The sequence below is a fragment of the Hamadaea sp. NPDC050747 genome (assembly GCF_040654195.1).
In the GTDB taxonomy this organism is placed as follows: Bacteria; Actinomycetota; Actinomycetes; order Mycobacteriales; family Micromonosporaceae; genus Hamadaea.
In genome coordinates this window covers 173014-288356 of the sequence record NZ_JBFAHM010000012.1, presented here as the reverse complement: position 1 = coordinate 288356, position 115343 = coordinate 173014, and the positions used below count along the sequence as shown (strand labels likewise).

The 115343-nt window shown below is 70.5% G+C and carries 99 protein-coding genes (2 of these 99 only partly in view); 59 read left to right on the top strand and 40 right to left on the bottom strand.

Annotated features, from left to right (window positions below; translation table 11 throughout):
- Window positions 1-1825, top strand: the 3' portion of a protein-coding gene (locus AB0H43_RS28545) for a S8 family serine peptidase (protein WP_360004263.1). The gene continues 644 nt to the left of window position 1, outside the view; 1825 of the gene's 2469 nt are visible here — the last part of the coding sequence; the start codon falls outside the window, past its left edge; it ends in the stop codon at window positions 1823-1825.
- Here the strand turns inward: AB0H43_RS28545 and AB0H43_RS28540 are convergent.
- Entirely contained in the window at window positions 1803-4502 is a 2700-nt protein-coding gene (locus AB0H43_RS28540) for a BTAD domain-containing putative transcriptional regulator (protein WP_360004261.1), read from the bottom strand. The genes AB0H43_RS28545 and AB0H43_RS28540 overlap by 23 nt on opposite strands.
- Before the next feature lie 114 nt (window positions 4503-4616).
- Between AB0H43_RS28540 and AB0H43_RS28535 the strand changes: the two genes are divergently transcribed.
- Window positions 4617-5111, top strand: a complete 495-nt coding sequence (locus AB0H43_RS28535) for a hypothetical protein (protein WP_360004259.1) — start codon at window positions 4617-4619, stop codon at window positions 5109-5111.
- Between the two features lie 7 nt (window positions 5112-5118).
- On the opposite strand, the gene AB0H43_RS28530 is transcribed toward AB0H43_RS28535, so the two are convergent.
- Window positions 5119-6150, bottom strand: a complete 1032-nt coding sequence (locus AB0H43_RS28530; protein WP_360004257.1) for a LacI family DNA-binding transcriptional regulator — start codon at window positions 6148-6150, stop codon at window positions 5119-5121.
- Between the two features lie 88 nt (window positions 6151-6238).
- On the opposite strand from AB0H43_RS28530, the gene AB0H43_RS28525 reads away from it, so the two are divergent.
- Both AB0H43_RS28525 and AB0H43_RS28520 read left to right on the top strand, forming a co-directional pair.
- Window positions 6239-7624, top strand: a complete 1386-nt coding sequence (locus AB0H43_RS28525) for a cellulase family glycosylhydrolase (protein ID WP_360004255.1) — start codon at window positions 6239-6241, stop codon at window positions 7622-7624.
- 103 nt (window positions 7625-7727) lie between these two features.
- Window positions 7728-9155, top strand: coding sequence for an MFS transporter (locus AB0H43_RS28520; RefSeq protein ID WP_360004253.1), 1428 nt, complete (start codon window positions 7728-7730; stop codon window positions 9153-9155).
- A gap of 21 nt (window positions 9156-9176) precedes the next feature.
- Here AB0H43_RS28520 and AB0H43_RS28515 read toward each other — a convergent pair whose 3' ends face one another.
- The 4 genes from AB0H43_RS28515 to AB0H43_RS28500 all read right to left on the bottom strand — a co-directional run bounded on the left by AB0H43_RS28515 (window position 9177) and on the right by AB0H43_RS28500 (window position 12034).
- The gene (locus AB0H43_RS28515; RefSeq protein ID WP_360004252.1) at window positions 9177-9770 is read right to left on the bottom strand and encodes a TetR/AcrR family transcriptional regulator; all 594 of its coding nucleotides are present in this window, start codon (window positions 9768-9770) and stop codon (window positions 9177-9179) included.
- A 76-nt stretch (window positions 9771-9846) separates the two neighbouring features.
- Window positions 9847-10707 (bottom strand): M23 family metallopeptidase, encoded by an 861-nt coding sequence (locus AB0H43_RS28510; protein ID WP_360004250.1) that lies wholly within the window; start codon window positions 10705-10707, stop codon window positions 9847-9849.
- A gap of 221 nt (window positions 10708-10928) precedes the next feature.
- Window positions 10929-11573: an alpha/beta hydrolase gene (locus AB0H43_RS28505; protein WP_360004248.1), complete on the bottom strand. Its 645-nt coding sequence runs from the start codon at window positions 11571-11573 to the stop codon at window positions 10929-10931.
- On the bottom strand, window positions 11570-12034 hold the full coding sequence (locus tag AB0H43_RS28500; RefSeq protein WP_360004246.1) for a pyridoxamine 5'-phosphate oxidase family protein: 465 nt from the start codon (window positions 12032-12034) through the stop codon (window positions 11570-11572). Before AB0H43_RS28500 ends, AB0H43_RS28505 begins: the two co-directional genes overlap by 4 nt.
- A gap of 58 nt (window positions 12035-12092) precedes the next feature.
- Between AB0H43_RS28500 and AB0H43_RS28495 the strand changes: the two genes are divergently transcribed.
- The gene (locus tag AB0H43_RS28495; RefSeq protein ID WP_360004244.1) at window positions 12093-12758 is read left to right on the top strand and encodes a helix-turn-helix domain-containing protein; all 666 of its coding nucleotides are present in this window, start codon (window positions 12093-12095) and stop codon (window positions 12756-12758) included.
- A gap of 97 nt (window positions 12759-12855) precedes the next feature.
- Window positions 12856-13428, top strand: a complete 573-nt coding sequence (locus tag AB0H43_RS28490; RefSeq protein ID WP_360004242.1) for a hypothetical protein — start codon at window positions 12856-12858, stop codon at window positions 13426-13428.
- Here AB0H43_RS28490 and AB0H43_RS28485 read toward each other — a convergent pair.
- Window positions 13420-14388, bottom strand: a complete 969-nt coding sequence (locus tag AB0H43_RS28485) for an acetylxylan esterase (protein ID WP_360004240.1) — start codon at window positions 14386-14388, stop codon at window positions 13420-13422. The two genes, AB0H43_RS28490 and AB0H43_RS28485, sit on opposite strands and share 9 nt — an antisense overlap.
- Window positions 14389-14561: 173 nt before the next feature.
- Between AB0H43_RS28485 and AB0H43_RS28480 the strand changes: the two genes are divergently transcribed.
- The 7 genes from AB0H43_RS28480 to AB0H43_RS28450 all read left to right on the top strand — a co-directional run bounded on the left by AB0H43_RS28480 (window position 14562) and on the right by AB0H43_RS28450 (window position 23271).
- A complete protein-coding gene (locus AB0H43_RS28480; RefSeq protein ID WP_360004239.1) occupies window positions 14562-15470 on the top strand; it encodes an ABC transporter permease subunit in 909 nt (302 codons plus the stop codon).
- Window positions 15467-16393: a carbohydrate ABC transporter permease gene (locus AB0H43_RS28475; RefSeq protein WP_360004238.1), complete on the top strand. Its 927-nt coding sequence runs from the start codon at window positions 15467-15469 to the stop codon at window positions 16391-16393. The genes AB0H43_RS28480 and AB0H43_RS28475 overlap by 4 nt, the downstream gene beginning before the upstream one ends.
- A gap of 52 nt (window positions 16394-16445) precedes the next feature.
- Entirely contained in the window at window positions 16446-18089 is a 1644-nt protein-coding gene (locus AB0H43_RS28470; RefSeq protein WP_360004236.1) for an extracellular solute-binding protein, read from the top strand.
- A gap of 2 nt (window positions 18090-18091) precedes the next feature.
- Window positions 18092-19627, top strand: coding sequence for a xylan 1,4-beta-xylosidase (locus AB0H43_RS28465; protein ID WP_360004234.1), 1536 nt, complete (start codon window positions 18092-18094; stop codon window positions 19625-19627).
- Entirely contained in the window at window positions 19624-20307 is a 684-nt protein-coding gene (locus AB0H43_RS28460; protein WP_360004232.1) for a hypothetical protein, read from the top strand. The genes AB0H43_RS28465 and AB0H43_RS28460 overlap by 4 nt, the downstream gene beginning before the upstream one ends.
- Window positions 20304-22334: a beta-galactosidase gene (locus AB0H43_RS28455; RefSeq protein ID WP_360004230.1), complete on the top strand. Its 2031-nt coding sequence runs from the start codon at window positions 20304-20306 to the stop codon at window positions 22332-22334. The genes AB0H43_RS28460 and AB0H43_RS28455 overlap by 4 nt, the downstream gene beginning before the upstream one ends.
- Before the next feature lie 73 nt (window positions 22335-22407).
- A complete protein-coding gene (locus AB0H43_RS28450) occupies window positions 22408-23271 on the top strand; it encodes an RNA methyltransferase (protein WP_360004228.1) in 864 nt (287 codons plus the stop codon).
- Between the two features lie 10 nt (window positions 23272-23281).
- Here AB0H43_RS28450 and AB0H43_RS28445 read toward each other — a convergent pair whose 3' ends face one another.
- Window positions 23282-25222: an alpha-glucuronidase gene (locus AB0H43_RS28445; protein ID WP_360004227.1), complete on the bottom strand. Its 1941-nt coding sequence runs from the start codon at window positions 25220-25222 to the stop codon at window positions 23282-23284.
- A 168-nt stretch (window positions 25223-25390) separates the two neighbouring features.
- Entirely contained in the window at window positions 25391-26635 is a 1245-nt protein-coding gene (locus tag AB0H43_RS28440) for a benzoate/H(+) symporter BenE family transporter (protein WP_360004226.1), read from the bottom strand.
- 62 nt (window positions 26636-26697) lie between these two features.
- On the opposite strand from AB0H43_RS28440, the gene AB0H43_RS28435 reads away from it, so the two are divergent.
- Entirely contained in the window at window positions 26698-27264 is a 567-nt protein-coding gene (locus tag AB0H43_RS28435; RefSeq protein WP_360004224.1) for an XRE family transcriptional regulator, read from the top strand.
- A gap of 10 nt (window positions 27265-27274) precedes the next feature.
- Entirely contained in the window at window positions 27275-28333 is a 1059-nt protein-coding gene (locus AB0H43_RS28430) for a hypothetical protein (protein WP_360004222.1), read from the top strand.
- A 9-nt stretch (window positions 28334-28342) separates the two neighbouring features.
- On the opposite strand, the gene AB0H43_RS28425 is transcribed toward AB0H43_RS28430, so the two are convergent.
- From AB0H43_RS28425 to AB0H43_RS28395, 7 genes are all read right to left on the bottom strand, one after another.
- The gene (locus AB0H43_RS28425) at window positions 28343-28705 is read right to left on the bottom strand and encodes a hypothetical protein (RefSeq protein ID WP_360004220.1); all 363 of its coding nucleotides are present in this window, start codon (window positions 28703-28705) and stop codon (window positions 28343-28345) included.
- 8 nt (window positions 28706-28713) lie between these two features.
- Entirely contained in the window at window positions 28714-29247 is a 534-nt protein-coding gene (locus tag AB0H43_RS28420; protein WP_360004218.1) for a TetR/AcrR family transcriptional regulator, read from the bottom strand.
- Between the two features lie 48 nt (window positions 29248-29295).
- Window positions 29296-30939 carry a sodium:solute symporter gene (locus AB0H43_RS28415; protein WP_360004216.1) on the bottom strand — a complete coding sequence of 548 codons (1644 nt, stop codon included), beginning with the start codon at window positions 30937-30939 and terminating at the stop codon, window positions 29296-29298.
- Window position 30940: 1 nt separating this feature from the next.
- Entirely contained in the window at window positions 30941-31147 is a 207-nt protein-coding gene (locus AB0H43_RS28410; RefSeq protein WP_360004215.1) for a DUF3311 domain-containing protein, read from the bottom strand.
- Window positions 31148-31331: 184 nt separating this feature from the next.
- On the bottom strand, window positions 31332-34064 hold the full coding sequence (locus AB0H43_RS28405) for a beta-L-arabinofuranosidase domain-containing protein (protein ID WP_360004214.1): 2733 nt from the start codon (window positions 34062-34064) through the stop codon (window positions 31332-31334).
- Window positions 34065-34223: 159 nt separating this feature from the next.
- Window positions 34224-35216, bottom strand: a complete 993-nt coding sequence (locus AB0H43_RS28400; protein ID WP_360004212.1) for a transmembrane transport protein — start codon at window positions 35214-35216, stop codon at window positions 34224-34226.
- Window positions 35213-36088, bottom strand: coding sequence for an ABC transporter ATP-binding protein (locus tag AB0H43_RS28395; protein ID WP_360004210.1), 876 nt, complete (start codon window positions 36086-36088; stop codon window positions 35213-35215). The genes AB0H43_RS28400 and AB0H43_RS28395 overlap by 4 nt, the downstream gene beginning before the upstream one ends.
- An 87-nt stretch (window positions 36089-36175) precedes the next feature.
- On the opposite strand from AB0H43_RS28395, the gene AB0H43_RS28390 reads away from it, so the two are divergent.
- Together AB0H43_RS28390 and AB0H43_RS28385 are read left to right on the top strand one after the other, a co-directional pair.
- The gene (locus tag AB0H43_RS28390; protein ID WP_360004208.1) at window positions 36176-36829 is read left to right on the top strand and encodes a response regulator transcription factor; all 654 of its coding nucleotides are present in this window, start codon (window positions 36176-36178) and stop codon (window positions 36827-36829) included.
- A gap of 2 nt (window positions 36830-36831) precedes the next feature.
- Window positions 36832-37962, top strand: coding sequence for a HAMP domain-containing sensor histidine kinase (locus tag AB0H43_RS28385; RefSeq protein WP_360004206.1), 1131 nt, complete (start codon window positions 36832-36834; stop codon window positions 37960-37962).
- On the opposite strand, the gene AB0H43_RS28380 is transcribed toward AB0H43_RS28385, so the two are convergent.
- The 6 genes from AB0H43_RS28380 to AB0H43_RS28355 all read right to left on the bottom strand — a co-directional run bounded on the left by AB0H43_RS28380 (window position 37959) and on the right by AB0H43_RS28355 (window position 46811).
- The gene (locus AB0H43_RS28380) at window positions 37959-40163 is read right to left on the bottom strand and encodes an FAD-dependent oxidoreductase (protein ID WP_360004205.1); all 2205 of its coding nucleotides are present in this window, start codon (window positions 40161-40163) and stop codon (window positions 37959-37961) included. The genes AB0H43_RS28385 and AB0H43_RS28380 overlap by 4 nt on opposite strands.
- Before the next feature lie 2 nt (window positions 40164-40165).
- Complete coding sequence (locus AB0H43_RS28375) at window positions 40166-42466, bottom strand: hypothetical protein (RefSeq protein WP_360004203.1); 2301 nt, start codon at window positions 42464-42466, stop codon at window positions 40166-40168.
- A 72-nt stretch (window positions 42467-42538) separates the two neighbouring features.
- Window positions 42539-43414, bottom strand: a complete 876-nt coding sequence (locus AB0H43_RS28370) for a carbohydrate ABC transporter permease (protein WP_360004201.1) — start codon at window positions 43412-43414, stop codon at window positions 42539-42541.
- Entirely contained in the window at window positions 43411-44367 is a 957-nt protein-coding gene (locus AB0H43_RS28365) for a sugar ABC transporter permease (protein WP_360004200.1), read from the bottom strand. The genes AB0H43_RS28370 and AB0H43_RS28365 overlap by 4 nt, the downstream gene beginning before the upstream one ends.
- On the bottom strand, window positions 44364-45743 hold the full coding sequence (locus AB0H43_RS28360) for an extracellular solute-binding protein (protein WP_360004198.1): 1380 nt from the start codon (window positions 45741-45743) through the stop codon (window positions 44364-44366). The genes AB0H43_RS28365 and AB0H43_RS28360 overlap by 4 nt, the downstream gene beginning before the upstream one ends.
- Before the next feature lie 93 nt (window positions 45744-45836).
- A complete protein-coding gene (locus tag AB0H43_RS28355; protein ID WP_360004196.1) occupies window positions 45837-46811 on the bottom strand; it encodes a LacI family DNA-binding transcriptional regulator in 975 nt (324 codons plus the stop codon).
- A 211-nt stretch (window positions 46812-47022) separates the two neighbouring features.
- On the opposite strand from AB0H43_RS28355, the gene AB0H43_RS28350 reads away from it, so the two are divergent.
- Together AB0H43_RS28350 and AB0H43_RS28345 are read left to right on the top strand one after the other, a co-directional pair.
- Window positions 47023-48153, top strand: coding sequence for a mandelate racemase/muconate lactonizing enzyme family protein (locus AB0H43_RS28350; protein ID WP_360004194.1), 1131 nt, complete (start codon window positions 47023-47025; stop codon window positions 48151-48153).
- A 13-nt stretch (window positions 48154-48166) separates the two neighbouring features.
- The gene (locus tag AB0H43_RS28345; protein WP_360004192.1) at window positions 48167-49021 is read left to right on the top strand and encodes an NAD(P)-dependent oxidoreductase; all 855 of its coding nucleotides are present in this window, start codon (window positions 48167-48169) and stop codon (window positions 49019-49021) included.
- 48 nt (window positions 49022-49069) lie between these two features.
- On the opposite strand, the gene AB0H43_RS28340 is transcribed toward AB0H43_RS28345, so the two are convergent.
- Window positions 49070-49624, bottom strand: coding sequence for a TetR/AcrR family transcriptional regulator (locus AB0H43_RS28340; protein WP_360004190.1), 555 nt, complete (start codon window positions 49622-49624; stop codon window positions 49070-49072).
- 102 nt (window positions 49625-49726) lie between these two features.
- Between AB0H43_RS28340 and AB0H43_RS28335 the strand changes: the two genes are divergently transcribed.
- On the top strand, window positions 49727-50233 hold the full coding sequence (locus tag AB0H43_RS28335; protein ID WP_360004188.1) for a hypothetical protein: 507 nt from the start codon (window positions 49727-49729) through the stop codon (window positions 50231-50233).
- A 63-nt stretch (window positions 50234-50296) separates the two neighbouring features.
- Here the strand turns inward: AB0H43_RS28335 and AB0H43_RS28330 are convergent, their stop codons facing one another.
- A complete protein-coding gene (locus tag AB0H43_RS28330; protein ID WP_360004186.1) occupies window positions 50297-50566 on the bottom strand; it encodes a metal-sensitive transcriptional regulator in 270 nt (89 codons plus the stop codon).
- A 145-nt stretch (window positions 50567-50711) separates the two neighbouring features.
- Here AB0H43_RS28330 and AB0H43_RS28325 point away from each other — a divergent pair, with 145 nt between their 5' ends.
- From AB0H43_RS28325 to AB0H43_RS28310, 4 genes are all read left to right on the top strand, one after another.
- A complete protein-coding gene (locus AB0H43_RS28325) occupies window positions 50712-51035 on the top strand; it encodes a rhodanese-like domain-containing protein (RefSeq protein WP_360004184.1) in 324 nt (107 codons plus the stop codon).
- 36 nt (window positions 51036-51071) lie between these two features.
- Window positions 51072-52421 carry an MBL fold metallo-hydrolase gene (locus AB0H43_RS28320; RefSeq protein WP_360004182.1) on the top strand — a complete coding sequence of 450 codons (1350 nt, stop codon included), beginning with the start codon at window positions 51072-51074 and terminating at the stop codon, window positions 52419-52421.
- The gene (locus tag AB0H43_RS28315; RefSeq protein WP_360004180.1) at window positions 52418-52762 is read left to right on the top strand and encodes a rhodanese-like domain-containing protein; all 345 of its coding nucleotides are present in this window, start codon (window positions 52418-52420) and stop codon (window positions 52760-52762) included. The genes AB0H43_RS28320 and AB0H43_RS28315 overlap by 4 nt, the downstream gene beginning before the upstream one ends.
- Before the next feature lie 128 nt (window positions 52763-52890).
- Window positions 52891-54495, top strand: coding sequence for a hypothetical protein (locus AB0H43_RS28310; RefSeq protein WP_360004178.1), 1605 nt, complete (start codon window positions 52891-52893; stop codon window positions 54493-54495).
- A gap of 35 nt (window positions 54496-54530) precedes the next feature.
- On the opposite strand, the gene AB0H43_RS28305 is transcribed toward AB0H43_RS28310, so the two are convergent.
- Complete coding sequence (locus AB0H43_RS28305) at window positions 54531-54959, bottom strand: MmcQ/YjbR family DNA-binding protein (protein ID WP_360004176.1); 429 nt, start codon at window positions 54957-54959, stop codon at window positions 54531-54533.
- A 130-nt stretch (window positions 54960-55089) separates the two neighbouring features.
- On the opposite strand from AB0H43_RS28305, the gene AB0H43_RS28300 reads away from it, so the two are divergent.
- The gene (locus AB0H43_RS28300) at window positions 55090-56652 is read left to right on the top strand and encodes a DUF222 domain-containing protein (RefSeq protein ID WP_360004174.1); all 1563 of its coding nucleotides are present in this window, start codon (window positions 55090-55092) and stop codon (window positions 56650-56652) included.
- A 257-nt stretch (window positions 56653-56909) separates the two neighbouring features.
- On the opposite strand, the gene AB0H43_RS28295 is transcribed toward AB0H43_RS28300, so the two are convergent.
- A complete protein-coding gene (locus tag AB0H43_RS28295; RefSeq protein ID WP_360004172.1) occupies window positions 56910-57938 on the bottom strand; it encodes a hypothetical protein in 1029 nt (342 codons plus the stop codon).
- 216 nt (window positions 57939-58154) lie between these two features.
- On the opposite strand from AB0H43_RS28295, the gene AB0H43_RS28290 reads away from it, so the two are divergent.
- Together AB0H43_RS28290 and AB0H43_RS28285 are read left to right on the top strand one after the other, a co-directional pair.
- Window positions 58155-58535 carry a hypothetical protein gene (locus tag AB0H43_RS28290; protein ID WP_360004170.1) on the top strand — a complete coding sequence of 127 codons (381 nt, stop codon included), beginning with the start codon at window positions 58155-58157 and terminating at the stop codon, window positions 58533-58535.
- Window positions 58532-58972, top strand: a complete 441-nt coding sequence (locus AB0H43_RS28285) for a MerR family transcriptional regulator (protein ID WP_360004168.1) — start codon at window positions 58532-58534, stop codon at window positions 58970-58972. The genes AB0H43_RS28290 and AB0H43_RS28285 overlap by 4 nt, the downstream gene beginning before the upstream one ends.
- Window positions 58973-59076: 104 nt before the next feature.
- Here the strand turns inward: AB0H43_RS28285 and AB0H43_RS28280 are convergent, their stop codons facing one another.
- Entirely contained in the window at window positions 59077-60018 is a 942-nt protein-coding gene (locus AB0H43_RS28280) for a GNAT family N-acetyltransferase (protein WP_360004166.1), read from the bottom strand.
- 216 nt (window positions 60019-60234) lie between these two features.
- On the opposite strand from AB0H43_RS28280, the gene AB0H43_RS28275 reads away from it, so the two are divergent.
- The 4 genes from AB0H43_RS28275 (at window position 60235) to AB0H43_RS28260 (ending at window position 66591) form a co-directional block, all read left to right on the top strand.
- Window positions 60235-62070 carry a cellulose binding domain-containing protein gene (locus tag AB0H43_RS28275; RefSeq protein WP_360004164.1) on the top strand — a complete coding sequence of 612 codons (1836 nt, stop codon included), beginning with the start codon at window positions 60235-60237 and terminating at the stop codon, window positions 62068-62070.
- Window positions 62071-62202: 132 nt separating this feature from the next.
- A complete protein-coding gene (locus AB0H43_RS28270) occupies window positions 62203-63885 on the top strand; it encodes a hypothetical protein (RefSeq protein ID WP_360004163.1) in 1683 nt (560 codons plus the stop codon).
- A 14-nt stretch (window positions 63886-63899) separates the two neighbouring features.
- On the top strand, window positions 63900-65465 hold the full coding sequence (locus tag AB0H43_RS28265) for a glycoside hydrolase family 43 protein (protein ID WP_360004161.1): 1566 nt from the start codon (window positions 63900-63902) through the stop codon (window positions 65463-65465).
- Between the two features lie 106 nt (window positions 65466-65571).
- The gene (locus tag AB0H43_RS28260; protein WP_360004160.1) at window positions 65572-66591 is read left to right on the top strand and encodes a LacI family DNA-binding transcriptional regulator; all 1020 of its coding nucleotides are present in this window, start codon (window positions 65572-65574) and stop codon (window positions 66589-66591) included.
- 38 nt (window positions 66592-66629) lie between these two features.
- Here the strand turns inward: AB0H43_RS28260 and AB0H43_RS28255 are convergent, their stop codons facing one another.
- Together AB0H43_RS28255 and AB0H43_RS28250 are read right to left on the bottom strand one after the other, a co-directional pair.
- Window positions 66630-67400, bottom strand: a complete 771-nt coding sequence (locus AB0H43_RS28255) for an MBL fold metallo-hydrolase (RefSeq protein ID WP_360004158.1) — start codon at window positions 67398-67400, stop codon at window positions 66630-66632.
- A complete protein-coding gene (locus AB0H43_RS28250) occupies window positions 67397-69541 on the bottom strand; it encodes a phage holin family protein (RefSeq protein WP_360004156.1) in 2145 nt (714 codons plus the stop codon). The genes AB0H43_RS28255 and AB0H43_RS28250 overlap by 4 nt, the downstream gene beginning before the upstream one ends.
- Window positions 69542-69634: 93 nt before the next feature.
- Here AB0H43_RS28250 and AB0H43_RS28245 point away from each other — a divergent pair, with 93 nt between their 5' ends.
- Window positions 69635-70189, top strand: coding sequence for a hypothetical protein (locus AB0H43_RS28245; protein WP_360004155.1), 555 nt, complete (start codon window positions 69635-69637; stop codon window positions 70187-70189).
- Window positions 70190-70265: 76 nt separating this feature from the next.
- Here the strand turns inward: AB0H43_RS28245 and AB0H43_RS28240 are convergent, their stop codons facing one another.
- Window positions 70266-71195, bottom strand: coding sequence for a MarR family transcriptional regulator (locus AB0H43_RS28240; RefSeq protein ID WP_360004154.1), 930 nt, complete (start codon window positions 71193-71195; stop codon window positions 70266-70268).
- A 192-nt stretch (window positions 71196-71387) separates the two neighbouring features.
- Here AB0H43_RS28240 and AB0H43_RS28235 point away from each other — a divergent pair, with 192 nt between their 5' ends.
- Together AB0H43_RS28235 and AB0H43_RS28230 are read left to right on the top strand one after the other, a co-directional pair.
- On the top strand, window positions 71388-71645 hold the full coding sequence (locus AB0H43_RS28235) for a hypothetical protein (RefSeq protein ID WP_360004152.1): 258 nt from the start codon (window positions 71388-71390) through the stop codon (window positions 71643-71645).
- The gene (locus AB0H43_RS28230) at window positions 71642-73018 is read left to right on the top strand and encodes a serine hydrolase domain-containing protein (protein ID WP_360004151.1); all 1377 of its coding nucleotides are present in this window, start codon (window positions 71642-71644) and stop codon (window positions 73016-73018) included. The genes AB0H43_RS28235 and AB0H43_RS28230 overlap by 4 nt, the downstream gene beginning before the upstream one ends.
- 1 nt (window position 73019) lies before the next feature.
- On the opposite strand, the gene AB0H43_RS28225 is transcribed toward AB0H43_RS28230, so the two are convergent.
- Both AB0H43_RS28225 and AB0H43_RS28220 read right to left on the bottom strand, forming a co-directional pair.
- Window positions 73020-74141, bottom strand: a complete 1122-nt coding sequence (locus tag AB0H43_RS28225) for a HAMP domain-containing sensor histidine kinase (RefSeq protein ID WP_360004149.1) — start codon at window positions 74139-74141, stop codon at window positions 73020-73022.
- Window positions 74131-74787, bottom strand: a complete 657-nt coding sequence (locus tag AB0H43_RS28220) for a response regulator transcription factor (RefSeq protein WP_360004148.1) — start codon at window positions 74785-74787, stop codon at window positions 74131-74133. Before AB0H43_RS28220 ends, AB0H43_RS28225 begins: the two co-directional genes overlap by 11 nt.
- Before the next feature lie 89 nt (window positions 74788-74876).
- On the opposite strand from AB0H43_RS28220, the gene AB0H43_RS28215 reads away from it, so the two are divergent.
- Both AB0H43_RS28215 and AB0H43_RS28210 read left to right on the top strand, forming a co-directional pair.
- Window positions 74877-75602 (top strand): ABC transporter ATP-binding protein, encoded by a 726-nt coding sequence (locus AB0H43_RS28215; protein ID WP_360004146.1) that lies wholly within the window; start codon window positions 74877-74879, stop codon window positions 75600-75602.
- Entirely contained in the window at window positions 75599-76645 is a 1047-nt protein-coding gene (locus AB0H43_RS28210) for a hypothetical protein (RefSeq protein ID WP_360004145.1), read from the top strand. Before AB0H43_RS28215 ends, AB0H43_RS28210 begins: the two co-directional genes overlap by 4 nt.
- Window positions 76646-76708: 63 nt before the next feature.
- Here the strand turns inward: AB0H43_RS28210 and AB0H43_RS28205 are convergent, their stop codons facing one another.
- The gene (locus AB0H43_RS28205; protein ID WP_360004143.1) at window positions 76709-78157 is read right to left on the bottom strand and encodes an RICIN domain-containing protein; all 1449 of its coding nucleotides are present in this window, start codon (window positions 78155-78157) and stop codon (window positions 76709-76711) included.
- 109 nt (window positions 78158-78266) lie between these two features.
- Between AB0H43_RS28205 and AB0H43_RS28200 the strand changes: the two genes are divergently transcribed.
- From AB0H43_RS28200 to AB0H43_RS28170, 7 genes are all read left to right on the top strand, one after another.
- Window positions 78267-79457, top strand: coding sequence for a hypothetical protein (locus tag AB0H43_RS28200; protein ID WP_360004141.1), 1191 nt, complete (start codon window positions 78267-78269; stop codon window positions 79455-79457).
- 97 nt (window positions 79458-79554) lie between these two features.
- Window positions 79555-80070, top strand: a complete 516-nt coding sequence (locus AB0H43_RS28195; RefSeq protein ID WP_360004139.1) for a GNAT family protein — start codon at window positions 79555-79557, stop codon at window positions 80068-80070.
- A gap of 91 nt (window positions 80071-80161) precedes the next feature.
- On the top strand, window positions 80162-82141 hold the full coding sequence (locus AB0H43_RS28190; RefSeq protein ID WP_360004137.1) for an APC family permease: 1980 nt from the start codon (window positions 80162-80164) through the stop codon (window positions 82139-82141).
- Window positions 82142-82151: 10 nt separating this feature from the next.
- Window positions 82152-83579: an ATP-binding protein gene (locus tag AB0H43_RS28185; protein ID WP_360004135.1), complete on the top strand. Its 1428-nt coding sequence runs from the start codon at window positions 82152-82154 to the stop codon at window positions 83577-83579.
- Window positions 83576-84292 (top strand): response regulator, encoded by a 717-nt coding sequence (locus tag AB0H43_RS28180; RefSeq protein ID WP_360004133.1) that lies wholly within the window; start codon window positions 83576-83578, stop codon window positions 84290-84292. The genes AB0H43_RS28185 and AB0H43_RS28180 overlap by 4 nt, the downstream gene beginning before the upstream one ends.
- A 35-nt stretch (window positions 84293-84327) precedes the next feature.
- Window positions 84328-85818 (top strand): hypothetical protein, encoded by a 1491-nt coding sequence (locus AB0H43_RS28175; RefSeq protein WP_360004132.1) that lies wholly within the window; start codon window positions 84328-84330, stop codon window positions 85816-85818.
- Window positions 85819-85932: 114 nt separating this feature from the next.
- Entirely contained in the window at window positions 85933-87021 is a 1089-nt protein-coding gene (locus AB0H43_RS28170) for a DNA topoisomerase IB (protein WP_360004130.1), read from the top strand.
- A gap of 9 nt (window positions 87022-87030) precedes the next feature.
- Here AB0H43_RS28170 and AB0H43_RS28165 read toward each other — a convergent pair whose 3' ends face one another.
- On the bottom strand, window positions 87031-87864 hold the full coding sequence (locus tag AB0H43_RS28165) for an SDR family oxidoreductase (protein ID WP_360004129.1): 834 nt from the start codon (window positions 87862-87864) through the stop codon (window positions 87031-87033).
- A 95-nt stretch (window positions 87865-87959) separates the two neighbouring features.
- Between AB0H43_RS28165 and AB0H43_RS28160 the strand changes: the two genes are divergently transcribed.
- From AB0H43_RS28160 to AB0H43_RS28115, 10 genes are all read left to right on the top strand, one after another.
- Window positions 87960-89213 (top strand): glycosyltransferase, encoded by a 1254-nt coding sequence (locus AB0H43_RS28160; protein ID WP_360004127.1) that lies wholly within the window; start codon window positions 87960-87962, stop codon window positions 89211-89213.
- Between the two features lie 5 nt (window positions 89214-89218).
- On the top strand, window positions 89219-90151 hold the full coding sequence (locus AB0H43_RS28155; RefSeq protein WP_360004125.1) for a glycosyltransferase family 9 protein: 933 nt from the start codon (window positions 89219-89221) through the stop codon (window positions 90149-90151).
- A gap of 11 nt (window positions 90152-90162) precedes the next feature.
- On the top strand, window positions 90163-91797 hold the full coding sequence (locus AB0H43_RS28150) for a carbamoyltransferase C-terminal domain-containing protein (protein WP_360004123.1): 1635 nt from the start codon (window positions 90163-90165) through the stop codon (window positions 91795-91797).
- Window positions 91794-92711: a glycosyltransferase gene (locus AB0H43_RS28145; protein ID WP_360004121.1), complete on the top strand. Its 918-nt coding sequence runs from the start codon at window positions 91794-91796 to the stop codon at window positions 92709-92711. Before AB0H43_RS28150 ends, AB0H43_RS28145 begins: the two co-directional genes overlap by 4 nt.
- A 51-nt stretch (window positions 92712-92762) precedes the next feature.
- Window positions 92763-94322, top strand: coding sequence for an HAD-IIIA family hydrolase (locus tag AB0H43_RS28140; protein ID WP_360004119.1), 1560 nt, complete (start codon window positions 92763-92765; stop codon window positions 94320-94322).
- Window positions 94319-95263, top strand: a complete 945-nt coding sequence (locus tag AB0H43_RS28135; protein WP_360004117.1) for a glycosyltransferase — start codon at window positions 94319-94321, stop codon at window positions 95261-95263. Before AB0H43_RS28140 ends, AB0H43_RS28135 begins: the two co-directional genes overlap by 4 nt.
- Window positions 95264-95289: 26 nt before the next feature.
- Complete coding sequence (locus tag AB0H43_RS28130) at window positions 95290-95889, top strand: SIS domain-containing protein (protein WP_360004365.1); 600 nt, start codon at window positions 95290-95292, stop codon at window positions 95887-95889.
- Entirely contained in the window at window positions 95850-97280 is a 1431-nt protein-coding gene (gene rfaE2 / locus AB0H43_RS28125) for a D-glycero-beta-D-manno-heptose 1-phosphate adenylyltransferase (RefSeq protein WP_360004115.1), read from the top strand. The genes AB0H43_RS28130 and rfaE2 overlap by 40 nt, the downstream gene beginning before the upstream one ends.
- Entirely contained in the window at window positions 97277-97981 is a 705-nt protein-coding gene (locus tag AB0H43_RS28120; RefSeq protein WP_360004113.1) for an SDR family oxidoreductase, read from the top strand. Before rfaE2 ends, AB0H43_RS28120 begins: the two co-directional genes overlap by 4 nt.
- A gap of 134 nt (window positions 97982-98115) precedes the next feature.
- Window positions 98116-98892: an ATP-binding protein gene (locus AB0H43_RS28115; protein WP_360004111.1), complete on the top strand. Its 777-nt coding sequence runs from the start codon at window positions 98116-98118 to the stop codon at window positions 98890-98892.
- Here AB0H43_RS28115 and AB0H43_RS28110 read toward each other — a convergent pair.
- Both AB0H43_RS28110 and AB0H43_RS28105 read right to left on the bottom strand, forming a co-directional pair.
- On the bottom strand, window positions 98889-100742 hold the full coding sequence (locus tag AB0H43_RS28110; RefSeq protein ID WP_360004109.1) for a CheR family methyltransferase: 1854 nt from the start codon (window positions 100740-100742) through the stop codon (window positions 98889-98891). The two genes, AB0H43_RS28115 and AB0H43_RS28110, sit on opposite strands and share 4 nt — an antisense overlap.
- 84 nt (window positions 100743-100826) lie before the next feature.
- Window positions 100827-101840 (bottom strand): chemotaxis protein CheB, encoded by a 1014-nt coding sequence (locus AB0H43_RS28105; RefSeq protein WP_360004107.1) that lies wholly within the window; start codon window positions 101838-101840, stop codon window positions 100827-100829.
- A 193-nt stretch (window positions 101841-102033) separates the two neighbouring features.
- Here AB0H43_RS28105 and AB0H43_RS28100 point away from each other — a divergent pair, with 193 nt between their 5' ends.
- Window positions 102034-102393, top strand: a complete 360-nt coding sequence (locus AB0H43_RS28100; RefSeq protein ID WP_360004106.1) for an STAS domain-containing protein — start codon at window positions 102034-102036, stop codon at window positions 102391-102393.
- 3 nt (window positions 102394-102396) lie between these two features.
- On the opposite strand, the gene AB0H43_RS28095 is transcribed toward AB0H43_RS28100, so the two are convergent.
- The gene (locus tag AB0H43_RS28095) at window positions 102397-102879 is read right to left on the bottom strand and encodes a hypothetical protein (protein WP_360004104.1); all 483 of its coding nucleotides are present in this window, start codon (window positions 102877-102879) and stop codon (window positions 102397-102399) included.
- Window positions 102880-103012: 133 nt separating this feature from the next.
- Here AB0H43_RS28095 and AB0H43_RS28090 point away from each other — a divergent pair, with 133 nt between their 5' ends.
- Window positions 103013-103756, top strand: coding sequence for a hypothetical protein (locus tag AB0H43_RS28090; RefSeq protein WP_360004102.1), 744 nt, complete (start codon window positions 103013-103015; stop codon window positions 103754-103756).
- 65 nt (window positions 103757-103821) lie between these two features.
- Here AB0H43_RS28090 and AB0H43_RS28085 read toward each other — a convergent pair whose 3' ends face one another.
- Window positions 103822-106068, bottom strand: coding sequence for a carbohydrate-binding protein (locus AB0H43_RS28085; RefSeq protein WP_360004101.1), 2247 nt, complete (start codon window positions 106066-106068; stop codon window positions 103822-103824).
- A gap of 405 nt (window positions 106069-106473) precedes the next feature.
- Here AB0H43_RS28085 and AB0H43_RS28080 point away from each other — a divergent pair, with 405 nt between their 5' ends.
- Complete coding sequence (locus AB0H43_RS28080) at window positions 106474-107280, top strand: hypothetical protein (RefSeq protein ID WP_360004100.1); 807 nt, start codon at window positions 106474-106476, stop codon at window positions 107278-107280.
- Here the strand turns inward: AB0H43_RS28080 and AB0H43_RS28075 are convergent.
- Together AB0H43_RS28075 and AB0H43_RS28070 are read right to left on the bottom strand one after the other, a co-directional pair.
- Window positions 107237-109705, bottom strand: coding sequence for a transglycosylase domain-containing protein (locus tag AB0H43_RS28075; protein WP_360004098.1), 2469 nt, complete (start codon window positions 109703-109705; stop codon window positions 107237-107239). The two genes, AB0H43_RS28080 and AB0H43_RS28075, sit on opposite strands and share 44 nt — an antisense overlap.
- 126 nt (window positions 109706-109831) lie before the next feature.
- The gene (locus tag AB0H43_RS28070; RefSeq protein WP_360004096.1) at window positions 109832-110755 is read right to left on the bottom strand and encodes a hypothetical protein; all 924 of its coding nucleotides are present in this window, start codon (window positions 110753-110755) and stop codon (window positions 109832-109834) included.
- Window positions 110756-110861: 106 nt separating this feature from the next.
- Between AB0H43_RS28070 and AB0H43_RS28065 the strand changes: the two genes are divergently transcribed.
- The 3 genes from AB0H43_RS28065 to AB0H43_RS28055 form a co-directional block, all read left to right on the top strand.
- The gene (locus AB0H43_RS28065; RefSeq protein WP_360004094.1) at window positions 110862-113834 is read left to right on the top strand and encodes a hypothetical protein; all 2973 of its coding nucleotides are present in this window, start codon (window positions 110862-110864) and stop codon (window positions 113832-113834) included.
- A 56-nt stretch (window positions 113835-113890) separates the two neighbouring features.
- The gene (locus AB0H43_RS28060) at window positions 113891-114913 is read left to right on the top strand and encodes a putative sulfate exporter family transporter (RefSeq protein WP_360004092.1); all 1023 of its coding nucleotides are present in this window, start codon (window positions 113891-113893) and stop codon (window positions 114911-114913) included.
- A 92-nt stretch (window positions 114914-115005) separates the two neighbouring features.
- On the top strand, window positions 115006-115343 hold the beginning of the coding sequence (locus AB0H43_RS28055) for a LysR family transcriptional regulator (RefSeq protein WP_360004090.1). 577 nt of this gene lie beyond the right edge of the window; only the first 338 of its 915 coding nucleotides appear in the window; the start codon lies at window positions 115006-115008; its stop codon lies beyond the right edge, outside the window.

The window sequence follows — 115343 nt, the reverse complement described above, 5'->3', positions numbered from 1 at the left end:
CGGTGTCGGCCCGACCGGGTTCACCGCGGCCGGCCCCTACGACCGCGACCCGTACCAGTGGAACTTCCTGAACAGCGGCAGCGTGCAGGACATCGGCGTCACCGAGGCGTGGACGCAGATGGACTCGGTCGGCCTGCTCGGGCCGAACAAGGTCGACATCGCCATCCTCGACAAGGGCTTCTCCCCCGTCGTGAACGGCGACATCCCGCCCGGCTACACGATGAAGAGCATGGTGCCGTTCGCCGACCCGGGCGACCCCTCACCCGAGTCGTGGGCGCACTGGCACGGCACCAATGTCGCCAACGCCGCCGCCGGGGTGCCCGGCAACTACTGGGCCGCGGCCGGCCCGGCCGGACCGGTGGGCCGGATGACGCTGACCTTCACCGGCCAGGACCTGTTCACCATCGTGTACGCGCTGATCGGCTCGTGGAACGTCCAGCTGATCAACTTGAGCAGCTACAAGTCGGTGCACTGGGCCTGGTCGTGGACGATGTCGCCGATGGAGAACGTGACCGTGTTCCTCCACGGCGTCGCCAACGTGCTCATCTTCGCCGCGGCGGGCAACGACGGCGATGACGTCGACCGGGAGACCTGCTTCCTCGGGTGCTGGGAGAAGTACCTCTGGGCGCCGTGCGAGCTGGCCGGGGTCACCTGCGTCGGCGGCCTCAAGAAGAACTCGCTCGACCACGATCCGAACTCCAACTACGGCCACGAGGACGTCGACGTCTTCGCTCCGTGGAGCGTGCTGGTGGGGCCGGACCCGGTGCACTCGGCGTCGAACACGGCATACCAGGCCGACGGCACGAGCGTCGCCACGCCGTACGCCCTCGGCGTCGCGGCGCTGATCTGGGCGGCCGATCCCGGCCTGGACAACGACGAGGTGCTCGACATCCTGCTGCGGCATCTGCGTACGAGCCCGGATCCCAAGGTGAAGCAGAAGGTGATCACCGCGCTGACCGCCGTCCGGGACGCGATGCCGGCGACGATCCGGATCACGACGCCGCAGGACGGCTGGATCCTCCCGGCCGGGTCACCGAGCCCGTTCGCGGCGACGGTGTACGCCGACGGCAACGGCACCCCGACGGTGACCTGGCGGGCCAACGGCTCCTACCTCGGCACCGGGCTTTCCCTCTCCGCGACGCCGCCGCTCGGAGCGCAGACGATCACGGCCACGGCGGTGTTCCCGAACGGCGTGCAGGCGACCGACTCGGTGCAGGTGACCGTCTACAACGGAGCGCCGACGATCACGATCACCAACCCGACCACGACGTCGCCCGCGTTCGGGGTGTCCGAGCCGATCCCGTTCCACGCGGTCAGCAACGACGAGGGCGGTCCGCTGGCGGACTCGGCGGTGCAGTGGTTCCTCGACAGCTCGACGACTCCGTTCGCCACCGGGCACAACCCGACCGTGGTGACCGGCGGGGCCGTCGGTGCGCACACCGTCAAAGTCCGCGGCTGCGATCCGTTCAACGTGTGCGTCTTCGCCACCGTGCCGATCACGCTCGTCGCCAATCCGGTGAACCAGCCGCCGATCGTGCACATCACCAGCCCGGCGAACGGCGCGCACCTGTGGGTCACCGGGATGGACGCCGCCGGGTACTACTGGTCGGGAACGCTGAGCGCGACCGCCACCGATCCCGAAGGCTTCCCGCTGACCACCCGGTGGTACGACAACGGCGTCCTGATCGGCACGGGCCCGACCGTGACCGCCCGGTTGACCGGCGGCTGCGGCATCTACAGCCACGTGCTGAGCTTCACCGCCACCGATCCGGCCGGGAACACCCGCCAGGACACCGTCAACATCACGGTGGAGATGGTCTGCTGATCTTCGCCCTGACCTCGTCGGCGCGCGCGTGGCCCAGGCCGTCCAGCCGGTCCACCGCGCGCCGCCAGGAGCGGGCCGCCGCCTCGGGGTCGCCCAGCCGGGCGTACGCGTCGCCGAGATGGTCGGCCGCCTCGGCCTCGTGGAAGGGATCGCCCAGCTCCACCATCATGCCGACGGCGTGTTCGAGACAGCCGACCGCTTCGCGTACCTCGTCGAGGGCCAGGTAGGCGTAGGCGAGGCTGTCCCAGGTCAACGCCTCGGTCCGCCGGTCGCCCAGCCGATGCAGCAGGTCCAGCGCCGCCCGGCAGTGGGTGACCGCGTCCCCTGGCCGTCCCAGCAGGCACTCGTACCAGCCGACGGCGTTGAGCGCCCGCGCCTCGCCCGGCTCGTCGCCGCACTCCCGGAACAGCTCCAACGCCGACACGCTGTGCCGCAACGCCAGCTCCAGGTCACCGCCCTGCTGTTCGTAGAGGTAGCCGAGATTGTGATGGGTATGTGCCAGGCCGTCGGGGTCACCGAGGTCGGCGTACCGGGTCAGGGCGAGGCCGAGCCGCTCGTGCGCCTCCGCCCAGGACCGCCGCCACATCGCGGCGCGGCCCGACCCGACCAGGCACCGCGCCTCGGCCGCCCGATCGCCGAGCCGCCGGGCGGCGGCCAGCGCGATCTCGTGCGTGGCCGACCAGTCCTCCCAGCGCCCGAGCCGTTCGAACACCTCGGTGAGCCCACAGGCCAGCTGCCACCCGTGTCTGTCCAAACCGGACCGCTCGGCCAGCGACACGGCGTTCACCAGCGCCGGGTACTCGGTCGTGAACCAGTCCAGGGCGGCGGCGTCGTCCGCCGTCACCTCCAGCGTCACGCCGTCGATCGGCGGCGGCAGCCCCGGCGGGTCCCGGAAGGCGTCGAGGACGGCGGCGTTCGCCTCGACGCTGTGCAGGTAATGGTCGAGCAGCCGATACCGGGCGGCTGCCGCGTCGGCATCGGATTCGGCCAGCTCCGTGGCGTACAACATCAGCAGATCGTGGCTGGAGAAGCGCGGACCGTGACTGAGCAGCTGTGCGCTCGCCAGTTCGCGCAGGAGCCGTCGCGCCTCGCCGAGCGGGACCCCGGCGGCGCTGGCGGCGGCCGCCGCGCTCACCGCCGGGCCCGGCCGGAGCCCGAGCAGCCGGAACATCCGCCGCGCGGGCTCGCTCACCGCCCGATAGGACCAGGACAGCACCGCCCGCACGTCGGCGGCCGGGTCACCGCCGTCGAACCCGTCCAGATCGGCCAGGTCCGCGGCCAGCGCGCGCAGCGGCAACCCGGTGGTCGCGGCCCGCGCGGCCACCACGGCCAGGGCCAAGGGCAACCGGGCGCACGCGGCGATCAGCTCGTCGGCCGCCTGCGGCTCGCGCTCCACCAGGTCACCCAGCCGGTACGCCAAGAGCAGCCGGGCGTCGTCCAAGGACGGAAGGTCGAGCGGGACGGGGTTCGCCCCGTCGACCGCCACCAGACCGGTGAGCCGATGGCGGCTCGTGACCAGCACGAAGCAGCCCGGCGTGCCGGGCAGCACCGGCCGGACCTGGTCGGCGGAGGCGGCGTTGTCGAGGACGAGCAGCATCCGGCGGCCCGCGAGCCGGCTGCGCAACGCGGCGGCCTGCGCGTCCCCGCCCTCCGGATGCGCCACCCCCAACGCGCTGAGGAAGTCGCGCACCACGTCGGCGGCCGGCACCGGACCGGCGGCGTCGAAGCCACGCAGGTTCGCGTGCAGTACGCCGTCCGGGAACCGATCCGCGACCCGATGCGCCCAGTGCAGGGCGAGGGAGGTCTTGCCGACCCCGGCGGTCCCACTGATCGCCACGACCGGAGCAGCCTCGTCGAGTAGCTTGTCGAGAATGGACAGCTCCTCGGCGCGGCCGGCGAACCCGGTGATCGCCGCCGGGAGCTGCCTCGGCCGCCGCTGCGGCAGGTCGATCTGCGGATCGCGGAGCAGCATCTGCTGACGAAGCCGCCGCAGCTCCGGGCCGGGATCCAGGCCGACCTCCTCGCCGAGCGCCCGCTCGACGGCGGCGTACGCCGCCAGCGCCTCAGGAGCCCGACCGGCCCGGTAGAGCGCCAGCATCAGCTGCCCGGCCGGGCGTTCCCGCAGCGGGTCGGCCGCGACGGCGGCGGACAACTCCACCAGCAGTTCGGCGTGGCGGCCCAGCCGGAGCAGGGCATCGGCTCGATCGTCGGCCGCTCCGATGCGCGCCTGGGTCAGGCCGAGGCAGAGCTGATCGCGTACCTCGGCGGGGACGACACCGGCGAGCGCCTCGCCGTGCCACAACGACAGCGCCTCATCGAGGAGGCGTACCGTCTCGGCGTCGTCCCCGGTCTGCCCCGCCAGCTGGACGAGCTGCCGGAACCGGTGGGCGTCGACGGCCGACGGATCCGTCCGCAGCAGATAACCACCGCCGCGCGCCTCGATCTCGGCCCAGCCGTGCAACGCCGTACGCAGATCCGACGCGCACACCCGCACGGCGTGCACCGCCGTCCGCGGCGGATCGACCGGCCACATCAAGTCGACGATGCGCTCCACCGGCACCGTCCGGTTGACCTCCAACGCGAGCAGTCCCAGCAGATACCGTCGTTTACGCGGGCCCAAGGGGATCGCCGTGCCATCGGCGTACGCCGCCACCGGGCCGAGTACGCGGATCTCCATGCCCCGATGGTGCCGCAGACCGCAACGGTTCGGCAGGGAAGACCAAGATTCCGGACATCGCCCTTTCCCTGGAGGCGATCTCCCCGCACCATCGAGGTCGACGGAGGGAGCGACATGGGCAGGGTTTCGGAGGCGATCGCGGCCGGTGGATCGTGGCGGCGATTCTGGTGGCACTATGCGCAGATGGTGATCGCCATGCTGCTCGGCATGGCCCTGGCGCCACTGACGCGCCTGCTGTTCACCGCGCTCGGCGCCGAGGACGCGTACGCCCGCGGCGACGTCATGCTGCTGGTCATGGCGACCACCATGGTCATCGGGATGACCGTCTGGATGCTGATCCGCCGCCACGGCTGGCGCCCGATCGCCGAGATGGCCGCCGCGATGTACGTCCCCTTCCTGATCCTGCTGCCGTTCCTGTGGACCGACGTGCTCGACCGGATGATCGTGTCGACCCTCGGGCACGTTGTGATGTTCGCGGCGATGGCCGGGGTGATGCTGCTGCGCCCCGCGGAGTACATGCTCCCGCACAGCGCACACCACCACTCCCACGCCGACCACGCCGAGCACCCGCACGCCGAGCACGCGGAACCGGCCGAGCAGGAGGCGTGAGACGCCGTCAGCTCGGTGGTGCCGTCGAGGCGCGTACCACCAGTTCCGGCTGGAACCGGATCTCCCGATGGTCGTGATCCGGCTCGGACTCGGCCAGCAGCAGCTCCGCCGCCGCCTGGCCGACCTGGTACGGGGGCTGCCGCACGGTGGTCAGCGGCGGGGTCAGGCGGCGGGCGAAGCTCAGGTCGTCGTGACCGACGATCGACAGGTCCTGCGGTACGCGTACCCCTAGGGTCTCCAGGCCGTCGAGCAGGCCGAGCGCGGCGGTGTCGTTGAGGCAGACCACCGCCGTGACCTTGGGCGTCGCGGCGAGGATGGCGCCTGCGGCGGCCGCTGCGGCGTCGATGAGCGACGGCGGCCGCATGCGCAGGCGTAGGTCGAGCAGCGCGGTGGCCGGATCGAGCCCGGCGTCGGCGATCGCCTGGCGCAGGCCTTCGCGGCGGCCCGCCACCGGGGCCGGGTCCACGATGTCCCCCAGGTACGCGATCCGCCGGTGCCCGAGGGCGAGCAGGTGCTCCCCGGCCAGCCGCCCGCCGAGGACGTCGTCGACGGTGACCGCGCAGAGGTCCAGGTCCCCGCGCGGGTGGTCGATCAGGACGACCGGCGTGCCCTGGCGGCTCAGCGTCAGCAGCCGGGTCGGGTCGACCTCGATCGGCGAGATGATCACTCCTCGGACGGCCTGTGCCTGCAGCAGCCGGAGCAGCCTGGTCTCCTTCTCCGCCCGGAGGTCCGTGCTGCACGCCAGGAGCAGGCAGCCGGCGGCCGCGAGCCGGTCCTCGATGCCCCGGTTGACCTCCGCGTAGAACGGGTTCGCCAGATCCAGGGTGACGCTGCCGACGATGGGGCTCGGCACACCCCGCAGTTGCCGGGCCGGACCGTGCGGAACGTAGCCGACTCCCTTGATCGCCTCCTCGACCCGGCGACGGGTCGCCGGGGCGACGATCGACGGCCGGCTGAGCACATTGGCCACTGTGGAGACCGATACTCCGGCTGCTCGCGCGACTTCGCGCATCCCACTGCGACGGTTTCGCCCGGTCATGGCGCGCCTCCCCGATTGCCGCCCTCTACATAGAAGCGTATCGTTCACGTTCTCCACGGCTTACAAACGTTACAACCAAGGAAGGGTCATGAAGAAAGCACTGCTAGCCCTCAGTGCCGCTGCGCTCACAGCGGCCGCGTCGTTGTTCGTCTTCGCCCCGCCCGCGTACGCCGCCACTGGGCTGCACATCAGCGGACGGAACGTCGTCGAGGCCAACGGCCAGAACTTCATCATGCGCGGGGTCAACCACCCGCACGTCTGGTACACCAGCCAGACCAGCTCGTTCGCCAACATCAAGGCCTTGGGCGCCAACACGATTCGGGTGGTGCTCGGCAGCGGCAAGCGCTGGGGTCCGTCGAGCGACGTCGCCAACGTCGTCAACCTGTGCAAGCAGAACAAGATGATCTGCGTCCTGGAGGTGCACGACACCACCGGCTACGGCGAGGACGGCGCGGCCGCCACCCTGGACGAGGCGGTCAACTACTGGATCACCCAGAAGAGCGTGCTGGCCGGCCAGGAGAACTACGTCATCATCAACATCGGCAACGAGCCGATCGGCAACACCAACCCGAGCCAGTGGATCGACGCGACCGCGAACGCCGTCAAGAAGATGCGCAGCAACGGGTTCGAGCACATGCTGATGGTCGACGCCCCGAACTGGGGCCAGGACTGGCAGAACATCATGCGGGACAACGCGCAGACGATCTGGAACGCGGACACCCTGAAGAACACGTTGTTCTCCATCCACATGTACAGCGTCTACAACCAGGCCTCGACCATCACCTCCTACTTCGACGCCTTCCAGACCAAGGGGCTGCCGCTGGTGATCGGCGAGTTCGGCTGGCAGTTCAGCTCCGGCGAGGTCGACCACGAGACGATCCTGGCCCAGGCGCAGGCCCGCGGGCTGGGCTACCTCGGCTGGTCGTGGAGCGGCAACACCGATCCGATCCTGGATATGGCGACCAGCTTCAACCCGGCCCAGCTCACCACCTGGGGCCAGCGGATCTTCAACGGGACCAACGGCATCAAGGCCACCGCCAAGGAAGCCAGCATCTTCAGCGGCGTCACTTCCCCGTCCGCGTCGACGTCCGCGTCGGCGTCTCCCTCGCCGTCGACCTCCCCGTCGACCTCACCCACGACGTCGCCCACCACTTCACCGACGTCGGGCGGCGGCAAGACCTGCACGGCCACCTACACGATCGTGAACTCGTGGCCGGGCGGCTTCCAGGCCGACGTCAAGGTCACCGCCGGCAGCGCGGCGATCTCTGGATGGGCGGTCAGCTGGACGTTCGCCAACGGCCAGACCGTGACTCAGATGTGGGGCGCCACCCCGACCACCAGCGGCGCGAGCGTGACCGCCCGGAACGTGAGCTACAACGGCAGCCTCGCCGCGGCGGGCACCACGAGCTTCGGGTTCCTCGGGTCGTGGAACGGCACCAACACCGCGCCGACCCCGTCCTGCTCGGCGAGCTGACGCACTAGCACCCTTCAACGGCCTGGGCCGGACCGCCATCGCGGCGGCCGGTCCAGGCCGTTGCATTGTGGACGCAATGTTGGTGAGGGAGTACTCTCTCACCATGACTCACCCCTCCACCGCCCACGTGCACGCACCCGACGTCCCGGCCGTGCCACCGCGCCGCTGGCTGGCGTTGACGCTGATCAGCGTCGCGCAGTTCATGCTCGTCCTCGACGTCACCGTGGTGAACGTCGCGCTGCCCGACATCGGCGCCGGCCTGACCCTGACCCGGTCGACGCTGACCTGGGTCGTCACCGCGTACACGGTGTTCTTCGGCGGTCTGATGCTGCTGGGCGGGCGTCTCGCCGACGCGTTCGGCGCCCGCCGGCTCATGCTCGCCGGCCTCGCCGTGTTCACCGCCGGGTCGCTCGCCTCCGGGCTCGCGGGATCGGCCGCGCTGCTCATCGGCGGTCGCGTCGGCCAGGGCATCGGCGCCGCGTTGCTGTCCCCGGCCGCGCTGGCCACCGTCACCACGACCTTCCACGGCGCCGAACGCACCAAGGCCCTCGGGGTGTGGGCCGCGCTGGGCGGCGCCGGGTCCGCGATCGGCGTACTGGTGGGCGGGGCGCTGACCGCCGGTCCCGGCTGGCGGTGGATCTTCTTCGTCAACGTGCCCGTGGGGCTCGCTCTCCTCGCCACGCTTCCGGCCGTTCTTCGCCCGAATCAAGGGGTACGCACAACGATCGACGTCCCCGGCGCCCTGCTCGTCACGAGCGCCACGGCGGCGTTGATCTACGGCATGGTGCGCGCCGGTGATGCGGGCTGGTCGGATCCGCTCACCCTCGCCGCCCTGGCCGCCGCCGTTCTCCTGTATGTCGCGTTCGCCGTGGTGGAGCGTACGGTGGCGACGCCGCTGATGAAGCTGAGCCTGCTGGGCCGTCCGGCGATCGCCGGCGGGGCCTTCCTGATGCTGGCCGCCACCGGGCTGCTGATCGGGCAGTTCTTCCTCGGCTCGTTCTACCTCCAGCACGTACGCGACTACGGCGCCTTCGGCACCGGCCTGCTGTTCCTGCCGGTCGCGGTCGGCATCGGCCTGGGCGCGCACCTGGGCAGCCGCTTCGTCGGTCACCTCGGCGGGCGGACGATCTCCGTCGGCGGCCTGCTCGTCGCGGCGGGCGGCCTGGGCCTGCTGACCCGGATCGACGCGACCGGCAGCGTCTACACCGGACTGCTGACCGGGATGACGGTCACCTCGGTGGGCCTCGGCGCGGTCTTCGTCGCCGCCACGACGACCGCGCTCGCCACCGTCGAGCACCACGAGTCCGGCCTGGCGTCAGGGCTCGTCAACACGTTCCACGAACTCGGCGGCGCCATCGGGGTCGCCGTGCTCTCCACGATCGCGGCGGCCGGGCTCACCGGCGGCAGCGTGGCCGGCTTCGCCGACGGGTTCTGGGCCGCCACCGCTGTCGCCGGGGTGTCCGCCGTCGTCGCCCTGTTCCTGATGCCGAAGGGCAGACTGGCCGTGCCCCCGGGGCCGCACGTCCACTGAGGAGGCGTACGCGGTCGGGGCCTACGCCGTCAGGGCGGCCGTCCCGACCGCGACCCAGGCCGCGAGGAAGCGGTCCTGGTCCACGCCCGCCTCCGGCTCGCCCAGCAGGATCCGGTAGATCGGGTAGTAGGTCAGCGAGCCGACCAGCACGGCCGACGTCGCCGGAGCGTCCACCGCCGGTACGCGTCCCGCCGCCGCCTGCTGCGCGAGCCACTCGGCGACCTGGGCGTACAGGGGCCGCATCAGCCGGGCGTGCAGGATCTCCAGCAGCTCCGGGAACTGATCCAGCTCGCGGAAGGTGATCCGCACGTTCTCGACACTCAGCTCCAGCCGGGCCAGGATCACCCGGCCCAGTCGTTCCAGCACGGCGGGCACGTCCTCAGTCGAACCGTCGAACGGCAGGCTCTTCTCGGCCTCGTAGTGCGCCACGTGTTCGTCGACGACCGCCCGCAGCAGCTCCTCCTTGGAGCCGAAGTGCTTGTACAACGCCCCCGATCCCCCGGTCAGCCCGACGGCGGTCTGGATGTCGGCCACGCTCGTCTTCGCGTACCCGCGTTCGGCGAACAGCCGCGACGCCGCCACGATGATGCGCTGCCGGGTGGAGATCTCAGGCATAGCGAGAGAGTACTTACTCCCAGACCCGGCCCGCTCCGCCGGGCATGGCGGTCGCGGGCCGGGCCGGGTCGGCCGCCTACTGGCAGCAGATGTTGTAGCCGCGGTTCATCCAGAACGTCGTCGGGATCGGGTTGCTCAGGGTGGAGTCGCCGACGCTGACCGCGGCCAGCTCGTGCCGCCCCGGGCGCATCTCGACATGGGTGTGCGCGGAGCTGGCGCCCCGGGACGCCTCGGTGGCGATGCGCTGCCCCTTGTCGACGTGCTCGCCGACGCTCAGCCCGTCCAGCGGGTCGGTGTGCAGGTAGATCACGGTCTTGTCCAGATCCGCGTTGTAGATCGACAGCGTCGACAGCCCGCCGCCGCCCTCGTTCTTGTAGATGACCGTTCCGGAGGTCAGCGCGTACACCGCCGATCCGGCGCTGCGGGCGAGGTCGATGCCCTCGTGCCGACCCGAGGTGGACAGATACCCGTCGAAGTACGCCGAGATGGCCCCGGCGTCGTCGTGGTAGAGCCCGAACTCGAGACGGTCGTTACCGGCTTCGCCGACGACGTGGCTCGCGTTCTCGTTCTTCAACTCCGGCCGCAGGTTGCCCTTGGCTCCCGCGATGAACGAGTCGATGGCGCCGGACCAGTCGCTCTTGTAGAAGATCGTGACCGGGACGGACTTGCGGTTCCAGACCGACGCCGCGTTGTTCTTCACACACTGGCCCCGGCCGCTGCCCGAGCTGATGAAGGTGACGCAGCCCGAGCCGGTGCCGTAGTCCTGGATCGATCCGGCGAAGTCGACCAACGACCCCGCGTTGTCGCTGTTGTAGTAGAGGCAGATCTCGCCGTCCTCGCACACGCCGTTGCGCGCGTTCGCGGCCTGGGCCGGCGCCGCACCGACCATGGCACCCAACAGGACGGCGGTTGCCGCCACGATGAGAGTCCTCTTCACCGTCACCCTCCTCGGTACGCTCAGCGCCCGATGCGCTGCGACCGACGGTAAGGCGGCGTCATACATTCGCCCTACAGAGTCGTTACAAGTACGCCCGACGATGCGGTACGGGGCTCCTCAGCGGACTCGGGTGACGTCCGCTCCGACGATCACGCCGTCCCGCGATGACGATCGCCCCTGAGTCCTGATCTTACTCTTCGCCGGTCCTGGTCAAGCGGTGATCAGATGCTGGTCAGTCGATGGACGAGGGCGTCGGGACGGCTGAGCGCCACCAGATGCCCGCCGGGGATCTCTTCGACGTCGAGGCCCAGGCGTCGCCGGACGAGACGGCGCTGGAACTCCAGCGGGAAGAACCGGTCGTCGACGCCTTGGAGGAACGTGGTCGGCACATCCGGCCAGGCGTCGAGCGGCCACGGCTCGGTGAACAGCGTCTCCGACGGGCCGGTGGGCGTACCGGCCGTCGCTTCGGCGGTGACCTCCGGGGGCACGTCGTGGAAGAAGTCGTCGAGCAGGTCGAACTGCTTGCCGTGCCGGGCTTCGGCGTGCCCCACGTTCCCCCACCAGTCACCGGCCGTCTCCCCCGGCGCTGGGACCATCGCGTTGAGGAGCACGATCCGGGCGACCGGCGTACGCGCGGCGACGACCGGCGCGAGGAACCCGGCGAGCGACTGGGCCACCAGCACCGGATTATGGCGGCCGAACGTCGCTTGGCGGATCGCTTCGGCGTACTCGTCGTATCCGGCGTCGTTCGACTGTGGCAGGTCGACGGCGATGGCGTCGTGCCCACGGTCGCGCAGCAGCGGCACGACGCGATGCCAGTACCAGGCTCGTCCGTCGGCCCCCGGGACGAGGACGAAGTCGGTCATGACAGCGCCCCCGGGAAGCGGCTGACGAAGTCGAGCGTGCCGACCCAGTCGGGCTTGAGCCCGATGCGCACCATCTTCCGCCCCGACTGCTCGACGTCGGCGATGTTGCGGGCGCCCTGTTCGGCTCCGTAGTAGTGATGGTGTGCCGCCACGTACTCCGGGAGGATGCCGTCCACGTCGACCACCGTGGCCCGGCCGCGGAGCAGCAGGACTTCCGGCGGCGGGCCGGGAGTGTCGATGGTGATCGCGACCGCCGGCCGGGACCGGAACGCAGTGATCTTGGCGCTTCCGGCGAAGGTGCCGAAGACCAGCTCGTCGCCGGTCCAGTGGAACATCACCGGGAACACGCGAGGCGTGCCGTCCTTGGCCACGTAAGCCACCCGGGCCAGTTCGGTCGAGGCGAGCAGCCGCTGCGCGAGGTCGGTCGTCAGCAGTCCGAGGTCTCCTTGCTTCATGGTCATACTCCTAAATTAGGAGTAACCACTACCAGAATGCAAGAGGCAGCCGTATGATTTCTACGTGGTCGGTAAACGCAGGTTCGACGACCCGTGCGGAGTGGCACGGGCGCTCGGCGTCGTCGGTGAGAGGTGGGCTCTGCTCGTCGTGCGCGAGCTGCTCCTCGGACCCAAGCGGTTCACCGAGCTGAGCCGGGGACTGCCCGGGCTCAGCCAGAACGTGCTGTCCCAACGGCTTCGCGAGCTGGAGGAGTCCGGTGTCGTCCGCAAACGGCGGCTCGGGCCGCCGGTGAGCGCGACCGCGTACGAGCTGACCGACCTCGGCGAGCTGCTGGATCCGGTGCTGACGTCGCTGGCGGCCTTCGGCAGCCGCTTGCCGTTGCCGCCGACGGAGACTTCGATGAGCGCCGACGCCTTCGTCCTCGCGCTGCGGACGACGTTCGACCCGTCCTCCGTGAAAGCCGGCACGGGCGGTTCGGTCGAATTGCGGATCGACGACGACGTCTTCCACGCCGCCATCCGCGACGGCCGGTTCGCGGTCGCCCGCGGCGCCGCCGCCGCACCAGACGCGACGCTCACCGGAACAGTCGCCGCCCTACGCTCCGTGGTCTTCGGCGGTCGACCCCTCGGGGAAGACATCCGGGTCGACGGCGACCGCCCGGCCGCCGAGTGGTTCGTCCGCTGCTTCCCTCGGCCCCAACCCATCGTCTCCGCCGCGCAATCCGCTTGACGCCGGATCAGGGTTCCCGGTCGAATCATGACGCAAGATTCGACACGGAACCCTGATCCAGCGCGGAAGCACAGCGCTCAGAAGAGCGAGGTCCACTGTGGCACGGCAGCACCGGGGCCGGCGGCCCGCTCCACCGGCGCGCGCGCCCTATCGCGGCCCGGGCTGGAAGCATCAGCCGGCGCTCGGCGTCGACGTCGGCGGGGTGATCGTGGCGCTGGCCGGGCGTGCGGAGGACACGTCGTTCTTCGGCACCCGTCCGTTGGAGACGCCCGCCACCGAGGGCGTCTTCGAGGCGCTCGCGGCGCTCACCGAAGGGCCGTTCGCCGGGCGCGTGCACGTGGTGTCGAAGGCAGGCCCGAAGGTCGAGGCGAACACCCGGGCCTGGCTGCAGCACCACGACTTCTTCGCGCGTACCGGGGTCGGCGTGGGCAACGTGCACTTCGTCCGGGAGCGGCGGGACAAGGCTCCCGTGTGCGAGCGACTCGGGCTCACCCACTTCGTCGACGACCGGCTGGATGTGTTGGCGTACTTGGCGACCGTCGGCCATCGATTCCTGTTCACCGGCGGCACCGACGAGCCCGTCGCCGATCATTTGCCGGACTGGGCGACCGCCGTCGACTCCTGGGCCGCGCTCACCGAGCTGCTCGCGGGCGGCGACGACCTAGCTTAGGCGCGAGCGCAGCCAGCGCAGTTGCCGCCGCACGTGGACGGCCTCACCGCCCTCGTGGTGGTTGAACGGGTAGACGTGGATCTCGTGCTCGGCGGCGTACTGATTCGCGGCGGCGAACACCGTGCTCGGCGGGCAGACCGTGTCCCGCAGTCCGACGCCGAACTGGGCCGGCGCGGTCGCCCGGCGGGCGAAGGACACTCCGTCTACATACGACAAAGTACGCCGGACGGCGTCCTCGGCCTCCCGGTGGATCGCGAGGAACCGGACGATCTCGGCGTACGGCTCGGCGTCGGTGATCTCGACGGCTCGCTGAATGTGGCACAGGAACGGCGCGGTCGTCAGCACCGCCGCGAGGTCGCCGACGAGGCCCGCGACGGCGAGGGCGAGCCCGCCGCCCTGGCTGTTTCCGGCGACCGCCACCCGGTCCGGGTCGACGCCGGGAAGGGCGCGTACCGCTTCGACGGCGCGGACGGCGTCGGTGATCAACCGGCGGTAGTAGTACTCGGCCGGGTCCAGCAGCCCTCGGGTGACCGGCCCGGGTCCCCCGTACGCTGTGCCGCCCGGGTCCGGCGTGTCACCGCCGGTGCCGTACTGCCCGCCTTGGCCGCGGCTGTCCATCAGCAGGTGGGCGTAGCCGGCGGCGGCGTAGGTGGGGCGTTCGTGCGGCAGTCCGCGGCCGCGGCCGTAACCCAGGAACTCGACGACCGCCGGTAACGCCTCGGTCCGCCCGGCGGGCCGGGAGTACCAGGCCCGGACGGGATCGCCGCCGAATCCGGCGAAGGTGACGTCCCAGCAGTCGACCAGGGCCAGATCGGACGGTTCCGGTCGCACGTCGATCAGCACCGGCTTGACCGTGGCGGTCGTGAGGGTGGCCGCCCAGAAGTCCGCGAAGTCGGCCGGCTCGGCGACCTCAGGCGCATACCGGCGAAGCTGGTCGAGCGGAAGGTCGAACAAGGCCATGAAACTTTCCCAACGCCGTTCGGAAGTTTCGGAGGACTGTAGCACTCCGTGCAGCATCCGATGCACTGTCCACATACATGGACGCCGTCCAGAAACCCTTGACACGGCTGTCCGCGGACGCCTACTGTGCCGCCAAATGTAACGGCAATTTTCGGAAAATTTTCGAGGATGCGATGGCTGCGCGGACCTGGCGCCAGGCGATACGCCGCGACTGGCAGCTCTACTCACTGGCGATCCTGCCCCTGCTGTTCTTCGTGATCTTCCGCTACCTGCCGATGCTCGGCAACGTGATCGCGTTCCGGCGATACCAGCCGGGCGGCGACATCTTCGGCGAGCGGTGGGTCGGCCTGCACTACTTCGAGATGTTCTGGGACGACCCGACCTTCTGGCAGGTCTTCACCAACACCTTGATCCTGGGCGCGCTGACGCTGGTCGTGCTGTTCCCGCTGCCGGTGATCCTGGCGCTGCTGCTCAACGAGGTACGCACCGGCGCGCTGAAGCGCCTGGTGCAGACGATCTCCTACCTGCCGCACTTCCTGTCCATAGTGGTGGTGGCCGGCATCGTCTTCCAGGTGCTCTCGGTCGACGGCATCGTCAACCAGGGCTTGAAGGCGCTCGGCGAGGACGCGATTCCGTTCCTGCAGCAACCCGGCTGGTTCCGCACCATCTACGTGACCTCGGAGGCGTGGCAGACCGTCGGCTGGGGCACCATCCTCTACCTCGCCGCGCTGACGACGATCGACCCCGACCTGTACGAGGCGGCCCGGATCGACGGGGCGAGCCGCTGGCGGCAGACCTGGCACGTGACGTTGCCCGGCATCCGGCCCACCATGGTGACGTTGCTGATCCTCAACATCGGCACCTTCATGGCGGTCGGCTTCGAGAAGATCCTGCTGCTCTACAACCCGCTGACCTATCCCACCGCCGACGTCGTCTCGACCTACCTCTACCGCGTCGGCGTCGTCTCCGGCAGCTTCAGCTACGCCGCCGCCATCGGGCTGTTCGAGTCGGTGATCGGGCTGATCCTGGTCCTGTCGGCCAACGCGATCTCCCGCCGCACGGTCGGGACGAGCCTGTGGTGACCGTCGAGGCGCCGGAGAAGGTCGCGGTCGCGCCCGCGAAACGCAACCGGGGTCAGCGCCCGAGCCGGGGCTACCGCGTCTTCCAGGCGGTGAACGCGCTCGTCCTCACCGGCGTCGTCGTGCTCACGCTCTATCCGCTGGTCAACATCGTGGCCAGGTCGTTCAGCGCCGAGGACTACATCCGATCCGGCCAGGTCAACCTGTGGCCGCGCGGCTTCAACCTCACCACGTACCGCCGGGTGATGTCCGACCCCGCGTTCTGGACGAACTACCGGAACACCGTGGTCTACACGGTGGTGGCGACCGCGATCTCCATGGTGCTCACCGTCTGCTACGCGTACGTGTTGTCGAAGAAGCACCTGCGCGGCCGCAGCGCATTGGTCGGCATCGCCGTCTTCACGATGTTCTTCAACGGCGGCCTGATCCCCAACTACGTCCTGATCAGCGGGCTCGACCTGCGTAACACGATCTGGGCGGTGGTGCTGCCGAACGCGATCAGCGTCTTCAACCTGCTCGTCATGAAGTCGTTCTTCGAGTCGATGCCGGTGGAGCTGGAGGAGGCTGCCGCGGTCGACGGCCTCAACACGTATCAGACCCTGCTGCGCATCGTGCTGCCGCTGTCCAAGGCGATGCTCGCCACGATGGTGCTGTTCTACGCCGTCTTCTTCTGGAACTCCTGGTTCTCGGCGTACCTCTACCTCGACCGGGCGGAGATGTTCCCCGTCACGGTCTATCTGCGCAACCTCATCGCCGGTGCGACCGGCGGTTCCGACGTCGGCACGGCCAGCGAGGCCGCGCTGCAGATCGCCGCCAACATCCAGTCGGTGACGATCGTCCTCACCGTTCTACCGATCATGCTCGTCTATCCGTTCATCCAGCGCTACTTCGTCTCCGGCGTGATGCTCGGCGCCGTCAAGGGGTAGCGCGCCCTCCACGGACCACCACCCCATGAACGCCCCATGAAATGGAGTGACCATGTACCAGCTCTCCCGGCGCCAGGTGCTCCTCGCCGCCGGTGCCGCCGCCTCCACGCTCGCCCTGGCCGGCTGCGGTGACGACGAGGAAGGCGACACCGACCTCTCCGGCAAGAAGGCCGGCGCCATGGACAAGTACGCCGCCGGCGACCAGTTCAAGGCGACCGAGGCGGTCAAGTTCTCGATCATGCTGCTGAGCAACGCCGGATACCCGTACAAGGCCGACTGGCTGTTCTGGTCGGAGCTGACCAAGCGGACCAACGTCACCCTCGAGCCGACCGTCATCCCCGGCAGCGACTACAACCAGAAGCGCAGTGTCATGGTGAGCGCCGGCGACGCGCCGATGATCATTCCGAAGACGTACCACCCCGACGAGGAGGCGCTCATCGCCGGCGGCGCGATCCTGCCGGTCAGCGACTACCTCGACCTCATGCCGAACTTCAAGGACAAGGTCGCCAAGTGGAAGCTGGAGAGCGACCTCGACACCTACCGCCAGCAGGACGGCAAGTTCTACCTGCTGCCCGGGGTCCATGAGACCGTCTACGTCGACTATTCGCTGGCGATCCGGACCGACATCCTCACGAAGCTGAACCTTCAGGTCCCGAAGACCTGGGACGACCTGCACGCGGTCCTGAAGGCGATGAAGACGGCATACCCGGACCAGTATCCGATGTCCGACCGGTGGTCCACTCCCCCGCAGCCGGGCGGCAACAACCTGCTCGCCCTGCTCAGCAACGCGTTCGGCACCGGAGCGGGCTGGGACTACCAGAACGCCTGGTGGGACAAGAACTCCGGCAAGTTCGTGCTCACCGGCGCGATGGATCAGTACAAGCAGATGCTGACCTTCCTCAACACGCTGGTCTCGGAGAAGCTGCTCGACCCGGAGAGCTTCACCCAGCAGGACGACCAGGCCCGGCAGAAGTTCGCCAACGGCAAGTCCTTCGTGATCAGCTGCAACACTCAGACCCTGGTCAACGAGCTGCGCAAGGACATCGCGAAGATCCCGGGCGCGACGGTGGTCAAGATCCCGCGGCCGGTCGGCCCGAACGGCCCGAACAAGCCCGGCACCGCCCGCCTGGAGAACGGCATCATGATCTCCAAGAAGGCGCTGGAGAGCAAGAACTTCGTCGCGATGATGCAGTTCATCGACTGGCTGTGGTACTCCGACGCCGGCGAGGAGTTCGCCAAGTGGGGCGTCGAGGGCGTCACGTTCACCAAGGACGGCTCCGGCAAGCGCACTCTCACGCCGGACGTCAACGTCGTCGGGCTCAACCCGTCGGGCACCAAGCATCTGCAGGTCGACTTCGGCTTCTACAACGGCGTCTTCGCGTACGGGGGCAGCACCGAGCTGCGGGAGTCCTTCTACTCCGACGAGGAGAAGGAGTTCCAGAAGGAGATGAACACCCGCGCCACGCTGCCGGTGCCGCCGCCGCACCCGTTCAGCGCCGACGAGCGGGAGCAGGCCACCCTCTGGGAGACCGGCATCAAGGACTACGTCAACCAGCAGACCCTCAAGTTCATCCTGAACCAGCGGCCGCTGGGTGACTGGGACTCCTACGTGGCCGAACTGAAGGGCAAGAACTCCGACCAGTACGTCGAGCTGGTGAACAAGGCGTACGACCGCTTCAAGAAGGCGCACCCCTGACGATGACGGTCCACGTTCCCGAGCAGCCCATCGGCACGCTGAGTGACGCCTGGCGATTCTGTGTCGGCACCGGGGAGTTCCCGCTCGCCCTGCGGCGGGACTACCAGGACTCGCTGGCGCTGATCCAGCGCGAGATCGGCTTCCGGCACATCCGCGGCCACGGGCTGCTCGGGGACGCCGTCGGCGTGCACCGGCCCTACGAATGGGCCGGCCGCCGCGACGTCCGCCACGTGTTCACCTACGTCGATCAGGTGGTGGACGCGTACCTGGAATTGGGCATCGCCCCCTTCGTGGAGCTGGGCTTCATGCCGTCCACTCTGGCCTCCGGCGACCAGACGGTCTTCTGGTGGCAGGGCAACGTCACCCCACCCACCTCCTACGCCGAATGGGCCGAGCTGGTCCGGGCCACCGTCCGCCACCTCGTCGACCGCTACGGGCTCGACCAGGTCCGCACCTGGCCGATCGAGGTGTGGAACGAGCCCAATCTCAACGACTTCTGGCGCGACGCCGACGAGGCCGCGTACCACCACCTCTACCAGGTCACCGCGACCACGATCAAGGAGATCGACGCCGGACTCCAGGTGGGCGGGCCGGCCATCTCGCCCGGCTCGGACGACTGGATGGTGCGCTTCGCCGACTTCTGCGCCGCCAAGGACGTCCCGGTGGACTTCGTCAGCCGGCACGCGTACAGCTCGGGGCCGTCTCAGCACGTCCCGTTCGGCGTGTACCAGACGCTCGCGCCCGCGGAGACGCTGCTGGAGCAGTTCGGCAAGCCCCGCGAGCAGCTGCGCGGCACGCCGTTCGAGGGCCTGCCCGTCCACATCACGGAGTTCAACTCCTCCTACCGGCCGGACAACCCCATCCACGACACCGCCTTCCACGCCGCGTACCTCGCGCCGGTGATCGCGCGGGGCGGCGAGCACGCCGACTCGTACTCCTACTGGACGTTCAGCGACATGTTCGAGGAGGCGGGGGTGCCGGCCGCGCTGTTCCACGGCGGCTTCGGGCTGCTCACGCATCGGCAGATCAAGAAACCCACCTTCCACGTGTACGCCTTCCTGCGGCGACTCGGCAGCGCGATCCTGTGCCAGGGCGACGACTGCCTGGTCACGCGGGACTCGTCGGGCCGCATCGCCGTGCTGGCCTGGGCGCCCGTGGAGGTCACCGGCCCGGTCGGCGGCATCGCCGGGCACCGGATCAGCTTGTCGATCCCCCTGTCGACCCCCATGGCGCAGACCCCGGCGCAGGGCGCGGCGTTCCTGCTGCGCTCGTCGGTCAGCGAAACCATGGGCAACGCCTGGGCGGCCTGGGGTGAGCTGGGCCGCCCGGCCTCGCCCACCGCACGGCAGCTCGACATCCTGCGGGAGACCGCCGAACCCGTACGCCGCCACGCCCGGCTCCCCGTCGTCGGCGGCCGGGTCGAGCTGGAGCTCCGGCTGGACGCCAACGAGGTGACCCTGGTGGAGCTCAGCCCGGTGACGGACGAGACTCCGCAGTGGTGGGACGAGGGCCGGCTGCTGGGCGGTGACGCCCGATGACAGCCGACGCCCGGCGGGAGTTCGGGGCGGGCCCGCTCTCCCGGATCACCGCGTTCGTCTACACCGTTCTGGTCGTCGAAGGGCTCCTGCTCGTCAGCGTCGCGCCCGGATACGTCCTGCTCCTGCTGCTGGACCGGGACGCGAGCAACCTGCCGTTGGCCTCGCTCTGCGCGCTCCCGGTCGGACCGGCCGCCGCGGCCGCCCTCTATGCCTTGCACCACCGGCGTGGGGACATCACCGACCTGCGGCCGGCGGCGGCGTACTGGCGGGGGTATCGGGTCAACGCCGGTGGTGTGCTGCGGGTGTGGACGCCGTTGCTCGCCTGGCTGACCGTCGTCGGGGTGATCGTCACGCATCGCGAGGCGGCCGGGGTGCCCGTCTGGTGGGCCGGGCTGCTGCTGGCCGTGGCGGCGATCGCCGTCGCGTGGGGCGTCAACGCCCTCGTGATCACGTCGCTGTTCGCCTTCCGCGTCCGCGACGTCGCCCGGCTCTCGGCGTACCACTTGATCGCCAGCTGGCGCGGCACGCTGGCGCAGGTGAGCCTGCTGGTCTTGGCCCTGGGCGTCACGGTCTTGCTCGCCGAGGCGGCGCTGGCGCTGACGGCGAGCCTGTTCGTGCTGGGCCTGCTGCGGGCGAGCCGCGCGATGACCGACGACATCCGCGAGGAGTTCACACTGTGAAGCCAAGCGCGGCGAAGATCCTGTTCGGCGGCGACTACAACCCGGAGCAGTGGCCGAAAGAGGTGTGGGAGCAGGATTACCGGCTGTTCGACCTGGCCGGCATCGACACGGTGACGCTGGGCGTGTTCGATTGGGCGCTCACGCAGCCCGCCGAGGGCGTCTACGACTTCTCCACTCTGGACGCGGTGATCGGCAAGGCCGTCGCCGAGGGCCGCCGGATCTGCCTGGCGACGGGCACCGGCGCGCACCCGCCATGGCTGGCCAAGGCGCATCCCGAGGTGACCCGGGTCGACTTCGAGGGCCGCCGGCATCGGTTCGGGCAGCGGCACAACTCGTGCCCGAGTTCACCGGTCTTCCGGCGGCTGTCGGCCGAACTGGCGCGCCGGATCGCCCACCGGTACGCCGGCACCGAGGCGATCGTGGCCTGGCACGTCGGCAACGAGTACGGCGGCGCGTGCTACTGCGACCTGTGCGCGGCCGGTTTCCGCGACTGGCTGCGCGCTTGGTACGGCGATCTGGACCGGCTCAACGACGCCTGGTGCACGACGTTCTGGGCGCACACCTTCACCGACTGGGACCAGATCGAGCCGCCGTCGGCGCTGACCGAGCACTGGCGCGGCCCGGACCACACCGCGTTCCAGGGGATCACCCTGGACTACCTGCGGTTCATGTCGGACGCGATGCTCGCCAACTTCGCCGACGAGAAGGCGGCGATCCGCGAGTCCGATCCGGGCACGCCGGTGACGACGAACTTCATGGGCATGTACCGGCCGATCGACTACCACCGCTGGGCTGCGCACCTGGACTTCGTGTCCTGGGACAACTACCCGCCGGACGACAAGTCGGCCGCTCGGATGGCGCTGACCCACGACCTGATGCGCGGGCTGAAGGACGGGCAGCCGTTCTGGCTGATGGAGCAGACCCCGAGCGTCACCGCGAGCCGCGACGTCAACCCGCTCAAACCGCCCGGCGTCCTGCGGCTCTGGAGCTGGCAGGCGGTCGCGCACGGGGCCGACGCCGTGCTGTTCTTCCAGATGCGGGCCAACCGGGGCGCGTGCGAGAAGTACCACGGCGCGGTCATCGGGCACGCCGGCCGCTCCGACACGCGCGTGTTCGCCGAGGTCGCGCAGCTCGGCGCGGAGTTCGCCCGGCTCGGCGACGCGACTTTGGGCGCGCGTACGCCGGCCCGGGTCGCCCTGCTGTTCGACTGGGACAGCTGGTGGGCGCTGGAGTTGTCGGACGGTCCGTCGCGGCTGGTGCGCTACCAGGAGGTGGTGCTGGCGTACCACCGGGCACTGTGGGACCTCGGGGCCGACGTGGACGTCATCCCGGTGTCCGCCGACCTTTCGGGGTACGACGTGGTGCTCGCCCCGGCGTTGCACATGGTCAAGGAGGACCTCGCCGCCCGGCTGGAGTCCGTCGCCGAGCGCGGCGGCTCCGTCGTCACGACGTACCTGTCCGGCCGGGTCGACTCCGACGACAACGCCTTCCTCATGGACGTTCCCGGTCCCCTCGGCGCGCTGATGGGCGTACGCGTGGACGAGTGGGACGCGCGCGAGGCGTCGTTCGCCAACCCGGTCCGGCTCGCCGACGAGGTGACCGCCGACGCCCGGCTGCTCTTCGAACTCGTCCTCCCGGAGGACGCCGAGGTCGTCGGCGTCTACGAGGCCGACTGGTACGCCGGAACACCGGCGGTCACCCGCAACGCATTCGGCGACGGCCACGGGTGGTACGTCGGAGCGGGGCTGGACCAGGGGGGCGTGTCCTGGGTCGTCCGCCAGGTGCTCGACCGCCACGGCCTGATCGGCCCGTACGCCGGCATCCCGGACGTGGAGGTGGCCCGCCGGGTCACGCCGGACGGTACGCCGCTGCTGTTCGTGCTCAACCACTCCGGCAGCGCCGTCGAGGCGCCCGCCGTCGTCTCGGGCGTCGACCTGCTCACCGGCGTACGCGTGGAGCAGGGGACGGTGCTGCGGCTGGAGCCCACGGGCGTGCTCGTCCTCGCCGAGTCGCGCCCGGCCGCCTAGTACACCCGGACGCCTAGTACGCCCGGCGGCGGGGCTGTGCGGCCGGTGACCGGCGACGCTGGATACTGGTCGGATGCGTAACCGAGAACCGGCCGAGAGCCTCGACCGGTCCCCGCGAGAGTCGTTCATCACCGTCTACGGCCGCATGCCGGTGCTGGAGGTCCTCCAGAACCGGGACCTGCAGGTGGACAAGCTCGTCGTGGCCGACTCCGCCCGGGGCGAGAACCTGGACCGGATCCTGGATCTGGCCGATCGGCGCGGCGTGCCCGTCCAGCACGCGACCGCGCACCGGGTGAAGGTGCTGGCCGGCAACGGCAAACACGACCAGGGCATCATCGCCGACGTCGTCGCGCCGCGCATGCGCAACATCGCCGAGTTCGCCCGCGACTCCCAGTCCCGGCGAACCAGCCGCGTCCTGATCCTGGACGGCGTCAACAACCCGGCCAACGTCGGCATGATCATCCGCGCGGCGACCGGAGCGGGGATGTCCGGCATCGTGCTGCCCCGGGTCGGCTCCCCCGGCATCGATCCCCTGGTCATCAAGGCGTCCGCCGGAGTCGCGTATCGGGCGGCGGTGATCTGGGCCCGGACCGGCGCGGAGTCGGCCGAGACGCTACGGGAGGCCGGCTTCCGGATCTACGGCCTCGACGGGGACGCCCGGCGCAGCCTCTACGACGACCGGGTGTTCGCCCCGAAGGCGGCGTTCGTCCTGGGCAACGAGACCGAGGGGTTGTCCCGGGCCACCGCCGCGCTGGTCGACGAATGGGTGGCCATCCCGCTCGAAGGCGGCGTCGAGTCGCTCAACGTGGCGACCGCCGCCGCCGTGCTCTGCTTCGACCTGCTCCGCCGCAAGCATGCCCCGGTACGCGAAGGCCAGGCCGGCCCGCCGGTTCGCGGCGGCCAAACCACCCGGCAGCCGAAGCGGCCCCGGCGTTGACCCGGGTCAGTTAGTAGATCCGGCGGCCGCGCGCGTCCGGTACGCCGGACTTCCGGTAGAAGTAGGTGTTGACCTGGTCCCGCCACTCCTCCGCCGACCGGAGCTGTTCGGCCAGGCGCTCGGAGATCCGGGCCGCGACCGCCTCGTCCACCAACCCCGCGACCTGCTGCCACCGCAGGATCATCGCCTCGACGCGGTCGACCCCGGCGAAGTGCGTGTCGTAGATGTGCTGCACGACGGTCGCGCCGTTGCGCAGGAGGTGCGCGTACGGGACGTGGTGGAAGAACAGCAGCAGCTCGTCGGGGCAGTCGGTGCGCGACTCGAACACGTCGCGCCACGGCGCCGGGTACTGCCCGGTGAACCCCGTCCCGGTGGCCCTGGTCCGGTCGACGCCGATCCCGTCGCGGTCGGCGAAGTGGTAGGTGCCCCAGGGCGTGTACTCGTATCCGTCGACGTCCGGCCCGTAGTGGTGGCCCGGCCGCACCATGAAGCCGACGCCGAGCGGCGCGGTGTAGCGCTCGTACGCCTGCCACGACTCGTCCATGATCGCCCGTAACGCCTCCCGCAATGCCGGGTCGTGCCCGGGGAAGGTCAGGGCGATCCACTCGTCCAGCAGCGCGAGCGGGTCGAGCGCGGGGTCCCAGCCGAGCCGGGCGGCGGCGTACAGGTTGGCCTGGGCGAGCGGGTGCCCGGTCCAGAACGGGTCGTCGCCGACGTTGGCGACGGTCACCATGCCGTGGACGAGCTCGGCGACCGGACGCGCGAACGGGAACCGCAGCACTTCGCTCCACATCGGACCGAGGTAGCACACGTGCCGCTGCTGCCCGGTGTACTCCTGGGTCGCCTGGACCTCCACCGCGACCCGCGTCGACGGCATCGCGCCGAGCAGCGGCGACACCGGCTCGCGTACCTGGAAGTCCATCGGGCCGTGCTTCACCTGGAGGATCACGTTCGGGGCGAACCGGCCGTCCAGCGGGGCGAAGTGGTCGTACGCCGCCCGCGCCCGGTCGGTCGACCGATCGCGCCAGTCCTGCCGGTGGTTGTAGACGAAGGCCCGCCAATGCACGACGCCCCCGAACGGGGCCAGCGCTTCGGCGAGCAGGTTCGCTCCATCGGCGTGGCTGCGGGCGTATGCGGACGGCCCCGGCTGCCCCTCCGAGTCGGCCTTCACGACGTAGCCGCCGAAGTCCGGGATTCTCGCGTACACGGCTTGGGTCGCCTGCGCCCACCAGGCGCGTACGCGGTCGTCCAGCGGATCGGCGGTCGGCAGCCCGCCCAGCGCCATCGGGGCGGCGAAGGTGACGCTCAGGTGCACCCGGATCCCGTACGCCCGGAACTGCTCGGCGAGCGCGGCGACCTCCCCGATCCGGTCGGTCAGCAGGTGCGCCTCGGTCTCGTGCACGTTGACGTTGTTGATCGCCACCGCGTTGATCCCACCGGCGGCCAGCAGCCGGGCGTACGCCCGCACCCGGCTCAGGTCCTCCCGCAGGCGGCCCGCCGACCAGAAGATCGAGCCTCCGGCGTACCCCCGCTCGACCTGGCCCATCACCGGATGAACGTCCACATTGTCCCAATGGGACACCAGCCGGATCGGCAGGGCCGGGGCGTGCCGTTCGTCGAAGTCTCCGGCGAACGCGCGCTCCCCCTGGCGTACGACGTGGAAGAACCCGTGGAGCAGCCCGGCCGGGTCGGCCGCCCGGACCACGGTCACCCCGTGGCCCCGGGCGTAGGTGAACTCCTCGGGCGCGAGGTCCGCCTGCGAGGAGACGGCGAAGGACAGGTCGCACGGACCCGAGTCGGCCGGCGCCCCACCGAACCGGCGGCAGGCGGCCGCCACCTCCGCGCGTACCGTGTCGAGCAGCAGGCCGTCGCCGCGGACCTGGACCCGCCGGGAGCCGAGCGCGCGGAAGGCCTCGGCGGGCAGCCACGCCGGATGGATGTCGGAGATCATCGACCGGCAATCTACCGGAAGAACCGCGGTGTGCGCGCGGGCCGGGGTTCGGCCTGGCGCTGCTCATGGAACGGGTGCACGCCTGGGTCCGGATCTCCCGGGTGATGCGTTCGGGGGCTAGTTGATCTCTCCCCACCCCCCGAACGCATCACCCAGTACCGGGGTCGGTCACCGGCGGAGTCCCGCGCCGACCACCGGCTCGGCCCCGGCCTGCGCCGACGGTGTCTCGATCACCGGCTGAGCCGTGTCGGCGCTCCGCCGCACCGGACGACGGCGCTGCAACAGGTACATGAGGCCACCGGCGACCAGGCCCCAGAACGCGGCGCCGACGCCGAACAGGTTCATCCCGGAGGCCGTCACCACCAGCGTCACGATGGCGGCGTCGCGACCCTCCACCGGCGTGACGGCGGCGACGAGCGCGCTCGCGAACGCGCCGAGCAGCGCCAGCCCGGCGACCGCCTCGATGAGGATCGGCGGTGACACGGTCACCAGGGCCATGGCCAGTCCCCCGGCCAGGCCGAGCCCGATCATGCCGACGCCCGCGGTGGCCGAGGCGATCCAGCGGCGCTTGGGGTCCGGACCGCCTTCCGGCCCGGCGGCCAGCGCGGCGCTGATCGCGGCGAGGTTGAGCGCGTGCCCGCCGAACAGCGACGCGGCGATACTCGCGACACCGGTCGCCGCCAGCAGCGGACGGATCGGCGGGTGGTAGCCGAATCCGGCGAGCACCGCAATGCCGGGGATGTTCTGCGCCGCCATCGTGACGAGGAACAGCGGCAGGGCGATGCTGATCAGCGCGGACGCGGTGAAGGTGGGCGCGGTCAGCACCGGCTCCGGCCACAAGCCGCCCGACAGCGGCCGGTCGGTCCCGGCCAGGGCGATCGCGGCGATCGCCGCCACCAGCGCTCCGGGCACCGCCCAGGCCCGCGCGAAGCGATAGAGCACGGCCCAGACGAGCACGACCGGGACCGCCAGCCAGGGCACCTGCACGACCGCGTGCGCGGGTGCCAGACACAGCTCCAGCAGTACGCCGGCCAGCATGGCCGAGGCGATCGGCCCCGGGATGGCGGTGATCCAGCGACTCAGGACGGGAAACAACGCGGCTGCGACGATCAGCATCCCCGCGACGAGGAACGCGCCCTCGGCGGCGGCGAATCCCCCGGCGACCGGACCGGTCGAGACGAGCAACGCGGCGCCCGGCGTCGACCAGGCGATGGTGATCGGCATCCGGCGGCGTACGGAGAGGAGGATCGCGGTCACCCCGATGCCGATGCACAACGCGAAGAGGCCGGAGGCCGCCTGCCGGTCGTCGGCGCCGACCGCGCGGAGCCCGGCCAGTACCACCGCGAACGAACTGGCGAAGCCGACGAGCGCGGTGACGACCCCGGCCAGCAACGGTTGCACGGACTTCCCCACGACTCATCCCCTCACCAGCGTCGTTCCGTATACGGAACGCTCGACTCTGGCACCATAGCCGCATGGCCCCACCGCCCGCCAGTCCCGATCCGACGAACGTGGCCGTCGGTCAGCGCCTCCGCCGGCTCCGGGAAGAACGGGGCCTGACGTTGTCGGCATTGGCCCGCGCGGCCGGGATCGGCAAGGCGACGCTGTCCGGCCTGGAGAACGGCACCCGGAACCCCACCCTGGAAACGCTGTACGCGATCACGGCGCAGCTCGACGTGCCGCTCGCCGCGTTGCTCACCGATCCGGGCGGCGATCAGGCGCCCGCGTTCGTCCCAGGAGCCGCCGTCCGGGGAACCCTGCTGGAGGTCTTCACCGACCCCGGCGTCACCTCGGAGCTCTACCGGCTCGAAGTGCACCCCGGACGGACGCAGCACTCACCTGCGCATCCGCGCGGCGTCACCGAACACCTCACCGTGTACGCCGGCACGCTGCGTACCGGGCCGGCCGACGCACCCCACGAGGTCCGCGCCGGGGAGCACTACTCCTGGGTCTCCGACGTGCCCCACGTGTACGCCGCGGTCGGCGACGAGATCGTGCTGGCCGCCCTCCTCATCAGATACCCACGAGCGCGGGCCTCGTAAGATCGTCGCCGTGACGAACCCGGGCCCGATCGACTACGTCGGCGAGAAGAAGCCGAAAGCCCCAAAGAAGCCGTCCCGCTTCGCCTGGCTGGGCGGGCTCGGGATGCTCGTCGGGCTGTTCGCCGCGTTCATCGGCTACGCCCTGCTGGGCGGCGTCGTACGCCCGATGATCTTGGCATACGCCTGCGACGCGACGGCGTGCGCCACCGAGGGCATGGTGATCGCCGGCTGGCTCGTCGTCGCCCTGCCCGCCGTCCTCATCGGCACCACCGTCGCCGTGAGCAAGCTGGTCGGCCAGACCACCCGGCGAATCCTCTTCACGCTGTGCGCCGTCACGACACTGGTGGCGCTGATGTTCATCCCGGGCCGTCGCAAGAGCCTCTCCGACATCCTCGAAGGGCCGGGCGCCGATCAGTTCGGCGACGGACTGCTGTGGGCGGCCGGCGCCGTGGGGGCGGCACTGGCCGTCGTCTTCCTCCTGGTGCTGGTCGGCCGGAAGGCGCCCGCGGTCGAGCGTCACTTCACCGTGATCGCCGGGGTCCTGGCGGCGGCGCTGCTGATCGCGGCCGTCCCGGTGGCGATCTCCAAGACCTATCCGAGCAGCGTCAAGGCGGAGGAGATCTTTCCCGCCGTCCTCGAGATGAACGACGACGTCCTGACGCGTACCGCCGCGGGCGATCAGCGTGGCTGCGACGGGGTGCTGGCCGAGGACTCGCCGCTCAACCGCGAGCACTGCATCCTCACGGTGCACGCGGCCTACCGGACCGACGACAGCGACGCCGTCGCCAGCTTGTGGGCGGTGCTGTACGCCGACGACGAGACCGCCGACATCGTCCGGGACACCTTGGCGAAGCCGACGTCGGAGACCGCCATCACCGTGCTGTCGACCTCCCACTCCTGGGTGCTGGTGGGCATCAGCGCCCATGCCGACGGGGCGACGATCGCGTCGGCCGACCGGCCCTGGGTGATGTGGCCGCTGCGGCAGGTGGCGTACCGGTTCATCGGATATCAGGCCGGACTGCTGATCGATCCCGACCCCGGCGACGAGATCCACCCCCGCACGACCTGAGCAGCACGGTCAGGGGCGCGGCGCCGGGATGCTTCGTTCGATCATCGCCACCGTCGCCCTCGGGTCGTCCACCTGCACGATGAGCCGGGCGTACCGCTCGTCGCGCAGCTCGATGACGACCGCCTTCGCCGGGTCGCGGACGTCCCAGAAGATGCGTTCGCCGTCCACGCGGAAGGTGCCGGCGGTGATGACGCCCGGCATGTAGGTGCCGGCGGTGCGGATGCCCTTGGACTCCCGGATGACGCCGGGATCGGCGGTGGCGCCCCGGACGTTGGCCAACGGGATCTCCAGCCGGCTCTTGAGCGCCCACAACTTGTCCATGCCCTCGATCTCGACGACCAGGGTGCCGGCGTCGACGCTTACTTGTGCCATGGGTCTCCTCATGCTTGTGACTGAATGTGGTGCAGCAGAACGGTTCCGGCCTCCGGCGGGACGCCACCGGCCCGAGCCCGCAACCGCAGGCCGAGGATCGTGGCGGTCAACGCGACCGCGATCTCGTCGTCGCCGGGCTGCCCCGGCAGCGCCTTCGCCACGGTGGCGTCCAGGTCTCGCAACGCCTCCGCGACGAGGTCGGCGACCTCCTGGTCGACCGGGGCCCGCTCGACCACCGCCAAGAGCAGCAGGTCGAGGTCGTGCCGATCGGTGCCACCGAGCAGCGCCCGCAGCTCGGCCGCCGGATCCGGCCCGCTCCGGAGGCCGGTCAGCATCGGCTGGACCTGTTCGGTCAGGTACCAGCGCAACGCCGCCAAGTACAGCCCTCGTTTGCTGCCGAACACCTTGTAGAGGCTGTTGCGGTGCACTCCGAGGCTGGTCACCAGGTCGTCGACCGACACGCCGTCGTAGGCCCGGCCGGCGAACAGCTCCGCCGCCGCCTTGATGACCTCGGTCTCGTCGAACGCTCTCGGCCGTCCCATGCGAAGACGGTAGCAAGATTAGGAACGATCAGTCAAGAACGACCGTTCCTAAATTCGCGCGTGCGCGCCGACGGCCGTACGCTGCTCGCCGTCCACGAGATCGCCGAGGCGCTGGAAGTCCTCGTCCCCGGCGTCGGCGTAGTAGTCGTCCGGGCTGGTCGCGTCCCGCCCACCCGGTACGCCCAGAGCCCGCAGGACGACGGTCAGGACGACGGCGACCCCGAGGTTGACGGCGAGCGCGACGAGTCCTACGTAGACGGTTGCCGGCGAGTCGAGGCCGAGCCACCGCAACGGCCAGCTCGATCCGCCGAAGTGCGCCTTGAGGACGCGGCCGTCGGCGGCGCGTTGCGGGATCAGGTAGAGCATCAGCACTCCCGAGCCGAGCCCGGTCAGCAGACCGGCGATGAGCGCGGAGCGGTGCAGCCAGGCGGTATAGAGGCCGACGAGGGCGGCCGGGACGGTCTGCAGGATCAGGACGCCGCCGACGAGCTGGAGGTCGATCGAGAACGCCGGGTCGAGCAGCACGATGAACAGTGCCGCGCCGACCTTGGCCAGCAGCGACAGGTAGCGGCTCACCCGCACCTCCTCGGCCGGTGTCGCTTCCGGTCGCAGGTACTCGCGATAGATGCAGCGGGTGAACAGGTTCGCCGTCGCGATGGACATGACCGCCGCCGGGATGAGCGCGGCGACGCCGATGGTGGCGTACGCGATGCCGGCGATCCAGGTCGGGAAGACGTCATGGAAGACCTGCGGAGTGATGGTGTTGACGTCGCCGTCGAGCGGGACGACGCCTTGGCCGATCGCGTACACCCCGAGGAGGGCGAACAGGCCCAGGGCGAGACAGTAGACCGGGGAGGCGGCGGCGTTGTGCTTGATCGCGGTCCGGTCCTTCGCCGCGAGGATGACCGTGACGGCGTGCGGGTAGACGAAGACGGCCAGCGCCGACCCGACGGCCAGCGTCAGGTACCCGAGGTACCCGTTCTCCGGCAGCAGCAGGTTGCTGACGGCGGACGCGTCCGTGGCGTACCGCTGGCTCGCCGTGGTGAACGCGGCCTGGAACCCGCCCGTGAGCGCGATCATCGCGAGCATCATCAGGACCAGCCAGACGAGCAGCAGGTCCTTGAAGATGGACAGGAGGGTCGGCGCCCGCAGGCCGGACTTGAACGTGGTGACCGAGGCGACGGTGACCGCGACCAGCAGCGGCCATTCGCCGGAGAAGCCGATCGTGGTGAACGTGGCCTTCAGCGCGACCAGCTGGACCGCGATGTAGGGCATGGTCGCCGCGATGCCGGTGAGCGCGACCAGCGCGCCGAGGGTACGCGAGCCGAACCGGGCGCGGACGAACTCGGCCGAGGTGACGAAGCCGTGCGCGTGCGACACCGACCAGGTACGCGTGCTCAGGAAGTACATGAGCGGCGCGCAGATCACGGCGAACGGCACCGCGAAGAAGCCGACGGCACCGGTCCCGTAGACGACGGCTGGGACGGCGACATACGTGTACGCCGTGTACATGCTGCCGCCGAGCAGGAACCAGGTGACCCAGTTGCCGAAGGCACGGCCGCCGACGCCCCACTCCTCCAGCGCGTCCACTGTCTTGGGGCGTCGCCAGCGCGCGGCGCTGTAGCCGAGCGCGAGCATGCCGCCGAGCAGCAGGACGAACAGCGTGATCTCGGTGATCCGATCGGCGGTCATCTCAGTGCCGCCCCCGGCCGAGCCGGTGCACGAGGGTGATCACGACGACGGCGAGCCCCGCGCAGGCGATCTGGAACCAGTAGAAGAACGGCACGCCTAAGAGGACGGGATCGACGCGGTTGTACAACGGGATCAGCAACGGGACGACGATGGGGATCGCGAGCAGCCATTCGGCGCGGTTGCGGGGACGGAGGCGGGGCGGCGTCACCAACGGTTCCCTTCCGACGGAGGTCTAGGGAGTGAATGTTGACGAACACCGCCCGCCGCGCATCGGCGAAATCACCAGTCTCGCGGATCGTGTCGCGTTTTCCCGGATAACGCGGCCTCCTATGGCCCCGGAGGGGACGTTTTCCCGGAAACGCGAAACGTTGGCCGTCCTCGCGGATCCGTCGTCAGACGAACCGCCACAGGTGGTCGTTGGTGCCGTTGTCGTCCCAGAGCACGATCTGCGCGCCCGCGGCCGTCGACGCGCCGGAGACGCCCAGCACCCGGCCGCCGTTGGCGCATTGGATCCGGAAGTAGCCGTTCGCGCCGTACCGCAACCGCCAGCGGTGGTCCGCGGTGCCGTTGTCGGCCCACTGCATCGCTCGCGCACCGTTCGCGGTGCTCGCGCCCTCCACGCCCAGGACTTTGCCGCTGTTCGCGTTCCGCAGCCGGAAGTAGCCGCCGGTGTCGGGCACCGCGGTCCACAGATGGTCGGCCGTGCCGTTGTCCGCCCACTGCACGACCAGCCCACCGTCCGCTGTGGACATGTTCTGTACGCCGAGCACGAGCCCGCTCCCGAGATTCTGGATACGCCGAGCGCCGTTCGGAAGGAACCGCCACAGGTTGTCCGCCGTGCCGTTGTCCGAGTCCTGGACGGCTTGCGCGCCGGTGCCGGTCGAGCCGTTCAGAATGCCCAGCAGCTTGGCGCTGTTGGCGTTGCGGAGCTTGTGCGTGCCGTCGCCGTTGTCGACGATCGTCCACCGGTGGTCGGCGGTGCCGTTGTCCGTCCACTGCAGCACGACCGCGCCGTCCGCAGTGGACATGTTCTGTACGCCGAGCACCTTGCCGCTGTTGACGTTGCGGAGGCGTACGGCCGAACCGTCGGCGATCAGCTCCCAGTTGTGGTCGGCGGTGCCGTTGTCCGTCCACTGCAAGGCGAGCCCGCCGTCGGCGGTCGACATGTTCTGCACCCCGAGGACGAGGCCGCTGGCCGCGTTGACCAGGCGGTAGCTCGCGGAGTCCGTACTCCAGTAGACGGTGTAGGCGAAGCCCTGCGCGTCGGAGAACGGGCCGAGGTTGACCGTCGCCCCGTTGGCGGTCGCGGTGAACGCCAGCGAACTGGTGCTGGTCCGGGTGACCGACGACGTCGTCAGCGCCGGCAGCGCCGACAGCGTCGAGTTGCCGTAGTTCCCGGCCAGCACCGACGGGCCGTAGGTCAGGGCGACCACACCCGCGTTGTCGTTCGCCGGGCGTACGGCGACCTGCATCGGCAGGCGTACGGTCACCGTGTCGCCGGTCGTCCAAGATCGCGTGAGCACCGCGTACGCGCCCGGCGTGACGGTGATGTTCTGGACCGTGCCGTTGACGGCGACGGTCGCCCCCGACGCCCACGCCGGGATGCGTACGCGCAGCGACCAGGAGCCGCTGAGACTGCCGGTGACCGTCAGCGTCGTGGTGTCGCCGACCGGGTAAGTGGTCGTCTGGGTGACCGTGATCCCGCGCTGCGACCAGGTCAGCACCGACGGGACGAACAGGTTCACGGTCAACGTGGTGCCGCTGTAGAAGTAGATCGAGTCCATCAGCTTGGTGTTGACCTCGACACCGGTGCCCTGGCAACACCAGAACGTGGTGTAGTCGGTGCTCCACGTGCCGCCGCCCCAGGCCGGTCCCACTCCCCGGCGGCCACCCGGGTTGAGCGGGGTGAAGTAGGTGACGTGGCCGTGGCCGTCGGCCGGGTTCTGCGCGCCGACGACGTGGTTGAGCAGCGTCCGCTCGAAGAAGTCGAAGTACGCCGCCTGATCCGGATACAGCTGCCACAGCTCGCGGGTCAGCTTGAGCATGTTGTAGCTGTTGCAGTGTTCGCAGGTGTCCTGGTTCAGGTACGCCGCGATGGCGTTCGCGGGCCGGAAATGCTCGGCCTGGCTGTTGCCGCCGATGACGTAGCTGTGCGCGTTGACGGTCATCGCCCAGGCGTTGACGGCGATGTCGCGATAGCGGGTCGTGCCGGTGGCCTTGTACTCCCGGGCGGCGCCGATCCACTTGGGCACCTGGGTGTTGGCGTGCAGGCCGTTGAGCTGATCGGAGTTGGCGGCCAAGGGCGTGAACACGGCGGCGTGGTCGAAGCGTTGGGCGGCGGTGAGCCAGCGGCCGTCGCCGGTCTGCTGGTACAGGTCGGTCAGGACCGCGTTCATCCCGCCGAACTCGGTGTTGAGCACCGACTGCATCTGCGCCGAGCCGAGCCGGGCGGTACGCGTGTCGACCCAGCCCGCGAGCGCGAGCAGGACGTCTCGGGCCTGCGTACTGCCGAGGTAGCGCCACACGTCGAGCAGACCGGCGAGGGTCTTGTGGATGACGTAGTACGGCACGTTTCCGTTGGACAGGTTGCCCGCCTCCAAGGCGGTGAAATCCGACTCCGGAAAGCCGGACAGGTAGCCGGCGGCGAATCCGGCCGCGCCGTTGTTCGCCTGGCATTTGGCCAACTCGGCGACCATGTATGCGGCCTTGTCCCGGCAGGTCGTGTCGCCGAGGACGGCGTACGCCTGCGCCCAAGCGGTCAGGAAGTGACCCTGGACGTGCGTACGGAACGGGAACGTCGGCGCGTCCCAGCCTCCGGTGGCGGCGGCGCCGTTGGTCGAGAGCCGGTGGTTTGCCCGGAAGTTGTAGAGCAGCCGGTCTACGTCGACGAACCGCAGATAGGCCAGCGTCCGGTTCTGATTGTCGAGCAGGCGGCCCGAGGTCAGCTGCACCTGGCCGAGCTCGAAGGCGTACGCGCCGACACCGATGTCGGAACGCGCGGGCGGCACCGCGGCTTGGGCTGCTGCAGCCTGGGCTGCGGTGGTTTCCAGCGTGGGCACCGCCGCGGCGGCGGTCGCTCCGGCGGCTCGGAACAGGCCGCGGCGACTGAGCGGGAACGAGGACATACCGGAGTGTTAACGCTCACATCCACATTCGTCAACCCTTCGCTTCGTGATCATTGCGTCAGCCATGCTGTTTCACGGAGCAAATTGTCCGTTCAAACAGCATGGCTGACGCAATGATCACGCTCGGTCAGTGGAGCGTGCGGGGGTGGTTGGGGCGGGTCAGCTGGAGTAGCGGCGGATGCGCAGAAGGCAGAAGGCGGCGAGGGCCAGCGACAGGCCGCCGAAGACCGCCAGCTCGGTCCATTGGAAGCGCCAGTACCGGTCGGCGGGGTGGTACGTGTAGCTGAAGTGGATGTTCTGCGCGGCGGTGCAGGCCATGTCTTCCTGCTGGTTGCTCCCGTGGCACTGCTCGGTCTGCGCGGCGGTGTAGGGCGTGCCGTCCGCGTTGTACAGCTTGCTCGTGGTCGTCAGCGACCAGGCGCCCGGCATCGTGTAGCCGTCGATCCGGGCTCCGTCGGGTCCGACGCCCATGAAGTCCGAGCGTCCCATCGCCTCGACGTCCAGCCGCACGGTCGTGGTGACCGGGGTCATGAGGTGCTGGCGTACGGTGATCGGCAGGACGATCTGGACCACGGCGAAGACGGCGAGCGTCAGCGCCATGGCGGGCAGCGTACGCCGGACGAGCAGGCCGATCGTCGCGCCCAGCAGGAACGCGAAGGCGGCGTACCCGATGGGGACGAGATTGCGCGCCGCGAACGTCATGGCGGCGAAGCGACCACCGGCGAGCTGGTCGTAGCGGCCGGCGCTCCAGGTGAGCAGCAGGCTGTACAGCCCGGTGACGGCCATGCTCGCCAGCGTGAGCAGGGTGAGTTTGACGGCCAGCCAGCGGGTCCGGGTGACGCTCTGGTTCCAGACCATGCGGTCGGTCTTCTCTTCGAGTTCCCGGGTGATGAGCGGCGCGCCCCAGAAGACGCCGATCAGCGCCGGCACACCGAGTAGCAGCGCCCCGGCCAGCGCGACCGGGACCCCGTACGCCTCCTCGAAGTCACGTCGGGCCGCCGTGCAGGCGTCGGCCAGGCAGCCGACGATGTCGTCGGCGTACGCATGGCGCATCTGGTTGCCGAGGATGACGAGATAGATCGCCAGGACGGCCAGCGCACCGGCCGCGACCGTCGCCTGGGTGCGGAACTGCCGCCAGGTGAGCCAGATCATCGCAGTGCCTCCGTTCCCCGCACGGCCGCGATGGCCGCCCGCGTCATGTACGCCAGCCCGACGTCTTCGAGGTCGGCGTGCGCCGCGCCCGGGATCGGCTCGGCGCTGCGCACGACGACGGTGGCCTCGCGGGCCGAGTCGTCGGCGTGGATGATCGCCGCCCCGGCCGGCAGCCGAGCCGGATCGGCCTGCCCGGCGGGGAGCCGGTAGTGCTCGGCGAGCAGGTCGGCGACGTCTCCGGCGAGCTGGACCCGGCCGGCGGCGAGCACGACGAGGTGGTCGCAGACCCGTTCGAGGTCGCCGAGCAGGTGCGAGGACAGCACGACGCTGACCCCGAGTTCGGCGACGAACTCCAGCAGGTCCCGCAGGAAAGCGCTGCGCGCCAACGGATCCAGCGAGGCCACCGGCTCGTCGAGGATCAGCAGCTCGGCTCGTTTGGCGGCGGCCACGGTCAAGGCGAGCTGAGCACGCTGGCCCCCGGACAACCGGCCGGCCTTCTGCGCCGGGTCGAGGCCGAGCTGCTGCACGCGCCGCCGGGCCAGGCCCATGTCCCACCGCGGGTTCAGCTTCCGGCCCAGCTTCAGGTGATCGGCTACCGACAGCCCGGCGTACACCGGGGCGTCCTGCGCGACGAAGCCGACCTTCGCGAGCTGGGCCGCTCCGGCGGCCGGGCGGTCGCCCAGCACGGCGATGCTTCCGGTGGTGGGCGCGAGCAGGCCGCAGGTCAGCCCCAGCAGCGTGGACTTCCCCGCGCCGTTCGGGCCCACCAGGCCGACGATTCGCCCAGCTGGTACGCGGAGAGTGCACTCGGTCAGCGCCGCCTTTTGGCGGTAGTGCTTGCCGAGATCTCGCGTCTCGATGATGGGTGTCATGGGAGCAGTTGTAGACAGCGGGCGGTCACAGCACGGTCCGCTCCGCTGTGACCCCGTTGTGACGGCGACCCCGATAACCTTTCGACGATGAGGGTGCTGGTGGTCGAGGACCAGGCGGAGCTGGCCGACTCGGTGGCGCGGGTGCTGCGGCGCGAGGGGATGGCCGTCGACGTGGCGTACGACGGCGCGGCCGCCCTGGACCGCACGGGCGTCGTCGACTACGACGTCGTCGTCCTGGATCGGGATCTGCCCGAGGTCCACGGTGACGACGTCTGCCGCGCCCTCGTCGGCCGGGCGGCGCCGACGCGTGTGCTGATGCTGACCGCTTCGAGCACGATCGCGGAACGGGTCGAGGGGCTGGGCCTGGGCGCCGACGACTACCTGCCCAAGCCGTTCGCGTACGCCGAACTCGTGGCCCGCATCCGGGCAGTAGGCCGCCGCACGACCCCGGCCGCACCGCCGATCCTCGTGCACGGCGACCTGCGGCTCGATCCGGGGCAACGCCTCGCGACCCGGGCCGGCGCGCGCCTGTCGTTGAGCCCGAAAGAGTTCGCCGTCCTCGAATACCTGCTCACCGCACAGGGCCGGGTGGTCTCCGCCGAGGAACTGCTCGACCGGGTGTGGGACGAGGCGGCCGACCCGTTCACCACCACCGTCAAGGCGACGATCAATCGGCTGCGGGCCAAGCTCGGCGACCCGCCGGTGATCGAGACCGTGAACCGTTCCGGCTACCGGGTGTGACCATGCCGCCAGCGCACCGCCTCCGCCGCCGCTTCACCGTCCTCTACGGCGTCATGTCCGTCCTGTCCGGCGTGATCCTGCTCGGCATCGTCTTCGTGCTCGCCCGGGATCTGCCCCCGGCCGACGTACCGGCCCCACCCGGCGGCCCGCCCGCCGGGTCCGGCCTGGGCGTCCCACCCGCCGTCTTCCTCGACTTCCGCGCCGACGTGGTGCTCGTGTGCGGGATCGCGCTCGCCGTCATGGCCCCGCTGTCGCTCGGGCTGGGCTGGCTGTACGCCGGGCGGATGCTGCGGCCGGTACGCCAGATGACCGGGCGCCTCCAGCAGATCTCCGGGTCGAACGTGCACGAGCGGCTGGCCCTGTCCGGTCACCGCGACGAGTTCCGGGACCTCGGGGACACCATCGACGGGCTGCTCGCCCGCCTGGAGGCGGCTCTCGAAGGGCAGAAGCGGTTCGTCGCCAACGCCGCGCACGAACTGCGTACGCCGTTGACGGTCGAGCACGCGCTGATCGAGGAACCCTTGATCGACCCGGACGCCACCGTCGAGGCGTACCGGGCGAACTTCGAGCGCCTGCTCGCCGTCAACCGGGAGCGCGGGCGGCTGCTGGAGTCGCTGCTCACCCTGGCGGGCAGTGAACACGGCGGTACGCACGGCCGGGAGCACGCCGAGCCGGTCGACCTCGCCGTCCTCGTCGAGCAGGCGCTGCTGGACCGGGCTGCGGTGGCCGGCCGCCAGGAGGTGCGCGTCAAGAAGTCGGTGCGGCCCGCGTACCTGCTCGGTGATCCGGCGCTGCTGGCGCGGCTGGTGGCCAACCTGTGCGACAACGCCCTCCATTACAACGTCGCCGGTGGCGTGATCGAGGTCGGCACTCGGGTGGACACGGGGCTGGCGGTGCTGGTGGTCGCGAACACCGGGCCGGTGATCCCGCCGGACGAGGTGGAGCGTCTGTTCGAGCCGTTCCAGCGGCTGCATCGGGTCGCCGACGACGACCGGCACGGGCTCGGCCTGTCGATCGTCCGCGCGATCGTGGCCGCGCACGACGGTCAGCTGACCGCGTCCGCGCGGCCGGGCGGCGGGCTCACGGTCGAGATCGCGTTCCCCGCCGTCGGCGCGGATCGGCCGGTGCCCTAAGCGTCGGGGCCGTAGACCCGGACCGCCGCCAGATGTGCCCGTGGTACGCCGTTCGTCGCCGTCACCTTGATCCGGACCGCGTCGGTCACGGTGACCTGCGCGAGGTCGTGGACGCGGCGTCGCTGCCGGTTGCCCGTGACCTCCGCGATGACGTGCCACTCACCGGCCGCGTTCCGCGCCTCGATCCGGTAGTCGCGGACCAGCGTCGGCATGATCGCGTCCGGGGTGCGGTGGTGATGCAGGTTGATGAGGTCGACGTTGACGTCGTCGTCGGCGAGGACGTCGACGCGGGCGACCGTGATCGGCTCCGGCCAGTCCAGCGTGAGCGAGGCGGGCAGCTCGGCCGAGACCCACAGGTGCGGGCCGCCGAACGGCCGCTGATAGCCGTCGACCGCCTTCTCCGGCGCGTACGCGGCCGTCGCTCCGCCGTCGACGCAGAAGTGCGGGGCGTCGGTCCATTCCCGGAGCAGTTGCGGGGCTTCGTCCTGCGGGCGCAACGGCACTCGCGTCAGGCACAGCACTCCCGGCGTCGGCGTACCGGCCGACCAGAGGGAGACCACCGGATTCGCCGCGATGACCAGGAAAGCGTTCTGGGGCGCGTCAGGTCGCCAGGTCAGCGGGACGTCCACCCACTGCTTCTCCCCCGCCGTCACGGCGACGCCGGCCGCGGTGATCAACCGGCGTGGCACGTAGTTCTGGCCCAGCTCCGGGTCGTGGAGTTCCACTCGCAGCTCGGTCGCCTCGGTCGCGGAGACGAGCAGGCGTACGCCGCCGAGCGCCGGATCGACCGGCAAAACGATGCCCGCGTCGGCGTCGAGCGCCCACGGCTCACCGGGATCAGTTGCCGCCACCGTGGACAGTGTCGAGGACGCCGTCACCGAGGCGGTGCCCTGCAGCCCGTCCTCTGTCAGCGGCAGACCCATGATCGAGGCGTCCGCCCGCAGCAGCGTCCGCTGCAATAGTCCCCGGTCGAGCTGCCGGGGACCGACCCCGGCGGCGACGCACAGGGCGGCCGCGGTTCCCGCCGCCTGACCCAGGGTCGCGCAGGTCGCCATCACCCGGGTCGAGCCGAACGCGACGTGGCTCGCCGAGATGTCCCGCCCGGCGAACAGCAGGTTCGTCGTGTTCACCGAGTACAGGCTGCGGTACGGGATGTGGTAGACGCCGTCGGCGTACCGCTGTTTCGCGCCCGCCTCGGTGGCGTACATGCCCTGCGGCGGGTGCAGGTCGATGGACCACCCGCCGAAGGCGATCCGGTCGTCGAACGGGGTCTGGCCGAGGATGTCGTGCTGGGTGAGCACGTAGTCGCCGAGGAACCGTCGGTACTCCCGCTTGCCGGGCAGCGCGCCGACCCATTCGAGAGTCATCGTGTCGGCGTCGAACTTGCCGGAGTTCTTGATGTAGTCCCAGATCCCGTAGATGACCGACCACAGCTCGTCGCGGATGCGGTCGTTGTCGTGCACGGTGTCCAGCTCGCCGCCGTACTCGATCCACCAGTACGCGCAGCCGTTGTCCCCGGCCTTGATGATCCGTCGCTCCGGGATGGACGTCGTGGTGATGTCCTTGGCGAACGACGGCGGGACGTAGCGGACCGGCTCCCCCGCGTCCTTGGTGTAGAACAGCAGCGTGCTGCCGAGGGTGATGTCGTCGGCCACCTCCGGCGCCCACGGCTCGCCGTACTCGGCGCGGCTCTCGCGGCCGATCCGGTAGCGCGCCCCGGCCAGGTGCCCGACCAGACCGTCGCCGGTGCAGTCGAGGAACACCGGCGAGGTGAACCGGATCAGCCGTTCCGAACCCATCATCCAGCCGGTCACCGCCTCGACGACCCGCGCGTCCTCGGGGCCGCTCGCGTCGACGAGGCGTACGTCGGTGTTGAGGTAGAGTGAGATGTTCGGCTCGGCGCGCACGGCGTCGAGCACCACCGCGTCCCAGAAGTAGGGGTTGCCCTCCGGATTGCGGTACTGGTTCTCCAGGAAAAGCTCGCCCATGATGCCGCCCTCACGGGCGTAGTGGTTCTTGCCGTGCCCGGTGGCCCCGACCACCCACACGCGCACCTCGCTGCTGGAGTTCCCGCCCAGCACCGGCCGGTTCGTGACCAGCGCGACGGTACGCCCGAGCCGGGCGGCGGCGATCGCGGCGCAGACCCCGGCCAGACCTCCCCCGATGACGGTGACGTCGTGGTACGCGTGTTCGTTTCGCATGGTCAGCAGTCCTCACCGAGGTTCGTGCAGAGTCCGTAGTACAGCCGGGGCGCGCCGTCGAGGACGACGCTGACCCGGCCCTGGGTCTTGGGCAGCAGGGTTTCGCGGCCGACGCAGTCGACCTGGCGGACGTGCGTGCCGGTGGCGGCCAGGCGCACCGTGGTCTTGGTCTGCCACGTGTCCACCCACGTCTCCGGCGTCGCGTACGCACTCGTCCCGTCGGCGTGGTCGGCGTTCAAGATGTACCCGTCCTTGCGACTCCACAGCACGTAGAGCGGCCCGTCCGGGGTGGTGAAGGCCAGCCCGTGCAGGTCGGGATCGTCGAAGGCGACCCAGCGGTCGAAGGTCGCCTGGTCGAGGGCGCGAGCGGCGGTCGCGTACGCCAGCAGGGAGGGCTTGGCGCTGGTGTCGCGGTTCATCAGCCCGTGGTGGAACTCGATGTTGGCCGGGTCGGCCGCCTGCGGATGGTGGATGGTGCTGTCGTGCAGCTGGTACCAGTTCACCCCGCGTACGCCCTCGGCTTTGGCCAGCGCCAGGGACAGCAGCACGTTCTCGGCCGCGTGCCGCGGCGTGTCGGTCCACCACACGTTCGGCTTCGTCGAGGCGTACGCCTCGGTCAACCACAGCTCGGTCGGCGTCGTCTTGCCGGCGGCGGCGTCGTAGTCGGCGATCACCTCGCGGGCCTTGCGCAGGGAGCCGAGATAGTTCCAGTAGCTGCCGGTCGACCCCTCGGTCCAGGTCGACGGGTCGGGCGCGTAGTCGGGCGTGAAGTTGCCCCGGCCGGGGTGGATCGCCAAGGCGTCGATCTTCGGCCAGCCGCCCGCCGCCTCGAAGTTCGCCAGCCAGTTGTAGTCCATCCCGCCGAGCCCGCAGTTCATCACCTTGAACGTGGCGCCCGCGTCTTCCATCGCCGCCCGGAGTGGGATCAACGCGTCCGCGGCGTATTGGGCCGCGCCCAGGCCCGACATCCACGGCTGGTTCAGCTCGTTGCCGGCCTCGTAGTAGCGCGCGCCACCGGCAGTGCACAGGGCGGTGATCTCGGCCGCCCAGGCCGCCTTCGCCTCGGCCGTGCCGCCGATCGGGATGCCGCCCTTCTGGACATTGTGGAAGATGCCGAGATCGTCGAGATCGGCGACCGGGATGCCGGGCGCGCCGTCGTAGGCGATGCGGATCCACTTGACGCCGATGCGCTGCAACAGGTTCGCCACGTCGGCTTGGCTGGGGGCGAGCAGCCACGGGTAGTTGGAGATGCCGAACATGCTGTCCTGCCCGGCCTGATAGGCGTACGGCGGCAGGACCGCCAGCGTGGTGCGGGCCAGCGCCTCGTCCGCCCCGGCCGTCGCGGTGACCTCGGTGAGCAGGATGCCCTGTGGGGGCGCGGTCACGGTGAAGTCCCCGCTCCACGCGGCTCCGGCGGCCAGTTCGGCGGTGACGGTCTGGCTCGCGACCAGCGCGCCGTCGAAGTCGCGCGCCCAGAACCCAACGGTCACCGTGCGCGCGGCCGTTCCGCCGTTGACGACCTGCGCGTGCACGGCCATCGGCTGACCGCCCGCGTCCCACAGGTTGAAGGACTGGTCGGTCCAGATCTCCGCGCCCAGCGCGCTCTGATCGGCCACGGTCGCCGCGGCCTGCGGCCGCAACTCCCCCAGAACCAGGGTCGCCTCGGTCGTCGCGCTGCTCGTCCCCGTCGCTGTGCCGGGGGCGTGCAGCCAGGTCGCATTCGTGTACGCCGGAGTCGTGGCCGTCAGCCGGAAGTAGCCGCGGGCGCCGGACCAGGTCTCGGCGTACAGCCCGCCGGCGTTGATCTCGTAGGGAATCCCGCCGCCGGCATCGCGCGTCCAGCGCGTCAACGCCGTGTACGCCTCGGCGGCGGCCGGATTCAGGACGGTACGCCCGATCATGAACCCGGTCGGGGTGAGGGTGGCCGAGCCGCTGACGTCGTAGCGCAGGTGCGCCCGATGCCCGGTCACGTCGAACGTTCCGGTGATCGTGAGCGCGGACGCCGACGCGGGCAGCTTGTACGCGACCTTGATGGCCGGACGGCCGTCGGGCAGCGTGATCAGCGACGGCGTACCGCCGAAGGTGCGCTGCGTGCCGAGCACGGAGTCTTTGAACAGGAAGTGCGTCAGGGTGATCCGGTCGGCGGCGCCGTCGTTGACGGTGATGCTGCCGTCGGCGTTGGCGGTGAGGGTGATGCCGTCGGCGGAGACGGTGATCGGATCGGCGTGGGCGGCGACGGCAGGCAGCACCGCGCCGGTCACGCCGACGGCGGCGCCTTGCAGGAGGGTGCGGCGACGAAGCATCGCTTTCTTCCTTTCAGGAAGACGGCCTTCCAGGGGGACGGCGACTTTCGGGGGACTTTCCTCGGTGGTGCGTCAGCCCTTGACGCCGGTGAAGCCGAGCCCGGCGACGACGTACTTCTGGGCGAAGGCGAACACGATCACCGGCGGGAGCAGGGCCATCGCCATCGCGGCGATGAGCAGGTCCTGCGGCGCCTGTTCGGCGAGGTTGACGAGGGCGACGCTGATCGGCTGGCGGGCCGGGTCGGACAGCACCACCAGCGGCCAGACGAAGTCCTTCCAGCTGTGCACCACCGCGAGCAGGCTGATCACGGCGAGCACCGGCCGGCTCATCGGCAGGACGATCCGGCGCAGCAGGGTCCAGGTGGACGCGCCGTCGACGCGGGCGGCGTCGAACAACTCGGCCGGCAGCGCGTCGAAGAATCGTTTGGCGAGCAGGACGTTGAAGGCGTTGGCCCCGGCCGGCAACCAGATCGCCCAGTACGTGTTGGCCAGGTTGAGGTGGAGCACCGGGACGTCGATGACGGTCAGGAACAGGCTGACCATCGACACCGTGTACGGCACGAACATCGTGGCCAGGATGGCGGCGTACACGTAGCGGCCGAACCGGGGCCGGAGCACCGACAGGGCGAAGCCGGCCGTCACGGCGACGAACAACTGCACCGCCCACGAACCGGCGACGATCCAGAACGTGTTGGCCAGGTACGCGCCGACGCCGAGGTCGCTCAGCGCGGTGCCGAAGTTCTCCGGCCGGGCGTCGGCCGGCCACAGTCGCAGCGGGTCGGCCGACAGCTCGGCGGGCGGCGAGACCGCGCCCTTGATCGTCCAGTACAGCGGACCGAGTCCGAACAGGACCAAGGCCAGCAGGGTGAGCAGCTGGATCGTCCGCAGCCCGAGCCGGGTGCCCGGCCGCCGCCGTTCGTGGGTGGAGATGAAGGTGGTCGTGCTCACGAGCGGCTCCAGCTTCGGGTGGCGCGCAGGTACACCGCCGACAGCACGGCCAGCGCGATGGCGAGCAGGAACGACAGCGCGGCGGCCTGGCCGTACGCGCCGTTCTGGAAGGCATACCGGAAGATCAGCAGCAGCACGGTGACCGTCGAGTCCCGCGGGCCACCGCCGGTAAACACGTAGGGCTCGGTGAACACCTGGATCGTGCTGATCAGCTGCATCAGCAGCAGCAGGCCGATGGTGGGACGCAACTGGGGCAGCATCACGTGCCAGATCCGCTTCCAGATGCCGGCCCCGTCGCTCTCGGCCGCCTCGTAGAGCTCGGCCGGGATGCCGACCATCGCGGCGAGGTAGATCAGCACCGCGCCGCCCATGCCCGCCCAGGTGGACTCCAGGACGAGGCTGAGCATCGCCGAGTCCGGCGACTGCAACCACGGGAACGGGCCGAGCCCGACCAGCCCGAAGACCGCGTTGAACAGACCCGATCCGGGATCGTAGAACCACTTCCAGAGCAGCACCGACACCACCGGTGGGATGACCACCGGCAGGTACGCCAGGAAGCGGTAGACGCCGCCGGCCCGGCGTACCGTCGACATGATCGCGGCGAGGATCAGCGGCGCGGGGAAGCCGATCAGCAAGCCCAGCCCGACGAACAGCACCGTGTTGCCGACGGCCTTGCCCAGCAGCGGATCGGCGAAGATCGCGTGGAAGTTGTCCAGGCCGACCCAGCGGGCCGGCTCGACCAGGTTGGTCTCCTGGAAGCTGATCAGCAGGCCCCGGATGATGGGCCACCAGGAGAACAGCCCGAACACCACGAACGCCGGGATGAGCAGGACGAACGCGACGGCGTCGGCCCGCCACGCCGAGCGGCGGCGCGACCGGGCCGCTCCGGCGGCGGTGGCGCCGCCGGAGCGTTCGGTGGACCGGGCCGGGACCGCGGTCAGGTCGGCGCTCATTTCTGGGCGTCGGCGAGCTTGGCGTTCACGTCGGACTCGGCCTTCGCCAGCAGGGCGTCGACGTCGGCGTTGCGGTCGGTCAGCACCGCCTGGATCGCGGTGTCGAGGGCGGCGTACAGGGCCTGGGCCTGCACCGCCGGCTCCGGACGCAGCGTCAGCGCCGGAGTTCCAGTCAGGTACGGCGCGAAGTGTGGCAGCTCGACGTTGACGTACGGCTGGATCGCCGCGTTGATCTTGTCCTGCTGCGCCTGGTTGAACAGCGGCAACGTGGGTACGCCGACCGCCGCCTTCGGGTCAGCCGCCAGCGCCTTGGCGTTGGCCGCTGCGACCGCCGGGTCATACTGCGGCTGGGCGTACGCGAACAGCAGCCACTTGACCGCCGCGGCGCGCTTGGCCGCCGACACCGACGCGGGAACCATGTAGATCTTGCCGCCCGACAGCGTGGCGTTGCCGCCAGCCTGGGGCATCGCGCCGATGCCGTAGTCGCCGGTATTCGTCATGCCGTAGGTGACCTTGGCGAGCCGGTAGGTGCCCGGAGTGCCGAGGAACATGCCGACCTGACCGGCGGCGAACGCCTTGATCACGTCGTTCTGGTTGTTGAGCAGGCTGCGGCCCAGCGAGTCGTCGGTCCAGCGCATCGTCTTGAGCAGGTTCAGCGCGTTCTTGGTCGGCGCGTTGTTGAAGTCCGCCACGTACTTGCCGTTGTCGAGGCGCTCCATCGAGCCGCCGTGCGCGTACGTCATCATCGTGAGCTGCCAGCCGCCCTGGTGGTCCTTGGACTCCTGGACGTAGCCGGGCTTGCCGGTCTTGGCGGCGATCTGCTTCGCGTACGCCTGGACCTCGGCCCACGTCGTCGGCGGCTTGTCCGGGTCGAGACCGGCCTGGGCGAACAGCGCGCGGTTGTAGACCAGACCCAGCGCGAACGGAGCCTCCGGTACGCCGTACACCTCGCCGGCGGCGTCGCTGATCGGCTTGAGGACCTGCGGGTTGAACTCCTGATAGTGGTCCCACCCGCGCATGTCGGCGGTGAGCGGCGAGACCTGCTTGCGTTCGATGAGCCCCTGCGGCTCGGTGAGCGGGACGCTGATGACGTCCTCGATGCTGCCGCCGGCCAGCTTGGCGGAGAAGGTCAGCGCATCCCAGACGTTGGTGGACCCCTCGATCTTGATGCCCGGGTTGGCTTTCTCGAAGTCGGCGACCAACTTGGCGAACTGGTCGAGGCTCGCCTTCTCGGTCGCCGGCGGCATCCCCTGCACGCGCAGGACGATGGTGTCGCCGGTGCCGTTGCTGGTGGGCTTGAGCGAGTCGCAGCCGGTCAACGCGGCCACCGCCGCGCCGCCGAACAGCGCGAGGGCCGACCGTCGGGTGGTTCTCATGTTCGCACTCCCAGGGGTGGGGCGTCCGTACGCGGGACGCGAAAGGCTGCCGGCTCGGGGCCGGTGGCCCCTGCCGTTGCGGATGTTCAGATGTCAGGCGGCGGCCGGACCGGTCGACGCCCGGGGAATGAGCCGCGATCCGATCTCGACCTTGCGGGCGGGCTGATCGGGATCGGCGACGATCTCGGCGAGCAGGTCGCCCGCCTTCGTGGCGATCTCCTCGGCGGAGATGCGGATGGTGGTCAGCGACGGGGTCGCGGTGGTGGCCAGCAGTGTGTCGTCGATGCCGATGACGCTGACCTGACCGGGCACGTCGATGCCGAGCCGGGCCAGTTGGTGCAGGATGCCGAGCGCGACGAGGTCGTTGTGGGCCACCACGGCGGTCGCCTCGTTGGCGGCGACCAGGGTCGCCGCGTGGACGCCGGTCTCGAAGCGCGGCTCGTAGGGGCCGAGTTCGATCAGGGCGAGATCGTGCGCGGCGAACGATTCGCGGATGGACTTGCCCCGCGACAGTTCGGGGCGGGATCCGTCGACGAAGACGCACCGGCGATGCCCGTACGCCCGCAGGTGCTCGGCGGCCTGGGTCAGCCCGGCGGCCAGCGAGACGTGCACTTCGCTGATCCCGTCGACGTGCCGGTTGCCCAGCACCAGCGGCACCTGCCGGGACAGTTCCACGAGCCGGTCGTCGGGCAATGTGGACGCCCACAGCAGCAGCCCGTCGACCTTCTTCACGACCGCCGCGATCGTCTCGATCTCGTCAGCCTCACGCTCGTCGCTGTCGGCGACCAGCACGGTGTAGCCCTGACGGCGCGCTCGCGCCTGCATCGCCTTGAAGATCGGTGGGAAGAACGGGTTGGCTATGTCGGGGATGACCAGACCCAGCGTCCCGGTACGCCCGCCGCGCAGCGACCGCGCCGCCGGGTTCGGCGAGTAGCCCAGCCGGGTGGCCGCCTCCAGGATGCGCTGCAACGTACGCTCGCCGACCTGGTCCGGGGCGGTGAACGCCCGCGAGACGGTGGAGATGGAGACTCCCGCCGCGCTGGCGACCTCACGAATGGTGACCGCCACCCGCACCCCTCCTCGCTTGCTCCGCCGCCGTGCTTCGTCGGCTTGATCCGATGCCCGAGGATCGTTGCAAACCTTCCCGCAAGTGTCAAGGGCGTTACGCCACGGAAAAATCCCTGCTGTTGACGCCGGTCAGCGCAGCCGTTTACCTTGTTCCGCGAACGATCCCATGATTTGCGGGAACGTTTTCATCGCTCTCTGGGGAGGACACGGCATGAAGATCACGGGGTGGGAGATCCTGACCCTGCCCGATCACGGCGACAGCATGATGCTCGTCGTGGTCGATACAGACGAGGGCGTGTACGGACTCGGCGAAGTCGGCATCCGATCCCGGCAAAGGGCGGTCGCGGGCGGCATCGACCACCTCGGCGAGCTGCTGATCGGCGAAGACCCGATGCGTGTCGAGCATCTGTGGCAGATCATGTTCCGCCGTGGCTTCTTCCCGGCCGACCGCATCCTCGGCGCCGCCATCGCCGCCCTCGACGTCGCGCTGTGGGACATCCGGGGCAAGGCTTTGGGCGTACCAATTTATCAATTGCTGGGTGGCGCGAATCGCGACTTCGTGCCCTGCTACACCCACCTCGGCGACGACGTGACCGTGCTCCTGGACCGGGCCGCCGACCTGGTGGCCCGAGGCTGGCGCCACCTGCGGTTCGCGGTGCCGCAGGAGGGCGATCGGCTGGACCAGCGCGCGAGCATGCGCGCGGGCATCGAGCTTTTCCATCGAGTACGCGAGGCGGTCGGCGACGAGATCGAGCTGATCCTGGACGTCCACACGCGACTGGACCCGCCGGAGGCGGTGACCCTGTGCCGGGAGATCGAATCGGCGCGACCGTACTTCGTGGAGGATCCCCTTCGGAGCGAAGGACTCGACAGCTACCGCATGCTCCGGACGCGAACCGGGGTGCCGTTGGCGGCGGGCGAGCAGTTCGGCTCCAAATGGGAGTTCCAGCGGCTGCTCGAACAGGATCTGATCGACTACGCGCGGGTGGACGTCGGCGTGGCGTCGGGGCTGACCGAGGCGAAGAAGATCGCCGCGATGGCCGAAGCCCATTACATCAAGCTGGCCACCCACAATCCGCTCGGGCCGGTGACCGCCGCCTCGTCGCTGCACCTCAACCTGGCCTGCCCGAACGTCGGCGTCCAGGAGCACCAGAACGACCCGGAACCGGTCACCGCGGCGGTCTTCACCCAGCGGCCGGAGGTGCGTCCCGGCCGGGCCGAGATCCCCACCGGGCCGGGTCTGGGCGTCGACATCGACCGGGCCGCCGCCCGGGAGCTGCACGCTCGGGCGGCCGAACGCCCGCATCTGCGCGCCACCGACGGCGCCTTCACCAACTGGTGAGAGGCTTACCCGCATGACAGTCTCGCGCGTACTGGTGACGGGCGCGGCCGGGCGGATCGGCCGGGCGGTGCTCGCCCGGCTCGCCGAGCACGGGGTCGCCGCGCACGCCCTGGTCCTCGATGATCCCGGCGACCTGGCCGCCGAACGCGTCTTCACCGGTTCGGCCGCCGATCCCGGGCTCGTGCGAGCGGCGCTGGACGGGGTGGACGGCGTGATCCACCTCGCCGCGATCCCGACCCCCGAACGCGACGAGGCGCTGGAGGTGTTCACCGCCAACGTCTCGGCGACCTTCGCCGTCCTCGAAGAGGCGGGCCGGGCCGGCGTCCGGCGGGCGGTCATCGCCAGCAGCTACGCCGCGACCGGGCTGCCGTTCGCGCGTACGCTGCTGCATCCGGCGTACGTGCCGGTCGATCCGGCCATGCCGACCGAGATCGAAGACCCGTACGCCCTGTCGAAGCAGACCGACGAACTCACCGCGGCGATGATGGCCCACCGGCACGGCATGACCGTCGTCGCGCTGCGCTACCCGTTCGTCGGCGGCTACGACGAACGACTCCCCGCCTGGGCCGCGAAGATCGCCGACCGGCCGGAGCTGGGCGCCCGGGATCTGTGGTCCTATCTGGAGACACGGGACGCGGCCCGCGCGGCGTACCTCGCCCTCGGCGCTCCCGTCTCCGGGGCCTCGGTGTTCTACGTCGCCGCGCCCCGGACGGTGGCCCCCTACCCGACCGCTGAGCTGCTCGACCGGTTCCATCCCGGCGTACCGCGCCGGGCGGACCTGCCGGGCCGGACCGTGCCGATCGATCTGCGGCCCGCCCGCGAGGTGCTGGGCTTCACCGCGTCCTACGAACTCGACCTCGGCGACTGATGCACCGCAGCTCAGCCGGCCGCGAAGCCAGGCGACGAGATGGCCGGATCAGCGGGCGATCAGAGTACGCAGGACGGGACGGGCGGCGTCGACGGGATCGGCGTCCGGCGGCATCCGCAGCGCCCCGCTGATCCACAGGCTCGCGAAGCCGTGCGCGATCGACCACGCCGCCAGAGTGGCGTCCTCCGGCCGCGCCGCGGCGCCCGGCACCGCGACTGAGCCCTTGCGGAGCACTTCGGCCGCACGGGTCTCGGCTGCCTGGAGGGCTTCGTCGTCCTGCCGGTAGAGAGCCGGCTGGAACATCACCGAAAAGTGCACCGGGTGGCCGACGGCGAATCCGACGTAGGCCACCCCGGCGGCGAGGAAGTCCGTCTCCGCGGCTTCCAGCGCGTCCGCCAGCAGGCCGAATCCCTCGGCGGCGATGGCGGTGAGCACGCCTGCCTTGTCGCCGAAGTGGTACGCCGGAGCCGCGTGGGAGACTCCGGCCCGGCGGGCCAGCTCCCGCAGACTCCACCCGTCGAGACCGGATTCCCCGATCGCCGCGACGGCGGCGGTCACGATCGTCCGGCGAAGGTCTCCGTGGTGGTATCCAGCCTTGGTCACGGCGTTCTCTCCTCGACATTCGGCTTAACTTGCCATTGACAAGATAGCGCACCGGGGCTAGTTTCGACCATATCTTGACGGTGACTAGTTTGGAGGTCCGCCATGACAATGCTCGTCCTGCTGATCGCGCTGGCGGTGTTTCGCGGGCTCGGCGCGCTCGGCGTACGCCGATTCGCGACCTGGCCCGCCGCCGCGGCCCACGCCCTGGCGGTCATGCTGTTCATGACGTCCAGCGCGCACTTCGTCCCCGGCGACGTCACCGTGATGCCGACCCACGAAGATCTGCTGGCGATGGTGCCGCCGGTCGTGCCGTTCCCGTCCGCCATGGTGTACGCCACCGGCGTACTGGAGTTTCTCGGCGCAGTGGGCCTCATCCTGGGGCACACCCGCCGGGCGGCCGGTTACTGCCTCGCCCTGCTGTTCGTCCTCATGCTCCCCGCCAACGTGTACGCCGCCGTCGCCGACGTCCCGTTCGACGGCGGGCCGGCGACTCCGCTGTGGCAGCGGATCCCGGAGCAGATCCTCTACATCGCGGTGGCGCTGTGGGCTACGCGCGGCGCGCTGCCACTGCCCCGGCTGCGGCGGTCGGCTCAGGCTTCGCCCAGCTGATGCCTCCCGCGGGGCCTGGCGCGGGCCGCCGGTGGGTCGGAGTGGCAGGGCCCGCTCTCGCCCTCAGGCGAGCGACATGAACAACTTCTCCATCTGCGCGATGTCGGCCGCCTGGTCCGAGCCGTCGTTCTTGGCCGACATGCACTGCTGGAGCCCGCTGGCGACGATCTTGAAGCCGGCCCGGTCGAGCGCGCGGGAGACTGCCGCGAGCTGAGTCACGACGTCCGCGCAGTCACGGCCCTCCTCGAGCATCGCGATGACGCCACGGATCTGGCCTTCGGCGCGGCGCAGGCGGCGGACGACGTCGCCGACGGTCTCGCCTTCGATCTGCATCTGCTTCTCCTTCCCGAGGGGGCTGCGCTTGAACGATACACCTGGGGGTATCTAGGTCACCTTGACGATGACCCGTCCGGTCGGGCTATTGTTGCTGGTAGCAATACCCCCTGGGGTATCGAGACCGCACGCTGGAGGGAACCACATGTCCGAGATCGATCTCGCGGGCTTCACCGCCGCGCACGCCGCCGGAGCGGTGGTCGTCGACGTCCGCGAGCCGGAGGAGTACGTCCGCGGCCACGTGCCGGGAGCCCGCCTGATCCCCCTCGGCCGGCTGCCTCAGCACGTCGGTGAGCTGCCCCACGCCGAGCGGATCTACCTGATCTGCGCGGCGGGGAATCGCAGCAAGGCGGCCGTGAGCCTGCTCACCCGGGCCGGCTTCGACGCCGTCTCGGTCGCGGGCGGCACCAGCGCCTGGGAGCGAGCGGGCCGGGCCACCGTCACCGGCAGCCGGCCGGGTGGGCACTGACCGACTTCGCGACACTCTGATTCGTGAGGAGGCGCCATGGCGCACGTCATCGCGATCGACACCCCGACGCTCGGCGATCGCAGCTATCTCGTCCACGACGGCGAGGTGGCCTTCGTCGTCGACCCGCAGCGAGACATCGACCGGATTCTGGATCTCGCGGCCGACGCCGGAGTGCGGATCACGCACGTCTTCGAGACCCACGTCCACAACGACTATGTGACCGGCGGTCGCGCCCTAGCCGACGCCACCGGAGCGGCGTATCACGTCAACGCGGCCGACGCGGTGGAGTTCGACCGCACGCCGATCGCCGACGGCGACGAGGTCCGCGTCGGCGACGAGCTGCGCGTCACCGCCCTCGCCACGCCCGGCCACACCTTCACGCACCTGTCCTACTCACTGTCCGAGCGCGGGCACCAGGTCGCGGTCTTCACCGGCGGCTCGCTGCTCTTCGGCTCGGTGGGCCGGCCCGACCTGCTGGGTCCCGAGCACACTCAAGATCTGGTACGCCTTCAGCACGCGTCGGCGCATCGGCTGGCGGCTGAGGTTCCCGGGCCAGCCGACGTCTACCCGACCCACGGATTCGGCAGCTTCTGCGCGGCCACGCAGTCCTCCGCCTCGTCATCCACTCTCGACACCGAGAAGGCGGCGAACCCGGTGCTCTCGCAGACCGAGGAGGAGTTCGTCCGCAGCATCCTCGCCGGGCTGGACGCCTGGCCGGCGTACTACGCGCACATGGCGGCGATCAACAGCGCCGGGCCGTCCGCACCGGACCTGTCGCCGCCCGCCCGTGCCGACGCCGAGCAGCTGCGGCGCCGGATCGCCGACGGTGAGTGGGTCGTGGATCTGCGCAACCGGACGGCGTTCGCGGCCGGGCACATCTTCGGCAGCCTGAACTTCGGCGCCGACGGCAACTTCGCCACCTACCTCGGCTGGCTGATCCCCTGGGGCACACCGGTGACACTGCTCGGCGAGACGCCCGACCAGGTCGCCGACGCCCAGCGCGAGCTGGTACGCATCGGCATCGACCGGCCCGCGGCCCACGCCACCGGCGACCCTCGCGAATGGACGGGCGACCAGCCGCCGGCGACCTATCCCCGGGCGACCTTCGCCGAGCTGGCGCAGGTACGCCACCACCGGCCGATCGTCGTCCTCGACGTACGCCGGAACCTGGAGTGGCAGGAGTCGCATGTGCCGGGAGCGGTGCACATCCCGCTGCACGAACTGCCCCGACGTCTGGCCGACGTCCCCGACGGCGAGGTCTGGGTGCACTGCGCCAGCGGCTACCGCGCCTCGATCGCGGCTTCCCTGCTGCACGCGGCGGGTCGCGAAGTCGTCCACGTCGACGGGGACTACGCCTCCGCTTCCCTGAAGGAGACATCCGCATGAGCTTCACCACCTGGCTGAGCGGCTTGTTCGCCAAGCCGTACCGGACGATCGGCGCCGCCGAGGCGCAGGAGCTTCAGCGCGGCGGTGCGATCCTGCTCGACGTACGCGAGAAGCACGAGTGGCAGGCGGGCCATGCGCCGAAGGCGCGCCACATCCCCCTCGGCCAGCTCTCCGCGCGGTCGGCCGAACTGCCCGCGGGTCGCGCGGTCGTCACCGTCTGCCAGTCCGGCATGCGCTCGGCCCAGGCCGCCCGGTACCTGGCGACCCAAGGCCGCGAGGTGGCCAACCTGTCCGGCGGGATGAACGCGTGGTCCCGGGCCGGGCTGCCCATCACTCGCTGATATCACCGGAGCGCTGGGGATGATGCCGCGCTCGGGGCATCTGCCGCGGCGTGCCGCACCCAGGAACGTCCACGCTTGCCGGTGTGTTCTCAACCGGTGAAACCCGGCAAACTGGATATTCTAGGCATATGCCGCTCAATCAACCGGAACCGATCTCACGTCTTCGGCGCGTCCTCATCGGAGGCGTCGCCTTGGCGATCACTGTGCTGACCGGTGGTGGGATCGGTTGGGCGGCTCCAGCGGAGGGGACGCTCCTGGTGGACGAGCCGTTCACCGGCGTCTCCGCCGATGCCCGGTTCGCCGGCTACGGCTCCGCCTGTCTCACCGGAGCACCGTCGGTCACCGGCATCGGCGACGGCCTGCATCCCCTGGGCGGCTGCGCGTCCGCCGTCGGGCCCGTGCCACCGTCGGGCGGCGCGCCGTTCGGCTTCCTCCGCCTCACCGACGACCTCAACGACCAGTCCGGCGCCGTCCTCTTCGACCAGGCCCTTCCGGCGGACGAAGGTCTCGAGGTCGTCTTCGACCAGTACCAGTACGGCTCCACGACACCGGCCACGCCGGCCGACGGGATCTCGTTCTTCCTCGTCGACGGCGCGGGTGGGCTCAGCGCTCCCGGCGCGTTCGGCGGCAGCCTGGGCTACGGCAAGAAGCTGCCGGACGACAACCCGGCCAACCCGTTCCTGCCCGGCGTGGACAACGGATATCTCGGCATCGGGTTCGACGTCCTCGGCAACTACTTCGGCGACTGGGAGCAGCGCGGCAGCGGCTGCGCCCGGCAGTCCCCCGCCGGTACGCCGTTCCGCATCCCCGCGCCCGGCCAGAACATGGTGACCGTCCGCGGACCGGGCAACGGCACCGACGGATACTGCTTCCTGACCGCCACGACCAGCAACTTCACCACCACCGGCCCTTGGCCCTCGACGCTGCCCGGCCAGTTGCAGGGACCGTTGACCGCGTTCCCGCCGGGGACGACAGCCCAGCAGGCGGCCCAGTTGCTCGAGCCGTCCCGGCGAACGGTCACCATCCAGCTCAGCCCCGGCCCGTCGCCGCACGTCACCATCGACATCGACTTCAACGACGGCGCGGGCGCGCAGCGGGTACTGGAGTTCGACGCGCCGAACCCGGTGCCCGCCACCTACAAGTTCGGCTTCGGCGCGTCCACCGGCCTGTTCACCGACGTCCACCTGATCGGGAACGTGCGGGTCCGATCCCTGCAACCCTTGGCGATGCTGAGCCTCGCCAAGTCGGCCGACACCAGCCAGGCATACCGCGAAGGCGACGTCGTCGACTACACCTACACGGTCACCAACCTCACCGGCGTACCGGTGCCGGACATCCGGATCATCGACGACCGGATCACCGGTATCGCCTGCGGAAGCACCTCGCTCGCCCCGGCCGGTCAGCCCGGCGACAGCACCACCTGCACCGGCGCTTATACGGTGACCGGCGAGGACGTGCTCGCCGGAAGCATCACCAACACCGCAACGGCAGCCGGTGACGACGACCGCGTCGTGTCGCCCGAACAATCGGTGACCGTCGAGACCGAACCCACGCCTCCGCCTACCCCCACGCCGTCGACGCCACCGGCCACCTCACCGAGCCCGTCCGGCCCGGCGCTGGCGAACACCGGCACCTTCCCGTCACCGATGATCTTCTTCGGCGCGGCGGCCATCCTGCTCGGCGTCATCACGTTGCTGCTCAGCCGATTGATCAGCCAGCGCCGGAGCGACTAGCTCTCGCACCACACCCGCGTACCAGGGCGAGCCGGTCAGCGCGGCCCGTCCCGGCTCGCCAGCCAGTCCGACGCACGGCGAGCCGAAGCGCGGGCCAGCCAGGCGTCCTGGACGACCTCGGCCAGCTCCGCCCGGGAGATCTCACCGATGCGACTCGCGCGGAGGAGCACCGACGGGTGCCCGTTGAAGTGCGGCGTCGTGAAGAACGGCGAATCCTCGTCCTGGACCAGCGCCTCCTTGTCCGCCGCCGAGGCGACCCAGAAGACGATGACGTCCGCGTAGCGCTCGCCGGTCTCCGGGTCGTACGCGTCCGGCCGCGGGTTGCGGAAGAAGATGAACGACTTTCCACCGACCTGGTAAATCGGATTGTCGCCGGTACCGTTCTCGACGGTCACGTGCGGCATCGCGACTGCCAGCTCGTGCACGTCGTCCACGCGGGCCGGGCGGCCATCGTCGTCAGCCATGACCTCAGCGTAGGACGGCCGCCGCCGTCACGCGGCCGATTCGCTGGACATCCATTGTGGATCGATCGTGGCACATTCTCGTGACCTTGACCCCCTGGAAGGTGTCGTACCTTCGTTCTAATGTTGGCCTGTGAACGGGGTGTTGGCGCAGGTGGAGGCGGATGTCGCCGAGCTGCTCGCCGGTCCCCTGTGGACGCTTTCGGACGCCGAGATCACCGACGAAGTCCGGCGTACGTTCGCGTTGATTCAACGTCTGTCGGGTCGGTTGGCGGCGTTGATCGCTACCGCGGACGGGCGTGAGGTTCCGTATAACGCGGGTGCGACGGGGACGGTGAACTGGCTGACGTTCCTGCTGGCGATGCGGGATAAGGACGCCCGCGCGTGGACCTCGTTGGCGTCGATGCTGCCCGCGGTTCCCGTGGTGGAGTCGGCGCTTTCGGATGGCCGGGTGAACGTGGAGCAGGCGCGGGTCATCGCCAAGACCGTCCACGATCTGCCCTCCGCAGTCGGCGAGGTGGGAAAGGCGAAGGCCGCCGACGCGCTGACTCGGCTGGCTGTCGACGATCGCCTCCGCCCGGAGGTGCTGGAGAAGCACCGGTCGCAGATCCTGGAGATGGTCGCACCCGAGATCGCCGAGGAACGCCTGCGCCGGGAGTTGGAACGAGCCGAACGATCCGCCCACGATCGGCGCGACTTCACCCTCGTCCCCTACGGCGACGGCGAATACCGCGTACGCGGTGTCCTCGACGCGGAGATGGCCGCGATCGTCCGGACCGCCCTCGACCCGCTGTCCGCGCCCCGCAAACCCGCCCCGACCGCCGCAGCCACATCCGCATCTGCTTCCGGCGACCGCGCCGCTGCCGGTCGCGCGAGCGGCGCGTTCGCCGGTCCCGGTGGCGCAAGCGGCAACGGCGGCGCGAGCTGGAACGGCGGCGTGAGCTGGAACGGCGGCGCGAGCGGAGGCGGCCCGAGCGGAGGCGGCAGCGCGAGCCGCAACGGCAGAGGCAACGGCAACGCGAGCGGAGACGGCGGCGCGGGCTGGGAAGGCGACGCGGGCGGAGGCGGCGCGGGCAGAAACGGTGCTGCGGGACCAGCTGGCCGGGCACTGCCGGGCGAGGCGGATCTGCGTTCGGCCGGTGCAAGGCGGGCTGACGCGCTGATCGAGCTGTGCCAGCGGATCCTCAACGCCGCAGAGCTACCCGACAACGGTGGCGAGAAACCACACCTCACGGTCACCCTGCCCTGGGACGCCCTGCAAGCCAAAGTCGGCGCCGGCCTCCTGGACACTGGCGACCTGCTCACCCCCGAGACGGTGCGGCGGCTGGCCTGCGACGCCATGATCATCCCCGCCGTACTCGGCGGCGACGGCCAAATCCTCGACATCGGCCGCGCCCGACGCCTCATCGACGGACCACTCCGGCGGGCACTCGTGCTGCGCGACAAGGGATGCGCGTTCCCAGGATGCGACCGGCCACCCCAGTGGTGCCACGGTCATCACCTCAAGGCATGGGCAGACGGCGGAAACACCTGCCTGGCCAACAGCGTCCTGCTCTGCGGCTTCCACCATCGCGAAATCCACCACGGACACTGGCAAGTACGCATCCGACCCGACGGCTTCCCCGAATTCCTCCCACCCACCTTCATCGACCCACAACGAAGGCCCGTCCGCAACACCCTCCACCGAAGATGCTGACGCGCCAGCCGCGCAACCGCCGCAATGCGCCCTACATCTGCGATCTGAGGCCGGGTCGCGACGACATTCACCCTCCCAATGCGCAAAACCGGGCCAGAGCGCACACCCACGGCGAATGATCCCCAGAAACGGGCAGAAATCGCATACCGAGGGCACACAACGGCGACACCTTCGTCGAGACGCGCTGGGAAGCCTGCGTATGCGCGAAGCGGCTGCTGAACGCATACGCAGGCGAATGATGCCGGGGACTGCTGCGGTCAGACCGTTCGGCCGGCCGGCCAACCGCACCAGCATGAGGCTGGATCGAGGTAGGGCTCGAGCAGCTCGGCCAGCTCCGGATGGGCAGCGCTGTGTGCGCCGCCGGAGGCGATCGTGCGGGTTACTCCGGCCAGGACGTCGGCGACCTGGACTCGGGGTTCGGTTCGCGAATCGGTCTGCCGGAACCGGAGGAACGGACCGGTGGCGGGCGGGCTGATCAGCTCCAGCGGTGGTGTCGCCAGCACCTGTTCCAGCCGCTGGATTCGTCGCTCGGTCAGGGCGGACTGCTCGTCGTGGACGATCGCGATCGGTTGCGTACCGCCGCTCCAGTGGAGCACGGTGCGCGCCAATGCTGGGAGCAATGGCTCCAGGACTGGTTGCAGAACGTGATTGTCGAGCAGGCGTATGCGCGCGGTGTAGCCGTCGGGCCGGGCGTCGGCCAGCTCGTCCAGAATCTCGGCGATCCAGCCGCCGACGGTCTGCTGTGCTGTCTCTCGGAGCGCGTCGACCTGCTCGAAGAAGGCGTCGACCGGGGCGTGCACCTTGGGGTGGCGGTTCTCCCGCAGCACGAGGTTGGTGGCGGCGAGGAATCCCTGCCAGCGCTGGGGGCCGAAGACTTCGCGGCCGGAGCGGCACAGCTCGGTCGCGTGGCTCGCGAGGCGGGGGTCGGGGCGCAGACCCAGGCTCGCCGTATCGGCGAAGTCGCCGAGGAAGATGTCGAGCACTCGGCCGATGATGAAGCAGGACTTGTGGGTCAGGTGGACGCGAGCCCGGCCGTGCACAGGGCCCTCCGGGCCCAGGAACGCGGCGAGACCGGAGCCGTTCGTGCTGCGGATCAGATGGCCGGCCTTGAACTCGTGACGATGCCGTTCGGCTCGGCCGCGGAGCAGCCGGACGCACTCCTCGGCGTCCTCGACGGACAGCCGGACGCTCGCGTACGCGATGAGGTCGGAATTCGCCGCGGCGAAGTTGCTACCTTCCCAGCCCGACTCGTCGCAGGCGATCTCCAGGGCAGGGTTCGATGTCATGTCTGTGGTGGTCAAGATGTCTCCTGGTGCTCCAACGGATACGTCGACGGGTGATCACAGGTCGACGCCCACGTGCACGGAGCTGCCAGAAGTAGCCATAAGCCCATGGTGCCCGGATCGACGGGATTCCGCCATGCCTTTTCGCGCCATGCCCCTTTTCGCCGGGCTCCCCCGCGGCTTGCATCCGGTACCCGGGTACGGGTTTACCGTCAGAAGATGAACGAGACCCCTGCCGAGCTGGGCTGGGTGCCGGACGCGTGCACCTTGCCGACCGCCGAGCAGCCCCTGCGAGTGGCCGAGTTCGACGCGTTGTTCGCCGCCTCGCTGCGCCATGCGGAACGCCGTACGCCGACGCGTCTGCGTCTCACCTTGGCCTGTAGCACCGAACCAGCGGACGCCAGCCCGGCCGACGACAGCCTGGCGGACGCCGTACGCGACCTCGCCGCCCGCGAGACGCGATGCTGTTCGTTCTTCACCTTCACCGTCGCCACTCCTGAGCCCGGTGTCGTACGCCTCGACGTCGAGGTCCCCAGCGGCCACGTCGACGTGCTCGACGCGCTCGAAGCGCGGGCGGCGGCCGTTGGGAGCCGAGCGTGAGTCCGCTTCGCAGTGGCGAACTCGCCGAGGCGGCCGGGGTGAACCCGCAGACTCTCCGGTACTACGAACGCCGGGGGCTGTTGGCCGAACCGACTCGCAGTCCCGGCGGTCACCGGCTCTACCCGCCCGAAGCGCTGACCACCCTGCGTGTCATCAAAATTGCGCAGCGCCTGGGCTTCACCCTGGCCGAGGTCGCCGACCTGGTCGACCTCGGCACCCACCGGCACAGCCGTCGGGCGGACGCCGGTCTGCAGCGCCGGGCGTCGGCCAAGCTCATCGAGATCGAGGCGAAGATCGCCGACCTCCAGGTCGTCGCGGCCAGCCTGCGTACTGCGCTCGACGCGGGCTGCGACGACCTGGCCGCCTGCGCTACCACCGACCGCTGCCCGCTGCCGTTCGCCGACCTCGACCGCCGGGCTTCGAGCAGAACGGCATGAGGACTGAGTCCTCGACGACCCCGCCGGGCAACGCCTCGACGCCGTCCGCATCATCCGCGACGACATCCGCGACCGGGTCGAGAACCTGATCGGCGAGCTGCGCGTCACACGGCGACGAGCACGTGGGTCCAGATCGCCGTCTCGGTGAAGCCCAGTTTGGTGTTCACGGCGATCATCGCCGTATTCGTGGCGTCGTTGCTGGTGGAGACGGTGGTGACCGTCGGATGGTCGGCGACGAGGAGGCGGAGCGACTCGTACTTCACGGCGTGGGCGAGGCCCCGGTTGCGGTGGTCGGCGAGCACGGCGGTGTCATCGACCTTGGCCTGAGTGCCGGCCACGCGGAGATCGGTGAAGCCCGCCACCGTCCCGTCGGCGGTGAGGGCGGCGGTGACCCGTACTTCGTTGCCCCGCTCGGCGGCTGCTTGCTCGACTTCGCGGAGGCGGTCGGGCGTCCAGAGATCGGGGGCGATCGCGGCGTCGCGGGGCGCGTCGTTGATCGCCGCTCGGGCGCGAACGAAGGAGTCGAGCAGATCGTCCGGAGCGCCGCCGATCCATGATCGCAGGTGGTAGCCGTCCGGGAGGTCGCGGCGCAGGTCCGGGTCCAGCGGCGGGCGCCAGACGCTGCGGCGGCTGCGATTGGACTCGCGCCCGCCGAGGGCGGCGACGAAGGCCCGGCCCGGCTCGGTGAGCACCGAACCGGCCACCGTACGACAGCCGTTGCTCTCGGCGTACCCCTTGATGAGCCTGAACAACGCGCGGCCGTGACCCTGGCGGCGGTGCTCGGGCGCGACGATCAGGTCCGAGACCCAGACGGTGCTCGTGGAGCGGAGGACCGCCCAAGCGAACGCCACGATGTGGCCGGTGGGGGCGCGATGGGCCCAGGCGGCGGGGCGTTCCGAGGGCGGCAGGCAGCTGAGCCGGGCGCGGTAGTCGGCCTCGGTGGTGATGGACTCGGCCGGCGCCGCCTGGGTGCGATGGTCCGCGTGCAGCCGGTAGATGTCCGCCCAGTCGTCGTCGGTGCCGGTCGTCAGATCGAAGGGCGTCATGGGCGCCAAGCGTAGGGACCCGGACCCCGCCGCGCCAGGGGTTTCGGGACGTCCTCAGTGGAACGCGTTGACGCGGCGGGGCGGCGACACTACTCTCCAGAAACTATCGGACTGATGTCGAGAAAGTTTCCAGGCATTAACCCCTAATTGGACACAACGCCGTGCCCCTCGACCGTCCGAAGCCGAGAAACGCCCATTTCTCGTTTGGGAGGCCCCATGTCCGGCTCCACGAACCTCCGAAGGTCTTTAGCTCCCGTCCTCGCCGTCCTGGTGATCGCCGCGGGAACCGCCGCCGCGATGACCCTGCCCGCAGCCGCCGCGACGGCGGCGACCGTGTCCGTCAACGCCGGTCAGCGCCTGGCCACTGTTCCCGCCGAAGCCGTCGGGATGAACGTGGCCGTGTGGGACGGCCGGATGAACACCCCCGAGACGACGCAGCTGCTCGCCGCGGCGGGCATGAAACTCGTGCGCTACCCCGGCGGCGGGTACGCCGACGGCTACCACTGGCAGACGCACACCGTCGAAGGGGGCGGCTACGTCGCGCCGAACACCGAGTTCGACCAGTACGTCGCGACGGTGAAGGCGGCCGGCGCTCAGCCGATCATCACCGCGAACTACGGCTCCGGCACCCCGCAGGAGGCCGCCGACTGGGTCCGCTACGCCAACGTCACCAAGGGCTACGGCATCAAGTACTGGGAGATCGGCAACGAGCTGTACGGCAACGGTCACTACGGCGCGAAGTGGGAGACCGACAACCACGCCGACAAGAGCCCGGCGGCGTACGCGACAAATCTGCTGCAGTTCATCACCGCGATGAAGGCGGTCGACCCGACCATCAAGATCGGCGCAGTGCTGACGACGCCGAACAACTGGCCAGACGGAGTGATCGGCCCTGGCGACACCATGGACTGGAACCACACCGTGCTGTCGATCGCCGGGCCGCGCATCGACTACGTGATCGTGCACCACTACCCGTACAGCACCAGCGAAGCCGAGCTGCTGGGCAAGCCGCAGGCGGAGATCCCGGCGATGACCAGCGCGCTGCGTACGCTGATCGCCCAGTACGCGGGCACGAACGCGCCGAACGTCGGGATCGCGGTGACCGAGGGCAACTCGCAGTACGCAGTCGACACCTCCCCGGCCGGACTGTACGCCCCGGACACCTACCTGACCTGGTTGGAGAACGGCGCGTTCACCATGGACTGGTGGAACCTGCGTAACGGGACCGACTGCAGCAAGGTCACCACGATCCAGGGCGCGACCGACTACAACGACGGCGGCGTGGTCTCCAGCGGCGCCTCCTGCGAACCGGCGGCGAACACGCCGTTCGCGCCGTACTACGGCATCCAGCTGATGACGAAGCTGTTCGCCCCGGGCGACTCGCTCGTCCAGGCCACCAGCTCGTCGTCGCTGTTGTCGGCGCATGCGGTCAAGCGCGCCAACGGCGACCTGTCGGTCATGCTGATCAACAAGGATCCGAACAACGACGTGACCGTGGGCCTGTCCTACAGTGGGTTCACCGCGGCGGCGGGCAGCCCGACGGTCTACTCGTACCTGAAGAACGCGTCCGGCATCGGATCGGCCACGACCGGCAGCTCCGGGACGCAGACCGTGCCGGCGTACTCGATCGTCGTGGTGCAGCTGCACCCGGGGACGGGCACCAGTCCCAGCGCGTCGGCGTCGGCCTCCGCCTCGGCCTCCGCGTCACCGAGCACGAGTCCGAGTCAGGGCGGCTCGTGCCGGGTGGCGTACGTGAAGTCGAGCGAGTGGCCCGGCGGACTCGTGGCGAACGTGACCGTCGCCAACACCGGGAGCAGCGCGATCACCGGCTGGCGGCTCACCTGGACGTTCCCGGGCGACACCCGGGTCGGCAACGCCTGGAACGCCACGGTCACCCAATCCGGGGCCACGGTCACGGCGGTCGACGCCGCGTACAACGCCACGATTCCGGCGGGCGGCTCGCAGTCGTTCGGCTTCACCGGCACCTGGACCGCCGGCGACGCCAGCCCGACGAGCTTCGCCCTCAACGGTTCGCCCTGCACGACCGGCTGAACCCTCAACGGCTCGCCCCGCGACCGGCTGACACCCGGCCGGGACGGGCCGACCTCCTCAGCTGCCGGTGGCGGCCCGGCTTGGGTCTTGCCAGGCCGCCACCGGCCCCCCTCTTTCTCAAGGTGGTTTCCCATGACGTGGTTCCCCAGGACAACGCGACTTTCCCGGCGGGCCGTCCTCACCGGTGCGGCGGCCGTCGCCGGTGCGCTGACGACCGGCGGCCTGACCGCCTGCGGTCCGGGCGACAAGACCAACGCCCCGGGCACGACCGGCGCCGACGAGCTCAAGCGGGCTCTGCCCAAGTACATCCCGAGCACCTCGGTCACGCCGGACATCCCCAGCGTCACCGGCGCCGCCGGCGCCGCGTCCGATCCGGCCTTCCTCAGCTATCCCGCCAATCCGGCCCAGACGGTCGCCGCGAAACCGGGGGCAGGCGGCGTCTTCTCCACGCGTACGCCGTTGTGGGGCGCCATTCCACCGTCGAGCGGCAACACCTACTACGACGCGGTCAACGCCGCCCTCGGTTCGACGATGACGATGCAGCCCGCCGACGGAAACACCTATGTGGACACCCTGCCGGCGTTGTTCGCGGCGGGCAAACTGCCCGACTGGCTCCAGATCCCGTCCTGGGGCAACCAGAAGCTGAACCTCGGCACGGCGGTCGAGCAGTTCGTCGACCTGACCCCGTATCTGTCCGGCGACAACGTCGCCCAGTACCCGAACCTGGCCAACATCCCGTCGGCGGCGTGGCAGGCCGGGGTGTGGAACGGCAAGCTCTACGGCATCCCGTCGTTCTCCTCGCCGAACAACTTCCCGGGATATCTGTTCTACCGCAAAGACCTGCTCGAAGCCGCCGGGGTCTCGCCGGACCTGAAGTCGGCCGACGACCTGTTCGCGGCCGGCAAGCAGCTGACGGATGCGAATGCGGGTCGCTGGGCCTTCGACGACCTGTGGCCGTTTCTGCTCTTCCCGTACGGTGTGGTCAGCACCTGGAATCCCGGACCGGACGGCAAGCTGGTCCACCAGTACGAGACCGACGGGATCGTCGAGGCGATGTCGTTCGCGGCCCGGCTCGCCAAGGCCGGCTACGTCCACCCGGACGCGCTCGCCGGCAACACCGGCAACGGCCAGCAGCGGTTCTGGAGCGGCAAGGTCGCCATCGGCGCGGGCGGCACCGGCGCGATGGACGGCGACGACCACAAGGGCGGCACCGCGGCGAATCCGGCGTACAGCCGCCAGCTGGTCAAGGTCTTCAGCGCCAACGGCGGTACGCCGCAGATCCAGCTCGGCCCCGGCGCGGGCTGGTTCAGCTACCTGAACAGGAAGCTGTCCGACAAGCAGATCCGCGAGGCGCTGGCCATCGCGAACTTCCTCGCCGCGCCGTACGGGTCGAAGGAGTATCTGCTGGTCAACTTCGGCGCGGCGGACGTCGACTACACGATGACCGGCGGCAACCCGGTGCTGACCCAGCGGGGTTCCAAGGACGTGGCGACCAGTTACCAGTTCCTCGTCAGCGGGCCGCAGGTGTCGCTGGTCAAGAACGGGTTCACCCAGGTCGTCCAGGATTACGCCGCGTGGCAGGCGGACGCGGTCAAGCACGCGGTCCGGCCGATGTTCTTCGCGATGAACGTCACCGAGCCCGCCCAGTACGCCTCGATCGGCCAGCAGGTCGAGGACACCATCAAGGATGTGCGGTCGGGCCGCAAGTCGATCGACGACTACCGTGCCGCCGTCGTCGCCTGGCGCAAGCAGGGCGGCGACGAGCTTCGCAAGTTCTATGAGGTCATCCGCGAGAAGCACGGCACCGGACAGTGAAAGGAACTCTGCGCGTGAGTCCGACCCCCCAACCCGCCCCGGCCGGCGCCGCCACCGCGAGCGCCTGGCCGGAGCAGACCTTCGCGAACCCGGTCATCGCCGGGTTCCACCCCGATCCCAGCGTCTGCCGGGTCGGCGACGACTACTACCTGGCCTGTTCGAGCTTCGAGTACTTCCCCGGCGTACCGGTGTTCCACAGCCGCGACCTCGTGCACTGGGAGCAGATCGGCAACGCCCTGGACCGGTCCAGCCACCTCATGCTGACGGCGGACATGCCGTCGTCGGCCGGCGTATACGCACCGACGCTGCGCCACCACGACGGCCGGTTCTGGCTGATCACGACCAACGTCGGGGTCGGCAACCTGCTCGTCACCGCGGCCGATCCGGCCGGACCCTGGTCGGAGCCGACGTTGCTGCCCGGTGTGGCCGGGATCGATCCCGATCTGGCCTGGGACGAGCAAGGCCGCTGCTTCTGCACCACCGCCGGGGTGGCCCAGGTCGAACTCGACCCGGCGACCGGGCGGGTGATCGGCGAGCGGCGGCGGCTGTGGTCCGGTACGCCCGGAGCCCAGGCCCCGGAGGCCCCGCATCTCTATCGGATCGGCGATTACTGGTACTTGATGATCGCCGAGGGCGGCACCGAGCGGGGACACGCCGTGTCGATCGCCCGGGGCCACGCACCGGACGGGCCGTTCGAGCCGTGCCCGGCCAATCCGATCCTCACGCATCGGGGCACGCACCGGCCGATCCAGAACACCGGGCACGCCGACCTCGTCGAAGCCGCCGACGGGTCGTGGTGGCTGGTGCTGCTCGGCGTACGCCCCCGTGGCGGGACGCCCGGCTGGCATGTGCTCGGCCGGGAGACCTTCCTCGCCCCGGTGAGCTGGGTGGACGGCTGGCCGGTGGTGGGCGAGGTCGCCCCGGCCATGACGGTCCCGTCGTGGCCGCCGTCGCCCGTCCCCGAACCGCCCGTCCGGGACGACTTCGACGCCGATCGGCTGCACCCGCGCTGGATCTCCGTACGCTCTCGGCCGGAGGCGTACTGGTCGCTGTCCGATCCGGAGGGCCGGCTCACGCTGCGCGCGCGAAGCGACTCGCTGGACCACCCGGAGGTGATGTTCGTCGGCCGCCGTCAGCAGCACCTGTCGTGCCGGGCGCGGACCCTGATCGACACCACGGACGGCCGCGGCGGCCTGGCCGTACGCCTGGACGAGCGGCACCACTACGAGATCGAGGCGGGCGACGGCCGGGTGAGCGTGCTCGCCCGGCTCGGCTCGGTACGCACCACTGTCGCATCGAAAGCGATGCCGGGTAAAGAGATCCGGCTGCGGGTCGACGTATCGGCGACCGACCCCGGTGACTGGACTCCGTGCAAGGAGCCGGACGTGCTGCGCCTCGGGGTCGAGTCCGCCGACGGCGTCTTCGACGTGCTGGCCGAGCTCGACGGCCGCTACCTGTCGACGGAGGTCGCCGGTGGCTTCACCGGCCGGGTGATCGGCATGTACGCCGCCGCCGGAACGGTGCGATTCGACTGGTTCGACTACGAACCCCTCGCCGAACCCATCGCCGGCCCTGCGTAGACCCGGTTTAGCAGTATCCTTTGCGCCGTACGCCGGTCCGCCACGCAGCCACGTTCACGAGCACGTCGGCCGTGGACCGGCGCACGGCGGGGAAGGAGGATGCCAGGTGCCCGAAGCCGACGACGACGCCCGGCCCGTGACGATCTCCTACATCGCCGAGTCGGCCGGGGTGTCGATCCCGACGGTGTCCAAGGTCATCAACGGCCGCCGGGGCGTCGCGGCCGACACCCGGGCCCGGGTCGAGGCGGTGATCAGCGAGACCGGCTATCGCAAGCCCAGCACCGGACCGACGCCCAGCAAGCTGATGGAGCTGGTCTTCGACGAGCTGGAACACCAGTGGGGACTGCAGATCATCCACGGTGTGCAGCGGGTCGCCCGGGAGCACCGCATGGGCGTGGTGCTGACCGAGTTCGGGCCGCATCGGGGCGCCATCCGCTACTGGATCGACGACGCCCTGGCCCGCCGTCCGTCCTGTGTGGTCACGGTGGCGCAGTTGTCCGGCGAGCAGCGCAGCCAGTTGAAGGCCCAGGGCATCCCGTTCGTGGTGTTCGACCCGAGCGGCGAACTGCCTGAGGACGTTCCGTTCGTCGGGGCCACCAACTGGAACGGCGGGCGAACGGCGACCCGTCATCTGCTCGAACTGGGCCACCGCCAGATCGGCATGATCGCCGGACCCGGCGACCAGCTCTACTGCCGTGCCAGGCTCGACGGATACCGCGCGGCGTTGGAGACGGCGGGGCGGCTGCTCGTGCCGCACCTGGTCGTGCACGCCGAACTGACCCGCGAAGGTGGCTACGCGGCGGCGCAGACTCTGCTGAGCCGGCCGGATCGGCCCACCGCGATCTTCGCCAGCAACGACCTGCAGGCGCTCGGCGTCTACCAGGCCGCTCGGGCGGCGGGGTTGCGCGTACCGGCGGATCTCAGCGTGGTCGGCTTCGACGACCTGCCGATCGCGGCGCTGACCGATCCCCCGCTGACCACCATTCACCAGCCGCTGACTGAGATGGCCGTCGCCGCGACCGAGTTGGCCCTCGCGCTCGGCCGGGGCGAACGCACGCCGCAGGTCGGGCTCGAACTGGGCACGACGCTGACGGTACGCGAAAGCACTGCCCCTCCCCCGCTCTGATCGGCTGGCCGTCCGGTGTGCTCGACGGACACGGCCGATCACAGGTCGAGATGGCCGCCGACGGGCAGGACGTGCGGCCGGACTCCGGTTCCGTAGAGGGCTTCGGCGAACAGCGGCCCGGGCTGGGTCAGCACGCTTGCCATGAATCGCCGCATTCCGAAGGGGTGCAGCGTGCCCCAGTGCACCGGGACCGCGTGGGAGGCACCGGACAACACGGCCGCGCGGGCCGCCGTCCGCGGATCCAGATGCCCGGGGCCGAGGGTGGGACCCCAGCCCCACACGGGAACGACGGCCACGTCGAGCCGTCCGGTACGGGTGGCGTACCGGAGGCCGCGGAAGGACGGGTGCAGTCCGGTGTCGCCGGCCAGCCAGATCGATCCGTCCGGGGTGTCGACGACGTGCCCGACCGCTACCGCTGACGGTCCTCGCGGTTCACGGCGGCCCTGGTGCTCGGCGTGGACGGCGGTCACGGTCACTCCCCCGCCGAGACGCGTACTGTCGCCCACGGTTGCCTCGACGACCCCGTCGACGCCGCGGCGGCGTAGCCAGCCTCCCGCCTTCGGCGGCGCGAGGACCGTCGTCGCCCGCAGCGCCCGCAACGACGGGAGGTCGCAGTGGTCGTGATGCAGGTGCGAGAGGACGACGACGTCGACCGGTGGGTCGTGCCGCGCCAGCCGGTCCGCCGTCGCCGGCAGGGGCTGGGCGCGGACGAGGCCGCCGATCCGGCGCCGGACCAGCGGATCGGCTAGGAGCCGCAGCCCGGGGACCTCGACGAGCACCGCCGAGTGACCCAGCCAGGTGAGCCTCACGCCGCGTCCATCGGCTTGGCGTCCATCGGTCCCGCGTCCATCGGTCCCGCGTCCATCGCTTTCGCGGATGGTGGTTTGCGGATGCCGCCTCGTTCGAGCCAGCGGACGAGCTGACGGTGCACGACGTCGGCGCCGTAGAGGAGGGCCTCCCCGTCGACGCTGCGATCGAGCAGGTCGTCGTCGAGCGGCCAGTCGGCTGGGTGCACGAGCGCGGCGTGGTTCTGCCAGCCGCCCAGGCCGCCGTGGCAGCCGACCAGCTCCTCGAACGCGTGCACCTCGCCCGTGCGATCGTCGAAGGTGGAGTGCACGAAGATGTCCGGCGCGGTCGTCATGGCCGCCACCCGGGCGAGATCCGCGGCGGCGCGCGGGCCGAACGGCAGCAGCGGATCGGTTCCCTCCACGACGCCGTCGGTCAGCACGTGGACGCCGGCCGCTCCGATCGCCAGCGGTCCCCGCTCGCTGTCGACGACCACGAACCCCACTCCCGGCTCCGCGAGCAGGCCGGGCACGAGGTCCGGGAACTCTCGCTCCAGCGTCCGCCACGAGACACGGCCCGGCAGGCGAGGGAACCAGACCAGGCCGAGGTTGCCCGAACCGGCCACGACCAGCTCCGGCCGATCGGTCACGCTCACGTCATGGCGAGGTCCGAGCACCATGCCCGCGCCGCCTGCCTGCTGTTCGCGGCGAGCGGTCCACTGCGAGGTGGTACGCGTGACGCTCAGCAGCTGGGTGAGCATGGCGTTGACCGGGCCCCACGCCTCGACGGCCTGGGTCTCGTCCACCGAGGTCGACGGCGCGGCCCCGATGCGTTCCCGCACGGCGGCTTCGAGCGTACGCCCGGTGAGCTGCAGGAAGGTGGCGCCTTGGCTCTGGCCGTGATCGGACAGGACCACGAATCGGTACCGGCGCGGTGCGGCCGCGGCGACCTGCTCCAATGTGCTCAGTACACGGTCCACCCCGCGCAGCGCGTCGAGCGACTCGGCTCGGGCGACCCCGGCGTGGTGGGCGATCTCGTCGTAGTCCACGAAGTCGGCGTAGATCACCGGGGCGCCCGCCATCATGTGCTCGGCGACCAGCGCCACGTTGAGATCCCGGAGGACGGCGTTGGTCGCGCCCCGGAGGGCGACGTAGGAACCGTGCCGCCGAATCCGGGGTTCGATGCCGCGCAGGCGCTGCTGACGGCCCTGGTAAAGCTCCTTGATCATCTCCCCGACGGTGAGCACCAGCGCCCGCGCGAAGACGAACGGGCTCGCGAAGAACCGCAGGTACGCCCGTCCGGGGCCGAGGCCTTGCGTACCGGAGACCCGGCTCATCACCATCAGGGACGTGCCGGCGTCGCCGCTGAACATGTTGGACACGCTGACGCCGCCGTCGGCGAGCAGGCCTCGCCCGTCCGACAACCGCTCCTCCACCAGCGCCGCGTCGGCCGGGCGGTTGGTGACGACGAGCCGCCCCAGATCCTTGTCGTACCACCGGAAGGCGCAGATGCCGTCGTTGGTGCCGTGCAGCAGGGCGGCCTGGCTCGCCGGGGTGGTCGACGGTACGCGTGCCCACCACGACGTCATGTCGTGGCTGCCCGACCGGACCCAGCGGGCCAGCGTCGGCAGGTCGCCGGAGAGCACCCCGAACCGCAGCACGGGATAGGGCATCCCGTCGATCTGGACGACGACGACACCCTCGCCGTCGCCGGCCCGCGCCCGATGCCGCCGCGCGCCCCGGCGGATCAGGTCGGACACCAGGTAGGAGCTGTCGTTCACGCCGAGCAGCCAGCGGGTGACCGCCAGGACGATCGCCACCACGAACAACGTGCCGAAGAACGCGCCCACACCGCTCATCGACGCGCCCGGCACGATCACGACGGCGACCCAGAGCACCAGAAGCTGGACGACGAGGCCGACGGTCAGGGCGGCGACCGCACCCGCGCGGCCGGCCAGCAGGCGGAGCAGTGGCCGGGCGACCGCGTCGACCACACCCGTCGCGGCGGCGAGCACGATCGCGGCCCACCACGGCCGCAGCTCGAAGCCGTCCACCAGCCACGACGCCACGAGCAGCGCCAACGCCGTCGGAATCAGGCCGAGCAGGGCGTCGCGTACGTCGCGGGCACCGGCTCGGTAGCGGAGCCGTCGGCTCGGGTCGGACACTCCCGTATCTTCTCAGCATATGCGGGGGTATGCGGCTTCTGTCGGCAAAGACCGGCTCTTCGTCGGGCGGCGGACGCTGCGTACGATCTTGCCGTGAGCGAGACCCCCGCGCCCGCGTACCGACGTGACCTGCGCGTCAGCTTGAGCATCGCGGCCCTTGTCCTGACCACGGCCGCCACCGCCGGGCTGACCGTGGCGGCCGACGACGTCGCCGTGCTCCGCGACGCGCGGGACCGATGGCAAGGCATCGGCTACGTCCTGATCTGCCTGTACGCGGTCGCCGTGCCGCTCGGCACGGTGTTGCTCTCGTTCTGGGCCCGCGGCGTGGGCCGGTCGGTGCGGCTGGGCTGGCGGAACGCGGGCCTGGCACTCGGGCACGGCGCGCTGGTCGCGGCGCTGGCGTGGTTCTTCGGCGACGTCGTCGCGGACCACTTCACCAGCGGCCGGGGCGGCGGCTCGAAAGGCGCCTATGCGGCCTGGCTGATCGCGATGCTGCCGGCCTTCGCCGCCGTCGCGCTCGCGGGTGGCCTGTTCCCGCGGTCCGATCCGGGGCGGTCGAGTCACGGCGTCGTGGTCGGAACCGCCGTCGCCAGCTGGATCTTCGGCGCGCTCCCGTTCCTGCTGCTGGTCGTCTTCGCCCTCGCATGATCATCGCGTCACCCATGCTGCTTCGCGCGGCGATTTGCCCGTTCAAACAGCATGGCTGACGCAATGATCACAGCGCTCACGAGCTGAGCGGTGCGAGCGCCGTGAGCGCCTCGCGTTGGGCGGAGCTGAGGCGGTCGAGTCGGGGGACGAGGGCATAAGTAGCGCCGATCGCCTGGAGGGCAAAGGGATCGGCGATCGCGGGTTGCCCGTCGATCGCGTCGAGCGCGGCGGTCACCCGATCCGGCGGCCAGCCGAGCGCGGCGGCCAGTTCGGCCGGGGTGAGCGGGCGGGCGGCGTACATCAGGGCGGCGAGCACCGTCAACGCGTCGTAGACGACGGGTTCGGCGAGCGTACTGCCGCTCATGTGCTCGCTGAGCCGGCCGAAGAACTGGCCCATCTGCCCGAGCCGCCGGCCGGCGGTGCTGTCCGCGCCGAAGATCTCGATGCCCCGCCGCGTCGCGGTCGCGATGTCTCCATGCGCGCTGGTGTCGGTCTGCCAGGCTCGAAGCCAGACGTCGTCGTCGATGACGTAACGCTCCCGGCGGCCGGCGGCCGGGCGGCGGACGACGAGGTCCATGGCTTCGAGGTAGGCGATCGACTTCGACACCGACGCCGGGCTCACGTGCAGCCGCCCGACCAGGTCCGCTGCGGTCAGGCCGGTCGCGTCCGCGGTGAGCAGGCAGCCGAACACCCGGGCGGTCATCCGCGGTAGGCCGGTCGCGGCGAGCAGGACCGCGAACTCCTCCACGAACTCACGGACCGCATCGCTCCCGGCCGCGGCGAGTCCGGGCGGTCGCGCCGGCTTGCGACGACGCGCCCGGTCGCCGGCGGCCTGCTGTGCGTGCTCGGCCAGATAATCCCCGGGTACGCCGTTGCGCGCGACCTCGCGGCTGATCGTGGAGGTCGGGCGGCCGAGCCGGCGGCCGATCTCGGCGTAGCCGATTCCGTCGGCGAGCCAGACCGCGATCTGCCGGCGGTCCTCCTGGGTCAGCCTGCCTCCTGGCATCGGCGGCTCCTCTCCTTGCGTTCACTCACAGTACAGTGCAACGGCTCGCGGTCGGCATTGCGTTCACTCACATTTCTGTTGCAACGATTGGCTTCTAGCAAGGCATTTCGCGCGTTCCTATGTTGCCTTGCTGGAAAACGCAACGTAGCTTTTCCGTATTCGGAAAGACCGCTGCGAGGAAGGGAGAGCGTGATGCACGTGCTGACCGTGTCGGCCGTCTCGGACGACGCCAAGTTCTGGAACGCGCTGAAGAAGGCGCACTCGAAGCTGCCCAAGGGTGCGAAGTGGGTCCTGGCCGTCGCCAGCAAGGACGGCACCCAGGCGGTGAACGTGATCGTCCACGACTCCGTCGCCGGGGTCCGGGAGTTCTTCGAGGCCTCCACCGGGGCGTACGCGACGACGGAGTACTTCGAGGCGGACGCCGCGAACGCGGTCGGACTCCCCCGATGACCATCGACCTGCCCCGGTTGCGCGCCCGGGTCGCCGGACTCCTCACGGAGTACGCCATCCCGAGCGCGGCGATCGGCGTACTGCGGGACGGCGAGGTGACCGAGGTCGCCGTCGGCGTCAAGAACGTGCTCACGCGGGAACCCGCGACGACGGACACGGTCTACCAGTGCGGTTCGATGACGAAGACCTGGACCGCGCTGGCCTTCCTGCAACTGGCCGATGAGGGCAAGGTCGACCTGGACGCCCCGGTACGCCATCACCTGCCAGGATTCACGGTCGCCGATCCCGAGGTCAGCGCACGGGTGACCCCGCGTCACCTGCTGTACCACACCAGCGGCATCGAGGAGGCGTACGGCGATCCCGGCGAGGAGGACGACGTCTACGAGCGCATGGTCGACGGCATCGCCGACGCACCGCAGGTCTTCCCACTCGGCCACACCCACGGCTACAGCGCCGCCCTCGGGTACGCCGTGCTCGCCCGCATTCTCGAGGTGCGGGACGGCAAGCGCTGGGACGACGTCATGCGGGATCGGCTGTTCGAGCCGATGGGGCTGACGAGTACGAACAGCCGGCGGGAGCAGGTGGACGAGGCGCGGGCGGCGACCGGCCATCTGACGCTGGCTCCCGAGCAGGATCCCGTCGTCACCCCGGTGGACTACCTGCCACGCGCGTTCGGTCCCGGCGGCAACGTCACGTCGACGGTCCGGGAGGTGCTCGCGATGGCACACGTTCTGCTCACCGAAGGCTTGGCGCCCAACGGAAAGCGCATCCTGTCAGTGGAGAGCGTCCGGGAGATGAAGCGGTCGCGGGTGCCGGTGCCGGACCCCTACATGTTCGGGCCGGAGTGGGCGCTCGGCCTCATCGTCTGCGACTGGCACGGGCAGACCGTGTACGCGAGCGACGGCAGCACGATCGGCCAGAACGCCCGGCTCCGCGTCCTGCCGGAGTCGAACACCGCGATCGTGCTGCTCACCAACGGCGGTCCGCGGGAAGCCTTCTACCGCGAGGTGGTCAACCACCTCCTCACCGATCTCGGCGAGGTCACCATCCCGGAGCAGCCCACGCCCGACCCGACCCTGAGTCTCGACCCGGCCCGGTACGTGGGCGTCTACGAACGACCCGGCGCCCGGTTCGAGGTGTCGGCCGAGGCCGGCCGCCTCCACCTGACCCTGGTGATGGATCCGATGCAGGCGGAGTTCCTCGGCAAACCGGACCGCGTCCGCTACGACCTGCTGCCCGTCAGCGAGACGCACTTCCTCATGCCACCGACCGACGCACTCGAGGACACGCAGACGGTCGCGATCTACGACTTCGCCGACGGAGCGGCCCGATACCTCCACACCAACTGCCGGGTGCACCCGCGCGTCGAATGACTCAGGTTTCGGGGAACGCGACCGTGACGGTGAGCCCTCCATCCACATTGGCGCGAACGTGAAGGTCGGCGTCATGGCTGCCCGCGATGGCACGGACGATCGCCAGTCCCAAGCCGGAGTTCCCGGTCTGCGGCTGCGCAGCACTCGGCTGATCGGTCTGCGGCCGGTCAGTCTGCGGCCCGTCGGCCTGAAGAGACGGCCCGAGACGCTGGAACGGCTGCAGGATCCGGCCGACCGCTTCGGGCGGCACGATCGGCCCGGTGTTGCCCACGGTGAGGACGGTACGCCCGGCCACACACCGCGTCGCGACGTCGATCCGGCCACTGTCCACGTTGTAGCTGACGGCGTTGTCGAGCAGATTGCCGATCAGGCTGGACAGTTGCGTCGGATCGGCCCGGGACACCAGCGCCGGTCGGATGTCCGTGCGTACGGTCAGGCCTCGGCTCTCGGCGGAGGCGCGGCGGGCGGCCACCGCGTCGGCGGCGAGCCGGGCCAGGTCGACCGGTTCGGCGGCCACCGGGCGCTGCTCCCCCTGCGCCAACGCCAGCAGGGCTCCGACCAGCCGCTCCTGCTGATCCCCGAGGCGGAGCACCTCTTCGCATACCGCGCGGAGGGAGGTCGCGTCCGCCTCGGGGTCAGCCAGCTTGACCTGGATCAGGGCACGTTGGACGGTCAACGGCGTACGCAGCTCGTGGGAGGCGTCGGCGACGAACCGTCGCTGGGCGGCGTACGCACTGTCGAGGCGGGCGTACAAGCCGGTCAGCGTGGCCGACAGGTCGGCGTACTCCTGGTATTTCCCGAGTTCGCCGTGGCCGGGCAGCCGGTCCGGGGCCGCGCCCCCGGCGGCGGTGGTCAGCTCTTGGAGCGGACGGACTGCGCGGCCTGCGAGCAGCCAGCCGATCGGAGCGGCGGCGAGGGCGACCACGAGCAGTCCCAGTAGTGCGGCGAGCAGCACGGTCAGGGTGTTGTCCGGCGGTCCCGGCGGCGACCCGTATTCCTCCGTGGATCCGCCGGACCAGGCGCCGAGGCCGACCACGGCCAGGGGTCCCGCGCCGAGGCCGACCGCGGTCAGGGCGTAGAACACAGCGAGCCGCGTACGCAGCCGCGGCCGGTCAGCCGACACGATAGCCACCTTCCCGGATCGTGGTGATGATCGGCGGGGGCCCGAGTTTGGCGCGCAGCCGGCCGAGCGTGGTCTTCACCGTGGTGGTGAACGGGTTGGCCGCCTCGTCCCAGACGTGGTCGAGCAGCTCCTCCGCCGACACCACCCGGCCGGGCCGGGCCATCAGATACGCCAGCAGCGTGAACTCCTTGGCGGTGAGCGGCACCGGCCGGCCGGACCGGGTGACCGTCCGGCGGGCCGGGTCGAGTTCGACGTCGGCGACCCGCAACACCGGCGGCACCGGGGCGACGGACCGCCGGCCGAGCGCGCGTACCCGGGCGACCAGTTCCGGGAAATCGAACGGTTTGGTCAGGTAGTCGTCGGCGCCGAGGTCGAGCCCGGTGACTCGGTCGGTGAGCGTGCCCGCCGCGGTGAGCATCAGGACGCGGGCGGGCAGCCCGCGCGCGCCCACCTGACGGCAGACGTCGTCACCGGAGACGATCGGCAGCCCGCGGTCGAGCACCAGCACGTCGTACGCCGTGGAGTCCAGCCGGTGCAACGCTTCGCCGCCGTCGGTCACCACGTCGACCGCCATGCCTTCACGGCGCAGCCCGGTCCCGATCGTCTCGGCGAGCAGCCGGTGGTCCTCCGCGACCAGTACTCGCATCGGCCCAGCATGCCAGCCCGCAGGTGACACCGCGGTGACAGCGGGCGTGTGACCGGGCTGTCACCCGGTTCCGCGTAGAACTCGACGGCATGATCCTGGAAACCGAGGCCCTCGCCAAGCGTTACCGGCGGCGATGGGCGTTGCACGACTGCACGCTGGCCGTGCCCGAGGGCGCGATCGTCGGCCTGGTCGGGCCGAACGGCGCGGGCAAGTCCACCCTGTTGCAGATGATCGTCGGTCTGCTGCCGCCGACGTCAGGCGCGGTCCGGGTGCTGGGCGGCCCGCCTGCCACGATGATGCGGTCCGGTCGCGTCGGGTTCGTCGCACAGGACGCGCCGACCTACGCCGGGCTCACCGTGGCCGACCACCTGAGCCTGGGCGCCGGGCTGAATCCGCGCCGCTGGGACGCCGTCGCCGCGGCAAGCCGGATCGACCGGCTGGGTCTGCCGCTGCGGCAGCGGGCCGGTGGGCTCTCCGGGGGTCAGCGGGCTCAGCTTGCCCTCACCATCGCCCTGTCGAAGCGGCCCGACCTGCTGATCCTCGACGAGCCGGTGGCCGCCCTCGACCCGCTCGCGCGGCGGGCGTTCCTCGACGAGACAGCGGCAGCCGCTGCGGCCGCGGGCACCGCCGTCGTGCTCTCCACGCATCTGGTCGCCGATCTGTCCCACGTCTGTACGCATGTCGTGGTGCTCGCGGGCGGCCGTGTCCGGCTGGCGTCCGCCATCGCCGAGGTGTGCGGTTCCCCGGCCGAGGTGGAACGCATCGTGCTCGACCAGCTCACCCAGGCCGCTGCGGAAAGGACGCCGAACTCATGATCAGGCTCGCCCTCCGACAGTTCCGCGCGTCGGCGTGGGCCGCCGCGATCGGACTGCTCGCTCTCGCCGCAGTGGTCCTCGCGACCCGGTCGCACCTGGCCACCGCGGCGGCCGCCGCCCATCGGGCCTGCGGGGACGACCCCGATTGCCCGGCGCTCGTCACCTTCGTCCGCAGCAACGCGCCACTGAGCACGGCGGTCGGACTCGTCGTCCTCGTGACGCCCGCTCTGGTCGGCGCGTTCTGGGGCGCGCCCATGGTGGCCCGCGAGGTGGAGACCGGTACGCACCGGCTGGTCTGGACGCAGAGCATCAGCCGGACGCGCTGGCTCGCAGCGAAGATGTTCGTCGTCGGGACCGCGACCGTCGTGCTCACCGGGCTGCTGAGCCTGCTCGTCACGTGGTGGGCGGAACCGCTGGACAAGGCGGCAGCCGCCGTCTACGGCACCTTCGACCAGCGCGACCTCGTGCCCGTCGGGTACGCGCTGTTCGCCCTCGCCGCCGGCCTGACCCTGGGTCTGGTGACGCGCCGGACGCTCCCGGCCATGGCCTTGACGTTCGGTGGCGTACTGGCTGTGCGGATCGCGGTGACCAGCTGGATCCGGCCGCTGGCCGCCACGCCGGAGAGGACGGCGTTCGCCCTCGATCCGGATCACACCGGGTACGGCTCCGGCGGCAACATCCTCCTCGGCATCCCGAAGGCGAGTCTGCAACCGCCGCCGCCGGACCTGCCGAACGCGTGGATCCGATCGGCTGAGGTGGTCGACGGGACCGGCAGGCCGCTCACCGACGCGGTCTTCCGCTCGACCTGCCCGACGATCGGCCAGGACGGCGGCGGCAAAGCGGCGGGACCGGTCCCGGCCGAGGTCGCCCAGCAGATGCACGACTGCGTCGTCCGGCTCGGCCAGACCTTCCGGCAGGCGGTCACGTACCAGCCGGGCGATCGCTATTGGACGTTCCAGTGGTGGGAGTTCGGCGTGTACGCCGCCATCACCGCCCTGCTGTGTGCGTACGCGTTCCATCGGCTGCGCCGCCACGGCGGCTGACGGTTCTTCTCGCCGGGTCGGGCTGACCCGACCCGGCACGCGCTTCCAACAGCGGTACGCGCTTCACAAAGCTGTCCGCGTGAACTGCTGGTTGGCACCTCCGTTGCACGGATATTGCTTGAGCTGAGTGTTCGCCGTCGTCGACGAGCTGGGCAGGTCGGCGCACTTGCCGGAGTGCCGGGCGACGAGGGAGACGTAACCGCCCGAGGAGACCAGCGACCACTGCTGGTTGGTCCCGGTGCCGCAGGTGTACTGGATCAGCGCGGCCCCGTCGGCGGTGCTGCCCGAGGTCACGTCCAGGCACTTCTCCGAGTTGCGTGCGACGACCTGGTAGTAGCCGCCCCCGATCGACTGCACCCGCCACTGCTGGTTCGTGCCGCCGTTGCAGGTGTACTGCGTGATCGCGGCGTTGTTGGCGGTCGAGGCGCTGCGTACGTCGAGGCACTGGCCCGAATGGCGCAGGGTCAGCCGCTCCCAGCCGGAACTGGTGGCGGCGACGGTTCCGGCCGCGGCGTCGACGGTCAGCGTTCCGGCGTACGCCATGCTCAGGCTCGTCGACGTGGGGAAGGTCAGCGGCAGCCAGACGTAGCGGGAGTCGATCACCGGGCCGCCCCAAGCACCGGCCCACCGGTCCCCGAGATAGAGGTAGGAGGTGCCGGAGGTGCCCTGCACCGGCAGCACATACGCGGTCTGCGAGCCGTACGCCGTCGAGTCGCCGACGTCGGCCAGCGCGCTCCAACTGCCCGCGATGCTGGTGGCGGTGGCGTACCGCTGCTGATTCGGCGCCCAGCCGGTGGCGGCCGAGGTGAGCAGGAAGTAGACGCCGTTGCGTTTGAACAGCGCGGGCGCCTCGCGGTAGGAGCCGGCCCACAGCACCTGGACCAGCGAGCCGATGGCGGTGTAGTCGGCGGTGAGGCGATAGACGTTGAGGTTGGCGTTGTTGGCCGCCGCCGAGACCATGTACGCCGACCCGTCGTCGTCCACGAAGGTCGTGATGTCCCGGGACATGTGCGTGCCGAGCGGCCGGAAACTGCCGAGGTACGTATAGGGACCCTCGACGCTCGACGACACCGCGACCGCCGCGCGGGCCTCGCTGTAGTCGGCGCCGTTCTCCTTGTGCATCCACATGACGTACTTGCCGGTCGCGGCGTTGTAGATCACCTTCGGCCGTTCGATGTTGGCCGACTGCAGCTCCGCCGCGCTCGACTGGCTCAGCGCGTGACTGCGGAACTCCCAGGTCTTCAGGTCGGTGGATCGCCAGGCGGAGACGTACTGGAACGTCCCGTCCGAGTGGCGGTCCTCGCCGAACCAGTAGTAGTACGAGCCGACCTTGATCATGCCGCCGCCGTGGGCGTGCACCAGGTTGCCGGACGTGTCTGTGAACTGCGTGCCCACCCCGACGCTCACGGGTGCGGCCTGCGCCGGTGCGGGCGCCACCACGGTGAGGGCCGGGGTGAGGGCCAGGGTGAGGGTCAGACAGGTGAGCAGCGATCGCACGTGGGCGCGTGACATCGACACTTCTCCCTAAGATTGATATCGATTTATTGCCTCCATCCTGGCACGGCCGGCTCATGGCCGCGACACTCTGGTGCGCCATCCATTGATCCACTACAGTGCTTCAATGTTGATCTCTCGCCGATCGGTCCTCAACGGACTGATGGCCGCCCCGATCGCCGCCGCCGCCGGAGCCCTGATCGTGCCCGGCTCGGCCGCCGCCGCCCCCGCCTCCATCGACCGGACGGCGTTCAAGCTCCGCCGCCGCGCCGGCGCGTACGCGACCGCCATCGCCGGACTGGACGCCGCCCTGCCGAACGTCACCGTCCAGCACGTCCTCGACGACGCCAACCGCACCGCCACCCGGATCACCGCGAGCGAAGGCGCCGGGCTCGTCACGAACTTCGCCGCCGGATTCCACTTCGACAGCGGCGACGACGGCACCGCCGAGTGGACCCCCCAAGGGATCACGACCAGCTCCGACGCGTACGCCGACGGGCTCTACGAGGATCGCAAGGCGGTGCTCGTCAGCTGGTACTCCACCGGCGTCGACGGGGAGAAAGGCGTACGCGTCAGCTTCGTGAACCGCACCGACCCGCTGACCCCGAAGTATCGCCACGTGCTGCTCGTCGAGCCCTACACCTCCGGTGGCGTACACAGCTACCGGGCGATCAACGTGCACGCGGGCGGCATCTTCTGGTACGGCCACTACCTCTACATCGCCGACACCTCGAAAGGGCTGCGGGTCTTCGACCTGAACCACCTGTGGCAGACCTCGACGTCCAGCTCCACCGCGTGCGGACGCCAGTCCGACGGCAGCTACCAGGCCTACGGGTACAAGTACGTCCTGCCGCAGGCGTTGGCGTACGACCAGGTCGGTTCGGCCTCGCTGACGTTCTCGTTCGTCTCACTGGACCGCACCACCGCTCCGGACAGCATCCTGGTCGGCGAGTACGCGTACCCCGGCGACGGCACCCGCCTCGTGCGGTGGAACATCGACTACACCGACCGCGAACTGGCCTACGACAGCGGTTCCACCACCGACGCGACGGCGAGCTGGGCGTACCGGGTCGACGTCACCTCGATGCAGGGCGCGCTGAGCCTCAACGGCAGGTACTTCCTGTCCACCAGCGACGGCGCGAGCAACGAAGGCGACCTCGCGACCTGGTCACCCGGTGGATCGGTGGTGATGAACTACGACTCCCTGCCGATCGGCAACGAGGATCTGACCTACCGCGGCAGCACCGACGAGCTGTGGACGGTGACCGAGTACGCCGGAAACCGGATGGCCATCGCGGTCACCGCCGGAGCCTTCTGATCCCGACGCCGCTACAGTGGTGATCTTGGGCGCGCGGCCACGGTATGGTCTGCGCCGCTCGGATCGCCACTCTGCCCGTCGAAGAGGAGTTCTCGCCATGCCGGTCACCCGTGTCGCCACCGTCGACGATGCCCCCGCCGTGACCGCGTTGCTCCAGGCGAACCGGGAGGCCCTCGCGCCCTGGGAGCCGACACGCGAGGACGCGTGGTTCACGCTGGAGAACCAGCGCACGGTCCTCGAAACGTCCCTTGCCGCGTACGCGCAAGGCACCATGGTTCCGCTCGTCATCCTGGACGGGGACGAGGTGATCGGCCGGCTGAACCTCAACGGGATCACCCGGGGCGCGTTGCAGTCGGCCGCCATCGGCTACTGGGTCAGCTCGGCGCACCAGGGCCGGGGATTCGCCACGAGGGCGGTCGCCGATGCGGTCGCCCTCGCCTTCGGCGATCTCGGTCTGCACCGGCTTCAGGCGGAGACGCTCCTGCACAACACGGCGTCGCAGCAGGTGCTGTTGCGGAACGGGTTCCGGCCGTTCGGGGTGGCTCCGTCGTATCTGAAGATCGCCGGCAGCTGGCAGGACCACGTGCTGTTCCACCTCCTCGGGACGGAGTGACGCGCTAACGCGGCGTCAAGATCGGCCACCGAGCCGTTAAGAACTCGTCAAGATCACCGCTTCCGCGCCCCGGAGGACCTTCACTGGGGTCGTGTTCGAGATATTCAAGCGCCTGGTGGTGGGCCGTCCCCTGCGTAGCGACCGGCTCGGCGAGCAGCTGCTCTCCAAGCGGATCGCGCTGCCGGTCTTCGCCAGCGACCCCCTGTCCTCCGTCGCGTACGCCACCCAGGAGATCCTGCTGGTCCTGACGCTGGGCGGGTTGGCGTACCTGTATCTGGCGCCCTGGGTGGGGCTGGGCGTCGTCGTGCTGCTCGCCGTCGTCGTGCTGTCGTACCGGCAGGTGGTGCGGGCCTACCCCAGTGGCGGCGGCTCCTACGAGGTGGCCAGCACGAATCTGGGGCCGTCGGCCGGTCTCGTCGTGGCCGCCGCGTTGCTGGTCGACTACGTCATGACCGTGGCCGTCTCGGTGGCGGCGGGCGTGGACAACATCATCTCGGCGTTCCCGGCGCTCAACCCGTGGCGGGTGCCGGTCAACCTGGTGTTCGTCGCCGTGCTCATGGCGATGAACCTGCGCGGGGTCAAGGAGTCCGGCCGCATCTTCGCCGTGCCGACGTACATGTTCGTCGCCGGCGTCCTCATCATGATCGTGACCGGCTTCGTCCGAATGGCCTTCGGCGACGCGCCGGTGGCGGAGAGCGCGGCGTTCGGGGTCGTTCCCGAGCCGGGGCACACCGGGCTGTCCGGTCTGGCGCTGCTGTTCCTGGCGTTGCGGGCCTTCTCGTCGGGGTGCACCGCGCTGACCGGAGCCGAGGCGATCTCCAACGGCGTACCGGCGTTCAAGCCGCCCAAGGGCGACAACGCCGCCCGGACGATGGCCGCCATGGGCCTGCTGTCGATCGTCATGTTCGGCGGCATCACCGCGCTGGCGATGATCTCGAAAGTCCACTATGTCGAGAACACCTGTGACCTGGTCGGCTATCCGGGCGACTGCACCACCGAGGCGCAGCGGACCGTCATCGCGCAGCTCGCCTCGGCCGTGTTCGGCGGGTCCAGCTCGATCGGGTTCTTCTACATCCAGGCCGCGACCGCGCTGATCCTGATCCTCGCGGCCAACACCGCGTTCAACGGGTTCCCGCTGCTCGGCTCCATCCTCGCCGAGCACCGCTACCTGCCCCGGCAGCTGCATACGCGCGGGGACCGGCTGGCGTACTCGAACGGGATCATCCTGCTGGCCGTCGTCGCCGGGGCGCTGATCTACGCGTACAAGGGGTCGGTCACGAGCCTGATCCAGCTCTACATCCTCGGCGTGTTCACCTCGTTCACCCTGTCCCAGGCCGGGATGGTGCGACATTGGAACCGGTTGCTGCGGACCGAGCGCGATCCGATCGAGCGACGGCGGATGCACCGTTCGAAGGCGATCAACGCGGTCGGCGCGTGCTTCACCGGTCTCGTGCTGGTCATCGTGACCGTCACCAAGTTCACGCACGGGGCGTACCTCGTGGTCATCGCGATCCCGGTGCTGTTCACGATGATGCGGGCGATCCGGCGGCACTATGACCGGGTGGCGACCGAGCTGACGCCGGAGCCGGGCGGCATGGTCTTGCCGCCGCGCATCCACGCGGTCGTGCTGGTCTCGCGCCTGCACCGGCCCACCATCCGCGCTTTGGGTTTCGCCCGCGCGACCCGGCCGGACACGCTGACCGCGCTGACGGTGGCGATCACCCCGGACGAGGTGCGCCAGCTGCAGAACGAGTGGGAGGTCCACGACATCCCGGTGCCCCTGACCGTCGTGGAGTCCCCCTATCGCGACATCACCGGCTCGGTGCTGAGTTTCATCGCGCGCCTGCACGCCGAGTACCCGCAGGACCTCATCTCCATCTACATCCCCGAGTACGTCGTCGGCCATTGGTGGGAGCATCTGCTGCACAACCAGTCCGCGCTCCGGCTCAAGGCCCGGCTGCTCTACAAGCGTGGCGTGATGGTCACGAGCGTGCCCTGGCAGCTCGCCTCGACCGGCACGCCGACGCCGATCCCGGCCGAGCTCCCGGCCCAGGCCGGGCGTACGAGCTAACTTGACGGTGATGAGTGACGCGCCGACCGGTCCGCACCCGGCTGCTCGCCGGGTGCGGACCGGCGCACTGGTGGCGCTCGTCTGCCTGGTCGCCCTGACGGGCATCCTCCTGCCGCTACGCGGTCACGTCTCGCTGGCCAGCGTCATCCTGCTGTACCTGGTAGCCGTCGTGATCACCGCCATCGCCGGAGGCCTGGCCGTGTCGCTCGCGGCGGCGGTCGCCGCCAACCTGTTGATCAACTTCTTCTTCGTGCCGCCCTACCACACCTTCCGCGTCGCGAGCGGCGACAACGTGATCACCCTGTTCGTGTCGGTCGCGGTCGCCATCACCGTCAGCGTCGCGATGGACCTGGCCGCGCGGCAACGGGCGGCCGCCGCGCGTACCGGGGTCGAGGCGGCCCTGCTCGCGCGGATCAGCGCGGAGCCGGTCGCCGCCGGGTCCACGGATTCTCTGCTGACCCGGGTACGCCAGACGCTGCGCATGGACACCGCTGCCCTCGTCGAGACCGATCCGTCCGGCGTCGAGCACGTCGTGGCGCAGTCGGGCCGGGGCCTGACCGGTCGGCCGGTGCTCACGGTGCCCGCCGGAACCGGCCTGAAGCTGGTCGTCGAGGGTCCCGAGATCTTCGCTCCGGATCCCCGGTTCCTCGGCCGCATCGCCGCCGCGTCGGCCCGGGTGCTGCAGGCCGAGCGCCTGGCCGCCGAGGCTGCCCAGGCCCGGGAGCTGGCCGAGATCGACCGGCTGCGGTCGGCCCTGCTCGCGGCGGTCGGCCACGATCTGCGTACGCCGTTGGCCGGGATCAAGGCAGGCGTATCGAGCCTGCGCGACCCCGACTTGGACCTCGGACCCCGGGAGCAGGCCGAGCTGCTGGAGACCATCGAGGAGTCCGCCGATCGGATGGCCGACCTCGTCGAGAACCTTCTCGCGATGAGCCGGCTCCAAGCGGGCGCGCTCAGCGTCGACGCCCGGCCGACCGCCGTCGACGAGGTCGTCGCCTCTGCCCTCCTCCACCAGCCGGGGCCGCTCGCCGCGGTCACCGTCGACGTCGCGGACGACCTGCCGCTGGCGTACGCCGACCCTGGGCTGCTCGAACGGGTCGTGGCGAACCTCGTCGCCAACGCCGTGCTCCACTGCCCACCCGGTACGCCGATCCTCGTCACCGCCGACGCGACGGCCGACACGGTCGCCCTGCGGGTGATCGATCACGGGCCGGGCATCCCCGCCGCCGACCGCGATCGCGTGTTCGCCCCGTTCCAGCGGCTCGGCGACCGCACCACCACCGGCGGGCTGGGCCTCGGCCTGGCGATCGCCCGTGGCTTCACCGAGGCGATGGGCGGCGCGCTGACCACCTCCGATACCTCCGGCGGCGGTCTCACGGTGACCGTCAGCCTGCCGCTCGCCCGTGTTCCGCACGTCGATGATGGAATCGTTCCGTGAGCCGGGTGCTGGTCGTCGACGACGATCGTCAGCTGTTGCGGGCGCTGCGCATCGCGTTGTCGGCCCGCGGCTACGAGGTCGCCGTCGCCCCCGACGGGGCCGCCGGGCTGGCCGCCGCCCAGCACAGTCCGCCCGACCTCGTGATCGTCGACCTCGGGCTGCCGGATCTCGACGGCGTCGCCGTCGTGCAGGCGATCCGCGGCTGGTCGGCCGTGCCCATCCTGGTGCTGTCCGCCCGGCTCACCGAGCAGTCGAAGATCGACGCGCTGGACGCCGGAGCCGACGACTACGTCACCAAGCCGTTCGGCATGGGCGAGCTGCTGGCCCGCATCCGGGCGGCGATGCGGCGTACGACGCCGGCCGAATCCCCCGCCGTCGTCACGACGGCCGCGTTCACCGCCGACCTGGCCGCGAAACGGATCACGACCGCGGCCGGCACTGAGGTGCGGCTGACGCCCACCGAGTGGCATCTGCTGGAAGTGCTGCTCCGCAACCCCGACCGCCTGATCACCCATCAGCAGTTGCTCCAGGAGGTCTGGGGACCGCGCTACAGCACCGAGACCAACTACCTCCGGGTGCACATGGCCAATCTGCGCCGCAAACTCGAGCCCGACCCGAGCCGGCCGCGTTATCTGCGTACGGACCCGGGGCTGGGCTATCGGTTCGTACCGGACGCCGGCGCCATGGACGTTGCTGACGCCGAGGGTCGATGATCGTTTGACCGATTAATACGATATTGTCGCATTTGGTGACGACCCCCGCAGTCGCCGGCCCATCGACGACCTGGAGGTCCTTCTTGCGTCCAGTCCTGCGACTGCTCGTCCTGGCGGTGCTCACCGCGACCGCTTGCCCCGCCCTCGCGGCGCCGGGCGCGGCCGCGCCGCACGCCCCGTCACCCCGCGACGGTGATCCCCTCTTCCGGGAGGCGGTCTTCGCCTCCACCCACAACAGCTACTCCGGCGGCGACCGCGGAGACCTCCGGTCCCAGCTGGATCTCCAGGTGCGCCAGCTCGAACTGGACGTGCACCTGGTGCACGGGCAGTTCCAAGTGGGCGACGACGCTCCGGGAGACGCCGTTTATCACGGCGGCGACAATCCCAAGACCAATGCGCTGACCGACTGGCTTCTCGTCGTCAAGAAGTGGTCGGACCGGAACCGGGACGCCGCCCCCATCACCCTCGTGATCGCGACCCACAGCAATCTCAACACGGAACAGGGCAGCAGTTCCATCCTCGTCGACGACCTGACCACCGTCTTCGGGCCGAGCCGGCTCGCCCAGCCGAAACCCGGCGACACGGTGGACGACCTTCGCGGCAAGATCATCCCGGTGTTGTCCGGCCGCGTGGAGTCACGACTGGCGTACCTGCGCGACCGGGGCGTGGACCCTGCGGTGACCATCAACGACTCCGGGCAGGTGGTCGAGGTCCACGACTCCGGGCACGGCACGTTGTGGTACTGGACCGGGCAGGTGCAGAGCGACTGGACCGTCAAATGGCTGGCCCATGCCCGCTACGACACCGGCCGGAACCCGGTCGTCGCGCTGACCGACTCCGGCATCCTGGTCGAGGTGCATCAGTCAGCTCATCGCTCGTCCCTCTGGTACCGCCTGGGCTATGTGGACGTAAGCGGCCGGCTCAAGTGGCATCTGCCCAGCACGCCGTTCATGGCCGGGCAACTCCCGTCGCTGCGGGTGACCGGGCCGAAGACGGTCAGCGAGATCCACATGGACCCCGCCAACCCCGACCTGTACATCGAAAGCACCGCCCGCGTCAGCCTGGGTGAGGTCACTTGGTCGGCGGGCACGATGACGAACATCCCCGGGTACTCCACCACCTGGGCCAGCAACGACAAGGGCCAGACGATCGAGGTGGAGTCGAACTACTTCCCGAGCGGGATGACGCAGACCCTCCAGTACAGCCTGAATCCCTTCTTCCACGATTCGTGGCACCGCATCATCTACCCGCAGATCATGGCGGTCGACGTCGAATACGACGATCGGCAGGACCGGGAGGCGTACCAGACTCTGCTGTGGAACACCACGTTCGCCGCCATCACCGCCGACCGCGGTGTGCCGCAGACGACCTGGATGAACGACGTGCGCGAGTCGGCGATGCTGCGGGTCGCACGGTTCGCCGAGGACAGCACCGGCCTGCCGATCCCGAACTATCCGTCGACCGACACCCCGTTCGCCAAGTGGTACCAGACCTATCTGCACAACCGGTCGTCCTACAGCTACTGAGCGCGCGCCGGTGGTCCCGGCCGACGCACACCGGCCGGGACCAGGGGTACGATCCGCCGGGCGTCACGGCGAGCGACTAGTTCGCCGATCGGCGACCTGGGGTATGCCGTCACCGTGCGACTTCGCCGTAGTGACCTCTCCGCCCCGGGTATCGAGCGACGCCGGCGTGGCCGCGGATTCTCCTACCGATACCTCGGCCGTCCGGTCAGCCGGGCCGACCGCGAGCGGGCCGAGGCGCTCGTGCTGCCGCCGGCGTGGACCGACGTCTGGATCAGCCCGGACGAACGCGGTCACATCCAGGCCACCGGCGTCGACGCCGCCGGGCGTACGCAGTATCGGTATCACGACGAGTGGCGGCGCCGACGGGACCGGGCGAAGTTCGCGCACGTGGCCGAGATGGCGCGGAAGTTGCCGACGGTACGCCGGAAGGTGCGTGAGGATCTCGCCGAGCACGGGCTGACTCGCCGGCGCGTTCTGGCCGCCGCCGTGCGGCTGCTGGACCAGGCCGCGCTGCGCGTCGGCGGGGAGGCGTACGCCGTCGACGATCCCGACCTGGGCGAGGCGACCTTCGGGCTGGCGACGCTGCGCCGGGAGCACGTCAGCGTCCGGGGCGACCGCGTACGCCTGTCGTTCCCGGCCAAGGGCGGCACGGACACCGACGCCACCGTCGAGGATCCCGCGCTGGCCAGGGTCTTCCGGGCGCTGCTGCGCCGGTCGGACGACCATCCGGACCTGCTCGCCTATCGCGACGGCCGCAAGTGGGTCGATGTGAAGAGCGGCGACGTCAACGACTATCTGCGGGAGATCAGTGGGCTGGACCTGACCGCCAAGGACTTCCGCACCTGGCACGGCACCGTCGCGGCGACGCTGAGTCTGTGCCAGGCGGGTCGGTGCGCGACCGCGAGCGCGCGCAAACGGGCGGTGGCGGCGGCGATGCGTGCGGCCGCGGACACCCTCGGCAACACGGCCGCGGTCGCCCGCAAGTCCTACGTCGACCCTCGGATCGTGGACGTGTTCGAGTCCGGCAAGCTGCCGCCGGTCACCACGAAGACCACTTCGAAGACCACGACTTCGAAGGCCACGACCGAAAAGGCCGCACGGGCGAAGGCGGCGAACGGAAACACCGCACGGACGACCGCCGACGAGGCCCGGCTCTGGCAGAAGGCCGAGCGGACGACGATGGCCGTCCTGCGAAACGAGTGACCGGATCGGCTACAGGATCGGCTTCCCGCCGGTCACCGGGATCAGCGCGCCGGACATGTAACTCGCCTCGTCCGAGGCCAGCAGCACGTACGCCGGGGCCACCTCGGCGGGCTGGCCGGGCCGGCCGAGCGGAGAGTTCTTGCCGAACTCCTCGACGTGGTCGGGCGGCATCGTGGACGGGATCAGCGGCGTCCAGATCGGACCGGGCGCCACCGCGTTGACCCGGATGCCGCGGTCGCCGAGCAACTGGGCGAGCCCTGCGGTGAAGTTGGCGATGGCGCCCTTCGTCGTCGCGTACGGCAACAGGGTCGGCCGGGGCATGTCGGAGTTGATCGAACTCGTGTTGATGATCGACCCGCCCTCCCCCATGTGTGGCAGAGCCGCCTTGACCAGCCGGAACATCGCGGTGATGTTGATGTCGAAGGTGCGCGTCCACTCCTCGTCGCTGATCTCCTCGAGGGTCTCGTGCGTCATCTGGTACGCCGCGTTGTTGACGAGCACGTCGACCTGACCGAAGGCGTCCACCGCCGTCGCGACGACCTGCTCGCAGTGCGCCCGGTCGGCGAGATCCCCCGCGACCAGCACCGCCTGCCGTCCGGCCTCCTCGACCAGGCGGGCGGTGTCCCGGGCGTCCTCGTCCTCGCTCAAATAGGAGATCAGCACGTCCGCGCCCTCGCGGGCGAACGCGATCGCGACCGCTCGGCCGATCCCGCTGTCGCCACCGGTGATCACGGCCTTCTTCCCGGTCAGCCGGCCCGAGCCGCGATAGGAGTCCTCACCGTGGTCCGGTTTGGTCCGCATGTCGGTCAGGGTGCCGGGTGGCCGTTGCTGTGGCTCAGACATGACTGCGCCATACCCCGAAAGCCCGAGTCCATGCGCCCGGCGGCTGACGGGAGAAGTGAAGTTTGAGCCGGTAGTGGCCGGGTAGCGCTTCTCGCATGACCGAGACACCGCTCCGCCTGGCTCTGATCTCCGAGCACGCCAATCCGCTGGCGCCGCCCGGCGGCGTCGACGCCGGGGGCCAGAACGTGCACGTCGAGGCGCTGGCCACCGCCCTCGCCCGGCGGGGGCACGAGGTGACGGTCTACACCCGCCGCGACGGTCCGCACCTGCCGGACGCCGTGGACGCCCCGGGCGGTTTCCGGGTGGTGCACGTCCCGGCCGGTCCCGCCGAGCGCATCCCGAAGGACGGCCTGCTGCCGTACATGGGCGAGTTCGGGCGCTGGCTGGCCGCCGAGTGGGCCACCGGACCGGCTCCCGACGTCGTGCACGCGCATTTCTGGATGAGCGGTGTCGCCGCCCTGGAGGCGGCCGAGGCCCGCCGGGGCGACCCCGTTCCGCTGGTGACCACCTTCCATGCGCTCGGGACGGTCAAACGGCGCATGCAGGGCGACGCCGACACCAGCCCGGCCGGTCGCATCGGTCTGGAGACGAGGGTCGCCACCACCGCCGACCGGGTCGTCGCGCAGTGCGCCGACGAGGTCGAGGAGCTGCTGCGCATCGGCGTACGCCGGGACCGGATCGACGTCGTCCCGTCCGGGGTGGACACGGATCTCTTCCATCCGGGGGACGACGGCCCCTCGATGCGTTCGGAGGGGCGGCCCGCCCGGCTGCTGAGTGTCGGGCGGCTGGTGGAACGCAAGGGGTACGCCGACATCGTCCGGGCGCTCCGGGCGCTGCCGGGCGCCGAACTGCTGATCGCCGGCGGACCGGGTCAGGGCGATCTCGGCAGCGACCCGGAGGCGCAGCGGCTGGTGACCGCGGCGGCACAATACGGCGTCGGCGATCGGCTGCGGCTGCTCGGCGCGGTGGACCGCTGGCGGATGCCGGCCCTCTACCAGGCGGTGGACCTCGTGATCTGCGCGCCGGCGTACGAGCCGTTCGGGTTGACGCCGCTGGAGGCGATGGCCTGCGGTACGCCGGTCGTCGCGTACGCGGTCGGCGGGCTGAGTGACTCGGTGATCCACGGGACCTGTGGGCTGCTCGTGGAACCCGGAAACGTCACGCATCTGGCGGGCGCGATCCGGAGCCTGCTCGACAACGAGCCCTTGCGATACGCGTACGCGGCCGGTGGTCTGCAGCGGGTTCGCGGCCGGTATCCGTGGCCGCGGATCGCTGAGCAGATCGAGTCGGTCTACCGGTCGGTCCAGGCGCCGCAGCCCGTCGCCGCGAGCGCCGTCTCCGCGGCGTGACCGACGTGACCGAGGCACACGACGTGACCGAGGCGGACGACGTCGACGTCCTCGTACTCCGGGCCCTGGGCATCGGAGACTTCTGCACCGCCGTGCCCGCGCTCCGGGGGCTGCGGACACGGTTCGCCGGCGAGCGGATCACCCTCGTCGCCCCGGACTGGCTGCGGCCGCTGGTCAGGCTCGCGGACGCGGTCGACGACCTCCTGCCGCTGGACGCCCGGACCGGGCTGACCGAGCCGCTCGGCCCGATCGGCGAAGTCGGCGTCGCGGTCAACCTGCATGGGCGGGGCCCGGAGTCGCATCGGCTGTTGCTGGCGACCGGGCCGAGCTGGCTGCTGGCCTACGCCTGCCCGGCGGCCGGCTTCCACGACGGTCCGCAGTACGCCTCGGACGAGCACGAAGTGGAACGGTGGTGCCGTCTGGTGACCTGGTACGGCGGCTCCGCCGACCCGGATGATCTGGCATTGCGCGTACCGGAGGAGCCGCCGCTCGCGAAGGGCGCGACGGTGGTGCATCCAGGCGGCCGCAGCTCGGTGCGCTGGCCGGTCGGCCGGTACGCCGAGGTCGCCCGCACCCTGGTGACGCTCGGTCACGACGTGGTGGTCACCGGTTCGGCCGACGATCACGACGCTCACCTGGTCGGGGAGGTGCCCGGCGTCCGGAACGTCGTCGGCCGGACCGGCGTCGCCGAGCTGGCCGCGCTGGTCGCCGCCGCGCGGCTGGTCGTCAGCGGGGACACCGGCGTGGCGCACCTCGCCAGCGCGTACGCCGTCCCCTCGGTGGTGCTCTTCGACGCGATGGACCCCCGGCGCTGGGGTCCGCCGCGGCTGCCCCGCCATCAGGTTCTGCGCCATTCCAGCGGGCGGATCACCGCGGTGCACCCGGCCGACGTCGTGACCGCCGCCGACCGCGCCCTCAGCGGCGCATCACCGAGCTAAGGGAGACAGCTATGCGCGTACTGGGGATCAACGCGATCTTCCACGATCCCGCCGCCGCCCTCGTCGTCGACGGCCGGATCGTCGCCGCCGCCGAGGAGGAGCGGTTCAGCCGTCGTAAGCACGGCAAACGCCCGGTGCCGTTCAGCGCCTGGGAGCTGCCGGAGCTGTCGGCCCGCTGGTGTCTGAGCCAGGCCGGGCTGGAACCGCAGGATCTCGACGCGGTCGCGTACTCCTTCGATCCGGCGTTGTGCCGGCCGCCGGAGGAGCTGGGCATCGCCGATCCCTGGGACTGGCTGCGCGTGCAGTACGCCGAACGGGCCCCGCAGTTCCTCGCCACTGCGTTGCCCGGACTGGATCCGGCGAAGGTCGTCTTCGTCCCGCATCACGTGGCGCACGCCGCCTCGGCGGCGCTGGCGGCTCCTCCCGAGGCGGGCCACCGCGACTGCGCGGTGCTGGTGCTGGACGGCCGCGGCGAGGCGGCGAGTCACCTTTCCGGGCGCTACCGGGACGGCCGCCTGGACGTCCTGGCCGCCCAGCGGCTGCCACACTCCTTGGGGACCTGGTACGAGGAGGTTACGGAGCATCTGGGCTTCCTGCGGTCCAGCGACGAGTACAAGGTGATGGCGCTGGCCTCCTACGGCACACCGGTGCACCTCGACCTGCTTCGCGACGTCGTCCGCCCGACCGGCGACGGCGGGTTCGTCGTCGGCGACCTCGACCTGACCAAGCTCGCCGCCGCGCGCACCGCCGACGGCCGCGTCGAGGCCGAGCACGCCGACCTGGCGGCGAGTGTGCAGAGGCGGCTGGAGGAGGTCGTTCTCGACCTCGCGGCCTGGTTGTACGACGCGTCCGGTGGTCCTGCGGCGTTGACCTTGGCCGGTGGGGTGGCGCTCAACTGCGTCGCCAACGCCCGCCTGGTCCGTGAGGGTCCCTTCCAGACAGTGTGGATCCAGCCGGCGGCGGGCGACGCCGGAACCGCCTTGGGCGCTGCGCTGCACGCGGCGGACGGGCCGGTCGCGCCGATGCCGGGCGCCGATCTCGGGCGCGGCTTCTCCGACGACGAGCTGGAGGCCCGCCTACGCCGGGCGCGAGTGCCGTACACGGTCCCGGCCGACATCGCCGCCGAGGCCGCGGAGGTTCTGGCGGACAACGGTGTCGTCGCGTGGTTCCAGGGCCGCAGCGAGTACGGCCCCCGGGCGCTCGGCTTCCGGTCTCTGCTGGCTCATCCGGGCCACGCGAGCAACACCGAGCGGCTCAACGAGGTCAAGGGACGCGAGTCGTTCCGGCCGGTGGCGCCGATGGTCCTGGCGAGCCGGGCCGCCGAGGTCTTCGACGGCGCGCTGCCCAGTCCGTACATGCTGTTCGTCCACAATGTCCGCGCCGGGTGGCTCGACAAGATCCCGGCGGTCACCCACGTGGACGGGACGGCCCGGGTGCAGACCGTCGACCCGGTCCAACGGCCGTTGATGGCCCGCGTGCTCAGCGAGTTCGAGCGGCGTACGGGGTTGCCGGTGCTCGTGAACACCTCGCTCAACACCGCCGGCCGGCCGATGGTCGACACGCCCGAGGAGGCGCTCGAACTGTTCGGGTCGGCCCCGGTGGACCTGCTCGCGATCGGCCCGTTCGCCGTGCGCAGGCCGCGATGAGCCCCACGTTCTCGGTGGTCATCCCGACGACCGGCCGCCCGGAGCTGCGGCGGCTGCTCGATCGGCTCGCCGAGGAGGGGGTGACCGAGCCGATCGAGGTGGTCGTCGACTCCGATCGGCTCGGCCCGGCGCACGCCCGGAACGAGGGCTGGCGGCGTACCAGCGGCGAGTGGGTGGTCTTCCTGGACGACGACGTGGTGCCCCGGCCGGGCTGGCGCGCGCGACTGCTGGCCGACCTCGACCAGCCCGCCTCGGTGGCCGCGGTCCAGGCCCAGGTCACCGTCCCGGACGGCGAGCGCACCGATTGGCACGCCAACACCTCCGGGCTCGCCCACGCCCGGTGGATCACCGCCGACATCGCGTACCGGCGCGAGATGCTGCTGATCACCGGCGGGTTCGACGAGAACTTCCCCCGCGCGTACCGGGAGGACGCGGATCTCGCGTTCCGGGTCCGGGCCGCCGGCGGCTGCCTGGTCGTGGGGTCGCGCGCCACCGATCATCCGGTACGCCCAGCGGGGCGGTGGGTCAGCCTGCGGTCGCAACGGGGCAACGCGGACGACGCGTACCTGCGGCGGCGCTACGGCTCGGGCTGGCACGGACTGCTGGAAGTGCCCCACGGACGGCGTCGGCGGCACACCGTGACCACGCTGCTCGGGCTGACGAGTCTGGGGCTGTTCGCGACCCGCCGGTACGCCTGGGCGACCGTCGCCGCCGCGGCGTGGGCGGGGGCCACCGCCGACTTCGCGGCGCACCGGTTGCGGGCGGCCCCGGCGGAACGACGTCGACCGCTGCCCTTGATCGCGACGAGCGTGGCGATCCCGCCGCTGGCGGTCGGGCACTGGCTGGCCGGGTGGTGGCGCCATCGCCGGGTGCCGAGCTGGCCTGCCACCGGCGTCCGGTCCGAACAGAAGTAATTAAGCTCCTTCCAGGAGTTAGGGGAACCGGAGGCCGGGTATCCGCCCGGTATGTCCGACGGCCTGTTCGACGCGGTCCTCTTCGACCGCGACGGTACGCTCATCGCCGATCGCCCCTACAGCGGCGATCCCGCCGGCGTCACGCCGATGCCCGGCGCGCGAGCGGCCCTCGATCGCTTACGTGCCAACGGATTGCGCGTCGGCGTCGTCACGAATCAGTCGGCGGTCGGGCGGGGCCGGCTGACCCGTGATCAGGTAGACCAGGTCAACCGCCGGGTCGACGAGCTGCTCGGTCCGTTCGACACGTGGCAGGTCTGTCCGCATACGCCGGAGGACGGGTGCGACTGCCGCAAGCCCCGGGCCGGACTGGTGCACGCCGCAGCGGACACGTTGGGCGTACCGGCCCGCCGATGCGTCGTCGTGGGCGACATCGCGTCCGATGTGGATGCCGCGCTCGCCGCCGGAGCGACTCCGCTGCTCGTCCCGAATCAGCAGACCCGGGTCGCCGAGGTGATCGCCGCGCCGTCCGCCGTCACCGACCTCGAGACCGCCGCGGACTGGATCCTGCTGCGGCACCGGATCGTGCAGCCCACCGCACCCCTGCCCCGGCCGGGCAACAACGTCCTGGTCGTACGCCCCGATTCGCTCGGCGACGTCGTGGTCACCGGTCCGGCCGTCCGGGCGATCGCCGCCAACGCCGGGAAGGTGACCGTCTGGTGTGGACCCCGAGGATCGGCCGCCGCCCGGCTGCTCCCCGGAGTGGACGACGTCGTCGAGTACGCCACCCCCTGGATCGACGCCGATCCGGCTCCGGTCAGCCCGGCCGGGCTCGCGGAGTTCGCCGAAGACCTGGCGCGGCGCGACTTCGACGAGGCGCTGATCTTCACCTCGTACCACCAGTCGCCGTTGCCGACCGCGTTGGTGCTGCGGCTGGCCGGCGTACGCCGCATCACGGCGATCAGCCACGACTATCCCGGCAGCCTGCTCGACCTGCGCGTCCGGCCACCGGACGACCTTCCCGAACCCGTCCGGGCGCTGGCGGTCGCCGCCGCCGCGGGTTACCGGCTGCCCGCGGACGACCCCGGCGACCTGCTGGTGGACCTGGGGCAGCCCGTCATGCGTACCAGTCAGATCGTCGTTCATCCCGGCGGGAGCGCCGCGGCCCGGACCTGTCCCCCGGAGCTGATGGCGCAGGTCGTGGCCGCCCTGCGCGCGGCCGGCCTTCCGGTGCTGGTGACCGGCGGGCCGGGCGAGCGCGAGCTGACCGCCCAGGTGGCCGTGGCCGGCGCCGTCGACGTGGGCGGGCGGACCGACGTGGCCGGATTGACCCGCCTGCTGGCCGCGGCCGCGTGTGTCGTGACCGCCAACACCGGGCCCGCTCACCTGGCCGCCGCCACCGGTACGCCGGTCGTGAGCCTGTTCGCCCCGACCGTGCCGTTCGAGCGATGGGGTCCCTACCGCACTCCCGTGGTACGCCTCGGCGATCCGGCGGCCGCGTGCCGCGACACCCGGGCGACGGAGTGCCCGCTGCCGGGCCACCCCTGCCTGTCGTCCATCACTCCGGCCGACGTCGTCGCGGCGGTCGACCGTCTGGTGAGGAGAGTCGCGTGAGGATTCTGTGCTGGCATGTGCACGGCTCCTGGATGACCGCGTTCGTCCAGGGCGAGCACGAATATCTGATCCCGGTGACGCCGGACCGGGGACCGGACGGCCGGGGTCGCGCTCGCACGTTCACCTGGCCGGACAACGCCGTCGAGCTGACCCCGGAGGAACTCGCGCACGCCGACATCGACTGCGTGGTGCTACAGCGCCCGGAAGAACTGGAGTTGCTGCGGCAGTGGCTGCCCGGCCGGCGGTTTCCGCTCGTCTACGTCGAGCACAACACGCCGCGCGGCGACGTGCCGCTGACCCGCCATCCGCTCGCCGACCGCTCCGATGTCCTGATCGTGCATGTCACTCACTTCAACGACCTGTTCTGGGACTGCGGGCACACCGCGCGCACGGTCATCGAACACGGCATCCCGGACCCGGGCCGGCGGTACTCCGGCGACCTCGCCCGGCTGGGCGTGGTCATCAACGAGCCGGTCCGCCGGGGTCGCGTCACCGGGACGGACCTGCTGACCCGGTTCGCCGCCGCCGCGCCGCTGGACGTGTTCGGCATCGGCGCCGGCGCGCTGCCGCCTACGCCCGGCATCACGACCTACGACGATCCGCCGCAGGCGGAGATGCATCGGGAGCTGGCGCGGCGGCGGGCATACCTGCACCCGATGCGCTGGACCTCGCTGGGGCTCAGCCTCATCGAGGCGATGGCGATGGGCCAGCCCGTCATCGGCCTGGCCACGACCGAGGCGGTCGACGCCGTGCCGGCCGCCGCCGGAGTGCTGTCGACGAACGTGGACACGCTCGTCGAGGCGGCCCGCTGGCTGACCGCCGACGCGGACTCGGCGGCCCGCCTCGGCGCGGCCGGCCGGCAGGCGTACGAACGCCGTTTCACGCTCGGCCGATTCCTGGCCGACTGGGACCGAACCCTCAAGGAGGTGTGTGAGCTGTGAGTCTGGTAGACCCGGTAGAGGTTCACCTGCGTCAATTGGAATACGCGCTGCGCCGCTTGCAGCGCGATGCCGGCGAACTGCACGACTGGGGCGTGCACCTGGCGCTGACGCTCGCCCGGGGCGGTCGCCTCCTGACGGCGGGCAACGGCGGCAGCGCCGCGCACGCCCAGCACCTCGTCGCCGAACTGGTCGGCCGGTTCGACGGCGAACGCGCGCCGCTGCCCGCCGTGGCGCTGACCGCCGACTCGGTGATCACCTCCGCCCTCGGCAACGACTACGGCTACGACGAGGTCTTCGCCCGCCAGGTACGCGCACACGGCCGCCCGGGAGACGTCGTCCTCCTCCTGTCCACGAGCGGCACCAGCCCCAACGTGGTCGCCGCCGCCCGCGCCGCGCGCGAGGTCGGGGCGAGCGCATGGAGCATGACCGGGCCGGTGCCGAACCCGTTGGCGGCCGAGTGCGACCGTTTCTTCGCCGTACCCGCCCCCAGCACCCAGATCGTCCAGGAGGTCCATCAGGTGGCGGTCCACGTCCTGTGCGGCTTCATCGACGAGGTCGTCCGGTCGGTGCTGCCGGCCGAGGCCGAGTGGGCGGAGCCCGCGTACGCCCCGGGGGCGGCACGATGACCGGGCCGCTCGTCGTCCTCGGCGACGCGCTGCTGGATCGCGACGTGCACGGCGACGTCGAACGGTTCACTCCGGACGCGCCCGCGCCGGTGCTCGAGGAGTCCGACGCGGTGGACCGCCCCGGCGGCGCCGCCCTCGCCGCTGCGTTGGCCGCTCGCGACGGCGGCGACGTCTGCCTGATCACGGCGCTCGGCGACGACCCAGCCGGACGGCGGCTGACGGCACTGCTGGCTGAGTGCGGCGTACGCGTCCTCGCCGCGCCCGCCAGCGCGACGCCGGAGAAGATCCGGCTGCGTACGCACGGCCAGACGCTGCTGCGCCTGGACCGCCAGTGCGCCCAGCCCGAGATCGGCGAACTGCCGCCGGAGGCCGAGGCCGCGCTCGCCGCCGCGGAGGCCGTCCTCGTCAGCGACTACGGTCGCGGCCTGACCTCGATCGCCGAGGTACGCCGCTGGCTGGCGGTCGCAGCCGCAGAGCGTCCGGTGGTGTGGGATCCCCATCCGCGAGGCGCGTCGCCGGTGCCGGGGTTGCGTCTGGTGACGCCGAACGAACGCGAACTGCCCCCGGACACCGATGGCGGGCCGTTCCCGGCCGACGGCGGTCCGCTCGCCCAGCTGACCCGGCGGGCGGTCGGCGCCCGGCAGGAGTGGCGTGCCGCCGCGGTCTGCGTCACGCGCGCCGCCGACGGGGCGCTGCTGATCGACGGCCGGGGCGTGCCGCTGGGGATTCCGGCTCCGGCCCACGTCGACGGGGACGCCTGCGGCGCCGGCGACCGGCTGGCCGCGACCGCCACCCGGGTGCTCGCCGCGGGCGGGCTGGCCAGCGAAGCGGCTCACGAAGCGGTGCGGGCGGCGACCGCGTTCGTCGCCACGGGGGCGGCGACGACGTGGGACACCGCTCCGCCGCCGTCCGAGACCGGGGGCCTGGTGCTCGACATCACGGCTGCCCGGCGCATGGTCGACCGGGTGCGGGCGGCGGGCGGCCAGGTCGTCGCGACCGGCGGCTGCTTCGACCTGCTCCACGCCGGTCACGTCGCGACGTTGCAGGCGGCCCGCGGCTTCGGCGACTGCCTGATCGTATGCCTGAACTCCGACGACGGCGTACGCGCACTGAAGGGGCCGGACCGTCCGGTGGTCGGTGAGGCCGACCGCGCGCGGGTGCTCGCCGCCCTGTCCTGTGTGGATGCCGTGGTGCTGTTCGACGAGCCGACCCCGATCGAGGTGCTGACCGCCCTGCGGCCCGACGTCTGGGTCAAGGGCGGCGACTACTCCGGCGACGAACTGCCCGAGAACGAACACCTGGCGCGCTGGGGCGGCCAGACCGTGGTGGTGCCTTATCTCGACGGGCACTCCACGACGCGACTGATCAACTTGGCAGGGAGGATCTCATGACCATCGGCAAGGTAGCCATCGGCAGGGTGCTCGTTTCGGGCGGGGCGACGGGGCTGGGCGCGGCGGTGTGCGACGCCGTCGCCGCGGCGGGCGGCTCGCCGGGCGTACTCGATCTCAATCCGCCGGCCGTCGCCGGGCTGCCCTGGGCGAAGGCCGACGTCACCGACAACGGCGAGGTCGAGGCGGGCGTACGCCGGGTCGCCGAGCAGCTGGGCGGGCTCGACGCCGTGGTGACCACCGCCGGCGTGGACCGGCCCGGCCGCCTCGCCGACGTGGCCGCCGACGACTGGGAGCGCGTCGTGCGGGTGAACCTGCTCGGCACGGCCTCCGTCGTCCGGAGCGCCCTGCCCTTCCTCGCCGAGTCGGCCAACGGGCACGTCGTCACAGTGGCCTCGACGCTGGGTCTCCGGGCGTTGTCGGACGCGACGGCGTACTGCGCCGCCAAGTTCGGGGTGGTCGGGTTCACCCGGGCGCTCGCGGCCGAGCTGCAGGGCCGGACCGGGGTCACGATGCTTATCCCGGGCGGGATGCGGACGGGCTTCTTCGACGGGCGGGACGAGCAGTACAAGCCGGGGCCGGACGCCCACCTCAACGATCCCCGGGAGGTCGCCGAGGCCGTCGTGTTCGCGCTCAGCCGCCCAGCCGCCTGTGCGGTGCGCGAACTGGTCGTCTGCCCGGACGTCGAGCCGTCCTGGCCGTGATGTCGAGCCCAGTTGGCCGTGATCAGGCAGGCCGACGGCCTCAGGCGGACTTAGGGGTGATTTGTTCGTCTTAGGGGTGGGTATAGGGCTCGGCGACAGCCTGCCGCCTCCGGGTGGCCCGGCCGGATCGGGTGATGACGACGAGCCTCACGACGGTGACTCGGGAGAATCTGCGGACCGGTGTCTACGACCTACGGCCCGCGGGTTCGCTCGACCTCGCCGGGACCGCCTCACTGCGCCGGTCGGTGCTGAAGATCCTGCCGGAGCAGCCCCGGGTGCTGCTGCTCGGCCTCGACGGGATCGACGTACGCGACCCGCTCAATCTGAACATCCTGCCCAGCCTCGACAAGCGCGTGATGCTCGACTGCGGCATCCGTCTCGAGTGCTACGTCAATCCGTCGACCGAGACGGGCCGCCGGATTCGCGAACTCATCGGGTGGCGCGTCGCGCTGCACGCGAACCGGGCGGCGGCCCTCGCGGCGGCCGACCAGGAGACCACGGCGGCGCATCGGGCGTACCGGCATCTGGCGCCGGGGCCGGACGCGGTCCGGGAGGCGCGGGCGATGACCCGTGACTGCTGCCGTCACTGGGGGCTTCCGCAGATGGCCGACACCGCTCAGCTGATCGTCTCCGAGCTGGTCACCAATGCCGTCCAGCATGCCCGGACCGAAATGGACCTGGTGATCACCCATCGGGGAGCACAGCTGCACCTGCAGGTCCGCGACACCGCGTACGCCCCGGCGCTGTTCCCGATCGAACCGCTGACGAGCCTGGTCTACCACGTCGGCGACGACCGGATCGGCGGACGCGGCCTCATGATCGTCGCGATGCTGGCCAGCGCCTGTGGCACGACCGTCGGGATGCACGCCAAGACGGTGTGGGCCTCGTTGCGCGTACGCCCGGCGGCCTAACTCCCGCTCAGGTGGTCCGACTCCATCACGAGGATGGCTCCGGTCACCTCGCCGGAGCTGGACACCAGCGGTGTGCAGACGACGCGCACGTCGATCTGGCGGCCCCGGCGGTTGACCGCGGGCAGCTGGGTCTCCTGCGGCTGAGGCTCGCCGTTGAGCACCTTGCGGATCGCCGGGCGAAGCTGCTCGACGGGCAGTCCGATGTCCAGGTTGAGGAAGTGCTCGCCGATCGCCTCCTCCTTGCGTAGTCCCCAGAGATCCTCGGCCCGGCGGTTCCAGACCTGCACGACCAGGTCGCGGCTGAGCACGGCGACTCCGGCCCGGAGGCTGGTCAGGACGGCCTCGAGGAACAGATTCGCCTCGTCCAGCTCGTTGGTGCTGGCCCGGAGCTGGTCGTTGATGCTCTGCAGCTCGTCGTTGGTGGACTGGAGCTCCTCGTTCATCGTCTCCAGTTCCTCGTTGGTCGACTGCAGCTCCTCGTTAGTCGTCTCCAGCTCCTCCACCGTGGACTGAAGTTCCTCGTTGGTGGTCTCCAGCTCCTCGTTGGTCGACTGCAGCTCCTCGTACGCCGTCTCCAACTGCCGGTTGGCGAGTTCGAGATCCTCCTGCAGCCGCCGGGCGGCGGTCACGTCGTGGAAGATCAACGAGGTGCCGAGCAGTCCGCCGTCGGCGTCGACGAGCGGATTGAGCTGGACCTCCAAGTGCACCGAGTCGCCGGGGCCACGCAGATACTCGACGTCGCCGGCCCGGGTCATCCGGCGCTCGACCTGCGTCTGCTCGATGAAGCGGCGCAGCTCCAGCGGCCGGTAGGAGACGTCGAGATCGCGGAACGGCCGGCCGATGTCCCGGCTGGTCACCCCGAAGAGGGTCTCGGCCTGGCGATTGGCCAGCGCCACCAGCCCGTCGGAGGTCACCACGATCTGGGCCACCGGGCTGGCCTGGAACGCCTCGTTGCGCAGCTGATCGATCGGGCCGACCTCGGTCCGCGCCGGCACGTGCGGCACGTCGACGAACAACGACCCGTTGGTCTGTAAGAACCTCGGCACCTTGCGGAACACCCGGCGCTTGAGGTCGATCGGCGCGAACAGGCTGGTGTGACTGAGCAGCATCTCGGCCTTGCCGAGGAACAGCACGCCGCCCTCGCCGAGCGCGAAGTGGAACCGGGACAGGATGCGCGCCTGCGTCTCGGCGTTGAAGTACATCAGGGTGTTCCGGCAGACCAGAAGATCGATCCGGGAGATGGGCGCGTCCTGGATCAGGTCGTTACGCCCGAAGATCACCGATCGGCGCAGGTCCTTGCGGAAGACGTAGCGTCCGCCGGTCACCTCGAAGTAGCGCTCGACCAGCTCGGTGGGCAGGCCGTTGACGTCCTTCTCGGTGTAGCTGGCCTGGCGGGCCTGGCCCAGGCCCTCCTCGTCGACGTCGGTCGCGTAAATCTTGACCCGCTGGCGGAACTCGTCTGGGCCGAGCACCTCGGCCAGCATGATCGCCAGCGTGTACGCCTCCTCGCCGGAGGCGCAGCCCGCGCTCCAGATGCGGATCGGGGCGTCGCTGGGCTTGCTCAGCAACAACGGGCGCACAACCTCGTTGCGCAGGAACTCCCAGGAGTCGGGGTCACGGAAGAAGCCGGTGACGTTGATCAGGATCGTGTTGAACAGAGCCGTGAACTCGTCCGGATGCAGCTCGAGGTAGTCCTGGTACTCGCCGTAGTCCTGGATGTCGACCTGCGTCATCCGGCGACCCACCCGTCGCATGAGGCTGGACCGCTTGTAACCGGTGAAATCGAAGCCGCGAGCGTCCTTCAGATACGTCAGCAGCGCTTCGAACTGGGGATCTGCCTGGATCATCATCGCCAACGTCCTCCGGGCACAAGCGTCACGCCCCGAGTACCGTACTCCATCAGGCCGATCATCTGCCCGAGCCCCGCGTACGCGTCACTCCGTGGACTGGACGGCCGGCCCGTCTGCGGTCGCGCCGATCTCCTCGATCAAACTCTTGATCATCTCAGCGGCGTCGTCGGCGTCCCGGGCCATCGTCTCGAACCGTCCGACGGTGTGCCGCCCGCCCAGCCGATCCTCGAACGCCGCGGCCATCTGCCGGCTCAGCGCGGACTTCTCCGACAGCGCCCGCAGCGCCATCCACAAGGCGCTTTCCAACGCCGCCGACTGCTCCTCCAGCAAACTTTCCGGGGACCAGGCGTGGCCGACCCGGCAGCGGTATCGCGGAATCGGCACGCCGCTGATCTCATACAGCGCGCCGCCGCAGGCCGGGCAGCCGTAGGTGGCCGGCGAGCCCAGGTCGCTTTCGCCGTCCGGGACGCTGCTCGACACGTCGACTTCGGCGTCCAGCAGCGGATCCTCCCCCGGGACGAACGGTGGGGCCGGTTGGCGTACCAGCTCGCCGAGCAGCTTTCCGATCTTGGTCACCGGCAGCACGTGGTCGACGTCGCACGCGTTCATCGCGGCACGTGGCATCGCCGGGTACGCCGCGTCCGTGGGGTCCTGGACCACGGTCACCCCGCCGAGTTGCGAAATGACGGCCAGCCCCGCCGCACCGTCGTCCCGCGTACCGGACAGGACGACGCCGACGACACGCGGGCCGAAACTCCGCGCCGCGGACCGGAAGAGCGGATCGATCGCGGGCCGATGGCCGTTCTCCGACGGACCGCGCGAGAGCCGGATGCGGTTGTCGAGCAGCAGCAGGTGGCGATCGACGACCGCGACATAGACGCGCCCGTGCCGCAGCATCTCCCCATCCACGGCCGGCCGGACGGGTAGGCTGCTGACCCGAGCCAGGATGGCGGCCAGCGCGCTCGGGGCCGACCGGGGCACGTGCAGCACGATCAGGACCGCAGCGGGCAGATCGCCGGGCAGTCCGGCGACCAGCGTCCGTAGGGCCTCGACACCACCGGCCGACGCCCCGACGACCACGACGTCGCGATGCGTCACCCTTCTGACTCTAGGCGTTGGCCTCCCGTTACGCGATCCAGCACACCGTTATCGCCCAAGGTGGTTCATCGACCGATCAAATGGGTACGCCACACCGCCGATCGCTGAATCTCCCGGATTTCCGGTGGTTCGCGAGAAACGGACATTGAGCGCACCAGGTGCCAGACGGCGGCTGGAATGATGGAGGCCGAAGATGACGCCGAGCGACTTCGAGGCGTGGTCCGTGGCCGGCTCGGACGGTGAGGTCACCGTCTTCCTGAAGGGCGAACTCGACTTGTCGGCCGGCGGCCGCGCGCGGAAGGCGCTGCTGGGCGCGATCACCCGGGGCGGCGGGCACCTGACGGTGGACGTCTCCGACCTCGCCTTCATCGACGCGACCGGTGTCCGGGACCTGATGACCGCGCAGCTCGCGGCGGAGGCCGCGGGTCAGCCGATGCGCGTCATCGGGGCTCAGGGCATCGTGGCGACCGTCCTTCGCCTGCTGCAGTTCGTCGACGCCGACGCGTCCTCGGTCCCGCCGCAGCCGCCGGCCCGGCGGAGGGGGTCGAGCTGACTCTCAGACCGGCGGCCGGATGACCTCGTCCACCCGTCGCCGGTAGTCCGGATCCGTGCGGTAGACGAACAGCATCGCGCGTACGCGCACGGCGGCGGCGACGCCGTCGGAGATGCCGAACTGCTTGAGGGCCAGATCCTCCTCCGTGCTCAGGCCAACGGAGAGCCGCTCGGATCTTCTCGTCCCGGCGGCCGGGCCGTCCGCCACGACGGTCGGCGTGGACATCATCGACTGCGCTGGGCTCGTCGCGATGGCGGCGAATCCCCGCAGGTAATCCCGCCCGTGCCGAGTGGACAACGCCCGGAGGACGGCCTTCAGCAGACCCGCCGAATCGGCGGCGCGCTGATGCCACCGCCGGCCGTCCTCGGTCTCCAGCCACGCCCGCGCCATCCGCGCACCGGCTTCGAAGTCGTCGCCGGTCGGTCCGGCCGGCTGCTCATCAGCGCGCGGCCGGGCCCGTGATGCCGAATTCCTGGGGGTCGTCATGCTCCGGCGCGCTACCCCGTTGCCGCCGTCGCAAAACATCGGTGACCCGATCGGATGTCGTTCGGCCGGACAAGTGTCGCGGAACGCCCGCTCGGGTAGCGCAGTCCTCTACCGAGGTCGAGAGTGTTGTGTGATGGCCAGCGTCCGCATCGACATCGTCCACCATGGTCAGACCGTCGCCGAAGTGCGAGTCCACGGTGCGGTGACGCTCGCCACCGTGACCCAGATGCGGCTGGCGATCCGCAAGTGCATAGCGGACGCGCCCCGCCTGATCATCCTGTGCCTGGCCGAAGTGACCGACGCCGACGCAACGGGGCTGCTGGCCCTGCCGACCCTCCAGCGTTACTGCTGCGACCTGGAGTATCCGATCCCGCTGCTGATCCAGGCTCCACCCGGCTCGACGGCGGCCGAGCTGATCCGGCATCACCTGCACGTGCGAGCCACGATCCGCGCCGACGTACGTCCCACGTCTCCGATCCGGCTGCTTCCCGTCGACCCGATCCCAGAAGCACGGCTGACTCTGCGGCCCGGTCCCTCCACGCCGGCCCGCGTACACCGGTTCGCCGGCCGGACCTGCTGGAGCTGGCTGATGCCCTGGATGGCCAACCGCGTCCAGCTGGTCGCGGCCGAGCTGGCCGCCAACGCGGTCCGCCACGGCACCGGTCCGCGTACGCTGCTGCTCACGCTGCGGCCCGAGGCGTTGCGCATCGTCGTCGGCGACTCCGCGCGGGGCCTCCCCCGGATGGTTCTCGACACTGAACCCGATGTCAGCCATGGGCTGGGCGTCGTCGATCTGGTCGCCCAGCGCTGGGGCACCGTCCTGTCCGGACGGGGCAAGGAAGTGTGGGCAGACATCCAGCTGGCCCGCGTCGGCTGACCGCTCCTACGCAGTGAGCCGTGGGTACGCCGGTGCGCCCGGTCCGGCGTACCCACGGCGAGCGGTCAGCGGACGTAGATGACGGGTGCCGGTGGGGTGCTCATGCCGTCGCCGATGAAGTACGACGGGTGCGGCGGCTGGTTGTAGGCGGTGTTCTGCCAGGCCAGCGCCACCCGGTACTGGGCGTCGTGCAACAACGTGTACAGCCGCCGGTCGGTCGGCGTCGGCGTGGCGTAGATCCGCAACGCGCTGCTGTCGCTCGTACGCCACACGACCTCTTCGCGCCAGTCGCCGAACAGGTCGCCCGACAGCGCCGGGGTCGACTTCGTGCCGTTGTTCGACGCGACGTTACTGCCCGTCAGCAGGCGGGTGTCCGACGACGTGCCGTACTTGTCGATGTGCGTCGCGTCGAGCAGCTCCCGGACCGGGTCACCGTCCCACCAGATCAGGAAGTTGGTCGAGCCCGGTTTGCGGCCGATCTCGGCCCCGGTGGAGCCGTTGCGCAGCCCCGACGGGGACGAGGACCACGCCTCGGCGCCCGGCGAACCGGCCCACACGTCACCGGCCACGGCCCGGCCGTTGTCACATCCGCACGACGGGTTCGACCAGATGATCTGCCCCGTCCGCGCGTCGGCCATCCACGCCGCGACCTCGCTGGTCGTCTCGTTCGGCTTGAACACCTCGAGGCCCGGCCGCGACGGGATCAGGTCTCCCACGTGGTACGCATCGCCGTGGTGCATCCCGTTGCTCCACAGACCGGTCCCGTTGTCGTCCACCGCCATGCCGCCGTAGAGGATCTCGTCTCGGCCGTCGGCGTCCACATCGGCGACCGACAGCTGATGATTGCCCCGGCCTGCCCACGCCGAGCCGGACACGTTGCTGTCGAAGGTCCACCGGTTGGTCAGCGACCCGTTGCGGAAGTCCCACGCCGCGATGACCGACCGCGTGTAGTAGCCGCGGGCCATGATCAGGCTGGGCTGCTTGCCGTCCAGGTACGCCACCCCGGCCAGGAACCGATCCACCCGGTTGCCGTAGGAGTCGCCCCAGGACGAGACGGTTCCCCGGGGCACGACGTAGTTCGCCGTCGCCCGGATGGCGCCGTTCGGCCCGTTGAACACGGTGAGGTATTCCGGCCCGGACAGGATGTAGCCGGAGCTGTTGCGGTAGTCCGCCGAGGAGCTGCCGATGACCTGCCCCGTCCCGGACACCGTGCCGTCGGCGGTCTTCATGGCCACCTCGGCCTTGCCGTCGCCGTCCAGGTCGTACACCTGGAACTGGGTGTAGTGCGCGCCGGCCCGGATGTTGCGGCCCAGATCGATGCGCCACAGGCGGGTGCCGTCCAGCTTGTACCCGTCCACGTACACGTTGCCGGTGTAGCCGGACTGCGAGTTGTCCTTGGCGTTCGACGGATCCCACTTCACGACGAAGTCGAGGACTCCGTCGCCGTCGAGGTCGCCGACGCTGGCGTCGTTGGCCGAATACGTGTACGCCACCCCGTCCGGGGTGGTGCCACCGGCCGGGATCTGCAACGGCACATCCCGATACCCGTTGGCGAAGGTGATCGCGGCCGGCGATGCCGCCTGCTCCACGCCGCCCACGACGGCCCGCACGGTGTACACCGCGTCGGCGGCCGCCCCGGCGTCGAGGTAGTTCGTCAACGCGCCCGAGAACACCCGGGTGCTGCCCCGGTACAGGTTGAAGGTCACCGACGACGGGTCGGTGCCCAGCAGCCGCCAGCTCACCAGGTTCCCCGAACCGGAGTGCACGCTGGTGACGCCCCGGTTCAGCTTCTCCATCTGCCGGCCCTGCTCGACCGGCGGCGTGGTGCCGGCGGTGTCGGCGTCGAGATAGTCGATGTTGGCCAGGCCGTCGGCCGAGGTCGGATTCAGCCGGACGGTGTTGGCGCCGGCGACGAGCGAGACGGACAGCGTCTTGGTGGCCCAGGTGTCCCAGTTCGCGGTGGCGTCGAAGGTCACCGCCGACTGCACGACCGAGCCGTTGACGATCACGTCGGCGGGCCGCGTCGCGGTGGTGCCGTTGGCGTACCCGATGGTGATCGTCGCGGTCCCGGCCGCCGCGGCCGTGACGGTGAACTGGGCGGCGGCGCCGACGGCGTTGGTGCCGTTGCAGAAGCCGCTGCCGGAGAATCCGGTGTGGTTGGACTCGATGGCGCCGGCGCAGGTCGCGGGCGACGCCTCGGCCTCGTAGCGGGTCACCGCGGCCGAGGCTGCGGTGACCGTCGTGGTGACCGTGCCGAGCGTCGCCACCGCACAGGCGGACAGCAACGCGACACGGCGTTTACGTGAATGCATGATGATCTCCATGGCATAGATCGCGAGCGCTCGAATTGAAACGTTAAATGTCCTTTTCGGACGGTCGGCTGCCCCGAGTGGGCACGGAACGGTGACGAGCGATCAGCACCGGGCGCGGTGGCCGGGCGCCCTGGCCGGAGATGCGGTGACGGAGGTCGTTCGATTCATCCGTGGACTCCTCGCGGAAGGGGAGCGGGCCGGACCAGTGGGCGCTGGTTTGCTCCGGGTTGGGGGGACGGCAAGCAGGACACAACCGATAGACGGCAGTGACTTCCTCGCCAGGCCCGAAACTAAAACGTTTCAAGGAAGGCGTCAAGCGTTGCCGGTCTTCGTGGCACATCCGGCCACTGAGCGAATGATCACCCGCGTTCCTCGCGTCCCCCGTCCAGTGTGATGATCAACGCGATGACTGCGGTACTCCTCGCCAAGCTGGTCCTGGCGCCCGCGCTGGTGGTCGGCTCGTCGCTGGCCGGTCGCCGCTGGGGCACCGCCATCGCGGGCATCCTGGTCTCGCTGCCTATCGTGGCGGGACCCATCCTGCTGTTCAGCTGGCTCGATCACGGCGAACGGTTCGCCGCCCAGGCCGCCGGCGCGGCACTGCGCGGCATCGCCGTCCTCGGCGGCTTCGCGCTGTTGTTCGCGGTGATCTGCGCGTACCTGCCGTGGCCGGTGGTGCTGGGCGTCACCTGGGCCGCCTGCCTCACCGGCGGCCTGCTCCTGGCGCACGTCCAGGTCGGGCCGGTCGCCGGGCTCGCGCTCGCGTTGTCGGTCAACACCGCCTGCTGGTACGCCATCAGCCGCCGCCGTTCCGGGGATCCGGTCGCGGTGCGACCCCGGTGGTGGGACCTACCGAGCCGGGCGGTCGCCACCGGGCTTCTCGTCGTCACGCTGACGACCGCGGCGTCGGCGCTCGGCCCGGAGATGACGGGAGTCCTGGCGCCGTTTCCGATCGCCACCAGCGTCGTGGCGGCGTTCGCGCTGGCCCAGGCCGGGCCGGAGACCGCCGTGGCGACCCTCCTCGGCGTGCTCCGGGGCCTGCCCGGGTTCGCGATGTTCTGTTTCGTCGTCGCCATGCTCGTCGAGAAGCTGGGCGGTCCGGCGGCCTTCGGTCTCGGCACCGTCGCCGCCCTCGTCACGGCTTTCCTGCTGCGTCCTCGCGTACGCGAGGTCAGGGCGTCGCCGCCGGCTGCGGCGGCCCGGTCGGGCAGGTGACCTGCGGGATGCAGTCGGGGGTGGCCGGCGGGGTGGGCGACGGCGACTGACCGTTGGCGAAGTCCACATTGTCCTCGCCGTAGTGGGACGGATCGGCCAGGTTCTCCTTGGGATACTTCTTGGCCGCGCTGTAGTCCTTGATGAACTCGCCCCAGATGCGGTAGGGCGCGCTCGCGGACGTGATCGTCTTGTGGGTCTTCGGATCGAGCACCGGGTATGACCCGGCGGCGTTGCCGGTCCAGATCGCGACCGAGAACTGCTTGGTGAAGCCGACGACCCAGGCGTGGGCGTTCTCCGTGCTGGGCTTCCAGTTGCCGTTCTTGTCGACGGTGGCGCCCTCCCAGGTGCCGGTCTTCGCCGCGACCTGCCGGCCGTCCTGCATACCCGCCCAGCCGTGACTCTTGAAGACCTGTTCCATGGCGTAGCTCACGTCGTTGGCGACCCGGCGGTCGATGACCTGCTTCGGGTCGCGCTTCTCCCCCTTGAACGGCACCGCCTTGTACTGACCGGTGTCCGGGTCCTTCTTCTCGACCTTCACCACGAAGTGCGGCTTGTTGTAGACGCCGCCGTTGGCCAGCGTCGCGACACCGGTCGCGTGGTCGAGGACCGTGATGCCGTACTGGCCGAAGCCGACCTGGCGGTCGAACGGCGTACGCGCGGCCTCGCTCTGGACGCCCTTGGCCGACAGGCTCTCGATGTTGTCGTTGTTCCACATGTAGCGGACACCGGCCTGGTACGCCATCTTGACGACCTTGCCGGGGCCGATCTGCCGGGCGACCCAGTAGAACGGCACGTTGTAGGACTTCTCGAAGCTGTATTCGAGCGTGCAGTAGTCGCCGCAGGTCGGGTTGGACCAGCCGGCGTTGCCGAGGTTCAGCGACTTGTCGGGCTTGGCCTTCCACCGGCTCTGCAGGGACGCTCCGGCCTGCAGCGCGGCGGCGAGCGTGTAGATCTTCATCGACGAGCCCGGCGGGTGCCCGCCGACCAGCGCGCCGCCCTGGGTGTTCAGCCCGGCCAGGTCGATCGCCGTGCCGTCCAGGCCGCCGTAGTACGCGAGGACGCGGCCGGTCGTGTGATCGATGACCACCCCGGCCGACTCCAGATCCTGCTTCTTCTTCGGATCGGTGACGATCTTACGGCCGTAGAGTTCGGAGCCCTTCAGGTCCGGCCGGGCGGCCTCCTCCAGCTGCTTCTGGGCCTCGGGGTCGATGGTGGTCGTGACCCGGTATCCGCCGGTCTTCAGCTCCTGCGGCTGGATCCCCTGCGCCTTGAGCTCTTCGTACACGTAATTGACGACATTGCCGGTCGCCGTTCCGGCCGGGGCGCCGGGGTCGACCTTGATCCCCCACTCGGCCGACGTGGTCACCGTCGCGTACTTGCGGAACGGCGGGAACTGTTGCTGGGCTCGCTCCTCGGGCGTGATCCACTTCTTCTCGACCATGTTGTCGAGGACGTAGCCCCAGCGGCCCTTGGCCGTGTCGGGGTGCGCCTCGGGGTCGTAGATGCTGAGCTTGCCGCCGTCGTCGTACGGGTCACGGATGACCGATCCCAGGACCGCCGCCTCCGCGATCGTCAGATCCTTGGCGCTCTTGTTGAAGTACGCGTTCGCGGCCTTCTCCACCCCGACCGCGCCCCGCCCGAAGTCGATGGTGTTCAGGTAGAAGCCCATGATGGTCTTCTTGTCGTACTTGTCCTCCAGCTTGCGGGCGAGGACCGCCTCGCGCAGCTTCCGGGCGTACGAGATCTGCGCCTGATCCGTGGCGATCTTGATGTACTGCTGGGTGATCGTCGAACCACCCTGCGACTCGTCGCTGGTCAGATTCTTCCAGGCGGCCCGCATGATGCCGGAGTACGAGACACCGTGATGGTCGAAGAAGTCCTTGTCCTCCCCGGCGATCAGGGCGAAGCGCGACTTCTCCGGGATGATGTCCATCGGGACGTTGATCCGGTTCGCCGTGCCGAGCTGGGCGATCTGCTTGCCGTTGACGGCCACGATCATCGTCGTCTGGGCATTCTTGAAGGTCTCCGGCAGGAACTCGTCGACACTGTCGAAGTAGTACGTCATCGCGATGGCGCCGCCGCCGAAGACGATCAGCACCGCGGCGAACGAGGCGATCAGAATCTTGAACCGCCGCGCCTTCTTCGCCTTGCCCGACAGCGGTTTCCGGCGAGGTTGCCCGCCGTCCTCCGCCACCGGCACATCCGGCTCGGCCGACCGTACGCTCGCCCGTCCGCTCGTGCGCGGCGGAACCACCGGGACCGCCGCCCGTCCGGCCGGCGCGGGTACGACCGCCCGGCCCACGGACGCCCGGCCAGCGGCGGCCGGCGCCGGGACCGGGACCGAGGCCGATCCGACCTGAGCCCGTCCTCGGGCGAGGCCGTCATCCTCCGGCGGAGCCTGCGGTTCGTCGTCGTACACAGTCATCTGTCACACCGTTTCCGTTCATGCGCGGTCCCCATCCGCACCGCCCAAAGTCAGACGCGACTTCGCGTCCGCAGGGTTGCCACCAAGATCACATACTGACTCGTGTGAGTCGGCGCATGGTCGGGATCAGGCCGTGTCGTCGGGGTCCCGGGTGGCCTTCGCGTAGAACTCCCGGAACACGTCCTGCACCGTGGCGGCAGGACGGAACGTGACGTACTGAAGGGTGATCCCGGCGAGACCGATCCCGAGGTAGATGCCCGCGACGCCGGCGAGGTACTGGCTCCGCACGATCAGGAATGCGCCGGTCACGAGACACACCGCCGCCGCGCCGAGCAGCGCTCGGACGGTCGTGGCGGCGAAGCCGAGTTCCTCGCTGAGCCGGCCGGCGAACCACAGCCAGGCCGCCGGAAGAAGCAGCAGCGCGCCGAGGATCTTGCTGCCGACACCGCCGTGCAGGATCAGGTTGAGCCCGGCGAGGTTCAGCGCCGTTCCGGCGGCGATCGTCAGACGTTCCGCCAACGTCCGTTCCACACCGGGCTCCATCACCGCCGGAACGGACAAGAGGAGCAGCGCGCCGTAGGAGACCGCGGCCAACCCGAGCATGAAGTCGTGGCCGACGAAGGAACTGACGCCGAGTCCGATCGACGCCAGCCCGAGGCCGACGAAGGAGGCGCCCATGAGGAGCCGGAACGCCGCCCCGGCTTCGACGACGACCAGCGCCAAGGCGGTGATCGCGATGGACACGATGACCGCGTACAACTGCCAGGAGGGCGGACCGAACGCGGCGACGGCCGCTGCCACGACGCTGAGGAGCCACAGCGTGCCCGCGACGAACCGGACCAGCAGCGACCGCCGTGGGAACTCACGCAGCTTCACCATCCCGGCCACGACGGTGGCGGCCGCCGCGACATACAGGCCGCCGTGCTCGCCCAGCACCCCGCCGACATAGCTGACGACCTCGCCGCTGGCGATGCCCAGTAGCGCTGTCACCAGCCCGGCCCGCCGTCGCTTCGCCTTCGCGCCCTGCATCGCGGCGTACCAGTCCGTCACGAGATCCAGGATGATCGTTGGCCGATCGCCTCGCCATCCCCGAAAGAGGCGAACCGCTCGACACACGGACCCCACAGCGCCGGCGGGAGTGCTTAAGATGCAGCGCGTGTCGCCAGCTCACCACCGGGTACGCCTGTTTCCGCTGTTCATCGCCGTTGCGCTCGTCCTTGCCCTCGGCGCGGGAGTGGCGTACGCGATCAACGGCGCGCTCGGGCTGAGCTTCACTCCGGTGGCGCCCGCACCCGAACATCCGTCGGCTGCCCCGGTGCGCGCCGACGTCCCGCCGCCGGCCGTCAGCCGGATCGTGGTGCCGGACGAGCTGCGGCTGACCAAGGCGGCTGCGGCGGTCGCTGACGCGCTGGCCGGGCGCGGTCGTCCGCGGCCCGTCGTGGAGACAGCTGCGGCGACGGATCCGGCGGGCACCCTGACGGTCAAGGTCGGCGCCCTGACCGGTACGCGGCCGGAGGCGTACCGGATCACGAGCGGGTTGACCGTCGAGTCCGCCGATCTGGCGGGTGCGGCGGCCGGCCTGTACGCCGTGGCCGACCGCATCCGGTCGGGCGGCGCGCTGCCGATCGGGCAGCTCGTCGAACCCCGACTGGGGCTGCGGCTGACCGACGCCGGATCGGTCGGCCGGGAGGCGGATGCCGACGCCTACCGGGCCGGAACCGACTATTCGCTCAACACCGATGTCGTCGGCTCGGCGCTGCTGCCCCGAGCCCCCTGGGTCGATCAGAGCGCCGTCGGCCGGATCGGGGCGGAGTTCCGGCAGTTCGTCGACCACTCGGTGGCCGAGGGCTACAACGGGATCGTGGTGCCGGGTTTCCTGGAGTACGTCACCTTCGCCCAGGTCCCCGGGGTGTATCCGGCGGGGGATCCGCACGTCGACCGGGCCCGGGCGATGGCCGCCGCGTTCGGCCCGGTGTTCGCGTACGCCCACAGCATGGGGCTGAAGGTGTTCTTCCTGACCGACATGCTGGCGGTGTCGCCGCCGCTGGAGCGGTACCTCGACGGTAAGAGCACCGAGGATCCCCGGCTGTGGGAGGTCTACCAGGCCGGTCTGGCCGAACTGTTCGACGGTATGCCGTTCGCCGACGGACTCATGATCCGCATCGGTGAGGGTGGCGACGTCTACCGCCAGGCCGGGTGGGACTACTCGTCGAAGATCGCGGTGACGACGCCGGCCGCCGTCCGGGCGATGCTCACGGCCTTCCTGAAGACCGCCGGCGACCGGGGCAAGGACGTCATCTTCCGCAGCTGGACCGTGGGCGTCGGGGCGGTCGGCGATCTGCACACCAATCCGGAGTCCTATCAGGAGGTATTGGGCGGGCTGCACGATCCGCACCTGATCGTGTCGACCAAGTACTCGGCCGGTGACTTCTACAGCCATCTGCCGCTCAACCCGACCCTGGACATCGGCGACCAGCGCCGGATCGTGGAGTTCCAGTCGCGCCGCGAGTTCGAGGGTTTCGGCGCCCTGCCCAACGACCTCGGCTCGCTGCATCAGGAGGCGTTGCGCCATTTCCTGGCGGCCAACCCGCATGTCGAGGGCGTGTGGACGTGGACCCAGGACGGCGGGCCGCTCAAGGCCGGGCCGATGTCGCTGTACCTCAGGTCCGGCTTCTGGCCGCTCTACGCCCTCAACACCTACGCCACCAGCCGGTTGGCCTGGGATCCGCAGGCCGACCCGGCGCAGGTCACCGCGGACTGGGCTCGGCAGACGTTCTCCGCCGACCCGACGACGGTCGCCGCGATCGGGGAGGTCATGGCGCTGTCCCGGGCGGCCGTCACGCGGGGCCTCTACCTCTCCGCATACGCCGACAACTCGGTGCGCGCGCTCGGCCTCGAACCGCCGCCGATGATGTGGATCTTCGAGTGGGACATCGTGACGGGCGACTCGGCGGCCCTCGACAGCATTTACGCGATCGCCCGCGACCACGTCGACGAGGCGATCGCCGAAGGCGAGACCGCGGTCGCCGACGCCCGGCGCATGCAGGCCACGCTCGCCGCCACCGACCCGGGCACGTGGACCGATCCGGGGCTGCGCCAGCGGTTCGCCGACACCTTGGCGTACGAGGTGAACCTCTTGGACACCCTCAGCGCGTACCGGACGATGGTGCTTCGCCACGCGCAGTGGCTCGACACCGGCTCGGCGAGCGCCCGGGACGCCTGGCACGCGGCGGAGACCCGGTACCGGACCGCCCGGGACCAGCACGTGCGCGCGTACGGGGGCGATGTCGACCTGCCCGCGTACAACTTCACCGCCGCCGATCTCGGCATGACCCGCGCGGACCGCGATCCCGTGATGGCCTGGCTGGCCCGCGGCTTGCTGCTGCTCGTCCTGCTGGTGCTCGTGGCGCGGCCGCGGGCGGCGCGGACGCTGGCCGACGGTCTGCTCCGGCCCGCCGGGCTCACCCGCCCCGGGCGGCTCGACCGGGCGATCGTCCTCGGGTTGCCGGTGGTCGCCGTGGTCGCTAGCCGCGCGATGCTGACCTGGTTCGCGGCACCCGCGCATCTGGTCGTGACCCTGGGCGGGTGGGCGCTGTTCGTGCTCGCCGGCCGGCTCGTGCTGGGTCGCCGTGATGCTTTCCCCTGGTACGCGACGGTCGGGGCGGTCGCACTGGTACGCAGTGTCCTGCTGTTCGCCGTGCTGGCTCCGCACGGGCCGGGCGGCTACTGGTACGCCTTCTGGACGGATCCGGTCCGGCGGTCGATCTACGTGACGATCGCGTTCGCCCTGTTCCTCTGGCTGTTCGTGGCGGCCTACCGGGTACTGCGGCTGCACGCGGTCCGGCGATGGTCGCTGGGCGTCGTGCTGGTGGCCGCCGGAGTCGCCCTGGCCGTCCCGGCGGCCCTGGTGACTTCGCTCGGCGGCGAGCGCGCGCTGACGATCTGGAACGACCAGGTGGCCCTGCTGCCGTGGGGGCTGTCACGGATCCTCGGCGTCACCGTCTACCTGGGCATTCCGGCGTACCTGCCGGCGGCGGTCCTGACCGTCGCGGTGCTGCTCGCCGCCACCGGTGGCCTCCTGCTCACGCTGGCCGACGGACACCGCAGCTGTCATAGACGACGTCTATGACCCTGGTCGGCAGCCGACCGCTACCGGCCCGGTGCCCATCGGCGAAGCCTGGACGAGTGATCGTTCTCGCTGAGGCGTCCCGCCCCCGATCCCCAGGCCGGGCCGCCGGTCTCGGGGTCGCCGCCGTGCTCGGGCTCGCCGCGACCGCAGCCGGCACGCTGCTGCCCGTCGTCGGCGCTCCGGTGATCGCCGTGATCGGCGGAGTGCTGCTGAGCCCGCTGGCCCGACGGCGAAGCGAGACGCTCGGGCCCGGCCTGGGCGTGGCCAAGGGACTGCTGCTGCAGCTGTCGGTAGTGCTGCTCGGGGCTCAGCTGTCGCTCGGTGAGGTGGTACGCGTCGGCGCGGGATCGCTGCCGGTCATGCTCGGCACCCTCGGCGTATGCCTCCTGCTGGCCTGGGTCGTCGGCCGGTGGCTCGGCGTCCCGCGCGATCTGCGTACGCTGATCGGGGTCGGCACCGGCGTCTGCGGCGCGTCCGCCATCGCGGCGACCACACCGGCGATCCGCGCCCGCGCCGACGACGTGGCGTACGCGATCTCGACGATCTTTCTGTTCAATGTGGCCGCGGTGGTGGTCTTTCCACCGCTCGGCCGGATGCTCGGACTGAGCGAGCACGCGTTCGGGCTGTTCGCGGGGACCGCCGTCAACGACACCAGTTCCGTGGTGGCCGCCGCCGGCGCGTTCGGCCCCGACGCCGTCCAGTACGCGGTCGTCGTCAAGCTGGCCCGCACGTTGATGATCATCCCCATTGTCCTGGTCCTCACCGCCCTGACTCGTCGCCGCGACGGTCTGCCGCCGACGTCCGGGCTTCGGCGAATCACCACGCTCGTGCCGTGGTTCCTGGTGGCGTTCCTGGTCACCGCCGCACTGCACAGCGCCGGGGTGATTCCGGGCGTGGTCCAGCCGGTCGCCCATCAGGCGGCGCTGTTCCTCGTCGCCGTCGCCCTCGCCGCCGTCGGGCTGTCCACCGACGTGGCCGCAGTACGCCGGGCGGGCCTCCGGCCGCTGGTGCTCGGCCTGGTCCTCTGGGCCTCCGTCAGCGTGACCAGCCTGGCCCTGCAACAGCTCATGGCTGGATAGCGGCCCGCCGTGTCATGGCCGGATAGCGGCCCGCCGTGTCACGGCCGGATAAGGCAGCCGCCGGGACGAACGCCTGTGCCAGACTGCGGACGATGCCCTTGCCGCCCTGGATCAGTGACCTGCCCGCGCTCGACCTGCTCATCTCGGTCGCGGAGACCGGCAGCGTGGGCCGCGCCGCCCAGGCCCACGGGATCACCCAGCCCAGCGCCAGCGCCCGGCTGGCGAAGCTGGAGCGCCGCCTCGGCGTACCGCTGCTGGTGCGGTCCCGGCGGGGCAGCCTGCTCACCCCGGCCGGCGAAGCCGTCGTCGCCTGGTCGCACGGTGTGGTGGACGCCGCCCAGGCGCTGGCCGACGGTGTCCTGACGCTGCGGGCGGATCGGCAGGCCCGGCTGCGCGTCTCGGCCAGTCTCACGGTCGCCGAGCACCTGGT

Excerpts from the sequence above, each read along its gene's own strand:
- AB0H43_RS28540 (WP_360004261.1), bottom strand. The coding sequence starts at position 4,502 with ATGGAGATCCGCGTACTCGGCCCGGTGGCGGCGTACGCCGATGGCACG.
- AB0H43_RS28535 (WP_360004259.1), top strand. The coding sequence starts at position 4,617 with ATGGGCAGGGTTTCGGAGGCGATCGCGGCCGGTGGATCGTGGCGGCGA.
- AB0H43_RS28530 (WP_360004257.1), bottom strand. The coding sequence starts at position 6,150 with ATGACCGGGCGAAACCGTCGCAGTGGGATGCGCGAAGTCGCGCGAGCA.
- AB0H43_RS28525 (WP_360004255.1), top strand. The coding sequence starts at position 6,239 with ATGAAGAAAGCACTGCTAGCCCTCAGTGCCGCTGCGCTCACAGCGGCC.
- AB0H43_RS28520 (WP_360004253.1), top strand. The coding sequence starts at position 7,728 with ATGACTCACCCCTCCACCGCCCACGTGCACGCACCCGACGTCCCGGCC.
- AB0H43_RS28515 (WP_360004252.1), bottom strand. The coding sequence starts at position 9,770 with ATGCCTGAGATCTCCACCCGGCAGCGCATCATCGTGGCGGCGTCGCGG.
- AB0H43_RS28505 (WP_360004248.1), bottom strand. The coding sequence starts at position 11,573 with ATGACCGACTTCGTCCTCGTCCCGGGGGCCGACGGACGAGCCTGGTAC.
- AB0H43_RS28500 (WP_360004246.1), bottom strand. The coding sequence starts at position 12,034 with ATGACCATGAAGCAAGGAGACCTCGGACTGCTGACGACCGACCTCGCG.
- AB0H43_RS28485 (WP_360004240.1), bottom strand. The coding sequence starts at position 14,388 with ATGGCCTTGTTCGACCTTCCGCTCGACCAGCTTCGCCGGTATGCGCCT.
- AB0H43_RS28480 (WP_360004239.1), top strand. The coding sequence starts at position 14,562 with ATGGCTGCGCGGACCTGGCGCCAGGCGATACGCCGCGACTGGCAGCTC.
- AB0H43_RS28470 (WP_360004236.1), top strand. The coding sequence starts at position 16,446 with ATGTACCAGCTCTCCCGGCGCCAGGTGCTCCTCGCCGCCGGTGCCGCC.
- AB0H43_RS28465 (WP_360004234.1), top strand. The coding sequence starts at position 18,092 with ATGACGGTCCACGTTCCCGAGCAGCCCATCGGCACGCTGAGTGACGCC.
- AB0H43_RS28460 (WP_360004232.1), top strand. The coding sequence starts at position 19,624 with ATGACAGCCGACGCCCGGCGGGAGTTCGGGGCGGGCCCGCTCTCCCGG.
- AB0H43_RS28450 (WP_360004228.1), top strand. The coding sequence starts at position 22,408 with ATGCGTAACCGAGAACCGGCCGAGAGCCTCGACCGGTCCCCGCGAGAG.
- AB0H43_RS28445 (WP_360004227.1), bottom strand. The coding sequence starts at position 25,222 with ATGATCTCCGACATCCATCCGGCGTGGCTGCCCGCCGAGGCCTTCCGC.
- AB0H43_RS28435 (WP_360004224.1), top strand. The coding sequence starts at position 26,698 with ATGGCCCCACCGCCCGCCAGTCCCGATCCGACGAACGTGGCCGTCGGT.
- AB0H43_RS28425 (WP_360004220.1), bottom strand. The coding sequence starts at position 28,705 with ATGGCACAAGTAAGCGTCGACGCCGGCACCCTGGTCGTCGAGATCGAG.
- AB0H43_RS28420 (WP_360004218.1), bottom strand. The coding sequence starts at position 29,247 with ATGGGACGGCCGAGAGCGTTCGACGAGACCGAGGTCATCAAGGCGGCG.
- AB0H43_RS28415 (WP_360004216.1), bottom strand. The coding sequence starts at position 30,939 with ATGACCGCCGATCGGATCACCGAGATCACGCTGTTCGTCCTGCTGCTC.
- AB0H43_RS28405 (WP_360004214.1), bottom strand. The coding sequence starts at position 34,064 with ATGTCCTCGTTCCCGCTCAGTCGCCGCGGCCTGTTCCGAGCCGCCGGA.
- AB0H43_RS28400 (WP_360004212.1), bottom strand. The coding sequence starts at position 35,216 with ATGATCTGGCTCACCTGGCGGCAGTTCCGCACCCAGGCGACGGTCGCG.
- AB0H43_RS28395 (WP_360004210.1), bottom strand. The coding sequence starts at position 36,088 with ATGACACCCATCATCGAGACGCGAGATCTCGGCAAGCACTACCGCCAA.
- AB0H43_RS28390 (WP_360004208.1), top strand. The coding sequence starts at position 36,176 with ATGAGGGTGCTGGTGGTCGAGGACCAGGCGGAGCTGGCCGACTCGGTG.
- AB0H43_RS28385 (WP_360004206.1), top strand. The coding sequence starts at position 36,832 with ATGCCGCCAGCGCACCGCCTCCGCCGCCGCTTCACCGTCCTCTACGGC.
- AB0H43_RS28380 (WP_360004205.1), bottom strand. The coding sequence starts at position 40,163 with ATGCGAAACGAACACGCGTACCACGACGTCACCGTCATCGGGGGAGGT.
- AB0H43_RS28375 (WP_360004203.1), bottom strand. The coding sequence starts at position 42,466 with ATGCTTCGTCGCCGCACCCTCCTGCAAGGCGCCGCCGTCGGCGTGACC.
- AB0H43_RS28365 (WP_360004200.1), bottom strand. The coding sequence starts at position 44,367 with ATGAGCGCCGACCTGACCGCGGTCCCGGCCCGGTCCACCGAACGCTCC.
- AB0H43_RS28360 (WP_360004198.1), bottom strand. The coding sequence starts at position 45,743 with ATGAGAACCACCCGACGGTCGGCCCTCGCGCTGTTCGGCGGCGCGGCG.
- AB0H43_RS28350 (WP_360004194.1), top strand. The coding sequence starts at position 47,023 with ATGAAGATCACGGGGTGGGAGATCCTGACCCTGCCCGATCACGGCGAC.
- AB0H43_RS28345 (WP_360004192.1), top strand. The coding sequence starts at position 48,167 with ATGACAGTCTCGCGCGTACTGGTGACGGGCGCGGCCGGGCGGATCGGC.
- AB0H43_RS28335 (WP_360004188.1), top strand. The coding sequence starts at position 49,727 with ATGACAATGCTCGTCCTGCTGATCGCGCTGGCGGTGTTTCGCGGGCTC.
- AB0H43_RS28330 (WP_360004186.1), bottom strand. The coding sequence starts at position 50,566 with ATGCAGATCGAAGGCGAGACCGTCGGCGACGTCGTCCGCCGCCTGCGC.
- AB0H43_RS28325 (WP_360004184.1), top strand. The coding sequence starts at position 50,712 with ATGTCCGAGATCGATCTCGCGGGCTTCACCGCCGCGCACGCCGCCGGA.
- AB0H43_RS28320 (WP_360004182.1), top strand. The coding sequence starts at position 51,072 with ATGGCGCACGTCATCGCGATCGACACCCCGACGCTCGGCGATCGCAGC.
- AB0H43_RS28315 (WP_360004180.1), top strand. The coding sequence starts at position 52,418 with ATGAGCTTCACCACCTGGCTGAGCGGCTTGTTCGCCAAGCCGTACCGG.
- AB0H43_RS28310 (WP_360004178.1), top strand. The coding sequence starts at position 52,891 with ATGCCGCTCAATCAACCGGAACCGATCTCACGTCTTCGGCGCGTCCTC.
- AB0H43_RS28305 (WP_360004176.1), bottom strand. The coding sequence starts at position 54,959 with ATGGCTGACGACGATGGCCGCCCGGCCCGCGTGGACGACGTGCACGAG.
- AB0H43_RS28295 (WP_360004172.1), bottom strand. The coding sequence starts at position 57,938 with ATGACATCGAACCCTGCCCTGGAGATCGCCTGCGACGAGTCGGGCTGG.
- AB0H43_RS28290 (WP_360004170.1), top strand. The coding sequence starts at position 58,155 with ATGAACGAGACCCCTGCCGAGCTGGGCTGGGTGCCGGACGCGTGCACC.
- AB0H43_RS28280 (WP_360004166.1), bottom strand. The coding sequence starts at position 60,018 with ATGACGCCCTTCGATCTGACGACCGGCACCGACGACGACTGGGCGGAC.
- AB0H43_RS28275 (WP_360004164.1), top strand. The coding sequence starts at position 60,235 with ATGTCCGGCTCCACGAACCTCCGAAGGTCTTTAGCTCCCGTCCTCGCC.
- AB0H43_RS28270 (WP_360004163.1), top strand. The coding sequence starts at position 62,203 with ATGACGTGGTTCCCCAGGACAACGCGACTTTCCCGGCGGGCCGTCCTC.
- AB0H43_RS28240 (WP_360004154.1), bottom strand. The coding sequence starts at position 71,195 with ATGCCAGGAGGCAGGCTGACCCAGGAGGACCGCCGGCAGATCGCGGTC.
- AB0H43_RS28235 (WP_360004152.1), top strand. The coding sequence starts at position 71,388 with ATGCACGTGCTGACCGTGTCGGCCGTCTCGGACGACGCCAAGTTCTGG.
- AB0H43_RS28230 (WP_360004151.1), top strand. The coding sequence starts at position 71,642 with ATGACCATCGACCTGCCCCGGTTGCGCGCCCGGGTCGCCGGACTCCTC.
- AB0H43_RS28220 (WP_360004148.1), bottom strand. The coding sequence starts at position 74,787 with ATGCGAGTACTGGTCGCGGAGGACCACCGGCTGCTCGCCGAGACGATC.
- AB0H43_RS28215 (WP_360004146.1), top strand. The coding sequence starts at position 74,877 with ATGATCCTGGAAACCGAGGCCCTCGCCAAGCGTTACCGGCGGCGATGG.
- AB0H43_RS28210 (WP_360004145.1), top strand. The coding sequence starts at position 75,599 with ATGATCAGGCTCGCCCTCCGACAGTTCCGCGCGTCGGCGTGGGCCGCC.
- AB0H43_RS28205 (WP_360004143.1), bottom strand. The coding sequence starts at position 78,157 with ATGTCACGCGCCCACGTGCGATCGCTGCTCACCTGTCTGACCCTCACC.
- AB0H43_RS28200 (WP_360004141.1), top strand. The coding sequence starts at position 78,267 with ATGTTGATCTCTCGCCGATCGGTCCTCAACGGACTGATGGCCGCCCCG.
- AB0H43_RS28195 (WP_360004139.1), top strand. The coding sequence starts at position 79,555 with ATGCCGGTCACCCGTGTCGCCACCGTCGACGATGCCCCCGCCGTGACC.
- AB0H43_RS28185 (WP_360004135.1), top strand. The coding sequence starts at position 82,152 with ATGAGTGACGCGCCGACCGGTCCGCACCCGGCTGCTCGCCGGGTGCGG.
- AB0H43_RS28165 (WP_360004129.1), bottom strand. The coding sequence starts at position 87,864 with ATGTCTGAGCCACAGCAACGGCCACCCGGCACCCTGACCGACATGCGG.
- AB0H43_RS28160 (WP_360004127.1), top strand. The coding sequence starts at position 87,960 with ATGACCGAGACACCGCTCCGCCTGGCTCTGATCTCCGAGCACGCCAAT.
- AB0H43_RS28150 (WP_360004123.1), top strand. The coding sequence starts at position 90,163 with ATGCGCGTACTGGGGATCAACGCGATCTTCCACGATCCCGCCGCCGCC.
- AB0H43_RS28145 (WP_360004121.1), top strand. The coding sequence starts at position 91,794 with ATGAGCCCCACGTTCTCGGTGGTCATCCCGACGACCGGCCGCCCGGAG.
- AB0H43_RS28140 (WP_360004119.1), top strand. The coding sequence starts at position 92,763 with ATGTCCGACGGCCTGTTCGACGCGGTCCTCTTCGACCGCGACGGTACG.
- AB0H43_RS28120 (WP_360004113.1), top strand. The coding sequence starts at position 97,277 with ATGACCATCGGCAAGGTAGCCATCGGCAGGGTGCTCGTTTCGGGCGGG.
- AB0H43_RS28115 (WP_360004111.1), top strand. The coding sequence starts at position 98,116 with ATGACGACGAGCCTCACGACGGTGACTCGGGAGAATCTGCGGACCGGT.
- AB0H43_RS28110 (WP_360004109.1), bottom strand. The coding sequence starts at position 100,742 with ATGATGATCCAGGCAGATCCCCAGTTCGAAGCGCTGCTGACGTATCTG.
- AB0H43_RS28100 (WP_360004106.1), top strand. The coding sequence starts at position 102,034 with ATGACGCCGAGCGACTTCGAGGCGTGGTCCGTGGCCGGCTCGGACGGT.
- AB0H43_RS28095 (WP_360004104.1), bottom strand. The coding sequence starts at position 102,879 with ATGACGACCCCCAGGAATTCGGCATCACGGGCCCGGCCGCGCGCTGAT.
- AB0H43_RS28090 (WP_360004102.1), top strand. The coding sequence starts at position 103,013 with ATGGCCAGCGTCCGCATCGACATCGTCCACCATGGTCAGACCGTCGCC.
- AB0H43_RS28085 (WP_360004101.1), bottom strand. The coding sequence starts at position 106,068 with ATGCATTCACGTAAACGCCGTGTCGCGTTGCTGTCCGCCTGTGCGGTG.
- AB0H43_RS28080 (WP_360004100.1), top strand. The coding sequence starts at position 106,474 with ATGACTGCGGTACTCCTCGCCAAGCTGGTCCTGGCGCCCGCGCTGGTG.
- AB0H43_RS28075 (WP_360004098.1), bottom strand. The coding sequence starts at position 109,705 with ATGACTGTGTACGACGACGAACCGCAGGCTCCGCCGGAGGATGACGGC.